Source organism: Deinococcus misasensis DSM 22328, assembly GCF_000745915.1.
Taxonomy (GTDB): Bacteria; Deinococcota; Deinococci; order Deinococcales; family Deinococcaceae; genus Deinococcus_C; species Deinococcus_C misasensis.
This window is the reverse complement of record NZ_JQKG01000003.1, coordinates 57,672-173,014: the sequence shown is the minus strand read 5'-3', so window position 1 is coordinate 173,014 and position 115,343 is coordinate 57,672. Positions and strand designations below refer to the sequence as shown.

General features: G+C 56.6%; 100 protein-coding genes and 2 riboswitches (1 of these 102 only partly in view). Of the genes, 39 read left to right on the top strand and 61 right to left on the bottom strand.

The window, feature by feature from the left end; all coding sequences use genetic code 11:
• Positions 1-216 precede the first annotated feature (216 nt).
• Positions 217-1,416, bottom strand: a complete 1,200-nt coding sequence (locus Q371_RS03915) for a DUF5666 domain-containing protein (RefSeq protein ID WP_034336360.1) — start codon at positions 1,414-1,416, stop codon at positions 217-219.
• Between the two features lie 206 nt (positions 1,417-1,622).
• Positions 1,623-2,123, bottom strand: coding sequence for a heme-binding domain-containing protein (locus Q371_RS03910; RefSeq protein WP_034336357.1), 501 nt, complete (start codon positions 2,121-2,123; stop codon positions 1,623-1,625).
• 158 nt (positions 2,124-2,281) lie between these two features.
• Here Q371_RS03910 and Q371_RS03905 point away from each other — a divergent pair, with 158 nt between their 5' ends.
• Both Q371_RS03905 and Q371_RS03900 read left to right on the top strand, forming a co-directional pair.
• Positions 2,282-2,941 (top strand): response regulator transcription factor, encoded by a 660-nt coding sequence (locus Q371_RS03905; protein ID WP_034336355.1) that lies wholly within the window; start codon positions 2,282-2,284, stop codon positions 2,939-2,941.
• Positions 2,928-4,163, top strand: a complete 1,236-nt coding sequence (locus Q371_RS03900) for a sensor histidine kinase (protein ID WP_157442500.1) — start codon at positions 2,928-2,930, stop codon at positions 4,161-4,163. Before Q371_RS03905 ends, Q371_RS03900 begins: the two co-directional genes overlap by 14 nt.
• A 50-nt stretch (positions 4,164-4,213) precedes the next feature.
• Here the strand turns inward: Q371_RS03900 and Q371_RS03895 are convergent, their stop codons facing one another.
• Together Q371_RS03895 and Q371_RS03890 are read right to left on the bottom strand one after the other, a co-directional pair.
• On the bottom strand, positions 4,214-5,098 hold the full coding sequence (locus Q371_RS03895) for a carbohydrate ABC transporter permease (protein ID WP_051963177.1): 885 nt from the start codon (positions 5,096-5,098) through the stop codon (positions 4,214-4,216).
• On the bottom strand, positions 5,095-6,009 hold the full coding sequence (locus tag Q371_RS03890) for a carbohydrate ABC transporter permease (RefSeq protein WP_034336349.1): 915 nt from the start codon (positions 6,007-6,009) through the stop codon (positions 5,095-5,097). Before Q371_RS03890 ends, Q371_RS03895 begins: the two co-directional genes overlap by 4 nt.
• A gap of 255 nt (positions 6,010-6,264) precedes the next feature.
• Here Q371_RS03890 and Q371_RS03885 point away from each other — a divergent pair, with 255 nt between their 5' ends.
• The 3 genes from Q371_RS03885 to Q371_RS03875 are packed head-to-tail and all read left to right on the top strand — an operon-like array spanning position 6,265 to position 10,257.
• On the top strand, positions 6,265-7,242 hold the full coding sequence (locus Q371_RS03885; protein ID WP_034336346.1) for an ROK family protein: 978 nt from the start codon (positions 6,265-6,267) through the stop codon (positions 7,240-7,242).
• Entirely contained in the window at positions 7,239-7,820 is a 582-nt protein-coding gene (locus Q371_RS03880) for a D-sedoheptulose-7-phosphate isomerase (protein WP_034336343.1), read from the top strand. The genes Q371_RS03885 and Q371_RS03880 overlap by 4 nt, the downstream gene beginning before the upstream one ends.
• Entirely contained in the window at positions 7,813-10,257 is a 2,445-nt protein-coding gene (locus Q371_RS03875; protein ID WP_051963175.1) for an alpha-mannosidase, read from the top strand. The genes Q371_RS03880 and Q371_RS03875 overlap by 8 nt, the downstream gene beginning before the upstream one ends.
• 174 nt (positions 10,258-10,431) lie before the next feature.
• On the opposite strand, the gene Q371_RS03870 is transcribed toward Q371_RS03875, so the two are convergent.
• The 15 genes from Q371_RS03870 to Q371_RS03800 form a co-directional block, all read right to left on the bottom strand.
• Positions 10,432-11,703: an ABC transporter substrate-binding protein gene (locus Q371_RS03870; protein ID WP_034336340.1), complete on the bottom strand. Its 1,272-nt coding sequence runs from the start codon at positions 11,701-11,703 to the stop codon at positions 10,432-10,434.
• A 354-nt stretch (positions 11,704-12,057) separates the two neighbouring features.
• Entirely contained in the window at positions 12,058-12,678 is a 621-nt protein-coding gene (otnC, locus tag Q371_RS03865) for a 3-oxo-tetronate 4-phosphate decarboxylase (RefSeq protein ID WP_034336337.1), read from the bottom strand.
• Positions 12,675-13,901, bottom strand: coding sequence for a 3-oxo-tetronate kinase (gene otnK / locus Q371_RS03860; protein WP_034336334.1), 1,227 nt, complete (start codon positions 13,899-13,901; stop codon positions 12,675-12,677). Before otnK ends, otnC begins: the two co-directional genes overlap by 4 nt.
• Before the next feature lie 2 nt (positions 13,902-13,903).
• On the bottom strand, positions 13,904-14,545 hold the full coding sequence (locus Q371_RS03855; RefSeq protein ID WP_034336331.1) for a ThuA domain-containing protein: 642 nt from the start codon (positions 14,543-14,545) through the stop codon (positions 13,904-13,906).
• Positions 14,530-15,414: a carbohydrate kinase family protein gene (locus Q371_RS25270; protein ID WP_169743785.1), complete on the bottom strand. Its 885-nt coding sequence runs from the start codon at positions 15,412-15,414 to the stop codon at positions 14,530-14,532. Before Q371_RS25270 ends, Q371_RS03855 begins: the two co-directional genes overlap by 16 nt.
• A complete protein-coding gene (locus tag Q371_RS03845) occupies positions 15,411-16,700 on the bottom strand; it encodes an amylo-alpha-1,6-glucosidase (RefSeq protein ID WP_034336328.1) in 1,290 nt (429 codons plus the stop codon). The genes Q371_RS25270 and Q371_RS03845 overlap by 4 nt, the downstream gene beginning before the upstream one ends.
• Positions 16,700-18,058 (bottom strand): protein O-GlcNAcase, encoded by a 1,359-nt coding sequence (locus Q371_RS25265; RefSeq protein WP_051963171.1) that lies wholly within the window; start codon positions 18,056-18,058, stop codon positions 16,700-16,702. The genes Q371_RS03845 and Q371_RS25265 overlap by 1 nt, the downstream gene beginning before the upstream one ends.
• The gene (locus Q371_RS03835) at positions 18,055-19,494 is read right to left on the bottom strand and encodes an MBL fold metallo-hydrolase (protein ID WP_034336325.1); all 1,440 of its coding nucleotides are present in this window, start codon (positions 19,492-19,494) and stop codon (positions 18,055-18,057) included. Before Q371_RS03835 ends, Q371_RS25265 begins: the two co-directional genes overlap by 4 nt.
• A 1-nt stretch (position 19,495) precedes the next feature.
• A complete protein-coding gene (locus Q371_RS03830) occupies positions 19,496-20,557 on the bottom strand; it encodes a Gfo/Idh/MocA family protein (protein ID WP_211253797.1) in 1,062 nt (353 codons plus the stop codon).
• Positions 20,554-21,354: a sugar phosphate isomerase/epimerase family protein gene (locus Q371_RS03825; RefSeq protein WP_034336319.1), complete on the bottom strand. Its 801-nt coding sequence runs from the start codon at positions 21,352-21,354 to the stop codon at positions 20,554-20,556. Before Q371_RS03825 ends, Q371_RS03830 begins: the two co-directional genes overlap by 4 nt.
• Positions 21,355-21,396: 42 nt before the next feature.
• Positions 21,397-22,050 (bottom strand): DUF624 domain-containing protein, encoded by a 654-nt coding sequence (locus Q371_RS03820; protein WP_084571217.1) that lies wholly within the window; start codon positions 22,048-22,050, stop codon positions 21,397-21,399.
• Between the two features lie 21 nt (positions 22,051-22,071).
• A complete protein-coding gene (locus Q371_RS03815) occupies positions 22,072-22,980 on the bottom strand; it encodes a class II fructose-bisphosphate aldolase (RefSeq protein WP_034336313.1) in 909 nt (302 codons plus the stop codon).
• Entirely contained in the window at positions 22,977-23,612 is a 636-nt protein-coding gene (locus Q371_RS03810; RefSeq protein WP_034336309.1) for an aspartate/glutamate racemase family protein, read from the bottom strand. Before Q371_RS03810 ends, Q371_RS03815 begins: the two co-directional genes overlap by 4 nt.
• Positions 23,609-26,452, bottom strand: coding sequence for an alpha-mannosidase (locus tag Q371_RS03805; RefSeq protein ID WP_157442497.1), 2,844 nt, complete (start codon positions 26,450-26,452; stop codon positions 23,609-23,611). Before Q371_RS03805 ends, Q371_RS03810 begins: the two co-directional genes overlap by 4 nt.
• A complete protein-coding gene (locus Q371_RS03800) occupies positions 26,449-28,218 on the bottom strand; it encodes an alpha-amylase family protein (protein ID WP_034336303.1) in 1,770 nt (589 codons plus the stop codon). The genes Q371_RS03805 and Q371_RS03800 overlap by 4 nt, the downstream gene beginning before the upstream one ends.
• A 111-nt stretch (positions 28,219-28,329) precedes the next feature.
• On the opposite strand from Q371_RS03800, the gene Q371_RS03795 reads away from it, so the two are divergent.
• From Q371_RS03795 to Q371_RS03785, 3 genes are all read left to right on the top strand, one after another.
• Complete coding sequence (locus tag Q371_RS03795; protein WP_034336300.1) at positions 28,330-30,828, top strand: alpha-mannosidase; 2,499 nt, start codon at positions 28,330-28,332, stop codon at positions 30,826-30,828.
• On the top strand, positions 30,821-32,626 hold the full coding sequence (locus tag Q371_RS03790; protein WP_034336298.1) for a glycoside hydrolase family 2 protein: 1,806 nt from the start codon (positions 30,821-30,823) through the stop codon (positions 32,624-32,626). The genes Q371_RS03795 and Q371_RS03790 overlap by 8 nt, the downstream gene beginning before the upstream one ends.
• Positions 32,627-32,729: 103 nt before the next feature.
• Complete coding sequence (locus tag Q371_RS03785; protein WP_034336296.1) at positions 32,730-33,929, top strand: ROK family transcriptional regulator; 1,200 nt, start codon at positions 32,730-32,732, stop codon at positions 33,927-33,929.
• A gap of 176 nt (positions 33,930-34,105) precedes the next feature.
• Here the strand turns inward: Q371_RS03785 and Q371_RS03780 are convergent, their stop codons facing one another.
• From Q371_RS03780 to Q371_RS03770, 3 genes are read right to left on the bottom strand one after another with little or no spacing between them, the layout of a single operon-like run.
• A complete protein-coding gene (locus tag Q371_RS03780) occupies positions 34,106-35,335 on the bottom strand; it encodes a cellulase family glycosylhydrolase (protein ID WP_034336294.1) in 1,230 nt (409 codons plus the stop codon).
• Positions 35,336-35,369: 34 nt separating this feature from the next.
• On the bottom strand, positions 35,370-36,116 hold the full coding sequence (locus tag Q371_RS03775; protein WP_034336291.1) for an MBL fold metallo-hydrolase: 747 nt from the start codon (positions 36,114-36,116) through the stop codon (positions 35,370-35,372).
• Positions 36,117-36,169: 53 nt separating this feature from the next.
• Positions 36,170-36,532: a MerR family transcriptional regulator gene (locus tag Q371_RS03770; protein WP_034336553.1), complete on the bottom strand. Its 363-nt coding sequence runs from the start codon at positions 36,530-36,532 to the stop codon at positions 36,170-36,172.
• A 106-nt stretch (positions 36,533-36,638) separates the two neighbouring features.
• Between Q371_RS03770 and Q371_RS03765 the strand changes: the two genes are divergently transcribed.
• The 4 genes from Q371_RS03765 (at position 36,639) to Q371_RS03750 (ending at position 40,115) form a co-directional block, all read left to right on the top strand.
• Positions 36,639-37,190, top strand: a complete 552-nt coding sequence (locus tag Q371_RS03765) for a DUF2239 family protein (RefSeq protein WP_034336288.1) — start codon at positions 36,639-36,641, stop codon at positions 37,188-37,190.
• Positions 37,191-37,345: 155 nt separating this feature from the next.
• Positions 37,346-38,566, top strand: coding sequence for a tetracycline resistance MFS efflux pump (locus Q371_RS03760; protein WP_034336284.1), 1,221 nt, complete (start codon positions 37,346-37,348; stop codon positions 38,564-38,566).
• 100 nt (positions 38,567-38,666) lie between these two features.
• Positions 38,667-39,422 (top strand): SDR family NAD(P)-dependent oxidoreductase, encoded by a 756-nt coding sequence (locus Q371_RS03755; RefSeq protein WP_034336281.1) that lies wholly within the window; start codon positions 38,667-38,669, stop codon positions 39,420-39,422.
• A gap of 186 nt (positions 39,423-39,608) precedes the next feature.
• Positions 39,609-40,115: a hypothetical protein gene (locus Q371_RS03750; protein ID WP_034336278.1), complete on the top strand. Its 507-nt coding sequence runs from the start codon at positions 39,609-39,611 to the stop codon at positions 40,113-40,115.
• A 55-nt stretch (positions 40,116-40,170) separates the two neighbouring features.
• On the opposite strand, the gene Q371_RS03745 is transcribed toward Q371_RS03750, so the two are convergent.
• On the bottom strand, positions 40,171-41,235 hold the full coding sequence (locus tag Q371_RS03745; RefSeq protein WP_034336275.1) for a bifunctional transcriptional activator/DNA repair enzyme AdaA: 1,065 nt from the start codon (positions 41,233-41,235) through the stop codon (positions 40,171-40,173).
• Between the two features lie 191 nt (positions 41,236-41,426).
• Between Q371_RS03745 and Q371_RS03740 the strand changes: the two genes are divergently transcribed.
• A complete protein-coding gene (locus Q371_RS03740; RefSeq protein ID WP_034336272.1) occupies positions 41,427-42,077 on the top strand; it encodes a polysaccharide deacetylase family protein in 651 nt (216 codons plus the stop codon).
• Here the strand turns inward: Q371_RS03740 and Q371_RS03735 are convergent.
• A complete protein-coding gene (locus tag Q371_RS03735; protein ID WP_034336270.1) occupies positions 42,037-42,501 on the bottom strand; it encodes a DUF4258 domain-containing protein in 465 nt (154 codons plus the stop codon). The two genes, Q371_RS03740 and Q371_RS03735, sit on opposite strands and share 41 nt — an antisense overlap.
• Positions 42,502-42,982: 481 nt before the next feature.
• Here Q371_RS03735 and Q371_RS25260 point away from each other — a divergent pair, with 481 nt between their 5' ends.
• On the top strand, positions 42,983-44,671 hold the full coding sequence (locus Q371_RS25260) for a GGDEF domain-containing protein (RefSeq protein WP_051963164.1): 1,689 nt from the start codon (positions 42,983-42,985) through the stop codon (positions 44,669-44,671).
• Between the two features lie 5 nt (positions 44,672-44,676).
• Here Q371_RS25260 and Q371_RS03725 read toward each other — a convergent pair whose 3' ends face one another.
• From Q371_RS03725 to Q371_RS03700, 6 genes are all read right to left on the bottom strand, one after another.
• Positions 44,677-47,037: a carboxypeptidase regulatory-like domain-containing protein gene (locus tag Q371_RS03725; protein ID WP_034336267.1), complete on the bottom strand. Its 2,361-nt coding sequence runs from the start codon at positions 47,035-47,037 to the stop codon at positions 44,677-44,679.
• 3 nt (positions 47,038-47,040) lie between these two features.
• The gene (locus tag Q371_RS03720; protein WP_034336264.1) at positions 47,041-47,808 is read right to left on the bottom strand and encodes a hypothetical protein; all 768 of its coding nucleotides are present in this window, start codon (positions 47,806-47,808) and stop codon (positions 47,041-47,043) included.
• Between the two features lie 76 nt (positions 47,809-47,884).
• The gene (locus Q371_RS03715) at positions 47,885-48,361 is read right to left on the bottom strand and encodes a hypothetical protein (RefSeq protein ID WP_034336261.1); all 477 of its coding nucleotides are present in this window, start codon (positions 48,359-48,361) and stop codon (positions 47,885-47,887) included.
• A gap of 58 nt (positions 48,362-48,419) precedes the next feature.
• Positions 48,420-48,503: riboswitch (cyclic di-GMP riboswitch) on the bottom strand.
• Between the two features lie 226 nt (positions 48,504-48,729).
• The gene (locus Q371_RS25255; protein WP_051963163.1) at positions 48,730-50,970 is read right to left on the bottom strand and encodes a diguanylate cyclase domain-containing protein; all 2,241 of its coding nucleotides are present in this window, start codon (positions 50,968-50,970) and stop codon (positions 48,730-48,732) included.
• Between the two features lie 165 nt (positions 50,971-51,135).
• Entirely contained in the window at positions 51,136-51,477 is a 342-nt protein-coding gene (locus Q371_RS03705; protein ID WP_034336259.1) for a tRNA-binding protein, read from the bottom strand.
• Positions 51,478-51,483: 6 nt separating this feature from the next.
• Positions 51,484-52,383, bottom strand: a complete 900-nt coding sequence (locus Q371_RS03700) for an alpha/beta fold hydrolase (protein WP_034336256.1) — start codon at positions 52,381-52,383, stop codon at positions 51,484-51,486.
• 109 nt (positions 52,384-52,492) lie between these two features.
• Here Q371_RS03700 and Q371_RS03695 point away from each other — a divergent pair, with 109 nt between their 5' ends.
• From Q371_RS03695 to Q371_RS25250, 4 genes are all read left to right on the top strand, one after another.
• Complete coding sequence (locus tag Q371_RS03695; protein WP_051963162.1) at positions 52,493-53,470, top strand: helix-turn-helix transcriptional regulator; 978 nt, start codon at positions 52,493-52,495, stop codon at positions 53,468-53,470.
• 201 nt (positions 53,471-53,671) lie between these two features.
• Entirely contained in the window at positions 53,672-54,730 is a 1,059-nt protein-coding gene (locus Q371_RS03690; RefSeq protein ID WP_034336255.1) for a DUF3500 domain-containing protein, read from the top strand.
• Positions 54,727-55,296: a hypothetical protein gene (locus tag Q371_RS03685; protein WP_034336251.1), complete on the top strand. Its 570-nt coding sequence runs from the start codon at positions 54,727-54,729 to the stop codon at positions 55,294-55,296. The genes Q371_RS03690 and Q371_RS03685 overlap by 4 nt, the downstream gene beginning before the upstream one ends.
• Positions 55,293-56,474: a HupE/UreJ family protein gene (locus Q371_RS25250; protein WP_051963161.1), complete on the top strand. Its 1,182-nt coding sequence runs from the start codon at positions 55,293-55,295 to the stop codon at positions 56,472-56,474. The genes Q371_RS03685 and Q371_RS25250 overlap by 4 nt, the downstream gene beginning before the upstream one ends.
• A gap of 10 nt (positions 56,475-56,484) precedes the next feature.
• Here Q371_RS25250 and Q371_RS03675 read toward each other — a convergent pair whose 3' ends face one another.
• The 13 genes from Q371_RS03675 to Q371_RS26805 form a co-directional block, all read right to left on the bottom strand.
• On the bottom strand, positions 56,485-57,705 hold the full coding sequence (locus tag Q371_RS03675; protein ID WP_034336249.1) for a nitroreductase family protein: 1,221 nt from the start codon (positions 57,703-57,705) through the stop codon (positions 56,485-56,487).
• 12 nt (positions 57,706-57,717) lie between these two features.
• Positions 57,718-59,229, bottom strand: coding sequence for a YcaO-like family protein (locus Q371_RS03670; protein WP_034336246.1), 1,512 nt, complete (start codon positions 59,227-59,229; stop codon positions 57,718-57,720).
• Positions 59,226-60,869, bottom strand: coding sequence for a hypothetical protein (locus tag Q371_RS03665; protein ID WP_034336243.1), 1,644 nt, complete (start codon positions 60,867-60,869; stop codon positions 59,226-59,228). The genes Q371_RS03670 and Q371_RS03665 overlap by 4 nt, the downstream gene beginning before the upstream one ends.
• Positions 60,870-60,877: 8 nt before the next feature.
• Entirely contained in the window at positions 60,878-62,335 is a 1,458-nt protein-coding gene (locus tag Q371_RS03660; RefSeq protein WP_034336241.1) for a thiopeptide-type bacteriocin biosynthesis protein, read from the bottom strand.
• Entirely contained in the window at positions 62,332-63,399 is a 1,068-nt protein-coding gene (locus Q371_RS03655) for a lantibiotic dehydratase C-terminal domain-containing protein (protein WP_034336238.1), read from the bottom strand. The genes Q371_RS03660 and Q371_RS03655 overlap by 4 nt, the downstream gene beginning before the upstream one ends.
• Positions 63,392-65,851, bottom strand: coding sequence for a lantibiotic dehydratase (locus Q371_RS03650; protein ID WP_034336236.1), 2,460 nt, complete (start codon positions 65,849-65,851; stop codon positions 63,392-63,394). The genes Q371_RS03655 and Q371_RS03650 overlap by 8 nt, the downstream gene beginning before the upstream one ends.
• 12 nt (positions 65,852-65,863) lie before the next feature.
• Positions 65,864-67,450: a YcaO-like family protein gene (locus tag Q371_RS03645; RefSeq protein ID WP_034336232.1), complete on the bottom strand. Its 1,587-nt coding sequence runs from the start codon at positions 67,448-67,450 to the stop codon at positions 65,864-65,866.
• 1 nt (position 67,451) lies between these two features.
• Positions 67,452-68,675 carry an MFS transporter gene (locus Q371_RS03640; RefSeq protein WP_034336229.1) on the bottom strand — a complete coding sequence of 408 codons (1,224 nt, stop codon included), beginning with the start codon at positions 68,673-68,675 and terminating at the stop codon, positions 67,452-67,454.
• Between the two features lie 59 nt (positions 68,676-68,734).
• Positions 68,735-68,911, bottom strand: coding sequence for a thiopeptide-type bacteriocin (locus Q371_RS26820; protein ID WP_157442496.1), 177 nt, complete (start codon positions 68,909-68,911; stop codon positions 68,735-68,737).
• Between the two features lie 65 nt (positions 68,912-68,976).
• Positions 68,977-69,153: a thiopeptide-type bacteriocin gene (locus Q371_RS26815; protein ID WP_157442496.1), complete on the bottom strand. Its 177-nt coding sequence runs from the start codon at positions 69,151-69,153 to the stop codon at positions 68,977-68,979.
• 65 nt (positions 69,154-69,218) lie between these two features.
• A complete protein-coding gene (locus Q371_RS26810; protein WP_157442495.1) occupies positions 69,219-69,395 on the bottom strand; it encodes a thiopeptide-type bacteriocin in 177 nt (58 codons plus the stop codon).
• 143 nt (positions 69,396-69,538) lie between these two features.
• Positions 69,539-69,664, bottom strand: a complete 126-nt coding sequence (locus Q371_RS28050; protein ID WP_281174276.1) for a hypothetical protein — start codon at positions 69,662-69,664, stop codon at positions 69,539-69,541.
• 132 nt (positions 69,665-69,796) lie between these two features.
• Entirely contained in the window at positions 69,797-70,111 is a 315-nt protein-coding gene (locus tag Q371_RS26805; RefSeq protein ID WP_157442494.1) for a hypothetical protein, read from the bottom strand.
• Between Q371_RS26805 and Q371_RS03635 the strand changes: the two genes are divergently transcribed.
• Positions 70,110-72,047, top strand: a complete 1,938-nt coding sequence (locus tag Q371_RS03635; RefSeq protein ID WP_034336228.1) for an AfsR/SARP family transcriptional regulator — start codon at positions 70,110-70,112, stop codon at positions 72,045-72,047. The two genes, Q371_RS26805 and Q371_RS03635, sit on opposite strands and share 2 nt — an antisense overlap.
• Positions 72,048-72,121: 74 nt before the next feature.
• Here Q371_RS03635 and Q371_RS26800 read toward each other — a convergent pair whose 3' ends face one another.
• Entirely contained in the window at positions 72,122-72,556 is a 435-nt protein-coding gene (locus Q371_RS26800; protein ID WP_157442493.1) for a hypothetical protein, read from the bottom strand.
• 463 nt (positions 72,557-73,019) lie between these two features.
• Positions 73,020-76,007: a sensor domain-containing diguanylate cyclase gene (locus Q371_RS25245; protein ID WP_169743784.1), complete on the bottom strand. Its 2,988-nt coding sequence runs from the start codon at positions 76,005-76,007 to the stop codon at positions 73,020-73,022.
• 255 nt (positions 76,008-76,262) lie between these two features.
• On the opposite strand from Q371_RS25245, the gene Q371_RS03615 reads away from it, so the two are divergent.
• Positions 76,263-77,027, top strand: a complete 765-nt coding sequence (locus tag Q371_RS03615; protein ID WP_157442492.1) for a hypothetical protein — start codon at positions 76,263-76,265, stop codon at positions 77,025-77,027.
• Positions 77,028-77,056: 29 nt separating this feature from the next.
• Here the strand turns inward: Q371_RS03615 and Q371_RS03610 are convergent, their stop codons facing one another.
• Positions 77,057-77,431, bottom strand: a complete 375-nt coding sequence (locus Q371_RS03610; protein ID WP_051963159.1) for a winged helix-turn-helix transcriptional regulator — start codon at positions 77,429-77,431, stop codon at positions 77,057-77,059.
• Between the two features lie 215 nt (positions 77,432-77,646).
• Between Q371_RS03610 and Q371_RS03605 the strand changes: the two genes are divergently transcribed.
• The 3 genes from Q371_RS03605 to Q371_RS25240 all read left to right on the top strand — a co-directional run bounded on the left by Q371_RS03605 (position 77,647) and on the right by Q371_RS25240 (position 81,040).
• Positions 77,647-78,267, top strand: a complete 621-nt coding sequence (locus tag Q371_RS03605) for an FMN-dependent NADH-azoreductase (protein ID WP_034336218.1) — start codon at positions 77,647-77,649, stop codon at positions 78,265-78,267.
• A gap of 329 nt (positions 78,268-78,596) precedes the next feature.
• Positions 78,597-79,643: an SDR family oxidoreductase gene (locus Q371_RS03600; protein ID WP_034336215.1), complete on the top strand. Its 1,047-nt coding sequence runs from the start codon at positions 78,597-78,599 to the stop codon at positions 79,641-79,643.
• Positions 79,644-79,768: 125 nt separating this feature from the next.
• Positions 79,769-81,040: a sensor domain-containing diguanylate cyclase gene (locus Q371_RS25240; protein ID WP_051963158.1), complete on the top strand. Its 1,272-nt coding sequence runs from the start codon at positions 79,769-79,771 to the stop codon at positions 81,038-81,040.
• Here Q371_RS25240 and Q371_RS03590 read toward each other — a convergent pair.
• Positions 81,037-82,389, bottom strand: a complete 1,353-nt coding sequence (locus tag Q371_RS03590) for a cobyrinic acid a,c-diamide synthase CobB (RefSeq protein ID WP_051963218.1) — start codon at positions 82,387-82,389, stop codon at positions 81,037-81,039. The two genes, Q371_RS25240 and Q371_RS03590, sit on opposite strands and share 4 nt — an antisense overlap.
• A 70-nt stretch (positions 82,390-82,459) precedes the next feature.
• A riboswitch (adenosylcobalamin-variant (AdoCbl-variant) riboswitch) is annotated at positions 82,460-82,546 on the bottom strand.
• A 186-nt stretch (positions 82,547-82,732) separates the two neighbouring features.
• Here Q371_RS03590 and Q371_RS03580 point away from each other — a divergent pair.
• The 4 genes from Q371_RS03580 to Q371_RS03565 all read left to right on the top strand — a co-directional run bounded on the left by Q371_RS03580 (position 82,733) and on the right by Q371_RS03565 (position 87,583).
• The gene (locus Q371_RS03580) at positions 82,733-83,389 is read left to right on the top strand and encodes a response regulator transcription factor (protein WP_051963157.1); all 657 of its coding nucleotides are present in this window, start codon (positions 82,733-82,735) and stop codon (positions 83,387-83,389) included.
• 178 nt (positions 83,390-83,567) lie between these two features.
• Positions 83,568-84,677 (top strand): LacI family DNA-binding transcriptional regulator, encoded by a 1,110-nt coding sequence (locus Q371_RS03575; protein WP_084571213.1) that lies wholly within the window; start codon positions 83,568-83,570, stop codon positions 84,675-84,677.
• 327 nt (positions 84,678-85,004) lie between these two features.
• Positions 85,005-86,891, top strand: coding sequence for a carbohydrate-binding protein (locus Q371_RS03570; protein ID WP_051963156.1), 1,887 nt, complete (start codon positions 85,005-85,007; stop codon positions 86,889-86,891).
• A gap of 293 nt (positions 86,892-87,184) precedes the next feature.
• Positions 87,185-87,583 (top strand): hypothetical protein, encoded by a 399-nt coding sequence (locus tag Q371_RS03565; protein WP_034336211.1) that lies wholly within the window; start codon positions 87,185-87,187, stop codon positions 87,581-87,583.
• A gap of 4 nt (positions 87,584-87,587) precedes the next feature.
• Here Q371_RS03565 and Q371_RS03560 read toward each other — a convergent pair whose 3' ends face one another.
• The 3 genes from Q371_RS03560 to Q371_RS03550 form a co-directional block, all read right to left on the bottom strand.
• Complete coding sequence (locus Q371_RS03560; protein ID WP_051963155.1) at positions 87,588-88,067, bottom strand: heme-binding domain-containing protein; 480 nt, start codon at positions 88,065-88,067, stop codon at positions 87,588-87,590.
• Positions 88,064-88,492 (bottom strand): universal stress protein, encoded by a 429-nt coding sequence (locus Q371_RS03555; protein ID WP_034336210.1) that lies wholly within the window; start codon positions 88,490-88,492, stop codon positions 88,064-88,066. Before Q371_RS03555 ends, Q371_RS03560 begins: the two co-directional genes overlap by 4 nt.
• 86 nt (positions 88,493-88,578) lie before the next feature.
• Entirely contained in the window at positions 88,579-89,817 is a 1,239-nt protein-coding gene (locus Q371_RS03550) for an esterase-like activity of phytase family protein (protein WP_034336208.1), read from the bottom strand.
• 487 nt (positions 89,818-90,304) lie between these two features.
• On the opposite strand from Q371_RS03550, the gene Q371_RS03545 reads away from it, so the two are divergent.
• A complete protein-coding gene (locus tag Q371_RS03545; protein WP_034336206.1) occupies positions 90,305-90,625 on the top strand; it encodes a hypothetical protein in 321 nt (106 codons plus the stop codon).
• 48 nt (positions 90,626-90,673) lie between these two features.
• On the opposite strand, the gene Q371_RS03540 is transcribed toward Q371_RS03545, so the two are convergent.
• Complete coding sequence (locus Q371_RS03540) at positions 90,674-92,359, bottom strand: bifunctional metallophosphatase/5'-nucleotidase (protein ID WP_034336204.1); 1,686 nt, start codon at positions 92,357-92,359, stop codon at positions 90,674-90,676.
• A gap of 500 nt (positions 92,360-92,859) precedes the next feature.
• On the opposite strand from Q371_RS03540, the gene Q371_RS25235 reads away from it, so the two are divergent.
• Both Q371_RS25235 and Q371_RS03525 read left to right on the top strand, forming a co-directional pair.
• Positions 92,860-94,137 (top strand): sensor histidine kinase, encoded by a 1,278-nt coding sequence (locus tag Q371_RS25235; protein ID WP_051963154.1) that lies wholly within the window; start codon positions 92,860-92,862, stop codon positions 94,135-94,137.
• 358 nt (positions 94,138-94,495) lie between these two features.
• Complete coding sequence (locus Q371_RS03525; protein ID WP_034336198.1) at positions 94,496-95,449, top strand: magnesium transporter CorA family protein; 954 nt, start codon at positions 94,496-94,498, stop codon at positions 95,447-95,449.
• 13 nt (positions 95,450-95,462) lie between these two features.
• Here Q371_RS03525 and Q371_RS03520 read toward each other — a convergent pair whose 3' ends face one another.
• A complete protein-coding gene (locus Q371_RS03520) occupies positions 95,463-96,503 on the bottom strand; it encodes an LptF/LptG family permease (protein ID WP_034336195.1) in 1,041 nt (346 codons plus the stop codon).
• 399 nt (positions 96,504-96,902) lie between these two features.
• On the opposite strand from Q371_RS03520, the gene Q371_RS03515 reads away from it, so the two are divergent.
• Positions 96,903-97,277 carry a hypothetical protein gene (locus Q371_RS03515; protein WP_034336192.1) on the top strand — a complete coding sequence of 125 codons (375 nt, stop codon included), beginning with the start codon at positions 96,903-96,905 and terminating at the stop codon, positions 97,275-97,277.
• A gap of 5 nt (positions 97,278-97,282) precedes the next feature.
• On the opposite strand, the gene Q371_RS03510 is transcribed toward Q371_RS03515, so the two are convergent.
• From Q371_RS03510 to Q371_RS25230, 3 genes are all read right to left on the bottom strand, one after another.
• Positions 97,283-99,487: a diguanylate cyclase domain-containing protein gene (locus Q371_RS03510; RefSeq protein ID WP_034336189.1), complete on the bottom strand. Its 2,205-nt coding sequence runs from the start codon at positions 99,485-99,487 to the stop codon at positions 97,283-97,285.
• 262 nt (positions 99,488-99,749) lie between these two features.
• Positions 99,750-101,003, bottom strand: a complete 1,254-nt coding sequence (locus Q371_RS03505) for a vWA domain-containing protein (protein ID WP_034336187.1) — start codon at positions 101,001-101,003, stop codon at positions 99,750-99,752.
• 71 nt (positions 101,004-101,074) lie between these two features.
• Entirely contained in the window at positions 101,075-101,740 is a 666-nt protein-coding gene (locus Q371_RS25230) for a MerR family transcriptional regulator (protein WP_169743783.1), read from the bottom strand.
• 227 nt (positions 101,741-101,967) lie between these two features.
• On the opposite strand from Q371_RS25230, the gene Q371_RS03495 reads away from it, so the two are divergent.
• Entirely contained in the window at positions 101,968-102,156 is a 189-nt protein-coding gene (locus Q371_RS03495; RefSeq protein ID WP_034336184.1) for a hypothetical protein, read from the top strand.
• Between the two features lie 135 nt (positions 102,157-102,291).
• Here Q371_RS03495 and Q371_RS03490 read toward each other — a convergent pair whose 3' ends face one another.
• The gene (locus tag Q371_RS03490) at positions 102,292-103,470 is read right to left on the bottom strand and encodes an MFS transporter (protein WP_034336181.1); all 1,179 of its coding nucleotides are present in this window, start codon (positions 103,468-103,470) and stop codon (positions 102,292-102,294) included.
• A 47-nt stretch (positions 103,471-103,517) separates the two neighbouring features.
• On the opposite strand from Q371_RS03490, the gene Q371_RS03485 reads away from it, so the two are divergent.
• Complete coding sequence (locus tag Q371_RS03485) at positions 103,518-104,609, top strand: LacI family DNA-binding transcriptional regulator (protein ID WP_034336179.1); 1,092 nt, start codon at positions 103,518-103,520, stop codon at positions 104,607-104,609.
• 193 nt (positions 104,610-104,802) lie between these two features.
• A complete protein-coding gene (locus Q371_RS03480) occupies positions 104,803-105,156 on the top strand; it encodes a DUF1304 domain-containing protein (protein ID WP_034336176.1) in 354 nt (117 codons plus the stop codon).
• Between the two features lie 72 nt (positions 105,157-105,228).
• Here the strand turns inward: Q371_RS03480 and Q371_RS03475 are convergent, their stop codons facing one another.
• On the bottom strand, positions 105,229-106,773 hold the full coding sequence (locus Q371_RS03475) for a glycoside hydrolase family 43 protein (protein ID WP_034336173.1): 1,545 nt from the start codon (positions 106,771-106,773) through the stop codon (positions 105,229-105,231).
• 217 nt (positions 106,774-106,990) lie between these two features.
• Here Q371_RS03475 and Q371_RS03470 point away from each other — a divergent pair, with 217 nt between their 5' ends.
• Together Q371_RS03470 and Q371_RS03465 are read left to right on the top strand one after the other, a co-directional pair.
• Positions 106,991-107,257, top strand: a complete 267-nt coding sequence (locus tag Q371_RS03470) for a hypothetical protein (protein ID WP_034336169.1) — start codon at positions 106,991-106,993, stop codon at positions 107,255-107,257.
• A gap of 95 nt (positions 107,258-107,352) precedes the next feature.
• On the top strand, positions 107,353-107,562 hold the full coding sequence (locus tag Q371_RS03465) for a hypothetical protein (protein ID WP_157442491.1): 210 nt from the start codon (positions 107,353-107,355) through the stop codon (positions 107,560-107,562).
• Positions 107,563-107,649: 87 nt separating this feature from the next.
• Here Q371_RS03465 and Q371_RS03460 read toward each other — a convergent pair whose 3' ends face one another.
• The 4 genes from Q371_RS03460 to Q371_RS03445 form a co-directional block, all read right to left on the bottom strand.
• Complete coding sequence (locus Q371_RS03460; protein WP_034336163.1) at positions 107,650-109,389, bottom strand: thiol-activated cytolysin family protein; 1,740 nt, start codon at positions 109,387-109,389, stop codon at positions 107,650-107,652.
• 432 nt (positions 109,390-109,821) lie between these two features.
• Positions 109,822-110,334 (bottom strand): hypothetical protein, encoded by a 513-nt coding sequence (locus tag Q371_RS03455; RefSeq protein WP_034336160.1) that lies wholly within the window; start codon positions 110,332-110,334, stop codon positions 109,822-109,824.
• Positions 110,335-110,441: 107 nt separating this feature from the next.
• On the bottom strand, positions 110,442-110,969 hold the full coding sequence (locus Q371_RS03450; protein ID WP_034336157.1) for a WapI family immunity protein: 528 nt from the start codon (positions 110,967-110,969) through the stop codon (positions 110,442-110,444).
• Positions 110,970-111,058: 89 nt separating this feature from the next.
• The gene (locus tag Q371_RS03445; RefSeq protein WP_034336154.1) at positions 111,059-112,057 is read right to left on the bottom strand and encodes a helix-turn-helix transcriptional regulator; all 999 of its coding nucleotides are present in this window, start codon (positions 112,055-112,057) and stop codon (positions 111,059-111,061) included.
• Positions 112,058-112,206: 149 nt separating this feature from the next.
• Between Q371_RS03445 and Q371_RS03440 the strand changes: the two genes are divergently transcribed.
• From Q371_RS03440 to Q371_RS03430, 3 genes are all read left to right on the top strand, one after another.
• Positions 112,207-113,904, top strand: coding sequence for an RNB domain-containing ribonuclease (locus tag Q371_RS03440; RefSeq protein ID WP_034336151.1), 1,698 nt, complete (start codon positions 112,207-112,209; stop codon positions 113,902-113,904).
• Positions 113,905-114,013: 109 nt separating this feature from the next.
• On the top strand, positions 114,014-114,367 hold the full coding sequence (locus Q371_RS03435) for a hypothetical protein (RefSeq protein WP_034336149.1): 354 nt from the start codon (positions 114,014-114,016) through the stop codon (positions 114,365-114,367).
• 136 nt (positions 114,368-114,503) lie between these two features.
• Positions 114,504-115,343: the 5' portion of a sensor domain-containing phosphodiesterase gene (locus Q371_RS03430; RefSeq protein ID WP_051963152.1), read on the top strand. Its footprint extends 360 nt past the window's final position; 840 of the gene's 1,200 nt are visible here — the first part of the coding sequence; the start codon lies at positions 114,504-114,506; its stop codon lies beyond the right edge, outside the window.

The window sequence follows — 115,343 nt, the reverse complement described above, 5'->3', positions numbered from 1 at the left end:
TCAAAAGCAGTATCGCGCAACCCCATTCAAATGTCCAATAGGATTTTTACCCTCGATTGATATGACTTTAATATGAATCTGAAACGGGTCAGTGGGGTTGCTTGGTGACCGAAATGTTGTGTTTCACCCAAGCAAGCGTGATCCACATGTGTCCCAAGAAAAAAGCCAGAGGATGTGCTCCTCTGGCTTGATGGATCAAAACCTTCGGTCCTTCACTCAGTCGTCTGAGCCCTCGTGCTCCTCCTCCAGAGAGATGCGCACCGCATGGAAGTATCCCAGTCCGTTTTTGGTGTCTTCGTATTTCACTTCCACCTTCAGACCGTCTTTGAGGTCCGCAAGGGTCCCCTTGGTGCCTCCCAGATCCACGATGGTGGTGCCATCCACATAGAAGCTGAGGTCTCCGACCTGGAAACTGCCCTTCACAGGGTCCAGACTGCCCAGCAAACCGGTGGTTTCATGGTCGGCAATCTCGGTCTCGGGTTTTTCGAACTCCACTTCCAGTCGGGTGGCGTGAATCAGTTTGGGGTTGCTGGCATCCAGGGTGCCTTTGACCTCCACGCGATCCCCTTCGCTGAAACCCTCTGGCAGGGTCAGGGCACTGAAGTCGATGGTGTAATCCCCGAGCAGGAAGGTTTTGCTTTCCAGGTTGAGGGTGGAAACCACACCCACCAACTCGTTTTGCTCGTGGTGCTCCTCGTGTTCGGCATCTTCCACATGCACTTTGCTGGCGGTGACGGTGGTGCCTTCAAGGGTGCCTTCCACCTCCACGATGGCCTGATCGGCCAGAGTGCCTCGTACATCTGCGCTGCCGTACAGCACCCGGTAGGTTTTGATGTCAAACAGTTTGTCGGTGGTGTTCAGGTTGCTGACGTTGCCCCTCAGACCGACTTCGTGCTTTTCGGATTCGGTTTCAGTGTCTTCAATTTCAATGCGGGTGGCCAGCAGTCCGGTGGCGGTTGGGGTGGCGTACACCTCTACAACTGCACCCACGGTCACATCGGCAAGAACGGCGTTGGCAAAGGTGCCTTTTCCGGTCTCTTTGACGATTTCGGTCAGGGCATCCACAGTCACGGTTTGCCCGAGCACCGTCAGGCTGTCGCTGGTGGTGGCGCTGACTGGACCTTTGATTTCGCGTTGCAGGTCGGCATCTTCAACGTGGTAGCCTTTGTCGTCCAATGTGGCGGTGCCCTGAATGATGGTTCCGGCCTGCACATCTGTTTTGGTGGTGACCGTGCCATTTTTGGTGATGGTGGCCGAATCGAGCAGCAAGGCTTTGCCATTGAACATCAGGGTTCCTGCACTCTGGGTCACGATGCCGTTGATGCCAACGGTTGGTGCGGTGACAGAAGGGGTGGTGCTGCATGCGGTGATGGCCAGTGCCAGACCCATCAGTGTGAGGGCTTTGGATCGGTTCATGGGTTGCCTCCTGTGGTTCAATGTAAAGGCTTTTGCTGATGTGAATCTGATCAAATCAGAAGCAAAATCAGCCTGTGAGACGCAAAACAGCACAAAGCGCAAGCGACAAAAAAAGCGCTTACAGAGATGAAATATTATTGTTTACACCTTACTTGTTACACTTTTATCACAACCTCCTGAGCCGTGCATGAAAGCAGAAGGCGTGCTCAGTCTGCATCTCCATCCTGCGTGGCCTCTGTCCCCTTTTCGTTTTCACCCTCTGTTCCTCCTTCTGCACCACCAAAAGTGGCTTGCAAGCCCAGCACAAGTTGGGCCGTTTCTGCAACGGTCAAACGGGCCTCAGGGTGCATGGGCAGGTAGGTTTTCTCGGGCATTTTTCCTTCCTGAACAGCTTCTGCGGCCTCATCGGCATCTTCACCGTAACCCGAGGCATTCACATTGAATTTGCTGCGCCCCTCATCCACATGGTTTTGCACCAGCCAGGACATGGGGGCCACATTCGAATACCACGGCCACACCGTCTGGTTGCTGTGGCAATCCTGACAGGCCCGGTTGAACAGGGCTTCGGTGGTGGGACTGTCCCATTTGGGTTGGGTCTGCACAGCAGGATTGTTGTGGGCATGACCATAAGGCACCAGTTGAATCAACACAAAGGCAGCCCCGAGCACCAGACCTGCGGTTTTCCAGAAGGTGTTGTGTTTTGACATGGGGTTTCCTTTTCATCCAGCAAAACAGAGACTTGGCGGTGCTGGTGGGGTCCAGCATCCCTCTGAAACCAGCTTAGAATGGGAAAATAAACAAAAGATAACAGGGCATTTACCGCTTTGTGATGCCCGAGTGCTTCAATGAACCCCGAGGAAACGACATGCACATTCTGCTGGTGGAAGATCACAAAGACGTGGCCCGTCCGGTCATCATGATGCTGGAACATGACCGACATCAGGTGCGCTGGGCCAGCACCGCCAGAGCTGCACTGGACCTGATGGCAGAGGCCGAACCCGACCTGTTGATTCTGGACATCATGCTTCCAGACGGCGAGAATGCAGGACTTCAACTGGCAAAACAGCTTCGGGAAGCGGGCTTTGAGCGGCCCATTTTGTTCCTGACCGCCAGAGATGCCATCGAAGACCGCATTGAAGGGCTGGACCTCGGGGGTGATGACTACCTGACCAAGCCGTTTGATGTTCAGGAGTTGCTGGCCCGTGTGCGGGCTTTGTTGCGCCGGGATGGCAGCAACCGCAGCCGGGTGTTTCTGCGTGAACCCTTGAAAGTGGATTTGAAGTTGCGTCGGGTCTGGTGGGATGGGCAGGAAAAACAACTCAGCGAGAAAGAATTTGCCTTGCTGGAGGTGCTGGTGCTGGACAGCGAGAAGGTGTTTTTCAGCGAAGCCCTCGCAGACCGGTTGTTTCCAGACGCCGAGACCCCCCTCCAGTCTTTGCGGATGTACGTGATGCGCCTCAGGGACAAACTGGGGCCTCAGGTGATCGTGACCGTCTCGGGAGGGTACCGCCTTGGACTTTCGTAGCCGCCTGCTGGGAGGATTGGTGCTGGTGGCCCTCATCACCACGGGAACACAAACCACGCTGGGTTATCTGGGGTTTCAGCATTCCCTGCAAAACGATCTGCAGGGTGACCTCGTGCGCTTGGTGGAAACCCTGAAAGTGGCCATCGAGCTGGAACATGAAACCGAGGACGAGGCTTTGCACTTCGAAGTGCTGGAACACCAGCCTGAAGTTCTGGAACTGGAAGGCCGGTGGCAAGTGTTGGAGGGGAACCAAGTGGTGGCCTCCTCTGTGCCGCCCTTTCCACAAAACCTCACGGGCTGGATGGTGAAAAAAGAGACCCTGAATGACCGGACGACCTTGCAGGTGGCCGTCAATGTTGCAGAGCACAATCAGGCTTTGCAGGAATACCTGAAATCCAGCCTCACCACCCTTGGCTTCAGCGTGGTTTTTGCAGTGGTGATGGCCCTTTTGCTCTTGAAGTACCTGCTTTTGCCCCTCTCTAGACTGCAACATGCCATTGGAGAGCTGGCCCGCTCGCATTACCCTTCTCCACTGCAAGCAGAAGGGCATGACGCTCTGGGAGAGCTGACCCGCAGTTTCAACCAGATGGTCAGCCAACTCCGTCAGGCTGCAGACCGGGAACGGAGTTTCACCCGCTACGCTTCCCATGAGTTGCGCACCCCCCTGACCGCCATCAAAGCCAATCTGGGGGCCGTGCAAGCCGGAGTGATGCCCGAGCAGGAATTTTTGGAGGTGGTTTCCAGCAACACCAGGCAAATGGAATCCATCCTGCAGGGCCTGCTTCACCTCGCTCGAGGCACTGGAGAACCCATCCCCTTTGACCTGAAGCAACTGGTCCAAGAACAAATGGGCTCTTTTTCGCCAGAGCAGCAAGCACGCTTCCATTTGCACCCGGACAGCCCCGATCCTCTGGAAGTGAACCTGCCCCGTGTGGCTCTGGGGAATGCCATCCGGAACCTGCTGGACAACGCCCTCAAATACAGCAGTGGACCTGTGGATGTGAACCTTCAGGCCCGCACTTTGCAGGTCCGTGACCACGGACAGGGGGTGCCCGAAGCCCTGCTGGACAAACTGACCGGAGCGTTTTTCAGGGCTTCTACAGACATCGAAGGGAGCGGTCTGGGATTGGCTTATGTGCAGCAGGTGGCAGAGGCCATCGATGGAACTCTGGTGTTCAGGAACCTGCCCGAGGGAGGCTTTGAAGTGCAGTTGTCTTGGTGAACATCAAAAAGCCTCCTGATTTGCAGGAGGCTTTTGAGCGACCCCAAAAGTCAGCCTTTCACACCACTGCCAATGGCAGCCCCTTCCACAAAATACTTCTGGAACGCAAAGAAAATGATGATCACGGGGAGCATCACCAGAATGCTGGCGGCCATCAGGTATTGCCACTGCACTTCTGAGGCGGTGCGGAAGAACTGCAAACCCACTTGCAGGGTATAAAGCTTGTCGCTGTTGAGGTAAAGCAATGGTCCCACGTAAGAATCCCAGGTCCCTTCGAAGGTGAAGATCGCAACAGTGGCCAGAGCGGGTTTGGAGAGCGGAACCATCACTTTCCACCAGATCCACAGGTCGCTGGCCCCATCCACCCGTGCAGCTTCAGAAAGTTCGTTGGGGATGCCCAGGTAAAACTGCCTGAGCAGGAAGGTGAAAAACGCGCCTGCGAAGTAACTCGGGACAATCAGGGGCAGGTAGGTGCCCACCCACCCGAGTTTGGAGAACAGGATGTACTGGGGAATCATGGTGACCATGCCCGGAATCATCATGGTGGACAAGAGGATGGTGAACAGCAGGTTTCGTCCGGGGAAGCGCAGTTTGGCAAACCCGTAAGCCGCCAGAGAGCAGGACAGCAAGGTGCCCACAATCACCGCTGCGGTATACAGGGTGGTGTTGATGGTGTAGCGGGTGAAGGGCGCAAGGGTCCACGCGTGAATGAAGTTTTCCCATTTGATGGGGCTCGGGATCCAGATGGGTGGATTGGCGTACACCTGCACGTCCGGTTTCAGAGCCGTCGAGAGCATCCAGAGGGCCGGGAAGATGATCAGGGCACTGATGATCACCAGCACAACAAAGGCCAGAAATTTGCCGAGCCGGTCCACAAACCGGGTCCCGGTGCCTTTGCGGCGGGTGGGGCTGAGGGGCAGGTTGTCGGTGGTCATTCTTTGGCCTCGCCTTCGTAGTACACCCAGCGTCTGGAGAAGTGGTTTTGCAGCAGGGTGATGCCCAGCGTGATGAACAGCAGAATCCACGCCATGGCAGATGCGTATCCCATGCGGTAGTCCCCGAAAGCGGTTTGCCACATGTACAGCCCGTAAAACAGGGTGGAGTAAGAGGGGCCACCTTTGCCCCCTTCAGACATGATCAGGGCGGCTTCCCAGAATTGCAGGGCTCCGCTGATGCCGGTGATCAGCTTGAAGTAGATGGTGGGGCTCATCATGGGCACGGTGATGCGGAAAAACCGCTGTAAGGGGGTGGCCCCGTCCAGATTGGCGGCTTCATAAAGCTCTTTGGGGATGCCCTGCAACCCGGCAAGGTAGATGATGTACCCCCCGGCGGCCCCCCACATGCTCATGATGATCAGGGCGGGTTTGGCCCAGAGGGGATCACCGAACCAGAATGGCGGGTATTTGATGCCGATGGCCCTTAAGAAGGTGTTGATGGGGCCAAGGTCCGGGTTGAACACCCACAACCACAGCAGCAACACTGCCACCCCGGTCAGCACTTTGGGCAGGAAGAAGATGGTTCTGAACACCCTCTGGCCGGGAATTTTCTGGTTCAGGAGCACGGCGATGGTCAGTCCCACCCCAATGCTGAGGGGCACCGCAAAAACCGCATAAAAGGCAGTGTTGCCCAGAGACACCCAGAAGAACTGGTCATCGAAGAACAGCCGGCGGTAGTTGTCAAAACCCACCCAGCGCATCTGGCTGGTGATGTCGTAGTTGGTGAAACTGGCGAACAGGGAGAACAACATCGGGCCAGCGGTGAACAGCAGAAAGCCGAGCAGCCACGGCATGATGAACAGGTATCCGGTGAGGGCTTCTTTCTGCCGGAGTTTAGACATTCTGGGCATGTGTGCCTCTTTTCTGCGGGCATGTGAATGTGCCTTGCATGGTGGGCCTCCTGGGTGCTGGCCTCGGGTGGGGACCCTGGGGCCTTGAGCGATCCGTTTTTATTTACTTAAATATATTAAAAAATTCGGGATTTTGGTATATGCTGTTCTTAAGAGACCGTCCAGAGTGTGGGGCAGGGGAAGTTCCCTGAGCCCGATTGATCCTTGCATCCACAAATCACCCTCTTCCACCCCGGCCAAAGGAGATTTCCCCTGATGATCACCACCGAACATCCTGCGAAGGTGCTTGCCATCGACATTGGCGGAACCAAACTCGCCATTGGCATCGTCTCCAGAAGCGGAGAACTCCTTGCCTCCCTGCGTTGCCCCACACAGGCCCACGAAGGCCCAGACGCGGTGCTTTCCCGCATTCTGGACCTCAGCCGCACCTTGCTGCAAGACCATGCGGTTGAGGGGGTGGGCGTGGGCTGCGGTGGACCCCTCGACACCACCACCGGCACCATCAAAAACCCCCCCAACCTGCCCGGATGGCTGGACTATCCCCTCGGGAGCCTTCTGAAAGACGCCTTGAATTTGCCGGTGCACATCGACAACGATGCCAATGCTGCTGCCCTTGCGGAACACCAGTTCGGCGCAGGCAGGGGCACCAGACACATGGTTTATCTGACCCTCTCGACAGGCATTGGTGGGGGCATCATCATCGATGGGAAACTGTACCGGGGCAAGCACGGCAACGCCGGAGAACTCGGGCACATCACCATCCAGCACGGAGGGCACCCCTGCAACTGCGGAAACCGGGGGTGTCTGGAAGCCTACTGCTCTGGGACCTCCATCGCAAGAAGGGCCAGAGACCTTGCCCGACAGCACCCGGAAAGCCTGCTGACCCAACTGGCAGGCGACCTTGAGAGCATCCGCGCCGAAACGGTGCTGGAAGCCCTGAAACAGCAAGATCCCCTGACCCGCATGTTCTGGAATCAAACGCTCGACATGCTGGCCGCAGGGATCACCAGCGTGATCCACACCTTTGACCCAGAGCGCATTGTTTTGGGTGGAGGGGTCACCAACTTTGGACCCGAGCTGTTTGAACCCCTCCGCCAGAGGGTGAACACCCTGACCATTCCCGACCTGAATGCCGGAGTGGACATCGTGCCCGCTGAACTCGGGAATGCGGTGGGGATCCTCGGGGCGGCAGCGGTGGCCCTGCAACATGCTTTTCATGAGGTGCTCCGATGACAAGTCATGACATTTTTGAGCTCTACCACACCGCACACCTTGAGGCTTTCCAGAAATTGCCTGAACTGGCCCCCCAGTTGAAACAGATCGGTGACACCTGCATTCAGGCCCTATTGGACGGCAAGAAACTGCTGATTTGTGGAAACGGAGGCAGCGCAGCAGATGCCCAGCATTTCGCTGCCGAACTGACCGGAAGGTACAGGCGCGAACGCCGACCTCTGGCCGCAGTGGCCCTCACCACCGACACCAGCGCCCTGACCTGCATTGGCAACGATTACGCCTATCAGGAGGTGTTCGCAAGGCAGGTGGAAGGGCTCGGGCAGGCGGGAGATGTCTTGATTGGCATTTCCACCAGTGGCAGCAGCCAGAACGTGTTGCGGGCCATCGAAACCGCAAAAGCCAGAGGCCTTCAAACCGTCATGCTGACCGGGGCCAGAGAAGGGGTTCCTGAAGTCGCAGACCTTACGCTGAAAGTCCCGAGCACCACCACCGCCCACATTCAGGAAATGCACATTTTCTGCATCCACGTGATCTGCGAGAACATCGACGAAGCCATTCTGGAAGGACAACATGTCTGAAAAACCCGACCCCCTCCCCTCCTCACCGTCCAAGAAAAAAGCCGTGTTCCACATGATCGGAAACGCCCACATCGACCCGGTGTGGCTGTGGAACTGGCAGGAAGGCTTTCAGGAGGTCAAAGCCACCTTCAGGAGCGCCCTGGACCGCATGCAGGAATACCCGGATTTCGTGTTCACCTGCTCCTCGGCAGCCCACCACGCATGGGTGGAGGAAAACGATCCGGCGATGTTCCGGGAAATCCAAGAGCGGGTCAAAGAAGGACGATGGGAAATCGTGGGCGGATGGTGGGTGCAGCCCGACTGCAATTTGCCCTCTGGAGAGGGTTTTGTGCGGCAGGGACTGTACGGCCAGAGGTACTTTCTGGAAAAATTTGGCACCACCGCCAAGGTCGGCTACAACCCGGATTCGTTCGGGCATGCCGTGACCTTGCCCCAGATCCTCAAAAAGAGCGGGATGGATTATTACACCTTCATGCGGCCCGGGCCCCACGAAATGGGCCTGCCTTCAAGGCTCTTTCAGTGGCAATCGCCGGACGGCTCTCAGGTGCTGACCTTCCGGATTCCCTACGAATACTGCACATGGGGCAAAAACCTTGAGGTGCACATCAAAAAATGCACCACCGAAATCCCAGATGTCAACGAACTGATGGTGTTTTACGGGGTCGGCAACCACGGTGGAGGCCCCACCAGAGAAAACATCGACTCCATCCATCACTTGAACACAAACCCAGAATTCCCCGAGCTGGTGCTCAGCACCCCCAACCGCTACTTTGAAACCGTGGAAAAACGCGAGAAAATCCCGGTGTGGACCGATGAATTGCAAATGCACGCCATCGGATGTTACGCGGCCCACTCGGGCATCAAACAGTGGGTGCGCAAAGCCGAAAACCTGCTGGTCCGCGCCGAGAAATTCTCGGCTCTGGCCCACCACCTGACCGGGCAGCCTTACCCCAGAGCGGAATTTGCAAGGGCATGGAAGAACGTGCTGTTCAACCACTTCCACGACATTCTGGCCGGAACCAGCATCGAAAGCGCCTACGAAGACGCCCGCAACGAACTGGGAGAATCCCTGTCCATTGCTTCCAGAGCCCTGAATTTTGCAGTGCAGAGCATCAGCTGGAACGTCCACATTCCCTTTCTGGAAGGCAGCAAGCCGATTGTGGTCTTCAATCCGCATGGCTTTGAGGCGAAGTTGCCCATCGAACTGGAATACGGCGGTCTGAAACCCGGCGATGTGCTGCTGGACGATCAGGGGAACCCTGTCCCCCATCAGGTGGTGCGCAGCGAAGCCACCGTGTCCGGGTGGCGCAAACGCATCACGTTCATGGCCGACCTGCCTGCTCTGGGGTACCGCACCTACCGGATGGTTCCCGGTGAAGTGCAGCCCACCCCGCAAGAAGCAGCCCCTGAAATCGTTCTGGAAAACCCCTTCCTGAAAGTCACTTTCGATGCCACCCTCGGGGCAATCCAGAGCCTTTACAACAAGGAACTGGACACCGAAATGCTGAAGGCCCCGGCTGCACAGGGATCGGTGTACCACGACCCCTCCGACACCTGGAGCCACGGCATCCTGCGCTACCCAAACCTTGAAGGGCACTTTCAGGGGCAGAGCCTTCAAATCATTGAAGATGGCCCCGTCAAACGGACGGTGCGCATGCGTTCGGTGTACCAGAACAGCACCCTCTGGCAGGACTTCAGCCTGTATGCCCACTCCCGGCACCTCGAAGTGAAAGTCACCGTCCATTGGCACGAAAAACACCGGGTCCTGAAGTTGCTGTTTCCCTTGCAACTGCACTTCCCACAAGCCACCTACGAGGTCCCTTACGGGGTGATCACCCGCCCTGCCGACGAGAACGAAAAACCCGGCCAGAGCTGGCTGGACCTCAGCGGGGTGTACCGGGGCACCGGGCAGATCTGCGGGGTCAGCCTCATCAACGACGCCAAAGCCAGCTACAGCCTGCAAGACACCACCCTCGCCCTGACGGTGCTGCGCAGCCCCATCTACGCCCACCATGACCCTTACGTGCCCTCTGATGACAGGGAATACCGTTACATCGATCAGGGGGAACAGCACTTCACTTACCTGATCCATCCGCATGCAGGCACCTGGCGGGATGCCGAAACGGTAAGGCTCAGCCAGAGCCTCAATCAGCCTGCTGTGGCGATCATCGAAACCTACCATGAGGGGAAACTTCCCTTAAGCCAGTCTCTGGCCCATGTGGACGCCCAAAACGTGCAACTCAGCGTGGTCAAACTGGCCGAAGACGGTTCAGATCTGGTGCTCCGTCTGGTGGAAACCCACGGCCTGAACACCACCTGCAAAGCCACCATGCTCGGGGAGGTGTTCGAGGTGAAGGTGCCTGCTTACGGCATCTGCACTTACAAAGTGCAAAGTGGGGGCTTGCAGGAAACCAATCTGCTGGAGTTCCCTGTGTGAGGGGGAAGTTTACAGTAGACAGCGAGAAAAAGCCCTTCAGGAAGTGAACAAACAGAATAAAAAGCCCAGAGAAATGGCTTTCACTCCTCTGGGCTTTTTTTGGATGGTGCTGACCCATCCAAAAAAAGCAGCCCTGTTGGGGCTGCCTCTGGATGCAAGTTCAAACTTCAACGCTCAAAAATCGCGTTTGCCCTCCTGCACGATTTTCTCGACGGTCTTCTGGGCTTCGTCCAGAGCCTCTTTGGGGTCACGGCCACGCAGCAGCACATCGTCCACAGCTTTGTTGACGGCGGTTTCGTAGGTGGGGGCGTAAACCGGGGCAGGCATCACGAAGGTGTACTTCATGTTGTTGATCAGTTGCTTGAACAGGGGGTTGGGGTTGGCGTTTTGTGCAGTGCGGGACGCTGGGATGTCGTTTTGCTCTGCGGCCCAGACTTTGGCCCCTTCGGTGGCGAGGTAACGGGCAAAAGCAAACGCTTCTTTGGGGTGCTTGGTGCCTTTGGGAATCTCCAGGTTGAATCCGCCACCCCATGAGGTCATGCTGGCGGGTTTTCCGCTCGGGGTGGGCACGGAGACCATTCCCCATTCCATGTCGGGCGCGTTGCGGTTCAGGGTGGTGATGTAGTTGCCGTTGCGCACCACCATGGCCACCTTGCCGCTCATGAATTCGTCCTGTCCGGCTCCACCGAAGGAAGCTTTGAAGCTGGAGTAGTTCTGTGAGCCGTAACGGTCGGTCCACTTCTTCATGAATTCCAGAGCTTTGACGGCGTTGGCGTTGTTGACGCGGGGATCTTCAAATTCTTTGTCGAAGAGGGTGTCTCCAACGTTGCCCACCCATCCGGTGTACCCGAAATCCCCGAAGTTGGGGTGGAAGCCCATCCGCACATAGCGGTCGCCATCTTTCTTGTCGAGCTTGTTGGAGAAGTTCCAGAGGTCATCCCAGGTTTTGGGGGCCTTGTTGGGGTCCAGTCCGACTTCCTTGAAGGCTTTCTTGTTGTAGAAGAGCACTCGGGTGTCGGTCACAAAGGGCAGGGCGTATTGCTTGCCTTTGTAGGTTCCGGTGGCGTACAGGTTGGGGAAGAACAGGTTTTTGGACTGGTCGGCACCCAGAGCGCTCATGTCGGTGATCTGGTTTTTGGCTGCGCGGAATTTGCTGGTGCGGATGTCGATGACCACCACATCAGGTGGGTTTCCTGCAGCCACCCCTGCGAGGGTTTTGTTGATGATCTGGTCGAAGGGGATCCCGGTGTATTCCACCTGAATGTTGGGGTTTTTGGCGTTCCAGGTGTTGATGATCTTGTCGATGGTGGGTCTGCGTTGGGCACTCAACCAGTGGGCCCAGAAATTGAGTTTGACCACTTCTTTCTTGGACTGTGCGAGGCTGGTTCCTGTTCCCAGCATGGAAAGACAGGAGACGGTAAGCAACAGCAAGTGACCTTTACGCATGTGACCTCCTTGGAGTCATCCGGTTGTGCGTTGTATTTATTTTTTAATTATATTAAATAATTGGGATTCGTCAAGGCAGAGGAGGTCGGGGTTAAGGTTCGGGCAAAGTCTGAAGTTTGGCAGGTCGACTGAGACAACCCTCAGCGGTCAGTGAAAAGCTGATCCAGAGGCCTTTGCTTTCGACAACAGCAAGACCGAACAGAAAACCCCTCTCCGGTTTTTCAATGAAGAAGACTTTCCTTCTGGCTGATGGCTGATGGCTGATGGCTGATGGCTGATGGCTGATGGCTGATGGCTGATGGCTCCTTCTGCATCACCCGAACATGCGACTTTGCGTTCCACCTTGGGTCGGGGTTAAGGCCTGAGTTCAGCCACCTGCTCTGGCGTCAATCCCTGAAACGATCTACCTTGCAGAAGAAAAAACACCTTCAAAGCTTCTTCCAGTTCTTCGGTAGCATAAGCTGCCTCATCCAGAGAGCGCCCCGAGACCACCGGACCGTGGTTCGCCAGCAAGACCGCGGTGTGTTTCGCTGCACGGAGGGCAATTTCCTGCCCGAGATGGGTAGAACCGGGCCTGTGGTACGGCACCAGAGGCAAATCGCCAATTTGCATCACGAAGTACGGGGTGATGAACGGAACGCAGGACTCAGGGTTCAGGCCCTGCAAACAGGAAACCGCGACGGCAAAGGTGGAATGCAAGTGCACCACTGCCCGTGCCTCAGGCCGATGCTGATAGTACGCCAGATGCATGAATGCCTCTTTGGAAGGGGGTTTGCCTGAGATGGGGTTGCCCTGAAAGTCCAGCAAGCTGATGTCCTCTGGAAGCAACTCCCCGAGGCAAGAACGGGTCGGGGTGAGGAGCCAGCCGTCTTCCAGACGCACGCTGAGGTTCCCCGAGGTGCCCGGGCAGAGTCCCCTCTGGTACAGCCTGCGACCCACTGTGCAGAGGCGTTCACGCCATTGGGATGCGTTCATGTGACCTCCCACGCTTCTTCAAAGAACCGTTCTGAGCCGAAATTGCCAGATTTGAGGGCCAGATTGAGGCGGTCGGTGGCGGTCCACGGCACCCCCGGACAGATGGCCGGGCCAATCTGGAGGTAGGGCACCTTCAGGGCCTGCACCACCGCTCCAGAGGTCTCACCTCCGGCCACAATGAAACGGGTAAAGCCCCTCTCACTCAGCAGGATTGCAAGACTTGAAAGGGCCTGTTCGATCAGGTGACCAGCTTCCTGTTTCCCGAGCCTCTCCTGCGCAGACTGTACCTCCTCTGGATGACCACTGGCGTAGACCAGAACCGGCAGGTCCTCGGGCTGATTCAGGCACCAGTCCAGAGCCGTTTGCAGGGTGCCTTCAAGATCGCGGGCAAGCTGTTCAGGGTGCAGTTTCAGGTGTGGAAAAATCCTTTTGGCCTGCTCAAGTTGTTGCAGGGTGGCTCTGGAGCAGCTTCCGGCCAGAATGGCTTTGCGCCCCTCAAACCACTCAAAAGGATGGGCTTCTTGATGGGTTGCAGGAGGTTTCAGCCCGAGGGCCAGTCCACTCCCCCCGGTGATCAGTTTCAGGTGGGAGGTGGCCTCTGCAAGGGTGTGGAGGTCTGCATTGCAAAGCGCGTCCGTCAGGATCAAAGACGCCTGCTGGGACAGGGTTTCGAGTGTCTCCCCTGCTGCTTGTGGACCTTTGCACACATGGTCGTGAGAGAGAAGGCCCACCTGAAGGCGACTCTGGGCAGAAAGCACCCGCACCAGATCGGGGTCGGTCATGGGGGTGAGGGGGTGGTGCTGCATGCCGCTTTCGTTCAGCAGGCGACTGCCCACAAACAGGTGCCCCTGATAAAGGGTGCGGCCATTGTCCGGAAAAGCTGGACACAGGATGGTGTGGGTTTCAGAGAGCCGTTCCAGCAGGGCTTCCGTGACTGGACCAATGTTCCCCAGAGGGGTGGAATCAAAGGTGGAGCAGTATTTGAAGTAAAACCTCTGGCAGCCCACCCTTTGCAGGAAATCCAGTGCCTTCAGGGCCTCATCAACTGCTTCTGAAGCGGGAACGGTGCGGATTTTGAGGGCCACCACCAGAGCGTCTACCTCCGGCAGTGGTCCCTCGGGCAGTCCGGTGGTCAGTACCACACGGAAACCGGATTTCACCAGGTTGCTGGCCAGGTCGGTGCCTCCGGTGAAATCATCGGCGATGCAGCCCAGCACGGGCATGGTCAGCGTCCTGCGGCCCAGAGCAAGCCGCACACGGTCAGGGCTTCCACCTCGGGCACCTGCATGTCACTGAGGGCATGCCCGATGGACTGGTAGAAGACCCTCCCCTTGCCGTGCATGCGGGTCCATGCCACCGGCATCACAATGCCTTCCAGCCACGGGGCGTGTTCCCCATCAAAGGTGGTGGTGGCCAGCACATGGTTGCCGGGGTCCACGTGCATGAAATACTGCTCGGTGACCACCTGAAAATCAGCGAGGCCCTGACTGATCGTGTGGTCATGGTCCTTGATTTGCACGCTGTAGGGGCGGATGTTGCCGGGATGGCTGACGAATTGCCCTCCGGTCATGAACTGGAATTCGGTGTCTTCGCGGAAACTGTCTCCCATTCCGCCGTGAATTCCGGCCAATCCGGTGCCGTTCAGAACGGCCTCGCGGATCCGTTTGCTGCTCTCTCCAGAGATTTTGTCCATGGTCACGTGGGGCACGATCAGGTCCACCTGCACATCTTCTTCAGAAAGGGGGACGGTGTGGCTCTGGCTTTTCACTTCAAAGCCGTGCTGTTCGAGCCTTTGGGTGAACCATGTGTTGAATCCGACCGGGTCGTGGCCTTCCCAGCCACCGTAAAGGATCAGGGCTTTTGGCATGCGTTTTCCTCCATGAGGGTGTGAACTTCAGAAAGCGAAGGGGCGTGGGCTCCGGGCTGGGTGCAGGCAGCTGCACCGCATCCCAGCGCAAAAGCAAGCAGGTCAGAGGGTGGGGCTTCAGGGAAAGTGAGCAGATGGTACAGCAGGCCAGCCATGCTGGCGTCTCCGGCTCCCACGGTGTCCCTGACGTTTACAGTGTATCCAGCGTGCCTGAAGACCGCTTCAGTTGTATGCAGTTCTGCCCCCAAGCTGCCTTTTGTCAAAAGCACCTGTAGGTCAGGGTTGAACTTGAGAATGTCCTGCACGTTGGTTTTCAGGCCGAGGAGGTCTTCATCCGAGACTTTCAGGTGTTTCAAGAATGGCAAAAGTTGCCAGAACAGGGAGCGGAACCCCTCGGCCTCCTGAGCCCTGAAATTGGGATCGTAAGCCACATCGATGCCCTGCCGAACAAGGTCCTGCACGAAAGGAACCATCTGGTGCAGGAGGGGTGAACGCACCACACTGATCCCACCAAGGTAGACCAGTTTGGCTGTGCGGCACAGGCTGGCCGAAGGAACCAGTTGGCGGTCGCTGCCCCCTTCGGCACGGAAAGCATAGGTGGCCGGATGGGACTGGAACACGAAAGACAGGCTGGTGGGCGCAGGGGTCCTCTGGATCAAGTCGGTGCGGATACCGGCCTTCACGGTGGCTTCCAGCAAGGTTTCGCCAAACGGGTCGGTGCTGATCGCCCCCATGAATCCGGGCGTGATCCCGAGCTTGGCCATCACCCGGGCCACGTTCCATGCACTGCCTCCGGGCCGGGTCAGCCAGCTTTTGTCCTCCTGTCGGAGAAAATCCATCAGGACGCCCCCCACCGCAATGAACTTCACCACAAACCCCCAAACACCGGGCATTCCCCACGCTGCACGCACTCGTGGGCATAGATGTACATGGCGGTGGACCAGCTCTGGCCGCGAAAACCTGCCGGTTTGCCGCTCCTGCCGTGAAACCATTCGTTGAAGTCCCATTCCTGACCGGGCTCTCGGGCCATGCGGTTCATTTCGGTGAGACGTGCGAGCTGGTGTCTGGCCTCCGCAAGCCTGCCAGCTTTCACCAGAGCGGCCACGTAAAAGCCGCCCAGAAACGGCCACGCTCCGCCGTTGTGGTAATGGTCGGGCAGGTTGAGGTTGCGCACCCGGTAGTATTCACGCCATTCCCGCTCTCCGGGCATCACCGGAGGGTACAGGGCTTTGATGGGGTGGGGCTCATCGATGCCGTGGCTGCGGATGAAATCGAAAATTCTGGCGGTTTGCTGCTCATTTGCCACCCCGAACAGAATGGCACACAGGTTCCCGAAGGTGTCAAAGCGGTCACACCAGTCCCGGAAGGCCATGTAAGGCAGAAAGTACGGCCTTTCCTGATACAGGTTCACGGTGGCCCGGATCGGGTACAGCCATTCCTTGCGGTGGTTCTCCACCCACCCGAGGTCTTTGGGCACCTCGGGTCCCACCCACAGCAGGGTGTTGATTTTGAAGCGGATGTCCTCTGCACGCTGCAAATACACCTCCGGGTCTTGCCCGAGCGCTTCTGCCATGCCAGCCATGCTTTTCTGGGCAGCGTACCAGAGCACGTTGGGCCACAGGCTGTTGTAACGGTTGGCAAACAAATCGGCCCAGTCCATCGCCTCGTGGACCTCCAGCAGGCCACATTCGTTGGAATCCTGATATTCCAGCCAGGTGTAAGCCCGCTGGATGGCCTGCCACGCTGCTTTCAGACGCATGGTGTCCTGATCCATCTGGTGGGTGTAATGCTGCCCGATGATGAACCACAAACTGTTGTCGATGCACCCGGCATGGGCGGTGTCCACCACCACTTGTGGCTTGCCCTCTCCCACCTGCAGACTTCCCCCGTGGGCAATCAATGCCGGGTCGGGAATCCCAGTGAATCCCACGTTGTGCGGAATGTTCCCGAGCCTGCTCTGGTAGGCTTGCAGGGTGTTCAGGCTGCGCCGCATGATCTCCGGTCCCTGAGGGTCGCGGGTCACCATCAAACCCAGACCGCAAATCATGCTGTCTCTGGCCCACACCTGCTGGTAAGCGGTGCTGGACCCCAGAAGCCCGAGGGGGCTTCCGTTGGCGAGCAGGCGTTTCTCGGCAATTTCACGGGCCTGATCCATCACTGTCCTCCTTGCTGATGGGCGTGCCACACGCACCTGCGGGCAAACTGGTCGATCAGGTCTCCTGCCACCCAGTGAAAATCTGCCCGCACTTCTGGGAGGTCCTCAAACAGCACTTCCCTGAGGCGGGTGTCCTGCGGGTGGTCAATCACCGCGAGGGAGAGTTTCAGGATGCGCACACAGCCTTTGAGTTTGCGGGTCCATGGCAGCAGGTCGGTGAGCAGGTCACGGTTTTGCAGGTGCTCCAGACGAAACACCGCGTGTTCAAGTTGCAAGGCAACGTCCCTCAAATGCATTGAAGGGGCTTCGGAAAGCTGGATGGGTGGGCGACCCTGCAATTCTGGTCCGGCCTGCTCGGGCGCCCCTCCCCTTTCCTGCCAGAAGTGGTCCATCAGGGGGTACAGGAGATTGTCCAGCGCCTCATGTGGACCCAGAGGGTCCCGTCTGGCCAGTTCGGCAAGCCACTGCACGGCTCTGGCGTCCTGAGGGTTTCCGGTGCATCTCAAAAGCGCACGTTCCCACGCCTGAAACGGCTGGTACTGCTCACCAAGCTGCAGGTATTCGCTGAAGGTGATCAGGGGGATTTTGCTGGCCTCAGGTTGCAGGGCAAGGTTCAGGAGGATGCCCGAGCTTTCCTGCCACACCCCGGCCTCCCGGTTGCGGTAAGGCAGCAGGTGCGGATCGAAACGCATGTCCAGATCGTTGACCGGATAGTTGTCCCAGTACACCACCTTGCGTTTCAGGATGGCGGAAACCCTCAGGGTTTCTTCCCTTGTGATGCTCGGGCTGCACACGTCCGAGCCCGTCCAGAACACTTCAGTCTCTGGGGGCAGTTTCTCCCCGAGTTCCCGCAGGTAAGCAGAGTCGCCGCTGCCATAGTACTCGGTGGGCACAAAGGAAAAGACGCCGGGCGTGTGCTTTTGAAGCGTGTGGCACAACTGGCTCTGGGCGTTGGCCAGCGTTCCAAAGGCCTCTGCATCATCCTCATAGCGGAAACGGTCGGGCATGTCATCAAGGAAAAGCGAAAAAGACTGCACGCCGATATCCAGAAACTGCTGTTGTTTGTCAAGCAGGAGGCTGAGGTCTTGTGGATCGCTGTAATGGAATTCCAGAGGGCTCAGCCCCACCATGAAATCCACTCCGCAGGACCGGGCGTGCTCGGTCAGTCGGGCGAAAAGGGCCATTTCCTCTGGGGTGTAGGGTTCACGCCAGCGGTTGCGGTGCTGGGTGTCGTTTTTGGGTCCGTACAGGTAGGTGTTCAGCCCGAGGTCACCCATCAGGGCAATCAAACTGTGGCGCTCCGCGAAGCGGTACGGCCTGCCGTAAAAACCTTCGATCACGCCGCTGAATCGGGTCATGGATGAGGCTCCTGAAGTTGCTGGTGCAATTCCTGCAAGGTTTCCGCCCGGTGTTGCAACTGGTCCAGCCACTCGGGGGTGATCCGCACCGGGTCCCAGTGACCCCCGAGCAGCAAGGTGGGTTTTTCAGCCTGCAACATCCGGGCCACCTGCACGAAATCGGCCGGGTCAAAGCCGTTCTGGTAAATGTAATTCAGGGACAGACCGTCATCTGCGAGCACGTCCCCCTGAAAAAGCAGGCGTTCACCGTCGATGTCCAGCAGGAGGCCCACCGCATGGGGGGTGTGACCGGGCAGGGGGAGCACTTTGAAAATATGTTCCTCCCACACGAAGGTTTCTTCTACAATTTGGTCCGCTTTGATGGGGTCAAACCACTGGCAGGGCACATCCCACTGCTCGGGGTGCTCGAGAACTTCGGCAAACCGTCTGGGCAGCAAGACCCGAGTTCCATGCACCCGTTTTAAAAGGGGAATTCCGGCCACATGGTCATCGTGGATGTGGGTGGGGATCACCGCGTCGATGTGGGTCACTCCGAAAGCTTTCAGGTGGGGCAGGTTGTACAGCCACGGCCTGCGGGCGTGCCTTTCGGTGCTGTCGGCCATGCCGAACATGAAGTCATAACCAAAATCGATGAACAGGGCTTTGCCACTGCTGGACAGCACCACGTAATGGTGGGCGAAACTGGTGCGGTTCATCAGAACGCACTTGGTCACTGGAACGAAAGGGGCATCCCTGAGGATTTTGAGGCGCGGGTTGTGACGCCTCAACTGCACCAGAGCCCACAGGCGATCAACCGTCAGGGACAGTGCCGTCTGAGCGTCCCACATGATTTGACCGTGAGCGGGAAGCAGCACATCGATGTTGCGGTCTTGCAGGTCCAGCAAAGACAGGACCGACCCGGCCAGACCTTCCCCTCCGCCGTAACTCCACTGGGTGAACGACAGGTCCAGCACCTGACCGGGACCCGACAGCAAATCCCCCACAAAGGCAAAGCGTTTCCGCTGATGGTCGAGGAGCAAGGTCACACTGCCCGGCGTGTGTCCGGGGGTGGGCACCACTTCAAAAGTCCCGAGCCGTTCAATGCGGTCGTGATCCAGCAGTTTTCCAGCTTCCCGACCGGTTTTCGGGAGGTGGTCGTCTTGCAGGACCCGGTAACGGTTGAACCGCTGACGGCGGGCCAAAACCTCCTCTGGATGGGTGAAAAGGGGGTGCTCGGCCTCGGGGACCTCCACCTGAAGTGTGTCCGGGATGCCTGCGCTTTCAGGGTGCACGTGGGTGAGCAGCACCCCGAGCACTTCCGTCACCCCGAGGGTGTCCAGTTGCGCTAAAGCTTCCGGGTGGTGCTCGATCAGGACGGCACGGTGCCCTTCAATCAGGGCGTAGCAGTGGTGGCTGGACAGAAAAGCATAGAGGCCACCGTGAATCTGTTGCCACACGTCAGTCCTCCATGGGTGCCGGAGGGGTGAAGGTCGAGTGGACCTCCACAAAACCCCCCTGCTGAATCGAGCGGTGGGCGGCTTCAAACAGGTCCACGATGTGCGCGGCCTGCTCACCACTGGCCCGGTGGGGACGGTTTTCCCGAATCGCAGAGGCCATCTCGCTCAACCCGAGGGCGTACCGGAAAGGGATTTTGCTGGAGGGGTCCTCGGGTTGGGGTTCGTAAGGTTTGCCAAACGGGGCCTGTTCCAGCGTGGCGGAAGGCTCCACCCAGTTGGAGAGGTGGAGTTGCCCTTCATCCCCATGGAACTCGATGCCGGTCTGTTTGCTGGTGTGGGTCACGTAAAAAGAGCAGGTGAGGCGCACCACCGGACCACTGTGCAGTTCGATCATCAGCACGTACCAGTCCGGGGCCTGCACCTCGAAGGGCACCCCCCTTTTGCTGACCCGGTCTTTCTTGAGGACCGTGCCATACGCCCACACCCGCTTGGCTGGACCGAAAATGCTGGTGATCACCATCATGGGGTAAACGCCCACGTCCCTGAGCGGTCCAACCTCATAAAAACTGAAGGGGGTGGGGTGCCAGGTTTCGATGCGCCCGTGGTTGGTTTCCGCATAAATCATGCGCACTTCCCCGATGGCCCCCGAGCGCAAGGTGCGCAGGGCTTTCTGCTGGGCCTCCCCCATGAAGGTGATGGGAGCGCATCCCAGACGGACCCCATTTGCCTGCGCAGCCTCCACAAGTGCTCTGGCTTCACTGCTGCTGGAGGCCAGAGGTTTTTCACTGAACACGTGCTTGGAGGCTTGCAGGGCCTGCATGGACACCTCGAAGTGGGCGGGCAGAATGGTCAGGTTGAGGACCACATCCACCTCTGGATCGGCCAGCAGCGCTTCATAGGTGGGGTAAGCCTTGCAGTTCGCTTCGAGGGCCAGCTTGTCCCGTTTTTCCGGATCGAGGTCAAAGCAGCCCAGCAGGTGCAGGTTGTCAAAGGTCTGGATTTCCCGGGCGTACACGGCAGCGATCACGCCGCAGCCCACCACCGCCACATTCACTCTGTTCACAGCCATCCCTCCAGCAGCACCCGAGAGCGCCTGATGTCTTCATTGGGTTTGTAAGCATGGGGTTCGTGCTCCACGCTGATTTTTCCGGTGTAACCGATCTCTTTGAGGGCCTCCACACACGCCTGAAGGTCCACCACCCCATCCTGATAACCGCAGGTTTCGTGGGTGCCCACCTTGCACACGTCTTTGAGGTGGATGTGCACCAGACGGTCTTTCAGTTCCCGGATCGCCTGATCGGCAGGGTATTGCTGGGTGCCGTACCATCCGGTGTCGATGGTGGTGCCGATCACGTCGGTGTCGGTGTCGCCAATCTTGTCCAGCACCTCCTGAGGGGTTTTCTCGGGGTGGTTTTCGTAAGCGAACACGAGGCCGTACTTGCGAAGCTGCTCCACCAGAAACGGGCGGTTTTTGAACAGCAGGGGGGTGGCTCCGGCCAGAATGGAAATCCCCAGACGCTGCATCAATTCGCAGGTTTTCAGGAATTCCTCTTCGGTGTCCCCGAAGCCCCCGCAGTAGGCAAACACCGACATGTTGCGTTCTGTCAGGAGGCTTTGCAGGACCTCCACATGCTCTGAAGTCCACCACTTCTGGTTGAGGTGGAAATGCCAGAGTTCCAGTTGCGAGAACCCCAGATCCTGAATTTCCGCCAGCATGTCATCCATGCGTTCACGGAACGTCTCGATGGGAGAGAAATACAGCCGACTGGTGCGGCAAGCGATGCCCCAGTCCTCCTCGCTGGAATAGAACGCCTGACGGTAGGCAAAGTTGGCGGTGTTGAAAGCCATATCTCGGGTCATGGGTGCCTCCAAAAGTCTGGATTTGATGTTGTGGTGAGGGTTTTAAACACCTGCATGCTGGCCTTCTTCCTCCTCAAGGTATTCCTCTTCCGGCTCTGGCATCTGGTAAACAGGCTTGACCCGAGTCGCAGCAAAAGCGAGCCCCACTCCTGTGAACACGATCAGGGGCAGGGTCCACCATTTCAGGCTGATCAGCAGCAAGGTGAGGGGGACCAGCGTGTGCACATGTCCAGCCAGAGGTTCTCTGGCAAGGTCCCGGAAAGCCCATTGAAGGGCCTGCAAGTAAGGCTTTTTGCCCACGGTGAGCTGTTCCAGCAGGTGGGGTTGCACCGCCAGAGCCAGCACCAGCAGGTATCCGCCCAGCACCAGCAAAACCGCCTGTCCGAAAGCAGGCAAAATCTGCGCCCAGAACACCACATTGCTGTACAGCAAACCCAGCAGCAGCACCCAGCCCAGCAGGTACAGCATGCCACTGATCAGATGCTGGCGGACCAGACTTTTCAGGGCGCTCAGGGGCAATTTCTCCCCGTCGCGCAGGTTGCGGGCGATGTATTCGTACACGGCAAGGAGGGCCGGACCCAGCAGGACCACCGTCCAGCCCAGCACCAGCAAAATCAGGTTCAGCAACACCAAGAGGGCGAGGTGCTGCCAGACCATCACTCCCCCTTCGCGGATGCCGCGCCAGAAGCTAAGCATGGGAAGCCTTCCCTTTCACCATCAATGGGTGTCCCATGCACGGTTCCCGGACCTGACGAAATGCAGGATTTTGTCGGTGGCGGTGTCTTTCACGGCCTTCAGACCTCTGGCTTTGAGAACCGGATCCACCGAATCGAGTTCTGCACTGGTCATGCGGGGAAGGCCCCCCATCGCTGTGAGCAAAGCCACTTCCAGATCGGTGGCGATGTTCATCTTGGTGGTTCCGCCGCCGGGAATCTGCATGGCCTGATGCACGGTTTCCGCAGGCAAACCCGAACCTCCATGCAGCACGATGGGCAGGCTGCCGACCTGCGCCCGGATCAAACGCAGGCGTTCAAAATCGATTTTGGGGTTCTTGACCGGGTACACCCCGTGTGCCGTGCCGATGCTGACCGCCAGAGCGTCACATCCGGTTTCGGCCACGAAATGGCCTGCTTCGAGGGGATCGGTGTACATCTCCTCGTCGTTTTCGCTTTCCATGCGGTCGGTGGTGGTCAGTTTGCCCAGTTCGGCTTCCACGCTGACCCCTTCAGGGCGGGCCATTTCGACCACCTGACGGGTCAGGCGCACGTTTTCCTCAAAAGGCTGCGCCGAGGCGTCGATCATCACGCTGTTGAATCCGGCATCGATGGCGCTCTGGATCACTTGCAGATCCCAGCTGTGGTCCAGATGCAGGCAGAAAGGAACGGTGACGTTCAGGTCTTCCACCACCTGTGCAAGGGCATTTCTAAATTCCAGAGGGGTCACCTGAAACCAGCCCAGTTCCCGCTGGCTGATTTCGATGATCACCGGAGAGCGCTGTTCCTGTGCAGCTTCCATCACAGGCCGGATGCAGGCAAGGTAACGGGCGGAGAAGGCAGCCACCCCATACCCGTGCTGCTGGGCGTGGGGCAGGATGCCGTTCAGGTTCAGGCTGTCAGGAATCTTCACAGGGCCTCCAGAGCGGCACGCAGGCCACTTTCCGGGCTGCTCAAAACCGGCTTGTCTGGAGGCGGGTTCAGGGTGGCGACCACTCTGGCCATGCTGGCCTGTGCCAGCACCACCACGTCCACCTGCTCCAGAAGGTCACGCAGGGCTCTGGACACCAACAGGTCGTGCTGATCGCTGTTTCCAGTCATCAAAGCAGCGTAAGCCCCCTCAACCAGCACTTTTTGAACCTCGATGTCCCCCTGTCTTTGCACCAGACGTGCCGTGGGTTCCAGCGTGGTAGACACCGTGGCAATCACCCCGATTTTTTGCCCCAAACGGGCAGCTTCTCTGGCCATGGGTTCATCCACGCGCCAGAAGGGAACTTCAGCGTCAGGACGCAACTTTTCGACCACCTCACCCACCGAGGAGCACGCGCACATCACCCCATCCGCCCCGGCCAGACGGGCGTTTTGCAGGTAGGACCTCATGCGCTGTTCCACCTCCGGAGTTGGGCTTCCGGCTTGCATCACATCTGCAAGCAAACTGTCATCGAGGAGGTTGATCAGGCGCACATCCGGGCGGATCTTCTGGTGCAGGTCTTTCATGGTTTGCACCGTCACAGGGGTGGTGTGGATCACAGCGAGGGTTTTCACAGGACCTCCAGCAGCACCGTGACGATCTGCCACGGTTGCAGCGACAGTTGCACCTGCCCGTCTTCGAGGGTCAGGGGGTGCTGTTTTTGTTCAAGCAGGTTCACCAGAGAAGCCGTCTTCACGTCCAGCAGGGGTTTCAGGCGCAGGGTCTGGGGGTGGTGGCTCTGGTTCACCAAGCGGACAATCCAGCCCGGATGGTCTTCGGCGGGTTTGAATGCGGTCAAAAGGGCGTCCCCTTCCACCTCCAGAAAGCTGCCCGAAGGGGGAAGCACCGCATCTGGAACGTGGTGCTGGTTCCTGAGGGGCACAAACTGACTGGTGCGGGTGTCTGCCACCAGAGGGGCGTTGTAGGCGTGGGCCACGTTCACGGTGTGCGCATCTTCCCATGTGCCGTTGTGGGGGTAAATGCTGTACTCGGCCACGCACGGACCAAGCATCTGGGCGTCCGGGGTGCTGCTGGTGGGACCTGCGCCACCCACGCGGGTCAAGAGGTCCTCTCTGGACAGGTAACCCACGGTGCGCAGCAAGGTCAGGTGAATGTTGCCGTCTTCATCGGCACTGAATTCCGGGAGGCCCCGGTTCAGGATGCTGAGGCCCTTCTCTCCGTCTGACACACTCACGAAAGCCATCTGGGGATGTTCATGCACGGCAGGTTCACCGCTGCTCCTCTGGTCTTCTGGAAGGCGGGTGGGCCGGTCGATCACACAGAAGGCACTTTCCGCGCTGGAGGTCTGCACTTTGCGTCCCAGAGGGAAAACCGCCCGCAAACGGTGGTCTTTCAGGGTGTTCACAAAATGGGTGCGGATGTCCACCCGTTTCACCGAAGCGTGCAGGGTGATGTCGGAGTGCAAGATCAGTTCGGTGTACTCTGCACTGCGGCTCTGGCGGTCTTCACTTAAAGAGATGGGGAGTGTCCATTTCCATGTCACCCGGAGGGTGGAACTGGCTGCCCCGGCGTCCAGCACCTGAATGTGGGGTTTGACATCTCTGGTGCTGAATTCCAGATCCCCGAGGGGCCAGCTGTAGTTGTAGGTGTCTCCGTTGTCTCCGCCGTCCAGAAAGTGGTTGAGGCCCGAGTAAACCCGTCCTGTTTCAAGGTCCTCAAGGGTGAGGGTGCCGTCCGTGGCCTCTAAGGTGACCCGCAAAAACCGGTTTTGCAGGGTGCGGGGTCCCACCATCAGATCGGTGATGGGTTCGTCCCCTTTGTGCAGGGCCACATTTCCGGGGATGGTGTAAGGCCGAATGCGGTGGGAAGGTTTGGGAAAGGTCCTTTTCCGCAGGACATACGTGCGGTAGCCCACCGGGGGCAGGTCCTCGGCGATGAAATACGCTTCGGTGACCTCGTCCATGTCATGCTGGGCAGGGCTCTGGATCCCGAGCCACGGGAAAGCCTCGGTTTTTTCGTAAGGGGTCCTGACCGAGCGCACCTGAAAGACCTGCTCTGCGCCGTGCTCGTCGAGCAGCGTCCAGTCTTCGGGTTTCACTTCCAGATGGGGGTTGAGGGTCAGGACCACCTGATCGGTGCGCCGAAAGCCCAGAGGGTTGAACACCACAAACACCTGATCTGCGGGTTCTGCCAGCGGAGCATCCACCCGGTTGGCCAGCATTTGCAGGCCGTCTTCTTTGAGGAGTTGCGCGATTTGCAGGGCCTCTTCAAAACGGGGCAGCATTTCGCGGTGCACCTGATCGATGCTGCACCCACAGATGCTGTCGTGCGGATGGTTCTGGATCAGTTTCTCCCATGCCAGCCAGAGGAAATCCCTCTCTGGACGGCCTCCCAGCACGGTCTGGATGGCCTGCAAGGGCTCTGCGTACCGTTCGAGTTCGGTCTGGGTGCGGGCATTCATTTGTTTGAGGTGCATCCGTGCACTGAACACCCCTGGCAGCAGGTGGGCTTTGCGTCCAAAAGCCCGCCCCTCCCCTTTCCAGACCACCGAAACGCGGTCTTGCTGGGTCTGTACCCTTTCCACAAAAGCATCCAGAGAGCTTTGCTGGTACACGAACCCCTCGCTGGCGATTTTTTCATTGAGGGTGTTCAGCAAGCGGGGCAAACGGGGGTCCACGTTCAGGTGGTCTCCGCCCATCGGTTCCAGAATGAAATCGGTGGCGGCGTAGGCTTTCAGGTGGTTGAGGGTGCGCAGGGAGCGGCCCACCGTCTGGTCATGGGTCCACTCGGGGTTCTGGGGGTCTTCTTTGAAGTGGCTGCGGTAATATTCCAGCGGCAGAAACACCCCCAGCACACGGGTGCCGTCCATGGCCTGCCACCAGAACTCGTTTTGCATGCGCTCGGGGAACACGTCCTTGTTGCGGGCTTTCGGGAACAGGTAGTAATCTTTGCCCTGATCTCCGGTGCCGTCCTCCTGCCCGAGGGGTGGGGCTCCAAATCCGCGCCACACCACGGCACTCTGGATGTCAAAACCCCTCAGAATTTGCGGCATCTGCGCAATGTGCCCGAACTGGTCTGGCAGGTACCCGACTTTGCTTTTGGGAATCCCCATCTGCCGGACGGTGCGCTCTCCCAGCCAGAGGTTGCGGATGGTTGCCTCACCGGAAACCAGAAATTCATCGGGCAGGATGTGCCACGGTCCCACAAAAAGTTTCCCGCCCTGGATGTGTTTTTTCAGGCGTTCTTGCTGCTGGGGTCGCACCTCCAGATAATCTTTCAGCACGATGGTCTGACCGTCCAGCACGAAACAGGTAAACTCCGGGGTGTTTTCGATGGTGTCCAGAATCCGGTCAATGGTGTGCACCAGACGGTAGCGGAAGCGTTGCAGGGTGCCCCACCACTCGCGGTCCCAGTGGGTGTGGTGGTACATGTGCACGGTGTATTTGGGGTTCACAGCAAGGTCCTCTTTTCTGCGTGCTGGGCCCACACTTCACGGACCAGCCGGTAATCCTCTTCGGTGAGGGCTTCTTTCGAGCCGTCCAGATGGCTCACAAAGTACAGGCTGGGCACCCCGAGTTCGGGCTGCAGGGCCACGTAATCCCGCCATGCCTGCTTGCCGGGCATCGGCCAGTTGTCGGTGTCGATGGGGTGGTGGGGCAGGGCCGCTCGGGCCACCCGGAAGCGGTGCCTCATCTGCGAAACCACGTCCTGTCCGGTGTTCACGTCGTTGAGGCGCACCATGTCGGTGACGTCATGGAAGTACGGGTTGGGGGTGTGGGTCATCACCAGAGCGTCCGGTTTGACCCGTTTGGCTTCATCGTGCAGGATTTTCAGCAGTTCGTGGAGGAGTTCAACCCCCCATTTTGGACCGTTCACCTTCAGACCGGGACCGCTGGGGGTTCGTGCGGAGAAATCCACCTTGAAGCCGTCTGCGCCGTAATCGAGGAGCATGGTCCGCACGGCTTTTTGCAGGATGTTTCTGTACACCGGACTGGTGGGATCGGCAGCGATGGGCTCATCAAGGTCGTTGAGCACGCAGGCTTCAGTGGGCAGCCCTTCAGGGTCCCAGGCTTTCCACCAGAGCAGCACCTTCTGGCCTCTGGCGTGGGCCGCTTCGATCCAGCGTTCCAGATTGGGCCATTTCTGGCGGTCCACTTCGCAGGTGCCGTAGGTGCTGGACCATTTGTCATCGAGGACCAGAATGCCGGGGTGGATCTGCTGGCTGGACAGGACTTCAAGGTAGTGGTTGTAGTTGGCTTCGGTGCACTCCTCGGGGGCACGGGTGCCTTTGACCTGCGCGGTGTAGCACTGTGCGCCCCATCCGCACTGGATCGGGGTGAACCACCAGTTGGGTTGCTGGGGTTTGTCGGGAATCCCGAGCTTTCTCACGTAATCTTCCAGCCCCTGATAGGGGTCCGGGGCAAAGGCAATTTGCAGGGTGGGCATGGTGAAATGGCCTTCTATGCGGGTGTGCCCTTCGTAACTGAGGCTCAGCGAATATGCCCCTTCGGTGCCGTGGTAATGGAAGCCCGTGAAATGGTGCATGCCGTCCTGAACCTTCAAGCCTGCGGTCATCCACAGGTCACTGTTGCCTGAAAGGGCCGTTTCCAGAGGGCTTCCCCCCTGATCGGCCCCGAGGCTGAGGGCTGGGGGGCTCTGGTCCTGTGTGAAGGCGTAAAAATACGGTGCAGGGGTGAAAAACCAGTGGGCTTTGCCGGGGATGCTGGTGCCCATCACGTCGATGGTGGTGCTTTCCGCTGCCGGGATGGTGCGCCGTTCCTGTCCGTGCGGCTCGGGGTTGAAGACCCGACCAAAACGGGTGCCACTCTGGAAAAACCCGCTTCCCCAGCGCAGGTGACCGCTGTAGTACCCCCCGAGGTAATGCAGGTCGGTGAGGTCTCCAGTGCCCTGCACCTCGGGGGTGATGTCGATGCGGTCCTCATGGAAGGTGAAGTGCAGCCTTTTTTCCTGCCAGACGCCTCCCAGCAACTTGAAGGTCACGGTGTTGCCCTGAACTTCGGGTTCAATGCGAGCGGTGCGGTCCTGTCCTTGCAGGGTGTGCGCGGAAAAAGCCAGAAACAGTTCGGTCCACAGGTTGCCCTGAGCATCCCGCAGTTGGGCGTAGGGCCGTTCAGGTGGAATCAGGATCGAATAGTGAGGGGTGTGCAGCGAGAGGTGCCCCTCGGGTGTGCGGGTGAAGGTGTGCTCGGTCTGGGTCACAGTGCCCCCCTTGTGTTGGGTGTTGGTTCAAGGTTACTCTATTTTTTAATCAATTTAAATAATACAAGTCAAGGGTGATCACACGCCCCTCCCCCCTGCAAAGGAGCCCGGATGAACCTGCGAAGCAAAGACCTCACCTTCACCCTCATCGGACACGCCCACATCGACCCGGTCTGGCTGTGGAACTGGCAAGAAGGCTACGAAACCGTCAAAGCCACCTTCAGGAGTGCTCTGGACCGCCTGAAGGAAAACCCGGACATGGTGTTCGTGCATTCCAGCGTGGCCCAGTACGCATGGATGGAAAACCACCCCACACTCCTGCAAGAAATCCGCGAAGCCGTCCAGAGGGGCCAGTGGGAACCGGTGGGCGGATGGTGGGTCGAGCCGGACGTCAACCTGCCGCACGGTGAAGCCCTCGCCAGACAGGGTTTATACGGACAGCGTGAACTGGAGCGTCTGGTGGGACGCAAAGCCACCGTGGCCTTCCTGCCCGACTCTTTCGGGCACCCGGCCACCCTGCCCCAGCTTTTCGCCCAGAGTGGCCTGAAGTCTTTCGTGTTCATGCGGCCCGGTGCCAACGAAATCGAGCTTCCCAGCCACCTGTTCTTCTGGAAAGGGCTGGACGGCACCCAGATCCTCAGCTGGCACGTGGAATGCTACAACACCAGCCCCAAATTCATCGATACCAGTCTGGAACGCAACCTGCACTGGAGGCCCGAGCACCTGACCGAATGGGCCGGGCTGTTCGGGGTGGGCAACCACGGCGGAGGCCCCACCATCAAAGCCATCGAAAGCATCCGGAGGCTGAATGACAGCCCCGACTGGCCCACCTTGAAGCTCGGGAGTTTGGAAGGGTTCTTTGAGCGCATGGAAAACTTGCCGCACCCGACCCATGAGGGGGAAATGCAGCACCACGCCAGAGGGTGTTACGCCGCCCACAGCGAAATCAAGCGCCTCAACCGCAAAGCCGAGCATGCCCTGATGACCGCCGAAAAGCTGTGCAGCATGGCGACGGAACAGGGCATGACCTACCCGGCATCCGAACTGACCCGGGCGTGGAAACGCCTGCTGTTCAACCAGTTCCATGACATTCTGGCCGGAAGCAGCATCGAAAGCGCCTATCAGGACGCCAGAAACGAACTGGGCGAAACCCTTGCCACCGCCCACCACTGGGCTTTTGTGGCCATGCAAACCCTCGCAGATGGGATGGACACCCGCCTGAACCAGCAGGACGTTCCCGAGGTGATCCGCTCCACCAGATGGGATTTCTCGGGGTGGGTCACGGATTACGGGGATGGGGTGCCGGTGGTGGTCTTCAACCCCTCCAGTTTTGAACGCTCCGAAACCCTCTTTGTGGAAATCAACGACTGGCACACCGAAGACCTGCTGGTGATGGACGAAAACGGCAACAGCCTCCACCACCAGTTCACCGCTCCAGAGAGCGCCTCCGGGGGCCGCCCGAGGGTGCTGTTCCATGTGACGGTGCCCCCTCTGGGTTACCGGATGTACCGGATTGTGGACCGTCCTGCTGCACCCGTGCCAGAAGGTCTGGGAATGCTTCAGGTCACCTCTACAGTGCTGGAAAACCAGTGGTGGAGGCTGGAACTGAACCCCCACACCGGGAGCCTGAAGTCCCTGAAAGACAAACAACAGGACCTTGAACTGCTCTCCGGGGCAGGTGGGCAACTGCTGGTGATGCACGACTCCACCGACACGTGGGGGCACGGCATCAAGTCTTTGCGTCACCTGCTCGGGGTGTTCCAGTGCGAAGGACTCACCGTGCTGGAAGAGGGACCGGTGCGCGCCACCGTTCGGGCACACCTGAGGTACGGAAATTCCACCGCCCATCAGGACTTTTCCCTGTACCGGGAAAGCCCGCAGATTGACGGGACCACCCACCTCGACTGGCACGGACAGCACATGGCAGTGCAACTGGCTTTTCCCACAGGCCTGGCAGACACCACCGCCACTTTCGAAGTGCCTTACGGTTCGGTGGTGCGCCCGACAGACGGCGAAGAAGAACCCCTGCAAGCATGGCTGGATGTCTCGGGCACCCTCAGGAATGCCAGAGGGGTCCCCATGCAGGCCGGGCTTGTTCTTCTAAACGACGGAAAAGCCTCTGGAAGTGTGCTGGGCGGAGACTTGCGGCTCACCGTGCTGCGGAGCGCTGTGCACGCCCACCACGACCCGGCGAAACTGGACCCAGAGTGGCAGTACCCCGTGCAGGATCAGGGAAAACAGACCTTCCACTGGAGTCTGGTGCCCCACGCCGGAGACTGGAGGGCCGCGCAGGTTCCCCAGAAAGCCCACGCCCTCAATGCGCCTTTGCCGTTCGTGCGGGAACACGTGCACGCTGGCACCCTCCCACAAACCCACTCTTTCCTGTCCATCCAACCCGAGCACCTGCACATCACCGCATGGAAAGGGGCCGAAGACGGGAACGGCATGGTGCTGCGCATCCATGAAACCACCGGACAGGGCACCTCCGGGACCCTGAAACTCATGGACAGGGAGGTGCCCGTGCACCTGAAAGCCCATCAGGTGCTCAGCCTGAAAATCAGCGGCCAGAGGGTGCAGCAGGTGAATTTTCTGGAGGAGGAGCATGCCTGATTTTTACCCCCGTCCCCTCCTGAAACGGGAATCTTTCTGCTCCCTGAATGGAACGTGGGACTTTGCCTTCAGTGAGGAGAGACACCTCAGAAACGTGCACTTTGACCGGAAAATTCAGGTCCCTTACGCCCCCGAGACCCCGAGGAGCGGGATTCACGACATGGGGTTTCATCCTTCGCTCTGGTACCGGCGCACCGTGCCACTGGAGGGTTTTCTGCCCGGGCCAGACGAGCGCCTGATCTTGCATTTCGGCGCGGCAGATGAAACGGCCCATGTGTATCTGAATGGGCACCCCATCGGCACACATGAAGGAGGGTACACCCCCTTTTCCTTTGACATCACTGGGCAGGTGCAAGAAAATCCCACTGAAGATCTGGTGCTGGCGGTACATGTGCTGGACGATCCTCAGGACCTCCACCTCCCGAGGGGCAAGCAGGACTGGCAGGAAACCCCGCACGCCATCTGGTACCCCAGAACCAGTGGCCTCTGGCAAACCGTGTGGCTGGAAAAAGTGCCAGAGCTGCACATCCAGAACGTGCGCTGGACCCCGGACGTGTCCCGTTTCACCCTGACCGTGCGTGTGGAATTCAGTGCAAAAGTGGACGGGGAACTGCACCTCGAAATCGAAGACCTGATTTCCGACACCTGCCGGGTGCAAGGTCAGGTGCTGGAACGCACCCTGCACTTCCCGGACCCCGGCATCGACGACCTGCGCGACGACCTGCTGTGGTTTCCCGAGCATCCCCGTTTGCTGCACGCCACCCTCACCCTGAAGGCCGGTGGGCAGACCGACCGGGTGACCTCCTACACCGCCATGCGGCAATTTGGAGCTCGGGGACGCCGATTCATGCTCAACGGCAGACCGTATCCCTTGCGTCTGGTGCTCGATCAGGGGATCTGGACGGAAGGGGGACTCACGGCCACAAGTGCCGAACTGAAAGAGGATGTGGAACTGACCCGCAAACTCGGGTTCAATGGGGTGCGCAAACACCAGAAAATCGAAAGCCCGGAATTCCTGCGCTGGTGCGATGAAATCGGGCTGCTGGTGTGGGAGGAGTTGCCCAGCCATTACGCCTTCGGGGAAAAAGCGGTTCACAAGGCTCTGCAGACGTGGCATGAAGTGATCCATCGGGACGTATCCCATCCGTGCATTGTGGTGTGGGTGCCGTTCAATGAATCGTGGGGCCTGCCCGAGCTTGCAGAGAACCCCGCCACCCGCCATTACCAGCACACCCTGTACCACCTGACCCACACGCTGGACGGCACCCGTCCGGTCAGTGCCAACGACGGCTGGGAGCAGGTCACCGGAGACCTCTACACCCTCCACGATTACGACCCGAGCCCTGAAAAGCTGTTCGAGCGCTACCACAGCCCCGAATCCATCGAGCAGACCCACTGGCAACTCTGGCCGGGAGGGCGCCAGCAGCGCCTTGAGGGGTTTGAGCCCGGCCAGAAACCGGTGATCCTCAGTGAGTTTGGAGGCATCCTGTGCAGCCCCTCCGAAGGGGGCTGGGGGTACACCTCGGCCAGCACCCCGGAAGATTTTCAAAGCCAGTACCACCTCCTGCTGACCGCATTGCGAAAAACCATCGACCTCAAAGGGTTGCATGGGTTCTGTTACACCCAGCTGACCGACACTTATCAGGAGCAAAACGGCCTCCTCACCATGGACCGAAAACCCAAATTTCCGCTGGAAGCCGCGCACCAGAGCACCCGCGGTGAATTTGATTCCAAGAATCCTCTGGGTTACGCAAGGAGGTGGCTGATGGGTCAGGAGAAGGGCAAAACACAGCAATGATCGGTTTCTTGAGACCGTGTCCAAGGCGCTGAACCAGAACGCTAGGCGAGGGCACAACCCGTCCGGGCAGAGTTTGTTAAAATAAAAAAATTAAGAGGGGAACATGACCACACGACTGGAGATCAAAAAAGGGAGCAACCTTCCCAAAGTCAAAGCCGAAAACCTCAGTGTGGTGCTGGACGCCCTGAGGAAGTTGCAACCCATTTCCAGAAGTGAACTTGCGGAGGCCACCGGACTCACCGCTGCCACCATCACCCATCTGGTGGATGAACTCAACGACCTCCAGATCCTGATTGAAACCCGCTCCGACAACAAACAGGTGGGACGCAGGCCCACTTTGCTGACCCTCAACCCCTCCAGAGGGCAGATCATTGGGGTGGAAATCTCCCGTTCCACCCTGCATGTGGTTCGCACAGACTTTTGCGGCAAAGTGCTGGCCCGCGAAAACGTTCCACACGACCCGAACCTCGGGCTGGAACACACCCTGTCCTTGCTGTTCCAGCACATTGAAGGCATCACCGACCCCGCTCTGGAATTGCTCGGCATTGGGATCGGGGTGCCCGGACCTGTGAATTCCAGAGAGGGCACGGTGCTCGGGCCTCCCAATTTTGGCGGCTGGCGCAATGTGCCTCTGGCCCGTCTGATTCAAGAAAAATTCAAGGTCCCCTGCTGGCTCGATGACGATGCCAAAACCGCTGCCCTTGGGGAACGCTGGTTTGGGGCCGGGAAAAATGGGGTGGGAACCTTGCTTTACGTGTCTTTCCGGGCCGGGGTGGGGGCAGGCTTGATTGTGCGGGACCACATCTTCCGGGGTGCCCACGAACTGGCCGGAGAAATCGGGCACACCACCATCCACGTGGACGGTCCCCTCTGCGAATGCGGAAACCGCGGGTGCGTGGAAACGCTGGTCAGTGTGCCTGCCATCCTGCTGGAAGCCACCCGACTGGGCCTGAAATGCCAGAACGCCAGAGAACTGGAAGCTCTGGCGCAGGAAGGCATTCAGAACGCCATCAACATCAAAGCCCGCACCTACCAGTACATTGCTGCCACGGTGGTCAATGCCATCAACCACTACGACCCGGACCTGATCGTGCTGGGTGGAACCTTGGTCCGCGCATGGCCGGATTTCATCGACTGTGTCACCGAAAAAGTCAAAGGCCGCTCTTTTGGCTTCCTCTCCAAAGACGTGAACATCGTCAAAGCGGGACTGGGCTCGGATTCCAGTGCGGTGGGGGCAGCGGCTCTGGTGGTGGAGCAGATTTTTCAGGAGCCTCAGGCCCACCTGCAAAAAGAAGGGGCCTGAGCCCCTTCATCCATCCTCGTGTTTTGCAGATCAGTGCAGCAGGACGGCTTTCCCCTGTGGACTGTTGACCTTACCCAACCACCAGAGCAAAAAGGCAGAAAGCCCTTTTCGGACTTCCTGCACAGGGTCACCCGTTCTTTTCCACCCACCACCCAGATGGTACTTCCATACACAGGTCAGTTCACGGGCAAAGAAGGATCTCCCGGGCCAATCACATCACCGGGCAGAGGCTCCCACGGTTGGATGACATCGATGCAGGGCAACCCGGTTTTGACCGGAAACACAAACTTCTCGAAGAAGGTGTTTCCCCATTCGGTCAAAACCAGAGGCAACACCGGAGAAGGGATGTCGTCCTCGTTGCCATCGTCGTAACCGGCATCCTCAAACAGCGAGTTGCCATCCGAGGTGTAACTGGTGAATGCAATGGCTCCATCTCCCCCTTGATGCTGGGTCCATTGGCATGCAAATTCCATGAAACCTCTGGTCCACTCCGGGCTGTTGAGGAAGTCTTCCCCATTGTCCGCACCCACTTCATCGATCACCACAGGATACTGGGTGATGTTGGCCCACAACTGTTGCACTTCTTGTTCTTCCGTGGCAGTGAAAGACACATGGTGGTCTCCGTACCGGTGCGCCCCAAAAATCAGGTTGTTGTTGGGATCACTGAGCAGCCCTTCAGACACCCGAGTGAGGTCCTGAGAATAGGCCACCCCATTGATCAACAGTGGACCCACAAAACGCTGGTCTCGAATGGTTTTGATGTACAGGTTTTGCTGGGTTCTCCACACGTCCCAATCGCCACAATGTGGAGGATCTCCGGTCTGGAATTCAGACACTGCACAGTTCGGTTCGTTCATGGGGGTGAGCCACACCAGACTGTTGCCCCTGAAGGTGGAAGCCAGCACCTTCAAAACCTGCACGTTGAGGTTCGGGTCGTCCGAGTAGGAGTTGGCAATCAGGGCCACCATGCCTTCACGGTTGATGGTGTCCACAGCCTGCTTGAGGGTTTCCAGCCTTGGATAAGGGGTGGCCGTGGGTTTGGTGCCCGGCAGGGGTGTGGGGTCCAGAATCGAAGCGGTCACAAAAATCCGCACCAGATTGACCCCCATTTGTTTCAGGCTGGTCAGTTGCTCAGGAAGGTGCTGCAAATCGCCGATTCCATAACCACCATCGTCCATGCCCATGAAGGTGTGGTACAGGACACCTGCTCCCCTGACCGTGAAAGGCTGGTTGTTCAGGTCGTAAATGGTGGAACCACGCACCTGAAAAGTGACCACTGGCATCCTGAGGGCCTGGCTGGACACCCTCGGGTCACGGATGGGTTTGCTGGGGGTCTCTGGGGTGGTCTGTTTTGAACAGGAAGCCAAAAGCAATGTGGTCATCAGCAAAGCGATGTGTTTTTTCATGGCCCGAGTGTGCTGGAAAAAACTTAAAACAAACTTAAAGCCAGAGCCCTTCACCGTCCTCTGGAACCTGCAACTGGCCTTCCCTGAGTCCAGCAGCTTTTCCGGCCTCCCTGAGTTCATGTCGGCTGACCATGCAATGGTCAAGGCTTTCCATGTGCACCGCAACCACGGTGGCCTCTGGCAACTGCTGGGCAAGCTGCAGGGTTTGCAGGTGGTCCATGATCAACAGGGTGTCTGCGATCACCGCTCCGCCCGAGTGGGTCACAACCACGTCGGGCTTCAGGTCCAGAGCGGTTTGCAGGACCTGTGGGGTGAGGACCGTGTCTCCAAGCCAGTAGACTGTGGGTTCATTTTCGGCTTGCAGCACAAAACCCATCACATTTCCCATGCGAGACAGGATGGGACCACTGCCGTGCTCACCTGCCGTGCGCGTGAAAGACAGTCCCTGCCACTCAAAACGGTCTGTCAGGGGATGGATGTGCTGGAAGCCTGCCTTTTCAAAGGCTGCTTCATCACCGGGTTGGACCAGCAAAGGGAGGTTTTTGGGAAGGAGGTCTCTGGCGGTTTCATCGAAGTGGTCGGGGTGCAGGTGGGACACGACCACCAGTTCGATGCCAGAGATGGCTTCGGAGATATCTACAGGCAGATCACAGGTGGGATTGCTTTCTTTTCCAGCGAAAGCAGGCAGGGTGTGTTTGCCCCCCAGCATGGGGTCAATCAAGATTTCGTGTCCAGCGTAGGACAGGCGCAGGGTGGCATTGCGAAGCAGTTTCAGGTGCATGACAGGACCTCCTCTGGCCTTCTGGAAGCCAGCGGTTGAAAAACACAGGGAATTTACAGGTGTTCGCGCAGGGTGCGCACCTGTGATTCCAGGCGGTTGCGGATTTCCTGCAGGATGTCGATTTGACCGTTCAGTTGCTCCAGTTTGCGTTCATAAAACGCCACTGTGAGGGCAACCGGGGTGTCGTCCAGAGGTGAAACTTCGTCTTTCCAGCAGGGGCCATATTTGCGGATTTCGTCCAGTTGAAATCCAATGCTGAGGAACAGGCGGATCAGTTGGACCCGTTTGACGTCCTCTGGACTGAAGCTGCGGTACCCGTTCTCCTCGCGTTGTGAGGTGAGGAGGCCCATCTGGTCGTAATGCCGGATGGCCCGGACACTGACCCCGGTCTGTTTGGAGAGGGCACCGATCTTCATGGCCACAGTGTAAACCCTGACACATGTGTGAGGGTCAAGGGGGTGGTTTTTTTCATTTTACCCGGATGATATTGACTTATGATTTTTATCCGGGTAGAATTCAAGCATGGACGATTCAACCCTTTACACCATCTTTCACGGCAATCGGAAAATGCACACTGGAAACCTGCTGGACACCCTCACCCACCTCAAAACCCACCCGGGGCCTCTGGATGTGCAGCACAACATCCTGATCTTCAACGACCAGACCGGCAGCACCATTGATTTTGACCTCAGGGGCAGCCTTGAAGAGGTGCTGGACCGCCACCAGACCACACCAAAAGCTGGACGTGGACGGCCCAAACTCGGGGTGGTGGCCCGGGAAGTCACCCTGTTCCCGAGGCACTGGGAATGGCTGGAACAACAACCCGGCGGGGCTTCTGCTGCCCTGCGTCGCCTGATCGAAGAGGCCCGCAAGAAAGACGAAAATTCCGTCAGGCAAGCGCAAACTGCTGCAGACCGCTTCATGCAGGTGATGGCCGGAGACCTCAGCGGTTATCAGGAAGCCTCCAGAGCCCTGTACGCCTCGGACCGTGCCCGTTTTGAAATGCACATTGGGCACTGGCCCGAAGACATCAAAACCCACACCCTCAAACTGGCTGAGCCTGCTTTTCAGTAAACTTTTTCCCCTGAGCTGAACCCCAAAATGAAGTTCAAACCCTGAGCGACCAGAGCCCTCTGGCCGGTCCTGTTTTTGCACCCCATCACAATCCGAAATCCAACTGCATCTGACGGCATCGCCATCAGGTCATCCCTTTGTGTTCTGGAGGAACCATGAAACCGAAACCACACCCTCGACCCGCCCTGCCTTTCATTTTTGTGACCCTGCTGCTCGACATGCTGGGACTGGGATTGATCCTGCCTGTGATGCCCGGCTTGGTGGCAGACCTCTCAGGGATGCAAGCCAGCCAGAGTTATGGCCTCTTGATTGCCCTTTATGCCCTTGCCCAACTCTTGGCCTCTCCCCTTCTGGGCAGCCTCAGTGACCGCATCGGACGGCGACCTGTGCTGCTCGGATCCACCCTGCTTGCAGCGGTGGCTTACCTGATGATCACCTTCAGTCCCTCACTCGGATTTCTGATGCTGGCGCGTGCCCTCTCAGGGGTTGCGGCAGCCAGTGCAGGGGTGGCCAATGCTTTCATTGCAGACCTCAGCACGCCAGAGAACCGTGCACGCCATTTCGGAATGGTGGGGGCAGCCCTCAGCCTCGGGCTGATTGTGGGACCTGCATTGGGAGGGATTCTCGGGCAGCATGGTTTGCGCCTTCCTTTCATGGTGGCAGCAGGATGTGCCCTCTTGAACGGCCTCTACGGTCTGGTTTTCCTGCAAGAATCCCTACCCAGCGAAAAACGCCACCCGCAGAAGCCCGATCCCCGCATCGGTTTTCAAACCCTCTGGAACACCTCTGGCTTACGGGTGCTGGGATGGGTGTCCCTACTGACCTCTCTGGCCTTGCAGTGCATCACCAGCACATGGGTGCTGCACGGGGCCAACCGTTACCAGTGGGGGCCTTCGGAAAGTGGACTGGCCCTGACCGCAGCAGGGGTGCTCGGGGTGCTGGTACAGGTCTTTCTGGTTGGAAAAGTGCTGAAACGGCTGGGCATCCATGCCTCCATCCTGCTGGCTTTGCTGTGTGGGACTGTGGGATACCTGATGTACGGACTGTCTTCACAGGCCTGGATGTTTTACCTGTTCATGCCCATCTCCTGCCTGATGGGGATTGGAGGCCCTGCCCTTCAAGCACAGGTCGCAGCACGGACGCCCACCCACCTGCAAGGCAACGTGCAGGGCAGTTTCAGCGCACTGGGCAGCCTTGCCGGGGTGTTCGGACCTCTGGTGGCCACCCAACTGTTTGAGCACTTCACCCGACCTTCCAACCTACAATTGCCGGGCGTGGCCTTCTTCGCAGCTGCCCTGCTGGTGCTGTCTGCCGCGGTGGTGTACCACCTTCAGGAAACCCGCCAGAGTTCAGCTTCCCACACGCAAATCCAGTGACCTCTGGGACCTGCATTCTGGCAGGTCCCTGTTTGATGTCTTGCTCAGAACGGACCTGTTGAACCCCTTGTTCCTGTGTCAGATGCTTTATAACAGAAACGTGGAACTCACCCGCAAGAAAACCATCGTGACCGGAGCAGCTTCCGGCATCGGGCAAGCGCTCATTGCAGAACTCTGCAAGCAGGACGTGCAGATTGTGGCGGTGGATGTGCGACCCATCGACCTGTCTGCTTTTGAGCACCCCGAGCGCATCACCCCTCTGGCCTTTGACCTGTCCAGACCCGAGCAGGTGGATGCCCTGTTCGAGCAGGCACTTGGCCTTCTGGGCCGGATTGATTTGTTTGTTGCCAATGCTGGATTTGCTTACTACGAGCACCTGAACCATGCCGACTGGGAGCACATGGAACGGATTTTTCAGGTGAATGTGTTTTCTGCAATCCACGCAGCCCTGAAAATGCAGGAGCTGAACCGGCACAAGCCGTACCGGGTGGTGATCACGGCTTCTGCCATGGCGTACATTCCCCTTCCAAAATATGCCCTGTACTCCTCTACCAAAGCTGCACTGCACGCTTTTGCAGACAGCCACCGCTGGCAACTGTCCGATCCCAGGTCTCTGGTGCTGGTTTATCCGATTGCCACCCGGACGGCGTTTTTTCAGCAGGCCAGCTCAAAGACCCCGGTTCCGTGGCCCAGTCAGACCCCTCAGGAAGTTGCCCGGGCCATCCTGAGAGGCATCGAAGCCGATCAGACCTCCATTTTTCCGTCGGATGTGTTTCGGGTGGGGCTCAAGCTCCGGGCGGTGCTGCCTTTTTTGCACCGCTTGATCCAGTGGCGTGAACAGGTGCGGAAGAAGTAGCCTTTCAAAAGATTTCTGATACAAAAGCAAATTTTAGTAAACAAAATCTTGCATCTACCCCTCTACACCAGATTTCATTTTCTGAGATCAGGCAATTCCTTTAGATTCACCTGAGGATGAATCCGATACGAAATTGTTACATTTGTGACTAAGCTGATCTGGGTGCACAACCCACACGGAGACCCCATGAAAAAAAATGCATTGTTCATTGCTGGCCTGCTGCTCCTCGCCTCCTGCGGAAGCCAAGTCCCCCAGAACCAGAGCCCTGAAAACACCGGTGTTGCCGCGCAAGGCTACAACCAGTGCGCCTCACAATGGGTGCCCTCTGGCTCGGTGGTCACCAGTTACTTCTACAGCGCTGCCTGCGGAAGTGGATTCACCAAGAACACCTACACCATCGAAAACCTGAGTGGCCTGAGCAGCTTCAACGGGGCTTGCAGCCTGAGCCTGCCCCCCTCTGGATGGGTGATCACCAGCTACTTCTACGCCTCCCAGTGCAGCACCCAGAACGCAGGCTTCGAGAAAAACGCCTACAACCTGGTGAACACCGCTTACAACACCCAGATCAACGGGGTGTGCAACATCTCCAGCATTCCATTCAACTGGAGCATCACCAGTTCTTACTACTCCTCGGCTTGCGCGACCCAGAACTCCGGGTTCCAGAGCAACACCTACAACATCCGCAAAAACTGAGCTTTCAACGCACCAGAGCCCTGAACAATCAAACTTCAGGGCTCTGGTTTTGGCTTCAAGTGGGCAACAACAAAGCAGCCACCTGCTGTTTTTCCAGTTCCAGCAGTTTTTGCTTGCGGGCTTGACCTCCGCCATAGCCGGTCAGGGTGCCATCTGCACCCATCACCCGGTGGCAGGGCACCACAATGGCGATGCGGTTTTGACCATTGGCCCGGCCCACTGCCCTGCTCGCCCCACCCTGCCCGAGCGACTCTGCCAGTTTGCCGTAGGTGGTGGTGGTCCCATAAGGAATCTGCTGCAAAGCCTCCCACACCTTCTGTTGAAAAGGGGTCGAGGGCATGCACAGCGGAACCGTGAACTGCTGCAACTTTCCAGAGAAGTACAAGGAAAGTTCTTCACGCACATGTTGCAGGTGCTTGTGGTCTCCGGGCAGAGGGGTGTAGGCGTGTTTTTCCCGCAGTTCCTGCACCTCATCGGGCAGGGCAGGGCGGTCTGTGAATTCCAGCAAGACCAATCCGGCGTCTTCGGCCATGGCCACCATGGGACCAAGGGGCGTCAGGATCTGGGTGTAATGCAAAACGTTCAGGGTTCTGGCATGGGCAGACGGACGACCCGTGGTGTGTTCCAGTGCAGCCCGGAAACCGCTCTCCGATTCGTAACCGTGATCGAATGCAGCAGCATCCAGTTTCTCTCCCTGCTGGATTTGCCCGAGTGCCAGCCCCAGACGGCGCGCTCTGGCATAAGTGTGAAACGTCATGCCGTGATGCTGTTTGAACCAGCGTCGCAAGGTGAGGGGGTCCAGTCCTTTTTCCTGCAAGTTCTCATCGGTCCAGCGGACCCTCGGATGGTGGTCCAACAATTTCAGGGCTTGCTGCACCACCTCTGGGGCTTCCCCTTTCACTGAAAGGGGCTGACACCGCTTGCAAGGGCGAAAACCTGCCGTGAGGGCCTCCTCTGCGGTGGCGTAAAACTGCACGTTCTCCGGGAGGGGCTTGCGGGCCGGACAGGTGGGACGGCAGAAAATGCGGGTGGTTCGCACCGCGGTGAAAAACACCCCTTCAAATGCAGGGTTGCTGTCCAGCATGGCTTTGATCATTTCTGCAACAGAAGGGAGGGGCATGGGAGGAGTCTACTGCAACCCGCCTCCACCGTCCACCGAAAAATGAACAACGAATTTTGAAACTGGGTTTCCAGCGTTTTCAAAGCATTGTCTCATCCCAGACGCAAAACCCTTGAAAACCCCTCCAACCGCAGCCACACCTGCACGAATCCCTTCGACCAGAACACAGGGCAGCGTTAGACTGAACCCACATGACTGAAATCACTGGCCTTTCTCAGAAACAATGGATTCACAGCGTTCCCACCCCCAAAAAAGCCGTTGCTTTCACCTTTGATGATGGCCCGGACCCCACCTTCACCCCAGAGTTGCTGGACATCTTCGAAGCCGTGAACGGCAAAGCCACCTTCTTCATGGTGGGCCAGCAAGCCGAAAAGCACCCTGAACTGGTGCAGACAGTGGCTCTGACCGGGCATGAAGTGGGCAACCACACCCACACGCACCCCTCTCTGCCAGAGTTGACTGATGAAGAGCAACGCACCGAATTGGAAAGCACCTCCGAGCTTCTGAAAAAGCTGATCCAGCAAGAGGTCCGGGTGTTCCGGGCCCCTTACCTTGCAGTCAACGAAACGGTTTTTCAGCACGCTGAACGGCTCGGAATGCACAGCATCTCTGCGGTCAATCTGGACGCCCGGGACTGGGCGAATCCGGGGGTGGAACACATCGTGGTCAGCACCCTTCAGAGCATGCAACCGGGCGGCATCCTGCTTTTTCACGATGGGGGCGGAGACCGGTCCCAGACTGTGGAAGCCGTGCGTTTGCTCGTGCAAGACCTGACCGAACAGGGGTATGCTCTGGTGACCGTCAGCGAACTGATGAACGGTTGGGTTTCCGACGGGATTTGAATTGAAAAAACCGCTTCACAAAATCCGGGCAATCCTCCCGAGCTTCATACACGGTCAGGACCACCATCCCAGCAGCTTCTTTGCAAAACCCGAGCACCACCTGCCTGCCCCCAAAAGTGCATCTGGAGATGTCCTTTTCGTGTCGCCATTCCCCATGCCGCAACACCCACCAGATTTCTTGCTCCAGTTCAGCTTCTGAAAGGTTCTCTGGCAAACCCCAGCGTTCCAGAGCGCGAAACAGGGCATGCCGACTGACCTCCAACACCGACGCTGGAAGGTTTTTGCGAATCTGTTTCCGGTTGACCGGACGCACCCACAAAGGTTTCGGCCAGCGTTGCCAGATGGCCCGCACGCCCAGAACCAGCACCCACACATCCCCACCCTTCACCGTCAAACCCACCGGAAACAGATTCAAAGTGTTCATGCTTTGATTTCAGCATCTGCCTGCGACAGGCAGTGACGTTTGGACTTTCTGTTGAACACCAGCCTTCATCCCGAAAGCTCTGAATTAAAGCATTTGACAGAGAAATAAGAGGTTGATGCTTGAGGTCGTGTTGTTTGAAATAGAAGGCTTCAAAAGAAGCCTTCTATTTCACTGTTAAACGCAGTAGAACTCCAAAGTCAGAGACCCGACCACACTCGTTGAACATTTGTGTGGTTCGATGGTCTGGAACACAGGGGATTCAGGTCCGCTTTTGCACCATCTTCATGAAACCTTGGGTCCCGAGAGAAAGGGACGTTTTCCCTGTGTGAAGCGACAAGGAACGCTTTATGCTGAAGTCAACGACTTTCAAGATCAACTCTGGTTCCAGCATCCTCTGGCAGACCCTGCATCCCTCATCCCGTCACCCATTTCACAGCAACTCCGGGGCCAGAGCTGCAAGTGGATTTGAAGGAGGTGCCCCATGAAAGACAACGCATCAAGGTGGATGGAACCCCTCCTCTGGACGGTTCTGGCTCTGGTGTTGCTGGGGTTGCTTTCTGCCAATGCATTGAAGGCGCAGTCCTTCTGGTTGGTTCCTCTGAGCGCTTTTCTACCCGGATTGTTGTGTCTGAGACTGCCCAAACCATGGCCTCTGGGCGGAATGGCTTTGATGCTCTGGGGGATTGGCGAGGCGGTTGCGGTGCAAGGGACGGTTCTGTTTCCCGGAGTGTTGCTTGCAGATGTGATTTTCATTGTGGGATATCTGGGCTGGATCTTGATGTTTTTGCAGGTCAAGAACACCCGTCCCCCGAGGTTGGTGTTGCTGCTCACCCTGCCGATGTTGCTGTTCACAGTGTGGTTGAATCTGTTGGTGCCCTGGACCTCAATTGCCATCATTTATCCTTTGCTGGACTGCATCATTTTGCTGGTGGCTGCTCCTGCCGCACAGGCTTTTCTGGAAGGCAAAGCCCCCCTCTCCAGAGCCGTGTGGTTGATGACCTTTTATGCTTTTGTTTTGATCGACACCTTGTATGGTCTGGAACGTTCGAACGAAAGCTGGTCTTTGACCAGCATCGGGAACCTCTCTTACGCCATGCTTTACGTGAATTGTGCGGTGGGGGTGGCCCTTGAAGCAACACGCCGAAGGCAGGACATCAAACCTTTGATTCTGGGCGTGTTCGTGGTGGTGATGGTCCGTTCTCTGGTGACCATCGAGGACAATGGAACCGTGCTCACAAAGGTGATTCTGGCAGCTTTCTTTTACATGACCTTCACGGCTCTGGCTGGGTTGGTGGTCAGTTTCGTGAACCACCAGAAGGAGGCCCAGAGCCGCTACCGCACCTATGTGAACACCTTGAAGAAGATTCTGGTGCCCTTCCAGCAGCGTTTGACCACCGGCAACCCCACACATCCAGAGTTGCAGCAGGCTTTGACGGTGCTTCAGCAAGCCATTCCCGATTTGCAGGGGGTGAAGGTGCATTCCAGAGAGCCTTTCCAGTGGGGTCAGGAAACCCTGCACTGGGTGGATCGGCAGTGTGCCCTGCCTGAAGGGGACAGCATTCCGGTGCGTTTTTACCTGAAAGACCCCCATCCTGAATCCGAGGCTCTGGAGGCTGCGCAAGACGCTCTGGAGCACCTGTTGTTCTTCGCGGACCACCATTCGGTGATGGAGCAGCAAAGCAACACCGATCCTTTGACCGGCCTGATGAACCGCCGTTCGGCTCTGGAGGCCATGCTGGGGTTGGCGCGCAAAGCCATGCAGGAAAAGCGTTCCCTTTCTGTGGTGGTGATCGATGTGGACCACTTCAAGCGGGTCAACGACACCCACGGTCACGATGTGGGAGATCGGGTGCTGTTGTTGCTGGCCCAGTTGCTGCAAAACCGTTTGCGCAGCACGGATTTGACGTTCCGCTGGGGCGGCGAGGAATTTCTGCTGGTGTTCCACGGTCTGGAACCGGCAGGTGCCCGTCAGGTCTTGTTGCGCCTCAAGGAGGATTTTCAACGCCAGTGCTTGCAGAACCTCGGGTTTGAGGTGACCTTCTCGGCAGGGGTGTTTGGTGGGGTGCTGTCCCGTCGGGAGGATGTGGAACTCTGGCGTGAACAGGCAGACCGCTTGCTGTACGAAGCCAAGCGCTCTGGCCGGAACCACATCCAGTTTGAAACCACCTGAGGCGGTCAGAAGGAAAGCTCCTCACCCTCCTGAAGTTGGCGTTCTCTGGGCTGCAACTCCAGCAGAACGTTCACGGCCACATCCCCTGAAACCTGAATTTCCCGAGGGACCTGCAAGGTGTATTTCCCCTCCCAGCTTGAGGGAAGCAGCATCTGCAACCGGTACGTCCCTTTTTTGAGGCCTCGAATCTGCACGGAACCGTCTGCAGACAGGTTTTTGCGGTGCTGTTCCTGCCCCTCCAGAACCACCACCACCTGACGCAAATCGGGGACCTCTGGCCACTCCAGCGTGTCTTGCTGCCCAGAGGGAATGGGGACCACCTGCACCTGAAGGTCAAGGGTATGGGTTTGGTACGCCCGAAATGCCAGTTGGCGGGTTTGCCCCGGTTCCAGAGTCACGCTGTAAGGCAAAGCAGGCTCGAACCGCAGACCCTGCAAAGCTTCTGGAAATTGCACCTCCAACTGGGTGGGTCCAGAGAGCAGTTCTGGAAACACAAAATGCCCCTGTGCATCGGTGGTGGTGTAAAGTCCACCCGCCTGAACCTGCACGCCCACCAGAGGTTGGCCCTGTGGGTCCAGCAAGGTGCCTTCCAGTCTCCCGAGGTTGGCTCTGGGCAGGGTATACAGGGTGATGGGCACCCTGGCAGAAACCTGCACCTGCCAGTTGGGGTTGCTTTCCAGACCAAGTTGGCCTTTCAGGGTGTACGCGCTCTGGTCGGGTTGCTGCCATGTTGCTGAAGTGCCCAGCGTCCAGTTCCCTGCAACCCAGTCTGAGGTGGACACAGAAAAACTGGCATTCCAGAGGGGTTGCTGGTACACCACATCGGATTTGAGCTGGACCTTCCAGGTGTTTTGCTGCACATCCTGTTGCAAGCCCAGAGCGCCCTGCCACCTGAAAGGACCGTTTTTGTAGGAGGTGCCCCCCTGCAACGCAAGTTGTGGCGTGTGCTGGATTTTGAACCAGTGGGGTTCATGGCGGATTTCTGCAGACCATGCCGTCTGAAATTCTCCTGCCAACCATTGACCCTGAACGGCGGCCTGCACTGTGAAATCCTGACCCCTGTAGGACCCTTTCACGTTCAGGGTGTGGTCTGAAGGGGTGTTCAGCAGGTGGTTCACTTCCAGCTGAAAAGGTTTGAGGTTCCATTCCAGACGGGTTTTCAGTTCACTTTCTTTTGCACCCAGATGTCCGGCCTGTATCCCTTGAAGGTGCATTTGCAGGTTGGCGTTGCTGTACTGGAGTTGACCCCAGAGGCTCTGGCTGCTCAGGTCCACAGAAGCTGCTGCATTCCAGTGTTCTGCACCCTGCACCGTCTGGAAAGCTGCTTCCAGCACCTTGAGGTCTGGGGCAAACAGGCCATGCAGTTTCCATTGTGGATGCTGGAGGTTCAGGTCCACCCCTCTGGTCCCGACGGTTCCAGCAAACCGCCAAAGTTCATCCAGCGGAAGCTGTACCTGCACGGCGTCCATGACCAGTGGGGTTCCAGAGAAGGTTTGCAAGGTCAGGTTGCCTGCCGTCCACTGTGCAAAGGGGGTGCTGTACTGGAGTCTCCAGCGCTGTGGCGAAACCTGCACCCGGAAATCCCCTGACCATGAAGAGGAAAGCTGGCCTTGCAGGTTCACTTCTGGTTGCAGGGTCAAACCAGAGCCAGACCCACCCACCCCAAAAGACGCGGTTCCTTTCAGGGCATGTTTCTTTTGTGAGGTGGGCAACTCAGGCAACAGCAAGGAAGTGACCGCATCGGCACGCCACACCTGTCCGTCAGGGTGGGTGGCCTGCACCACCACCTGCTGTTCACGTCCGGCCTCCACAGAAGCTGGAAAGCCCACCTGAACGGTGATTTTGCGCATTTCAAAAGGCTGCAACAGGATGTGTGACTCAGAAAGCTCCACCGCTCCTCCAAGGTCATCTCTGGCAGACAGGGAGAGGTCTTCTGGCACATTTCCTGCGTTCTCCAGCCAGAATTCCAGCAGGTAAGGACCACTTGCTCGCTCCGGGTGAGGCACGGCTTGCAGGTGAATTTGCCTTCTGGGTTGCACTTCGATTTGAACTTCAAAAGCCTGACCGTCCAGCCAGAGCTGGAGGGAATAAGTGCCAGCCAGAAGCCGCTCGGGAAGACGGAAAGACAGCAATTCGGTGGTGCTTTCCTGCCCGGAAAGTTCCACGCCCATCACAGGGAACAGCCAGTTCCAGCCCTCTGGAAGCCCAGCGGAAATGGAAACGGTGTGGGGAGCATCCTGCGGGTTGTCCAGCAGCACAGGAACGGTCAGGACACTGCGCGGTTCTGCAGTGAAGTGGTTTCGGGGCACGGAGGGTGCTGCAAGGGCCACCGAACACAGCAAACCTCCGAGCAGCAAGCGTTTCAAGGCTCACTCCTTCCAGTGGATGGTGTATTTGACCCCGCTCACATCCTGCACCCCATCGTCTGCCAGGACCATGAAGGTGTACTTGCCTGCGTCAAGGTTGTCCAGTTCAAATTCCAGCAAGGCCAGAGAACCGGGATACAGCCCTTTTTTGGGCAGAGGAATGCGCCGGATCTGGTTTCCCTGTGCATCGTAAACCTCCAGCAGGTAACTGGGGGAAATGCGACCCTCTCCAGCATTGCTGACCTGCACCGAAAAAATGGACTTCTGGGGTGCTTTTTTGAGGTTGGGGGCACCAAATTTCAGTTCGGCTCTGGCCCCTCCAAATTCGGTGATGATTTGCACGGCGGTGCGCATCACCTGACGCAATTGCAAACCCTGACTGCTGGTGGTCACCGGCACATCGGCAGGTTCCAGCATCAGGACCGACCAGAAGGTGCCTTTTCTGGGGTCCTCGGGCACCTGAATCTGGTATGGAAGGTTGATTTCCCCTCCGGCAGGCACGGTGATGGTGTCCTGAGGCAGTTTCACCCACAGGGCATTGGAACGGCTCAGGGTGCCGGGCGCAGCAAACCGGGTGCTGTTCAACTCAAACTGGTAGTCCTGCAGAAAGATTTTGAGGGTTTCCGGGGTTTTTCCGTTGTTTTTCAGCAGCAGGTTGCCGGTCAGGGTGGCCCCGGCAGTGGCGTTGTGGGTGTGGATCAGGTTGCCTTGCACACTGACCTGTGCAAAAGCCAGAGATCCGAACAACAGGAAGGTCAGCAGGTGTTTCATGGTCACCTCAAAACAGGCAGAAGGGGAATCCCCTCCTGCCTGCCTGAAAAAACATCTTTGATGAAGGGCTCTGGACTCACTCCGCAATCAGGGTGTAGGTCACGGTCAGGGCCGTGTTGGAATCAAAGCCCTTGGTGGCTGCAAAAGCGTAAGTCAGGGCTTTGGCGCTTTGCACGCTGAAACGGGGAATTCCGGTGACCAGATTCACAGCACTGGTGCCCAGAGCGGCTTCTGCTCCGGTGCCGTTCCCGGAATCGGGGGTGTAGTTCACGGTGCCTGTGACGCCATCGGGGAGGGCTGCACTCAGGGCAACAGTGATTTTGCGTGCCCCGAGGATGCTTTCATCGCTGGTTTCATAGGCCAGGGTGGGGGATCCGGTCACGGTGCCGTTGCCCAGACCGGTGAACACCACACTCACACTGCCAGAGACAGTCAGCACGTCAGACATGTTGTTTTCGACGCTCAGGCCAATGTCGCCAGTGGTGGCGGCAAAAGCGGTGCTGCCAAGGGCCAGAGCGGTCAGAAAAGCAAAGGTGTTGCGGGAAGTGGACATGTGAACCTCCTGTCGTGGTGTGCCACGACGTGAAAACGTTCCTCTGGAACCAGAGAAATCAACCAATAGCCGGTCGCACCACTTGCTCCACCTGCTCAAGGTGCCCGTATACTGAGCAGGCTTCAACGCTTCTATCAGCAGAGGATCAACCTGTGCTTGATGGCTCTATTTATACCGAAACAATGCATGTTTGTAAATGGCATTTGGCCTTAATGAAGTTGCCCTGGCAACACTTTACACATAACTATGTTTTGTAATATTTATGAAACACTTTAATCAATAAGGATGTTCTGGTGATGCCCATCCCATGACAGAACATCAAAAAACTGCAGTTTCCTGCAGCCTGAGGTGGGTGAAATTTTGTTTTCTCAATGGCCCTGAGGAGGTTGCAAAGGTCCTTCCAGAGGGTGCTGCACCATGCAATTCCGTCCCAGCTGTTTGGCCCGGTACAGGCACTGGTCGGCCAGTTGGATGAGGTCTGCTGCATGAAGCCATTCATGTGGGTACAAGGTGGCCACCCCCACACTGACCGTCACCGTGTCTGTGCTTTCTGAACCTTCATGGGGGAGACCCAGACGGCGCACCGCGTCCTGGATGCGTTCTGCCACCAGAGCTGCTCCATCCGTGCCTGTCTCGGGGAGGATCACCACGAATTCTTCTCCACCATAGCGGGCCACGGTGTCTGCACGGTTTCGGACGGCCCCAGAAAGTGCAGCGGCAATGTCTCTCAGGCAGTCGTCCCCTTTGAGGTGGCCGTAAAAGTCGTTGTAGCGCTTGAAGAAATCCACGTCACAGAGCAGCAAAGACAGGGGCCTCTGGTGCCTGCGGTGGATGGCCCACTGGCTTTGCAGGTGCTCATTGAAGGCTGCACGGTTGTAAATTCCGGTCAGGCCGTCCAGAAAAGCAAAGCGTTGCAGTTCGGCATTGGCAAGCTTGAGGGCTTCTTCGGCTTTGCGCCGCTCTGCAACCTCGGATTTGAGTTCACGGGTGCGCAGTTGCACCTGAATCTCCAATTCTTCGGCGTGGCCCCGCAACACCAGAACGTGCTCCAACTGCTGCAAGGCGTGGCTGAGGGTCCTGCACAGGGCTTCATCGTCAAAACGGCCCCAGATGGGCGGTTCATAAAGCAAAAAGCCATAATGCACCTCATTGACGTACAGCGGTGAACAGTAAAGCGTTCCAGAGAGCAGTTCTGCTTGCATGCTGTCTGGCAGCAGTTTCCGACTCTGGAACAGTGAGGGATCCAGAGCAGAGCGCGCCCCTGAAGCCAGAGCCACTCTGGCCAGAGGGTCAGGTCGCGGTCCGCTCTGGGCGTAAAGCACCACCATGTGGTGTTTGATGCCCACATGGTCCAGATATGCCTCCATGGCCTGAAACAGGTCTTCCTGACACTCAACAGCATAAAGTTCTGGGGCCATTTTGGAGGAATTGATGCTCAGAAGGTGGTTTCGGGAGTGCAGCATCTGCAGAACGTTCACCAGCAGGTTCTGGGCCTGATAACCGAGCACCAACCCCTGGCAGGGTTGTTCTGGGGTGTCGAGCAGGTTCATCCAATTTTGCACCCCATCGCGCCACACGTAAAACTCTTGTTCCAGATGGTTGCGGGTCAAAAGGGTCTCTTTCCAGAGGTTCAAAAACCGGGCATGCTGCTCTGGATGAGGCGCCACCTGCTGAAACACCTCAGAAAGGTGCTGCTGGACATCCAGCACCCCCTGATACAGCCTGCTCTGGACCTGTGTTGCGAGGGTGGGCAGTGCAGGTCCACAGGACTCGCGGACCACCAACTGCGGAAGCACAAAATGGTCTTCTCTGGGGGATGCCACAGACAAGTTCAGGAGCACCCGAGCAGCCTCCTCACCCTGTTCGAAAAACGGTTGCCTGACGGTGGTGAGGGCCGGGACCACATGTTTGAATTCCTCGCTGTCATCGAAGCCGACCACAGCAATGTCTTCAGGAACCCGCAAGCCAAGCTGGGTGATCGCCTGAATGACCCCTTCGGCCATCTCATCGTTGGCGCACACCACCGCCTCGAAATCCCGCGTGCGGGACAGCAAACGGGTCATTTCCTGATGGGCTCTGGACGAGGCATACTGCCCGGTGAGCACCAGAGCCTCCTGAACCGGCAAACCGTGGGCCTGCATCTCATCGCGGAACACCGCTTCACGTTCCTCGGAATCCCGGTTGCCCACGATGCCCCGCATGAACACCATTTTCTGCAAGCCACGCACCTCCAGAAGGTGCTGCATCATGTCCTGCATGGCTGGACGGTTGTTGATCAGGATGCTGGGAACCCCATGCACCTTGCGACCAATGCTCACCACCGGAAAGCCCTCAAACCGCTGAACCCATTCCTCCAGAGCGTCATCGGAGAGGTGCACCCCCAGTGCACCAGAAAGCAAAATCACCCCAATGTGCTTCTCTGGATCCACGAGGTCGTAAATGTCGTTTGCCCGACGGTACACCGGCTCAGGGCTGTCGATGTTTTGTCCAACATAAACCGTGACTGGAATCTGGAGGTCTTGAAGGGCACTTTGGACGCCTGCAATCACCGTGTTCTGGTAATGGTAAAGGGCGTTGGTGATCACAGCAACGCTTTTGATGGGGGTCATGTTGCACCTCTGTGGAACCTGCTCTCGGGTCAATGGATGTGGGGCACCTGAACTTTTTTCAAGATACAAAGGAAGTGTGGATCAAGTGTGGCATTTGGATTCAGCTTCTTGCAGAGCAAAAGCAAAAAACCCTCCTGTCGGAGGGTGAATGGAACAGCACACCATTCAGAACAAGCGCTGACCGTTGGGCACCTTGCGTTCCAGAGCCGTCAAGACCACCCTCCCCTGCTCATCCGGGAAGCCCGTCACCAGCACTTCAGAAGTGAAAGGCCCTATGCGGCGTGGTCCAAGGTTCACCACGCACACCACCTGACGGCCCAGCAAATCTTCTGCGGTGTAAAGGTCGGTGATCTGCGCACTGGAGGCTTTGACCCCGAGGTCTCCAAGGTCCACCCACACTTTCCATGCCGGTTTGCGGGCCTCGGGGAAAGCTTCAACCCGAACGATGGTGCCTGCACGAAGGTCCACTTTCTGAAAGTCATCAAAGGAAATGTTGGGGTTGCTCATGCCTTTTCATGATGCCATGCCAGAGCGAATCCCCGCTCTGGTCAGAGGGGTCAGAAAACGCAGTACCGATGGCCAGAGGTCTGCCATCAGCAAATGACCTGCCCCTGAAACTTCATGGGTTTCAGCGTTGGGTAAGCTTTTTTGCCACCACTCTGCATGTAACAAACCGATGATGGGGTCAGACGTGCCATAAAAAAGCTGGACAGGCACCTGCACCTGTTCAGGCGAGAAGCCCCAGGGCTGCATCATGTAGCCTGCGATGTCTGCCACCATGCCCTGAAAACCCTGCTCGAAGGCCATGTGCAACATGTGCTCCAGCGCTTTTTTCGCCTCCGGTCTGGAAAGAATGACATGGTCTGCTTCTGAGGCCCCAAGCATTCCCAGAGCCATTTCAGGGTTGGAGGGGTCAAAACCCTCAGAAAATTGAAAAGCCATTGCAGCATGGACCTGCTCTGAAGACATGCCTTTCATGGCTTGCATGCCCAGTAAAATCTCCTCTGGGACCCATTTGACCGCTTCATCGGGTGCAGGGGTGGCAACCACGGCCACATGCTGAACAAGGTCAGGGTGTCTGGCAGACAAAGCAAGGGCCACCCGGCCTCCAGCAGACCATCCCAGAGCACCCACTGCTGAAATGCCCTCCATGCGAAGCATTTCAGCAATGTCGTCTGCTGCACCTCCCACCGTGGCCCAATCTCCAGAGACAACCGGATCGGACTGACCGTAACCGGGGCGGTCCACACCGATCAGTTTCACATCCATGTCTTGCAGCAGGGCAAGCTCTGGGCTGTACTGCCCTGAACCGGGGGCAGGATGGCAGAACACCACCGTATGGCGACCTGCGGGATTGTGAATGTGAAAAGCCACTTTGCGTCCTGATGCGGTTTTGAAACTTCTGGTTTGCATGGTTTGCCTCCTTGCTGGATTGCTTCTGGGTTGACTGCCTTGAAACCAGAGTAGAACCAGAAGACGACAGGACCTGTCATCTTTTTTGAGAAGGTGTCAGAATGGAGGCATGTACGACCCGAGCATGCGGGTGTTGACCGTGCTGGAAATCCTTCAAGCCCGAGAGCAGATCCGGGCTGCAGAACTGGCCTCCATCATGGAAGTCAGTGTACGCACCGTGCAACGCTATGTGGCCCGACTGCAGGACCTCGGGATTCCGGTGGTGGCGACCCGAGGCCCCGGAGCAACCTACCGCCTCCGTGCAGGGCACCGTTTGCCTCCCTTGATGTTCAATGCAGAGGAGGCGTTTCTGGTCTCTCTGGGATTGCAGGCTTTGCGCCTCTTGAACCTGCAAGATTTGGGGGCTTCCACTGCCGGGGTGCAAAGCAAAATGGAACGGGTGCTGCCTGCCAGCATCCACCAGAGGGTGCAAGAAACCCTGCCTGCTCTGGAATTCGACCTGACCCAACCCACTGGGACCATTCCGGTTTCGATGCTCACAGGGTTGGCAAATGCGGTGCATCACCATCACCCCATCCTGCTGCACCACCAGAGCCGCAAAGCCAGCGAACCCACCGTGCGCAAAGTGGATCCTCTGGGCTTGCTGCAAAAAGAGGGACGCTGGTTTCTGGCCGGGCACTGCCACCTCAGGGAAGACCTGCGCCTCTTCCGGGTGGACCGGATTCAACACATGGTGGTCCTTCCAGAGGCATTTGAAGGGCATGAAAACTTCGAATTGCAGCCCTTTGTGCAGGAGGTTCTGGCTTTTGGTGCGCAAGGGTGGACATTCGATGTGACGGTGCACCTGCCTTTCGAGCAGGTCACTTCCCGGTTGCCCCGTGCACACATGCTCATGGAGCCTCAGGGTCCTGACACCCGCCTGAGGGGAAGCATTCCAGACCTTGAGAACCTCGCTGCGATGTTGCTTTATCTGGGATGCCATGTCACGGTGCATGCCCCTCTGGAATTGATGCAGGCTTTTCAAAGCCTTGCTTCCAGAGCAATCCACCTTGCTGAAACGGCTTTTGAGGCTTCACAAGGCTCCTGATCTGAAGCACTGAACGGAAATACCAGAGGTGGTCTGTCCGAGAGGAAAATGCCGAATCCGCGCAGACCCTTCCTCTTGATGCACCTTGCTCACAAGGTGTTGACATTCCATTTGTCGGTTCTTAACAACTTTCTTTTAGCCTGATGCCACTGAAGTTTTCCCACCTGCTTCAGAAATTCAACCCTCTCTATGGAGTGAAAGATGCGCAAAAACACCTGGATCCTTTCTGGCCTGCTGGCCTTTTCGCTGCTCGGGGCGGTTTCCCTGAGCAACCTCAATTCTGCTCAGGCTGCGACCACCACCACGACCACCATCAAGTCGGATCAACAAACCGACAAGGTGGTCAAAGCGGCCAATGCTTTTCTGGCCACCCTCTCTGGCACCCAGAAAAGCAAAGTGCTCTTTGCATGGGACAACGCCACCCAGCGCAAGCAGTGGTCCAACTTCCCCACAGGCATCTTTCAACGCAACGGCATCAAGTGGGGCGACCTGAGCGAAGCCCAGAGAACCGCCCTGATGAATTTGCTGGGTTCGGTGCTCAGTGAGCAGGGCCTGACCATGGTCAAGCAGCAAATGCAGGCCGATGAGGTGCTCAAAAGCACCGATGGCGGAGGCCGTCTGGTCTTCGGGGATGCCGAGTATTACGTGTCTTTCGTGGGTACCCCGAGCAGCACCAGTCCGTGGACCTTGCAGTTCGGAGGTCACCACCTGGCCCTGAATGCCACGGTGGTGGGCAGCAACATCACTCTGGCCCCGAGCCTGACGGGTGGGCAACCGGTGCGTTACACCAGCAACGGGCAGAAAGTGGAAGTGGTGGGTCAAGAAGTCAAAGACGCTTTTGCCATGGTGAACGGTCTGAGCAGCAGTCAGAAAGCCAAAGCGGTGATCAGCACCCGTTCGATGGATCTGGTGCTGGGTCCCGGACAGGACGGCAAAACCCTGCAACCCGAGGGCTTGAAGGGCAGTGAACTGACCGATGCACAGAAAACCCAGTTTCTGGCCCTGATTCAGGACCGTCTGGGGGCACTGAACGCCAACGACCTTGCAGAGAAAATGACCACCATCAAAGCCAACCTGAACAACACCTATTTTGCATGGTACGGTCCGACCACCTCTGGGAGTGCTGCGTATTACCGGGTGACAGGTCCGACCGTGGTGATTGAGTTCTCTCCGCAAAGCATGGGGGGAGACGCCACCAACCACATCCACAGCATGTACCGCGACCCCACCAACGATTACGGGAGCAACTGGACCAAATGAGACCCTTCCCTGCACTTTCCCCTTTCACCCTCCAGAGGGTTCTGTCTGCCCTGCTCTGCTGCACCACAACCGCTCTGGCGCACCCGGTGGATGAGGTGGTGCAGGGGGCTTACCTCACCCTCACGCCGGGCACCGTGCAACTCGAACTCGACATCACCCCCGGCAGCAAAGTCGCCTCCAGTGTCCTCAAAGCCCTTGATGCCAATCAGGACGGCAAAGTTCAGGCCCAAGAAGCCCAGAGTTACGCCCGTCAGGTCCTCTCCCAGTCCACCCTCAAACTCGACGGGAAAACCACCCTCTGGACCCTCCAGAGCACCGAAATTCCACCTCTGGAGGACCTGAAACTGGGCAGTGCCACCCTCAAGATTTACGCGCAGGCCAAACGCACCGACCTTGCTGGTGTTCACTCCCTCTCTTACCTGAACCGTTACACGCCTGCCAAAAGCCAGTGGGTGGCCAATGTCTTTCTGAAACCCTCTGCACAGTGGGCATATCAGGTGGATTCTCAGAAACACAGCAATGACGGTCAAACCCTCTCTGTGCAGTACACGGTGAAAAAACCATGACTTCCCTTTATTTTTCCGCGAACCCAGAGGATTCCCAAAAATCCTCTGGTGTTCTCCTGCTGGACAGACAGGCTTTTGTTTCTTTGTTCCATGCTCTCAAACGCCTGCTGTCCCTGTGGATGCTGGTTTTCCTGTTCACAGGGGCGGCTTTCGCCCACCAGATCACCTTCAGCCATGTGGACCTCAAACTCACTTCCTCTGGCACCACCCTGCAAGTCAAGCTTCCTGCTCTGGCTTTGCTTCACGAAACAGGTTTGCTTCCTGCTGGCACCACCTCCAGCACTTTGCAGCACACCCCTCTGGATGCAAAGGTGCAAAAAATCCTGTCTGAACTGGTGCAGTCTCGCTTGCAGGTCAATGCTTCTGGACAGAAAGTCCCTCTGACGGTCACAGAGATCCTTCCTGCTGGTGAAGATGTGCAAGTGACCCTGAGTGCCCCAACCTTACAGGGCAAACTGGAGGTCAAAGCCGACCTGTTCCCCGAGGACACCCTGCACAAAGTCTTCATGACGGTCTACAAAAATGAGGCCCTGCTGGGACAGTACGCTCTGGACCACCAGAATGCTTCTGTGGGATTCGATGCCCCCGAGCCTTTGTGGCAGGTGATTGTGACGTTCATTCGGGAGGGGATCCATCACATTTTCATTGGAGTGGACCACATCGTGTTTGTGGTGGCGTTGCTGCTCTTGGGTGGGTCTTTGCGTGCACAGGTGAAGATCATCACGGCGTTCACCGTTTCACACAGCATCACACTGGTGCTGGCTGCACTGAACATTTTGCAACCTTCCGGGACTCTGGTGGAAAGCCTGATTGCCCTGAGCATCGTGGTGGTGGGGGTGCATGACCTGCTGCACCTGAGGAAACCCGAGTCCAGAGGAAAACGGGACTTGAGGGTGTTTTTTGCATTTGGGTTCGGGTTGATTCACGGGTTTGGATTTGCCAGTGTGCTGGGAGCCTTGAACCTGCCAGAGGATCAGATGGCGTGGTCTCTGGGGGCATTCAATGTGGGTGTGGAGTTGGGTCAGGTGATGGTGTTGCTGTTGTTGATGCCTGTTCTGGGTGTACTGCACAGAAAATTGACGGCTGTGGTGTACCGGAATGCCTTGCTGGGGGTGGCCACTCTGGTGGTGGTGACAGGTGGGGTGTGGTTTGTGCAACGGGCTTTCATGGCCGGGTGATGCACAACCTTCACCCGAGCTGAATCCCAAAACCCGGATTCCTCTGGTGCCCGACCAGAAGCTGGTACACCACCGAATGGCTTGTGTCCGGTCCGTGCAGGGTGGCGTCGATGTTCACATCGTGGTAACTGCCCGAGGGCCGTGCAAAAAGCTGGTGTCCCCCTGCGGCCAGACCGATCCTCTGGGCGACCTGTCCGGCTTGCAAGTGGGCTTCGGCCATGCCCGTCACAGACTGTTGGGAGAGCAGGCGGGTGGGCGCACTGAGGAACCAGACCGAGGTGCAATACCGCGCCTGAAACCCGAGGATGGTGAACAGGTCTTGCAGGTCCGGAGGAAGAGGCCGCAAAAAGTGCAGGTTGCCATGCTGCGCCCGATACACACCGGGCTTGTGGTCTTCAGCATGCAGGACATAGACGTGTCCCTGAATGTCCGGGTGCTGCACCTCCAGAGCGGACAGCATGTCTTGCAGGCTGAGCAGGCTCTGGTCTCTGGAGAGGGGCCAGACCCCGTTGCCATCTGCGTTGCAGGCGGAACTTCTGGACAGGGTGGCTTGCAGGAAAGGCACCTTCAAGCCCTGCAAAAGAGCATTTGGGCGTTCTGCTGGGACACAGGGCAGGGTCACAAGGGGAAATTCTTCGTCTCTGGCAGGCCATTCGAAGTCCTGCACCTGAGGGTCACTGAAGGGCAGGTCAAAGGCGTTCAGGGTGGCTTGCAGTTGGGCCAGAGCATGTCCAGCGGTGAGCAGCATCAACCGACTGGCGAAGTGGCCGTACAGGTTCAGAAGGCGGGTGGGCACCCCGGAGATGATCCATCCGGGTGCAGACATGGCCTCTCCTGCGTTTTGCACCGTCTGGGCTGCCCGTGTGAGGGTGTGGCGTCTGGGGTCGTAACGGTGGGCCTGCTGACCGTCCCACCAGTTGAGTTCGATGGGGTAACGGCACCTCGGGGCGGGGGTGGCCCGGTGGATGGGGTACAGGTCGGTGGCCTCCCACCGGGTGAACCCGAGCGTGTGGTGACACAGGTTGCTGAGGTCCTGCAAAGTGAAATCACGGGCATGCGGGCTGAAACGGGACAGGGCTTCAGACAGGGTGGCCTGAGGTTTCTGGGGAGCAGGGAGCAAAATTTCTGCACCTCTGGAAGGCAGGAAACCCCGGTACGCCCCTCCTGTTTCTTCGCGGTCTGCGGTGTATTTCAGGTAGGTGTTCTGGTAATGGAGCACGTTCGCTTGCATGGGGTGCCTCCTTCAGGTGAATGGGTGAACCCGGCGGTCCGGGAGGTTCAGGGGATGGTCTCTTTGCACGCTGGCCCCATAGTGCATCGGGATGGAATGGGTGATCAGGGCACGCACGCACCGCAAATTCCAGTGGCTCAGCAAGGGGGTGGTCTGGTCCACCATGTACGTGTCCATGCCCAGAGCCTGCAATTTCAGGAGCAGTTCCGAAAGGGTGGAAACCCGTTCAGGAAGGGGCTCTGCTGGACCACCCTCAAGGCGTTTTTGCAGCTCTGGATCGGGGTAAAAGTGGGCTTTGAGGTGGTCGCTGACCTCCTCCACCCGATCAAAGTTTTCTTGCAGGTCATGGATTTTCTGAAAGTCTCTGGCCGTGAATTGCAGCCGGACAGTGAGCAACCCCAGAGCCTCCGAAAGGGCCTGCCTTGCAGCGTCCTGTGCATGAAAACCCGCTCCAGTGGTGAGGATCAGGGTGGGCTTGCCGTTGTGGTGGCCTGAAATCTGGCACATCACCACCGCAACAGGAAGGTCCCCACTCAGGTTGAACAACCGGAAGGTGTGCCCATGCCGTTCCATCACCTGCCCGAGCAGTTGGCTCTGGGGGTCGAGTTCAAGGTCCAGAACCGCAGGAACCACATCCGAAGACCACCATTTGAGGGCTGCATGGCGTTCAAGGGCCTCCAGAACGGCGTGCATCAGGGCTTCCTCGGGGGTGCTGCCCACCGCGCAACCGCTGGAATTTCCGGCCACCAGAGGAGCAAACCGGGTTTTGCTTTCGTAAAAGCACAGGCTCTGTTCCAGCCAGACCTTTTTGCCACTCAGGGCATGCTGTCCTTGCACCCAGTTTCTGGGAGCAGCAGCGTCAAAAGGCACGAAAGGAAACCCTTTCTGGTGGTACTGCTCTGGACGGTACAGCCCGAAAGAACCGGGATCCATGGCCTCAGGCAAGTCCTGAAAAGAAGCGGTGCAGGTGGGGGCACTGCTCTGGTTTTCCATCCCTGCATCGCGCTCAAGGGCTTCCAGCACCGAGAGGATGCGGGCTTTCAGGTAATGGCTGGCCCGTCCGGTGCCCATCACCTGCTGTCCGGTATGGGCTGCAGCCAGTTGGGCATGCATCATCGGTTCACTGCCCGAGAAAGGCTCCATGTGAAACCCGAGCACCATGCCCAGCGTGGGATGGATGATGCTCTGGTCCGGCAGGTCAGGCAAAGGACCTCTGGTGGTGGGGGCTTGCAGGTTCAGGAGGTCGATTTGGGGCGCAGGTTGCTCTGGGAGGGACACCACCCGTTCGATGTGGGCGGTTTTCAGGTCCATCAGAAACAGGTCCGGGCTTGGCTGGGCTTGCAACACCGTCTGGATGGCCTGCAAAGCCGGAAAATCCAGCAAGGGAGAGGCTTTGCTCTGGAACAGGGTCTGCGAACGCATGGCCCGCCTGCGAACCTGCTGTTCCTGATCTTCAGGGAAACCCACCCAGGTCCCTGTGCCCAAAAGGGCATGGCTGCGTTTGGTGGGCAGGGTGAAGGTCATTGCCCCTCCAGGGTGACCCGTCCGACCCAGAGGCCCAGAGGGAGCAATTTGGGATCGGGGGTGCCGTGCACTTGAATGGACAGGCCACCCAGCCAGTCCTGCCAATTCAGATTCTGGCCTTGAACGGCAGCAGGGAGTTGGACAGGGTGCTGGTCTGGAGCGATCTTTTCGCCTTCCAGTTGTGCTTTTGCCACACCCAGCAAAAGGGTGGTTTTGAGGGCTTCTCGCAGGTTCCGTCCTGCTGCTCGCACCTGAAAATCCGGGGTGCGGAGTTCTGCCACAGGGAGGCCAGCCACCTGAGACATCCACACCTGGATCTCGGGTTGCACCCCAAAGCGGAGGGGCAAGGTGCGGTACCAGAATTTGGCATCTGCATCGAGGTCCGTTTCAAAATCCCAGAGCATTTCCTGATCGGAAAGCTGGTGCTTGGCATGGCGCAACACCCCCAGACCTTTCCACTGGGCTTCATTCAGGCCCGCCGTTTGCCCTGCAAAACGGGACATCAAAGATCCCAGAACGGCCTGTGTGCGGGCTTCTTGCAGGGTGCCTCCGGTGAAGGTCAGGCGCACCTCAGGGTGTTCACGCAGGCGGGTGGCCCAGGTGGTCACCGGCAACTGGGGCAGGTCTTCTGGGTCGATCTGGCGCATCAGACCGCTGTGTTTGTTGAACAAGAGTTGTCCGGCCATGCTCCGTTCCAGCGTGTCGATGTCCAGAGGGGCCTCGGGGGCAGGTCGCTGAACCGGAAGCAAGGGGTGCACGGTGTCTGTGAGTTGTTCCTGACAGATCCGAACCACTTTGTGAAGGGCAGGGGTGTCTGCACCTGCCAGCACTTTGAAGGCCTCCAGAGCGGCTCTGGCCCCGGTGATGCTGTACGCAGAATAACTGTCTCGGGGTGCCGAAAAAGGTCCCATGCGTGCCCAGAGGTCTTCCTGAAGTTCCCGACCTCCAACCGGTCCAATGGTGCTGAATTCTGCGGTCAGGACCACGGGCAGCACTTTCTGTCCGTCAGCAAGGTTTTGCAGGGCTGCGCTGACCTCCTCCCAGCTTCCGATCACCACAAGCAGGTCCGAGGGCTGAACAGGGCTTTCGGTGGTCAGGGTCCAGCGGCAATCCGGGTCGAGCACCTGACGCAATTCCAGACTTTCCAGCAAAGGGGCTCGGGCAGGATCGGTTTCGGAGACCTGCACGGCACCTCGGGTCAGGCCAGCATCCCAGAGGGCTGGAGCGAACACCCTCAAGGCCGATCCCGTGCCAGTTACGGTCAGTTGCTTTTGCCGGAGGTTGAGGAAATTCTTGATGGGGGCAGGCCCGAGCGCTTCCAGATAGTCGAGGGTCGGGCGGTACAGTTCGGTCATCCATCCGGGCAGTTGCAGGCCTTCATTGAGGGCGTGGTCGCGCACGGCACCCACTTCATGGAGTTTTTGCAGCAAAGAAGACACCGCGCGTTGCTGGCTTTCCGGGACAGCACCCAGCAGGCTCTGGAGGCTGACCTGCCCATTCAGGTGCGGGCTGAGGCGTTCCAGCAAGGTCAGCATGGCTCTGGAGGGGAGCACGAAACGGCGACCATCCACCGCCACCACCGGTTGTTGTTCTTCACTGGCGAAATACACATCAGAACGGAGTTTGGGGTACTCGATCATGGCAAACCTCATTCGGGCTGGCAGGCATGCTGCCACGCTGCGGTGAAAAGGACCTGTTCGGTCAGGTTGAACAGCATCCGGTTGCTGTGGAAAATCACGTGCACGGCCAGAATGCTTCTGAGGCCCCGCTCCAGAGGCCCGTGGGCCAACAAGCCTTGCATGGCTTTGCCCCAGAGGACCAGTTCTTCTTTCCAGACGCTCATTTCAGGGACGCGGCCCAGCAGTTCTTCCCAGAGCCTGTCGGTGCTCAGGCTGCCAATGCGCTGCACGGCTGCGGAAATCTGCTCCACCAGTTTGTGGTGCTCAGGTCGGGCGGGTGGCCTGACCTGTCCGAGCTTTTGCCACACATCCCACTGTTCGAAGCTGTCGAGGCCGCAAGACCGCAGCATCAGGGTCATCCAGAGGTGCGAGGTCAGGTAGCGGTTGTTGGTGTCCAGCTTGTGGGCGTGCAGGGCCAGCCACGCGTCCATCTCGAAGAAGCGGTGGGCTTGCTGCATGGCGGTTTCGCCTCCAAACAGCCCCACCTCGGGTTCATAGGGGGTGAGAGGGGCAGCGCTGATCCATCCTTGCTCTTGCCCAGCTTGCACGAGGTTTTGCACTTCCGTCTGGATCTCTGGGGCAAACCGGAGGCGCAGGTGCTCTCCCCCATCCCCCTTGACCATGAACCAGAATTTTCCGGCAGGCAGGGACAGGATCTCTGGCATCAGGCGGTTCAGTTGAGGGGTGTACAGGCGGTGCTGCAAATACTGAGTCTTTGCATGCATGACCGGAGTGGCCCGAGGGGATTTGCCCAGCAGCATGGCGTAAAGCACCTCTTCTGAACTGGACAGCAGTTGCCGTGCGGTGTCGTCTTTGAAGCATCCCAGAGGCAGGGTGTTGAACTGCAAGGCGGTGCCCACCAGTTGCAGGTTCTGCATGATGTGGCCGCTTTCTTGCAGCAGAAAACGGTAGGCCCGGTCTCCGTACTTGCGGGTGGGTTGCTCAAAATTTCCGGTCAGGAACACCAGAGCAGGTACCTCCTGCAAAGAGGTGTTGTCCATCAGGAAATCCAGTTCCTGCGGGTCAAAACCGCCCACCCACTGCAAACTGTGACCCAGAGCCTCGTAACGGTAGACCCCTCGGGGCAGGTCTGGCAGGTTCACAGAAACCACCTGCACGGAAACCGGATAAAACCCTCCAGCAGACGGGTAAGTTCTGCGCTGAACCCCATGCCAGAGCGGGCCACTGCTGCCCACCGCATGCTTCAGCAAATTGGACAGGGCTTGCAGGTCAAAAGCTTCAAAACCCGAGGTGTGGCTGCGCCTTTCTTGCAGGGCTTCTTGCAGGGGGATGTTCAGGAGTTCAGGCTCTGGGAGTTTCAGGCCGTCCTCGGGTCGGGTGGGGGTCGGGCTGATGTCCTGCACAGGCGCAGGGGCTTGCCGGGTGTAACTGGTCCACTGGTGAAATTCGGTCCAGCGCAGGGTCATTGGGCCACCTCCTCGAAAGAACGCCAGTTTTGCAGGGTGCTGTCTGCGAACTGGCACAGCAGGAGCCTTTCGGAAGCCCGGATGCCTGCACTGTGCAAAAGCTCGTACAGCACGTTCACGAACAGCCTGCGGGCTTTGAACTCGGGACGCTGGATGTACTGGTGAATGGGATGGGTGGGGTCCTGAAAGGCCCGGTGCACTGGACTGCTGGTGAATTCCTTGGGCGACATCCCCTCGGGCATGCGGGTGTATTCCTGCAAGTAGGTGTCTGCCGTGGAAATCTGAAATTCCCCGAGTGTTTCGGCGTGCATGGCCCGGTCATAAGCACCTGAAAGGGCCTCCATCCACAACCGGACCTCCAGAGGGGGCCGGGTTTCCACCTGATGGGTCAGTTCAAACAGCAGGTTTTGATGGTGTTGACTGCGCAGCACGAACTGTTTTCGCAGGTCCTCGCCGTTGGGGAGGTTGTGGTAAAACGCCTCGGCGTGGGAAGCAAAGCAGGTGGCCACCTCGGGCATGCCGGAGACCTCGGGTTTGCAGCCCAGAGTGAAGGCAAATCCAGCCATGAGCTGGTAGGCTCTGGGGATTTTGCCAGAGGCTGGCACCGTCAGAAGCCATTTCAGGGTGGGCTGCACCTCCGAGAGCACCTGTTTGACCAGTCCACTCACAAAAGCATTGCCAAAACGGTGGTCCCGAAAAGTGGAAGGCTCCCAGAAGGTGGTTTTGCTGCCGTACAGGGGGAGGAGGTCCTCATCTGCGACTTCCCACCTTGCCACTTCCGAGTAGCGCGCAAGGTACTCTGCATCGGTCAGGGTGTCTTTTGCTCTGGGTAACAGGAAGAAATGCTGGATTTCAGGTTGCACCCTTGCACGCAGGGCAGAGAGCACTTCGCTGGTCTGAAAGTGCACTTTCACATGGGGGCCGTGCATCCAGTGCCGTTGCAGGAAAAACCGCTGGACCCAGCCTTCTTGATGCAACCCTTCAAAGGTGTCCAGCAGGGTCAGCATCAACTGTTCGCGGGCAGGGGTGTGGTCGTACACGCGCAAAGTGAACCATTCAAGCATGGTGTTCCTCCAGTTCCACAGCGATTTCTTGCACCAGATTCTGGTCAAAAGGGTCAGGGAAAACTTCGTACAGGAGGGTGGCTGGGCAATCTCTGGCCCAGCGTTCCAGCAAGCGCACGTAAAGCAGGCTCTGCAAATCAATGAATTGCGGTTTCAACTGGCGTTCCTTGCTGAAATAGGCCACAATGTCCAGCTTCTCCTCGAACAGGGTGTGGTTCGGGCTGAGGAAAAACCGCTCGGGCAGCCCATTTGCTTGCCAGAGGGCCAGCACCCTGCGCCAGTGCTCCACTTCGGTTTCGTTTTTCTGGCGGATCAACCCCTCGGAGGGCACCACCCACGCTTCACGGCTGACCACCACCTCACCCAGTTTCAGGCGCGGAAAGTGCTGCACGTTGGGGCTCTGGGGGTCGCAGAAACTCTCCACGATGTAACTGCGGAAACCGACCTGAGGGGCCAGGTCAATCAGGCGCTGCTCGGTGGGGGTCAGGAAAGACGGCACGAAGGTGCTCAGGTACAGCGGAATCACCTGCTCACCCAGAGAATCCACCACCTGAAGCCCCTGTCCCTGCACGTGCTGCACCTGCAAATCCTGCAACCGGAAGGTGCTTTTCTCCAGACTGGACAGGGTCCCGAGCGTGCGGTCCAGCACCACCGGATTGTGGTTGATGGTGCTCTGGCTGGTCACCCTGAGTTGGGCAGCTTTTCCAGCGTAAAGGCGTTCCAGTCGGGTTTTCAGCAGGGCTTTGCTGGAGGGGGTCAGGCACCGGAGGCCCAGCACACCCACCCCTCCCAGAGCGGTGTTGAGCACCCACTGGCCCCGGTGTTGCTGCATCAACCAGGTCCATCCGGCAGGTTGGAAACGGCGCACACTGTTCTGGTGTGGGGCCAGCACTTCAGCAGGAATCTGGATTTCCCTTGCTTCCCTGTTCTGTTCGATCAGGCGTTTGAGCCCTCTGGAAACCTCCTGAGCCCGGTGCTGCAGGTCCTGTGCTGCACTGGACGGGGTTTCTTCCAGAGGATTCAGCAGGTACGCAGTCAGGGAGGTCTGGCCTTCAGGACCGTACCGCTGCACAAAGCTTTCTTCCTGCTTCAGGCTTTTCGCTGCCGATCCAGTGAGCAGCATGGACAGGGTGTGCACCAGATTGATGGTTTCCTGATCCAACTCGGGCAGGGTGGCAGGGTGGGTGGGGGCACTGGCGTTTTCATAGAGCCAGCGTCCAGAGTCCGGCATGGGTCCTTCCAGAGAAAGTGTTTCCTGAATGAGGTGCACCTGCTGCTGGATGCTGGCCTGAACCCCTCTGCGGGTCATGGCATCTGACTGGCTGTAATGGTCCAGCAAAGCTTGCAATTCACCCAGCAAGCTGGACACTTCCTGTGCAAAATCCACAGGCAGACCAGAGAGCACCTGCTGCAATGCGGTCACCGGCTCTGGGGTCAGGTCATCGAGGGCAAACTCTGGAATCAGCACCTGCCTGTCCAGCAGTTGCAGCACGAAACCTTCGCTTCTGGCCGGGTCCAGTTTGAGCACCGCTTGCATCTTTTCCAGCAGGTCCAGCAGGGTGTGTGGGGTTTGCAGGGTCTGGTGAAGCCACCAGAGCAAAGCCGAATGGGGAAGCACCATCCAGCGGTCTGCAGCTTTGCCGTCTTTGCGGTCCAGCAGCAGCAATTCAAAGCCTTTTTCGTGGGGGGTGCAATCCGGATTCCAGCGGTAAAGCAGGTGGGGTTTCAGGTCAGGATGGTGCTGAATGCCTTTCCAGAAACGGTGCAAGAGCGCAGCGTTCAGCAGCACCTGTGTTCTGGTCTCTGGCACTCCTGATCCATGCACCTCCTGACGGGTGAACCGACTGAGGGGACTGGTCTTGAAAGCCGCTCTGGACAGGTAGGTGCAGAGGGTGTTTTCCAGCTTGCGCCACTTGCCCACCTCCTCGCTGTTCAGGAAGTCACGCACGGCGTCCATCACATCGGGAACGCTGATTTCCAGACTGGAGAGAAAATCAGGATGGCCCTTCAGGATGTCTTTGAGGTGCTTCTGGACCTGCAGGTGCTCGTCTTGCAAAACCGTTTCCAGAAGGCACTCCAGCCACTGCTGCAGGCGGTTTGCAGCCTCCTGCACCCTCTGGCACAGGTCGGGGTGGGTTTCTTGCAGCACCTCCAGATCCACAACTCTGGGAACTTTGTTTTTCAGGAGGTCCCGGCGCACCCGGATCAGGGCCTGACGCTGGGAGCGGTCCTCCTCGGGGACCAGAGGCACCCGTGTTTCCATGCTGGAGGCCAGATTTTGCAGGGTGTTTTTCAGGTCCTGCTCTTCTTGCAGGTGCCACTGGAGCAAAGCGAAGGTGCGGAGGTGGTGCAGCCCTTTCATGGCAGAGGGGGCAATGCTGCCTTCACGCACGGTGTGTTGCCCGGCCACGCGCCAGAGGCGCAACGTTTTCAAAGCCACAGTCTCGGTCATGGTGTCCTCTTTTCAGGGGAAAGGGTGAGGGGCAAACAGGCCGTTGTGACCTGCAGGCAGACGGGAAAGCAAACGGGAGGTGTTGACCCGGTGGGGGTGTCCAAACGTCATGGGCAGCATGCCGGGCACCAGAGCCCGCACTGCATGGAAACCGCCCTGTGCAGGCAAATCCACAAAAACCACATCTTCATGCACCTGAAGCAGAACCTGCAGCAAGCGGGTCAAGGGCTCGGTCAGGTCGGTGTGGCGGTCTGAAAAAGGGGCAAACTCCGACAAAAGTTGTTCTTGTGACCCCAGAAAATCCAGGTCTTTGAGGCCCAGAGGATGGGCGAACCGCAAAAAATGATCCAGATCGTCCTGCACCATTTCAGGGTGCAAAACGCGCTTTAAAGCTTCTTCGGGTTGGTGATGGGGGGCCATGCAGTGCAAAGTGGTCAAAGCTTCACTGAGGGCAGCCCGCATGGCGGGAAGGGGTTGCAGGTGGGCCGCAGCACCGCTGACACTCTGGACCTGATCCAGCTTGCCGTCAAAGCGTTTCAGGAGTGCCCACACCGCAGGAATGCCATTTTCCTGGGTGATGTTGAAGAAAAACACCTCGAACCCGAGTTTTTCGGCTTGCAAAGTCAAATCCTGCACTTGACGGTCCTGGATGTTCACCACCCGTCTGGCGGGAGTGCGGGTGTAATAGGTCATCAGGAAAGCGTCCCGTTCGATGACTTCCAGCAGGGCATGCAGCAGGGCTTCTTCACGGCAAGCCCCCAGAGCGACCCCACTGCTGCTCTCCTGCACGTACACCGGATCTGAGACTGACAGGAACACATGTCGGGCAGGCACAGAAATGGGCTGCTGGTGGCGCACAGAATACCCACGGGTCCACCGGATGGGAAGCTCGGGGTGGTAAGCGGTCCAGTGCCCGGGCAGGTGGGCAGGCTCGGGTTGCACGAGGGTGCGAGGATCCAGCGTGAGGCCTTCCTGACGCATGTCCAGAAAACTGCAAGGGCCAGAGAGGTTCACCGCACGGTCTGCTGCCTGACGTTCCAGAGCCTCCAGCACCGCTCCAGTTCGGGCTGCGTGGTAATGCTGACCCCGACCCAGCACAGGATGCCAGCTTCCCTGCAAATTCACCTGTGAGACCATCACGGGCAGAGGGGCGTCCATCAGGGGCAGCGGATGCACCCCAAATTGCATTTCCAGAAACTCCAGTTCTCTCATGGTCACCTCCTTGCGAACGCGGGTGGCCCCGATTTCAGGCACCACAGCGGTTTTGAACGTGAACGCTTCAGGGTTTTGAGGAAGGGCAAAAAACTGCACCGATCCCGAGTGGGGTTTCCAGATGCACCAGTGGCCTGAACGCTCTCGCAGGTTTTCCACCACCACAGGCAGGAAAGGATGCCCCATGTCAGGCCAGCGCAAGATCGCCTTTGCTCCTGAGGGAAGGTGCCCAAGGACCCACCTTGCAGCCCCTTCAGAATCCACCTCTGGCGAAAACACCACCTGTTCAGGGTTGGCCCACACCAGCACTGCCGGGAAACGCTCTGGCAAACGGCCCGAGGCCATGCAGTGAAGCACCGATGTGGGACCCTCAAGGATCGAAAGCATGTCAGGCCTGCACCCCCTGCACCTTCAACTGGCTGTTTTGACGCCGGATCACCTGCAACCACAGCACAGACAGCACCAGCAAGACCACACCCGTTCCCATGAACAGCCATCCCAGAGGAATGCGGTCCACAAAAGTGGGCAGGATCAGCAGGGTCAGCGGCATCCCGAGTTGACTGGTTGCACCCAGCACCCCGAAAGCCCGTCCCAGCATGTGTCTGGGCGTGTGGGTTTGCAGGATGATGCTGTTGGAAACCATGATCAAGCCGGTGCCCATCCCGATCAGAACCATCAAAACCGAAATCAGGAAGATGTTGTGGGCCACCGCAAACAGCAGGAAAAACACCCCGTTGAACAGGTAGGCCAGCAGCATCATGCGGGTGGCGTTGAATTTCTCTCCGAGCACCGAGACCAGCACGTTGCCCAGCAGCATCCCACCCGTCAGAAGGCCCATCAGAACGCCATACCCCTCGGGTCCAACGTCCAGAGATTTCAGGTGTTTGGGCAGAGCGGTGTTGAGGGGTGCGAAGGCCGCCATCACCATGAAACCCAAAACCGGAATGGCCCTCAGGAGGGGATTGACTGTAAACACCTGAAATCCAGCCTTGAGGTCCTGCCAGTAGGTGTTGGGCTCCTCGATCCGTTCACGGGCAGGGAACTGGATCAGCAGCATCAAAAAGGCCATCACCAGAAAAGTCACCGCATCAAAAAGCAGGGTGTTTTTCACCCCGAACTGACCGACCAGAAAACCGCCTCCGATCAAACCCATGATGCTGGCACTCTGGTTGGCGATCCCCATCAGGCCGTTTGCACGGATGAGGTCTCTGGCAGGCACCAGTCCGGGCAGGGCAGATTGGGCGGCTGGACTGTAAAAAATGCCAATCAAACCGTTGATGAAAGAGGTCAGGTACAGCAAGGTGGGGGTCAAGTCTCCCTGAACGGCCCAATACCACACCAGCAGGGAAAGCACCCCACGCAAAGCATCCCCAAGGGCCAGAGGCAACTTGAGGGGCAGGCGGTCCACCCAGGTGGCCGCAAAAGGAGCAAGCAAACCGGGCAGCATGGTCAGGGCGAGGGTCAGGGCACTGGAGCCCACCGAGTTGGTCAATTCCAGCACCAGATACGAGAAAGCCACCCCACTGATCGCACTGCCCAGTTGGGCCTGCAAAATGCCCGACCAGTACAGGGTGAAATTCCGGTTCCAGAGTTTGGTGGGTTGCACGGTCATGGTTTCCCTTTCTGAAAGTCAGCCACCCCCGAAATCGAGGGTGGCTGTCTCTGGTGAACTTACTGAACCTCGTTCAGGGCGGGCTTGACAGAGCAGCTTCCGCAACCGCGACCCACACTCAGGGAGGCTCCGCCTTCAGGCAGACCGTAGGTGTCGGACTCCCCGAGGGTCTCCACGTCTTGCAGGTTCAGGTCTTCGAGGTTGATCTGGATGTCTTGCACTTTTTCGTTTTTCATGTTCTTTCTCCTTGTGGGATGAGGATTTTTAAGGGAAGTGTGCGTTCAGAACTTGAAGCTCTGGTTTACTGGACTTCGTTCAGGGCGGGCTTGACGGAACAGCTTCCGCAACCACGGCCCACGCTCAGGGAGGCTCCGCCTTCTGGCAGACCGTAGGTGTCGGATTCCCCGAGGGTCTCCACGTCTTGCAGGTTCAGGTCTTCGAGGTTGATCTGGATGTCTTGCACTTTTTCGTTTTTCATGTTCTTTCTCCTTGTGGGATGAGGGTTTTTAAGGGAAGTGTGCGTTCAGAACTTGAAGCTCTGGTTTACTGGACTTCGTTCAGGGCGGGCTTGACGGAGCAGCTTCCGCAACCACGGCCCACACTCAGGGAGGCTCCGCCTTCGGGCAGACCGTAGGTGTCGGATTCACCGAGGGTTTCCACGTCTTGCAGGTTCAGGTCTTCGAGGTTGATCTGGATGTCTTGAGCTTGTTCGTTTTTCATGCCTTTTCTCCTTACCACCGGGAATTTGCAACACGGAAGCACGCTTCCATGTGAGTGGTCCAACATGTTGAACACTTCTGAAAGACTTTGAGCACAGCGAAATCTGAAACAACTGGATTTGGAACTGGATTGTGGGGAGGCGTTCAGCCTTTGGGTGTGGGGGTCACGATGGACACAGGGAGGGTGTTGGTGCTGCCTTCTGCGCAGGCGCTACCGATCATGCTTGCTCCGAACAGAACCACCATCAGGATGCCTTTGATCTTTTTCATAACCTTCCTCCTTGCTTGATGGATGAAGGGTACAAAAGCCCCCTATTGGAGCCGTATTGGTGAAAAAGGGGGGTGTATTTGGGCATCGCAAAGTCTGAAGTTTGGCAGGTCAACTGAGAAAGCAGTCAGCGGTCAGCCATCAGCAAAAAGCACACTGTTCGGCTTTTGCTCTGGAGAACAAAAAGCCAAAAACAAATCCACCACAGGTTTTTGGGTACCAAAAGGTGGAAGGAACCATTTCTTTCTTGCTGAAAGCTGATGGCTGACGGCTGATGGCTTTTGACCCACCATCGACAAGGCAGTGACTTTGCACTCACCTTGGACTGTGTATTGCTTGAAAGACCAATACGGTATTTCGTGCCCTGAAACACGGTTTTCGCCGATCGATACAGGTTTTCCCCAATAGACGCCACCCTGAAAGACCGCTTGAATTGTTTCAAGACCCATGGAACAGAACCCCCTGCTGTCCTTGTTGTTGAATGGTCAGGCCGCCGAGGCATGGAAGCAATACATTTCCCTGCCCGAGCCCACCCCTGAGGAAGACCGCTGGGCCGGATTGGCCCTCAGGCACCTCGGACAGGGCACTGCGGCCAAGAACATGCTGCTGCGGGCCATCGCCAGAGGCTGCGTGCATGCCAACATCGAACTGGGTGGCTTTTATCTGGCCATGAACGATTGTGACCTTGCAGAAAAAGCCCTCTCGGCACTGACCCATCTTTCTTTGAACCCCTTTGACAGTGCGCTTTACCATTACATGCAGGCCCTGCTCAAAGACCGCAATGGCAGCTTGCAAGATGCCATTTCCAGTGCAGAGCAAGGGTGGGCCGCCGCTTTTGGCCTGACCGGACCCACCGAGAAAGTGCGCTCTTCCATCGCAGGTTTGCTGGCAGAACTGTACGTTCGGATGGGCATGGACTTGGTGGCCCGGGAATATTACGACGCCTGCCTTGACCTTGCCCCAGAGAGCCGCAAAGCCGAAATCCTCTCTTCCAGAGCACTCTCTTACGCCTATCTGGGCAGGCATCAGGACGCCATGCAAGACCACCAGCAAGGCCAGCAATGGCAATCGGGGGTCAGTCAGGCGGTGCAGCAAAACATCCATTACCAGTCTGGCTTGATGTTCCGTTGCCTTGGCCATCTGCCCGAAGCCATCAAAGCCCTTGCTGCCACAGACGTTCAGCACAAAGAAAATCAGGATTACAACATCCACTTTTATGCACAGGTGTACCTGAGTGCATTGCATCTGGAACTCGGGCAGGAAAGCGTGGCCCGCAGCCATCTGGCAAGGGTGCGGCCTCTGGCCAAATCCAAACTGGCCCGCATGACCTTCTTCTTCCGAGAAGGTGCCCTGATGTCCAGAAGCAATCCGGGCATCGGCCTGAAACTGCTGCAAGAGGCGGCAGTGGGCCTCCATGAACTTCAGGCCTACCGTCAACTCCTGTGGTGCTTGCTGCACCAGAGCGAAACCTTCCTGCGCCTTGGACAGAGCAGCGAGGCCCTTGAGGCGCTCAGTCAGGTCACCGATTTGCGCCACCAGCTGGGAAACCCCCATCTGGCTCTGGTGGAACTGCGGGCCTTGCCCCTGACCCGAGAACTCCTGAAAACCCTGCCTGAGGACCACTATGTTTCCATCCTCAATCAGGATTGCTTGCAGGCCGAAGCCCCCAGAGTCACGGTCAAAACTGTGCACATCGTTTCTCTGGGCCGGGGTCGGGTGCAACTGGATGAAGGTCAGGCGCGGTTCACCCTTGGTCGGGCCATTGAAGTGCTGTGTTATCTGGTGCTCAACCCGAACAGCACCCTCGAAGACATCTTGCTGGATTTGTTTCCCGATCAGGACCCCAAACTTGCCAAAAATTACTTCCATCAGGCCCGTTATGACATCGAGAGGGCCACCCATGACATTTCCGTGCCATACGACAAAACCTTACGCACCTATGGGGTCAAGTTGCAAGAGGTGCAACTCGAATGGGACCTCCTGCAACTCCAGCAAAGCATTCAGGACCACAACCCGGAGCGGTTCTTCGAAGTGCTGTCCAGAGCACAAGGCGAGTTTTTGCTGGATCTGGACAGCGAATGGATTGAAGCCATGCGTCTGGAATGGCAGGACAGCATCCTGACGTTTGGATTGCAAACCGTGCAGGCATGGTGGCAGGAAGGTCAACTGGACCGCTGCTTGCAAGGGCTTGCCGTCCTGCTCAAACTGGACCCTCTAAACGAAGAATTGCATCAGCTTTGTCTGCGCTGCACACTGCAACAACAAGGCCAGCAAGGGCTCAAATCCTGCTGGCGTCAGGTGGTTGCGGCCTATTCCAGAGAAGGACTGGACCCACCCCTGCCTTTGCAAAGGTGGGTCCAGCAGCAACTGGTGCAAAGTTCCTGATCCACGAAGTTTGAATGTTGGCATCAAAAACCCTCCCGAAAATCCGGGAGGGTTCTCATCACCAGTTTGAAAAATCAGCTTCCAGAGCCGGACTTGTTGCCGCCCTGACCGCTGCGTCCAGAGGAGTCGGAGCCTTGTGACCCGGAACCCTGCTGACCGCTCTGGCCTTGCTGGTTCTGGTTGCCGCTCATGCCTTGCTGACCGCTCTGGCCCTGTTGACCTTGCTGGCCTTGCTGGTTGCTGTTCTGGCCCTGACTGCCACCTTGTCCCTGCTGGGAGTGGCTCAGTTGATGGCGATCCTGATTTTGTTGACCGCCCTGGCCCTGCTGATTTTGGCCTTGTTGATTCTGATTGCCAGACATGCCTTGCTGGCCGCTCTGGCCCTGTTGGCCTTGCTGGTTCTGGCCCTGTTGATTCTGATTGCCACTCATGCCCTGCTGACCGCTCTGACCTTGCTGGCTTTGGTTTTTTTGTTGATTTTGTTGATTGTTCTTGTTCTGGTCGCTCATGTGGTTGCTCCTTTTGCATTGCCAAACTGGACCTGTTTCTGGTCACAGAATCAGCAAATGGGGACAGGGAGACATCCTCTCAGGGGAACCTGATGGAGGGTGCGCCATACGAAGATTCAAAGGTGTTGCATTTCGGTGCAATGCAAAGCGATTCACAGCTTTTAAGGCTGCGGTGATCCACATCCAACCCACTGTGAACAATGGGGACCGGTCTGCTCTGGATTGTAGGATCAACAAAATCAATATACACCCACTTCATGATGAAATGATGTCATATCCATCTTTTTTCATGAGTTAATTAAATACCCTGCTCTTCTTCAATCTCACAGGCTTTCTCTACACAGCAGATCTGCGTTTTCTGCAGGAAATATTACAACATGAAATACAACATCAAGTGTTTTGCCAAAACATGAAAGTGACTTTCCATCAAAGGACAACCTCAAGCCACCAAATGCAAATCCCCTCAACTCCGGGTTTTGCGGTGGTCGGCTTTCATCTGGTACATCCGCACGTCGGCCAGAGCGACCAGAGCCTCTGGATCTTGCGCATCTTCGGGGAAACAGGCAAGCCCTGCACTTGCTCCTGCAGTGGGGAAACCCATGCTCTGGACTTTCTCGGTGACCTGCTGGACCCTCTGGAACAACCGATCCCGAGTGCGGGAGGTGGTGCCAATCAGGACCACGGCAAATTCATCTCCTCCCAGACGGTAACAGCGGTCTTCCTGACGCATGGATTGCTGCAACTGCTGAGCAAAAGAGGACAGCAAGCGGTCCCCTTCGTGGTGCCCGAGGCTGTCGTTGATGGTTTTCAGGCCGTCCATGTCCAGCAGCATCACCCCAAAGTGGCTCTGGTGGCGTTTGGAACGGGCGAACTCTGCACGCAGGTCTTCTTCAAAACTGCGGCGGTTGCCAAGGCCAGTCAGGGGGTCTTTCAGGGCTGCGGTTTCAAGGTGCTGCAAGCGTTCCTGACGTTCCAGAGCCACTTGAACGGTGGCCGTTGCCGAATCGAACAGGTTTCTTTCCTGTTCGTTCCACTTTGAGCCTTCCTGCATTTTGACCCCCACCACCACCAGAGCAGGTTCTTTTCCAAAAGGGGTCAGGGGTATGAAAGCCACCGAGGTCAAGCCAGCCTGAACCATTTGTGGGTTGGCTCCGGGCTGGCTTGCATGATCATCATGGTAAAGGGAGCGGCCTTCTTCTACGGCTGCCCACACCAGACCTGTGCCTCTGGGAACCCGTCTGGGAACCATCAACATGGGAACCTGTTTGGCTTTCTCACCCATCCAGACGGGCTTGAGGACCATTTCATCTCCTTCTTGCTCAGCAAGGCCAGCCCAATCCAGACCTGCTGCCTGTCCGATTTTCCAGACCAGTTCGTGTGCGATCTCCAGAGCAGGGCGTTGCTCGGTGCTGGCACGGGACACGTCCAGCAAAGTGCGGGCGTAATCGAGGGTGGTTTGCAATTCCTGCTGGATCTGTTTCAGGGCATCGATGTCCCGAACCACAGTGGCAGCGCCCAGCAAGGTGCCGTCCAGAGCACGCAGGGCAGAAACCGCAACCTGTGCATAAAACATCTGGCCATTCCCTCTGGGACGCAGTGTTTCGAGTTCTGAGATGGGCCCTCCCCTTTCCAGAGCCTGCAGGAAGGACATTTCTTCAGAAGCCCACACCGGAGGAAGCACCTCTTGCACATGCCTTCCGATCATCTGGTGGGCAGGTTTGCCGTACAGCCGTTCTGCACCCTTGTTCCAGCTGAGAATGGTTCCAGAGAGGGCCGTGCTGACCATGGCATCCTGTGAGGTTTCCACAATGGCCGCCAGACGGTCCCGATCGGTCTGGGCTTTGCGTTGTTCGGTGACATCTCTGGCAATGGAAGCTGCACCGATCACCTCTCCAGCCTGTGAGCGCAAGGGAGAGATGGAAATGGAAACCTGCAAAATGCGTCCATCCTTGCAGCGCCGCACCGTTTCGAGGTTCTGGATGGTGTGACCCTCGCGCATGTTCTGCAAAATGACCATTTCCTGATCCTGAATCTCTCTGGGAAACAGCAGGTGGATGGGTTGCCCCACCAATTCAGAGGCTGCATAACCGTAAAGGGCTTCAGCAGCACGGTTGATGAACTGCACCTCGCCTTGCAGGTTGGTGCTGATGATGGCGTCCTGTGAGGTCTCCACGATGGCAGCCAGATTGGCACGGTCCAGCTCGGCCTGTTTTCGCAGGGTGATGTCGCGGAACAATCCAGTGAAAAAGCGTTCGCCTGCCGTTTCCCAGATGGAGAAGGTGAGTTCCAGATCAAACAGGGAACCGTCCTGCCTCTGGCCCATCAAGGTGAGGGTTTGCCCATGCACTTCGGTGCTGCTCAGGCGGGACAGCCATTCCTGAAAAGCCTCAGGAGAATCACAAACGTCTTGTTTCAGCAGGGCACCAACCGACAGGCCCAGCCATGCTTGATCCTCAAAACGGAACATCCGCTGTGCGCTCGGGTTGACACTGAGGATCATGCCGTTTCGATCGGTGGTGATGATCCCATCTGCAGCATTTTCCAGCACTGCACGGTGACGGAGTTCCCTTTGTTGCAATGCTTGTTCAGAAGCCAACCGTTGCCTGTCTGAACGGTGGATCACCAGAGACAGAAAATACGTGGGCACCGCAAAAACCAGCATGATCAAGACCGCAAGATAGGCAATGCCGTGCTCTCCATCAAACCACCCTTGCCGCGCTCCAGAGATCACCATCCCGGCAAGCACACCCGGCACAACCAGCGTGGAAGGGATCAAAAAACGGGCCAGTGCTCCACCCAAGGACCTCTGGCGAATCAGACCCACCAGCCCATATTTGCCCTGCAAACAAAGCACCATGATGCTGCAAACAAAAAACAAAAATGAGGTGGGCAAAGACATGGGCTGGTGACCGGGCAGGTGGTAGAAATCACGCAGGCCGTACAGGTGGCCCAGAAAAGGCACCATCGAAAGCATAAAAGCCAGCGCCGCCATCAGTTGGGTGGGCAATGGGGTTCTGGAACCCAGTGGATAAAACAGCAACGCCATGCCCAAAAGCAGGGCATTCAGGGATGTGTTGGGGGCCATGATCGGGGGGTTGAGACCAGAGGGCACCAACCAACCCATCAGGGTTTTGAGGGCCTCAACCACCAGAGGAAGGTCAACCACCAGATTGAGCAAGACCAGAGATCCGGTCAGGGCCATCAAGGCTGCTGTTGCTCTGGAAGCCCAGATCCAGCCTTGCATCAAGAAAATCACAGAGGCATTGAACAGCAAAAACATCACAGCAGAGAGTGGATTGAGGGGAGCCAGAAAGCTCTGGATGTCTTGCAGCGCAGGCACATCCCAGAAGCGCACCAGAAGGCTGCACAGCACCACCAGCAACACCCCCACAGACATGCCTTGGACACGACGCAAAGTGGAAGGGTGGACAGCAAGCATCTCGGGTTTCACATCAACCTCAAAAACACGGTAAACACAGTGTAAGCTTTTAAGCCTTCCAAAAACATGAAGGGAATCCCCAACAATCAACGGACCTTCGAGCATGCCAAGGGCACAGCCAGCAAATCAAAGAAACCTCTGCATTGCTGCAAGAGGTTTCTCTTTATGGATTTTGATCGCACACTCCTGAGAGATCTTCTTGAAGGTAACAAGAAAGTGTGGATGAAGTGTGAAGACTGCGCTCAAAATGCAAAACCCCATCCATGCATGAAGCTTGAACTCCCACCGAAAGTCCAGTACCTTCAAAACGTGCAAGAAAAACCGACAGTGGTGGAAGCCTCTATACACATGCAATCCCTCTTGAGAGAACGCTGGGGGGCACAAGGAGACAACCTGCACGGGTTGTTTCGCAGTGTTGAAGGCGACCTGCCCATGGACATTTTTCGTGACCTTCAAGATTTTTTGCTCCATCTGGACACAGAAGTTCCAAATGCTCTGGAGCACCAGAGCAGGATTCAACGGATTCTGGAGGGCCTTGAAGCAGGGCCTTTGCTGGTCCTGAACAGTGCATCCACACCCTCTGCCCCTTCCAAACCCCATCCCAGAGACGATGCTCAACTGGCCTCAGCAGGCCTCATGCTGATGGCCACCGTTCTGGTGTTCCTGTGGATTGAGTCGGCCGCATTGCCCTCTGAATGGCACCTGTTCACCCTGCTGACTTTTGTGGTGGCTGGGTCTCCGTGGTTGCTGCTGCTGATTCATCCATGGTTGATCCTTGCTGGATGGGTTGTTGCAGGCTTGATTGGGTACAACTTCGCTGGATGGCTGGGGGTGGGCATTGGGTTGCTCGGTCTGGGGCTTCTGACCGGAATCACACTTGCTGTGCTGATGTCACGTGCTACATCTGTACCCCATCAAATTGTCCTTGGGGTGTACTCTGCGTCGAAGGTGCTGAGGTGGTTTGCTCTGGGTGCAGGGGTGGTGTGGGGCCTCTGGCAGGGTGTGGTGTGGATGATGCACCAGAGGGGATGATCCTGTTTCGGGGACCCCATAGAACAGGCTCAACTTTCCATGAAGGCAGCGTTGCACTTCTCGTCAAGCGGGACCTCTGGATTGGGGGTGGGATGGTACTGGTGTTCCAGACCCCAGCGGACCATCGCATCGATCACTGGACGCAGACTTTCTCCATGTGAGGTGAGGGAATATTCCACCTTGGGTGGCACCTCACCGAACACCCTGCGCTGCACCACACCATCGCTTTCCAGTTCACGCAGTTGCTGGATCAGCATTTTTTCGGTGACAGGGGTGAGCTTTCGGCGGAGTTCAGCAAAGCGGTGAGGCCGCAAAAAAAGCAGATAAAGGATGGACACTTTCCAGCGTCCTCCAATCACATTGAGGGTCACCGTGGTGGGGCAAGCAGGGTTGGGTTCTTTCATCTGGGCCTCCTGGGCTTACTTTTTGGTGGGTACCTTACTTTCAGGTAAGCACTTCACAAAATATATCACTATGTTCTATAAAGATGTCAGTGAGCAGGACACCCTCTGGACAGCACCCGGACCTGCCACCTTTCCCTTTGTCAAACACCGGTTTGGATCCCAGCATCAGGCTTCCTGATGCCACGCCCTCTTGCACCTCAACAAGGAGCACCCACATGGCACACATCCTGCACATCGATTCCAGCGCACGCACCCAACAGTCCTTTTCCCGCAAGCTCACCCGAGAATTTGTGGAAACCTGGCTGAAACTGCACCCCGGAGACACCCTCACCTATCGGGACCTGAACACCACCCCTCTGCCCTTTCTGGATGAACGCTGGGTTGCAGCTGCCTTCAGCCCCGAGCAGGCCGAGGAACACAAAATGGCCCTCACCATCTCCAACCTGCTCATCGATGAACTGGTCGCAGCCAATGTGCTGGTTCTGGGGGTGCCCGTGTACAACCTGAGCGTGCCAGCCATCTTCAAAGCCTACATCGATCAGATTGTGCGGATGGGACGCACCACCAAGTACACTGCCACAGGTCCAGAGGGGCTTTTGAAAGGCAAGCAAGCCTATGTGATTGCCACCAGTGGATCGGATTTCTCGCAGGAACCTTTGAAATCTCTGGACCACCACACCCCTTACCTGAAAGCCATTCTGGGATTCGTAGGCATCTCAGATGTCACCTTCATCCGGCACTTTGGGCATGAGCCTCAGGGCATCGAGCAGTCCCTTGCACAGGCCAGAGGCCACATCCTGAACCATGCCCGTCAGGGTCTTGAAACGCAAATTTAAAGCATTTGGCAGAGAAACAAGAGGTTCATGCTTGAGGTCGTGTTGTTTGAAACAGAAGGATGCTTTTGAATCCTTCTGTTTCACGGATAAACGCAGCAAAACCAAAATTTAAAGCATTTGGCAGAAGAACAAGGGGTTGTCTCTCTGATGGATGTTTTCTGAAATGGGAGGATTCAAAAGCATCCTCCCATTTCACGGATCAACGCAGCAAGACCACACCAACGCCTTCAGACAGGTTTGGGCGGGATGGTGCACATTGTGGGCTACAGCATTGACGGCAAGCCCAACTTCCGTCATATTAATGACCATAAGTCATTTAAAGGAGCCCCATGCCCCATTCAAAACCCACCTTTCTGGTCACCGGAGGCTCTGGATACCTCGCCAGTTGGATTGTCAAACAACTGCTGGAACAGGGCCATACCGTACACACCACTGTTCGCAGCCTTTCTGACAGCCGCAAAGTCCAGCCTCTCAAAAACCTTCCCCAGCAAGAAGGACAGTTGAAATTCTTTGAAGCAGACCTCCTGAAAGAAGGCTCTTTCCTGCCTGCCATGCAAGGTTGTGACATCGTGATCCACACCGCCTCCCCGTTTGTGATCTCAGGCTTCAAGGACCCCCAGAAGGCCCTGATCGATCCAGCCGTGCAAGGCACCCGCAACGTGCTCAGCAGTGTCAACCAGACACCATCCGTCAAAAGGGTGGTGCTGACTTCCAGCGTGGCTGCCATGTACGGCGACAATCAGGACGCCAGAGGACTTCCCAACCAGACCATCACCGAGCAGCACTGGAACACCAGCAGTTCTCTGGACCACCAGCCTTACTCTTATTCCAAGGTGCTGGCAGAAAAAGCCGCATGGGAAATGCAAAAAGCCCAGAGCCGCTGGGACATGGTGGTGATCAACCCCTCGATGATTTACGGACCCAGCCTCACCCCGGCCAGCGGATCCACCAGCCTGGACACCTTTGCCCAGATCGCCAGTGGCACCCTGCGTTTCGGTGCCCCCCACTTGACCATGGGCATGGTGGATGTGCGTGACACAGCAGCAGCACACGTTCAAGCCGCCCTGAAACCCGAGGCCTCTGGACGCTACATCGTTTCCAACCGGGAATTCAGTCTGCTGGAGGTGGGACAACTGATGCGCCCCTTCCACCAGAAACCCCATTTGCTGCCCACCCGATACCTGCCCAAACGGGTGATCTGGCTGATCGCCCCTTTGCTGGGCCTCACACGAAAATTCATTGAAACCAATGTGGCATGGCCTCTGAAATTCGACCATTCGCGCAGCATCCGGGAACTGAATCTGCAATACCGTCCATTTGAAGAAACCCTGAAAGACCAGTACCAGCAGTGGTTGCAACAAACCCAGAGAGCCTGACGTTCAGCTTTGTTGGCCCCACCAGAAGGTGGGGCTGTTTTTTGTTCCCACAAAGCCTGAACATTTGGCCTGTACACTGCTGCACAACAGGATGGCATCAAACAAGAACCTGCTGGAGTGGCAACATGCTGGACATGAACCTGCTGGAAGAACAACGTCTGGAGAACCTGTACAGCTACGGGATTCTTGACACCGAAGATGAAGCCTCTTTCAACCGCATTGCAGAAGACCTCAGTGTGATCCTCAACATTCCCACCGTGTTGATCAGTTTCATTGATCGGGACCGGCAGTGGTTCAAAAGCTGCATCCACTTTCAACACAAAGAAACCCCCAGAGGGGTGGCTTTTTGTGCCCACACCATCCTGCAAGATGGGACTTTTGTGGTCGAAGATGCCCAGCAGCACCCGCTTTTCCACGACAACCCTCTGGTCACACAGGATCCCTTCATTCGGGCCTACCTCGGGGTGCCCCTGAAGACCCGGGAAGGCCACCACATCGGCACCATTTGCGGCATCGATTACCAGAGCAGACCGTTTTCTGAATGGGACAGGGATGTGTTGACCCGGTTTGGCCAAGCGGTGGTGGTGGCTCTGGAAGAACGCTTGCTTCGCAAGGAATACCAGAGGAACCTGCTGGAGTTGCAGGCCATCATGCGGAGTTCTCCTGCAGGCATCGTGCTGTTGGACCGCTCTGGGCACATCATGGGAACCAATCCGGAGGCCCTGCACCTGACCGGACTTCCCTTGCAAAATGGAGAAGTGTTTGATGACCAGCACCTGCACTCTGGCCCCTACGCACAGGTGTACTGCCATCCCACCGAAAACATGTATTTCAACATTCAACGTTCAGAGGTGCACGAAGACCTGTCTTTGCTGGTGCTGGAAAACATCACCGACCACATCCAGAACCAGTTGCTTTTGCAAAACCTCGCCTTCCATGATGCCCTGACTGGACTGGGCAACCGCAAAGCCTTTGAAGCCAAACTGCAACACCACAGCAGCCTGCAAGACATCTCGGTGTTGTTCATCGATCTGGACGATTTCAAACAGGTCAACGACACCTTCGGCCACCATGTGGGGGACCTGTTGCTGCAGGAGGTGGCCAGAAGGCTGCAAGGGGCCTTGCGCTCTGGGGATCAGGTGTTCCGCCTCGCTGGAGACGAGTTCACTGTGGTCCTGCCCACCTGCAGCCCAGAAGTGCTGCCCAGAATCGCCCAGAGGTTGCTCAGGACCCTGCAGTCCCCTTTTGTGCATGAAGGGTGCAAAGTGCATTTTGGGGCCAGCATCGGCATCACCATGGGACAGGAGCAAGACCAGTTGACCACTCTGCTGCAACGGGCAGACCGTTTGATGTATCAGGTGAAGCAAAGTGGCAAAAACCACTTCCTGCTTGGTTAAGGCACCAGATGGGAATCCAGAGCTTGTCCTTCCAGCAGGTTTTGCATAAAATGCCGGGCCAGAACAGGAAACCCTGCGTAATGCAAATGCACGTAACTGGCCAGCACGTTGCCTCTGGCGTAGCCCTCTGGGCCAGCATCGGTCTGATAAGCCGGATGGGTGGGGCTTTCCTTCAGGCGTGAAAAATGAAACTCATGCCCGCGAACTTGCGTTCCAGCCACACCCAGAGGGGTGTCCTGCAAGAAGGTCACTTCACGGTAACCCAGAGCCAACTGGGGGGTCATTTCGGTGTGGTGGGGCACCACTTTGCACATCTCGAAGACCTCTCCCTCAAGGGTGGTGAGGGTCTCTGACAGGTACATCAGACCACCGCACTCTCCGATCACAGGCTTTCCTGAAAGGGCAAATGCCCAGATGCTTTCCCGCATGCTCTGGTTTTCGCTGAGTTCACGGGCATGCACTTCTGGGTATCCTCCACCCAGCAGCAAACCGTCACACTCTGGAACCCCGGCATCCCTGAGCGGAGAAAAAGGCAGCAACGTGGCCCCGAGGTCCTCCAGCACATCCAGCGCATCCTGATAATAGAAACGAAACGCCTCATCCATGGCAATGCCCAGTTTCACTTTGCCCAGAGGTAAGGTTGCTGCAGCACTGGATGGCAAAGCAGGTGCACTTTGGGCCACCTCCAGCAAGCCCTCCAAATCGAGGGTGCTGAAAGCTTCCTGGAGGGCGTGCTCTGGCAGGGCATGGTGTTCTGCCCCCAGCAACCCGAGGTGCCTTGAAGGCAACGCCAGACTGGGGCGGTTCACCACAAATCCAAAACTTCGGATGCCCACCTGCTGCAAGGCCATTTCACACAGCTCAGCATGTTTGGCCGATCCGACCCGGTTCAGGATCACCCCAGCGACCTCCAGATCTGCCGTAAAGTTTTTGAGGCCCAGAGCCACTGCTGCAATGGTGCGTGCGGTTCCTGAAGCGTCCAGCACGAGCACCACTGGAGCCTTCAGCATCCGTGCCAGGTCTGCTGTGGAGTGTTCATCGGAAAGGGGGCTTTTGCCGTCAAAAAGGCCCATCACCCCCTCCAGAACATTGATGTCGGCATGCTGTGAACCGCGCTCAAACAGGGCATGCAAGCGCTCTGGAGGCAGAAGGTAACTGTCCAGATTTCGGGCATTCACCCCTGCAGCCCGGCCCAGATGGGTGGGATCCAGATAATCCGGCCCGAGCTTGAAGGGTTGCACCTGCAAACCCATGTGCTTGAACCCTGCACACACGGCACTGGCCACCGTGGTTTTTCCAGCATTGGAGTGGGGTGCTGCCAGCACCAGACGGGGAATGTCTCGGGTCATGTTTTCCTTGAAAGCAATCTGGGTTGAATTGGTGCAGGCAGTGTCCTGCACGCCCGAATCGCGAGGCAAAAGTCAGGCAGGCATTCGGACTTCCTGTGAAGGTTACCGTTGCGCGTCAGTCCCGGAATTTCACCGGTGTTCCCCTGCAATGCTGACCGAAGCCATCATACCTGTCCAGAGCAATCCAACACCCCAGATGCTGAGAGCACTGTCAAGCCTGAACGAAACAGAGGTTCTGTCTGAGGTAAAAACCGTCAAAAAGCCCACAAAACTGGGTGATTCCCTGATCTCTTGCTGGGCAAACCCCTGCTGAATTGACTCATGCAAATCCGTACAGTGAGGCATGCAGCAGATTCTGGTGGTCCATGCCGGATCGGAAATTCGCCAGCCATTTACAGAATTGCTTTCTGCGATGGGGTTTGATGTGCTCCATTGCCCACAAACCCACAAAGCCCTGCAACACCTCAAAACGGTGAAGCTGGTGGTGCTCGGGCCTGCCCTGACCTCCACCGATGCCCTTGGGTTCGCCCAGAGGGTCCGGGAACATCACCTGACCCTGCCCATTCTGTGGCTCAGCAGCACTTTGCACCGCAACCTGCGCATTGCTGCCCTGCAAAACGGAATCGATGAAGTCATGCCACTGCCTTTTGACGAGCAGGAAATGGTTTTGCGCATTCGTGCGTTGCTGCGCCACCACCAGAACAGCGATGTGCTGTCCAGAGGTCCTTTCCAGTTGGACCTCTCTGAACGCACGGTGTTTCATCAGGGCAAACAGGTGGAAACCACCCCTCTGGAGTTCAAATTGCTCCTCACTCTGGCTGCACATCCCGGTCAGGTGCATTCCAGAGACCACCTGATGGAAACCGTCTGGCAGGGCCATTGTTCAGACGTGCGGAATGTGGACATCAAAATTGCCGACTTGCGCAAGAAGCTGCAGGATGCAGGCTGGATTCAAACGGTGTGGGGACAAGGGTACCGTTTCAAGCCAGAAACCGCCTGAACCTGCCATCTGAAAATCCTAGACGTGCCTGCTTTTTTATACCGGGTCCAACCTCTCAGGTTGGACGTTTTTCAGTGCATGCCCACAAACAAGGGGTACAATCATGGAAAAATGATTCCATTCGCATCTCCCATGAAAGGAACAAACATGCGCTCTTCACACATCGAGGTGCCCGAGCATGGCTGAAAACGTCACTGTGGAAATGGTGGCCCGTGAAGCCGGGGTGTCCACCGCCACCGTTTCACGGATCATCAATGGCACCGGTAAAGTCAGTGCCCGCCGTCGCAAACTGGTGCAGGACGCCATCGAGAAGCTGGGCTACCGCCCAAATCTGGTGGCCCAATCTCTGGCCAGAGGGCAATCCATGAATGTGGGGGTCCTGACGCAGGACGTGTCCTCACCGTTTTTTGGCATGATTCACAAAGGGATTGAGCAGGGTTTTGAAGACTCTGGCTACCATCCCATTTTTGTTTCCGAGGAGTGGCGCAACACTGCAGACCATGCCCCCATGGAGGTTTTGCTGTCCAGACGCGTGGACGCTTTGATTGTGCTGGGAGGGTTCATCGAAGAGGAGACCCTGCTCAAAGTCAACCAGAGCACCCCCATTGTGTTGGTGGGCCGTGACATTGAGGGTCTGGAAAAACAGTGCTTGCAGGTGAACAACGTGCTGGGCGGTTACATGGCCACCCGTCATCTGATTGAACTCGGTCACCGCAACATTGCCTGTTTGACCGGACCAGAGACCCACATGGATGCTGTGGACCGCCTGAGCGGATACATGCAGGCCCTTGAGGAAGCTGGACTTCCTCTGCAACGCAATCTGGTCGAAGATGGTCAGTTCAGCGAGGAGGGCGGCATGCGGGCCATTCGCACACTGATGCGACGCAAAGAGCGTTTCACTGCAGTCTTTGCTTCCAACGACCAGTCAGCCATTGGTGCCCAGTTGGCTTTGCAGCAGGAGGGCTTGAAGATTCCGCAGGAGGTGTCGGTGGTGGGTTTCGATGACCTGCCCGGAACTGCTTTTGTGTATCCTCCGTTGACCACTGTGGCGTATCCCTGCTTGCAGATGGGGCGCGCAGCGGCAAGGACCGTTTTGAAACTGCTCTCTGGTGAAGTGCTTTCCAGACAGCACTTCAACCTGTCCTTGAAGGTGCGTTCTTCCTGTGGACCAAGCCCAGAGCCTGCTCCCTCGTCTGTTCGAAAACCAGAGCCTGTCCAGAAACCTCTGGATGCTGAAGCACCCGTTGGCACAGTCTCCAAACGCCGCAGAAGCTCAACAAGGAAGTGAAGCAGAGAAATCCGAGGTTTGCTGGAGGATAAAAATGTAGGCGCCTACATTTTTGCTTGATTCAAAACAACATCAAAAATCCCCTCTCAGACGCTTTTTTTCTGAAGGCATCTTTGTTAATTCGCACAACAAACCCGCTTTTTCATCTTGACAGTGCCTCTGGAAGGTTGTAATTTCAGGTGGAGTCACCTTTCAGACCCTGTCCAGCACCCCACAAGGTGCAACGTGTTGCTGCACATTTTGATCCCCCCATGTTGACATGGGTCTCTGGTCCGTCATTTGCACACCAGAGACCCATGAGGCCCCCTTTTTGCTCAGGAGAACCCCATGCCACGTCCCATCCCGCTTGCGCTCACCGCCATCACCCTCACCCTGTCTCTGGGCAGTTGCATGCAGCAAAACCTGCCCGAAACCCCTGTCCAGCCCACCCCTCCAGCAAGCAAAGTGCAACTCTGGCTCACCACCCCCGACCAGAGCAAGTTGCTGTCTTCTGAAACACAACTTTCGTTTTCCAGAGATGGCAGCGAAACCTTCCCGACCATCGCCGTCAATGACACCGTCACCTACCAGAAGATGGAAGGGGTGGGGGCAGCTTTCACGGACTCCAGCGCTTACCTGATGTCCAAAATGAGCCCCACAGACCGTCAGAAACTGCTCAAAGACCTGTTTGATGCCCAGACCGGTGCTGGGCTGGACCATGCCCGCATTCCCATCGGGGCCAGTGATTTTGCCCTGAGTCACTACAGCTTCAATGACCTTGCAGCAGGCGAAACCGACCCCGAGCTGAAAAAATTCAGCATCCAGCACGACCAAGAGTACATCATTCCAGTCATCAAAGAGGCCATCAAAGTCAATCCTTCCCTGAAATTCATGGCCTCACCTTGGTCTGCACCCGGCTGGATGAAGACCTCTGGAAGCCTGATCAAAGGCAAACTCAAACCCGAGTACTACGACACCTACGCCCAGTATTTTGTGAAATACCTGCAAGCCTACCGGCAAAACGGCATCGGCATCGACACCATCACTGTGCAGAACGAGCCCCAACACGAACCCGGTGATTACCCTGGCATGCGCATGGAATCCAGCGAACAGGCCAAATTTGTGGGAGAGCACCTCGGGCCTGTCATCCAGAAATCCGGGCTGGGCACGCGCATTCTGGGATGGGACCACAACTGGGACCAGTGGAATTACCCCATCGAAGTGCTGAACGACCCCAAAGCCAGAGCAGCCCTGAGCGGAATTGCCTTCCACTGTTATGGCGGCAATGTGGCAGCACAGAGCCAGATCAAAGACAGCTTTCCTGAAAAAGACCTGTACTTCACCGAATGCTCGGGCGGATTCTGGGCCAACAACTTCGGCGACAACCTGAAGTGGAACATGGAAAACCTGTTGATCGGCGCAACCCGCAACTGGGCCAAAACCGTGCTGCTCTGGAACCTCGCACTGGACGAGAAAGGCGGACCCCATCTGGGTGGATGCGGCAACTGCCGTGGGGTGGTCACCATCCGCTCAGACACCGGAGCCGTGGAGAAAAACGTCGAATACTACGTGCTCGGGCACTACGGAAAAGCCGTCAGGCAGGGGGCTTTCAGGATTGCCTCCAACACCTACAATGCTCCTGCTTCTGACCTCCAGAGTGTGGCTTTCAAAAACCCGGATGGCAGCAAAGCCCTGATTGTGCTGAACAGCAGTGCCAGTGCACTGACCTTCAAAGTCAAAGAGAACGGCAGCTCTTTCTACACCACCCTCCCTGCAGGGGCAGTGGCCACCTACCGCTGGACCGGAAAAGGCTCGGACACCCCACCCCCACCTGCACCCGCTCCTGATGCCTTCAAGATCGTGCAAGCCGAAGCCTTCAGTTCCCAGCAAGGCATCCAGACCGAAGCCTGTCAGGACGAAGGGGGTGGCCTGAACGTGGGCTACGTGGACACCGGAGACCATCTGGTGTTTGACCGCATCGATTTTGGAGCCTCTGGAGCCAAAGGGGTGAAATTCCGCGTTGCCAGTGGAGGAAATGGTGGCACCATCCAACTTCGCACTGGATCTCTGGATGGCCCCGTGGTCGCAGAAGCGCAGGTGGTCAACACCGGAGGATGGCAGAACTGGACCACCATCACCGCCCCTGCCAACATTCCAGCAGGCATTCAGAAAATCTACCTGGTGTTCAGCAAAGCAGACGGCATCAACCTGAACTGGATGCAATTTACCCCCTGATTTCCCTGAACCATTTCCCTGACCCATTTCCCTGACCCATTTCCCTGAACCATTTCCCTGAACCATTTCCCTGACCCATTTCCCTGAACCATTTCCCTGACCCATTTCCCTGACCCATTTCCCTGAACCCAGAGCACTTCCTTTGCAACTTCTGCGAGGAGGTGCTCTGGGTTTTACTTTTTGGGGAGGGCTTTTCTATGGGTTCAAGCTCAATCGGCCCTCCATCGGTTTCGCAAACCTGTGGTCAAGACCAAACCCTGACAGGTCCGTTTTATACTGCAACAGGTGAGGCAGTGGTCAGATCCCGCATCACGCAATGCCTTTCACACCCTGCCCGAGTCGCCCCGTTTCAGGCCAAACTCGGGATTTTTTTTGGAGCCCATGTGACCCCATCTGCCCCCCTTTTTCCCACTTCTTTTCAGGATGACCATGTGCTGGTGGTGTCCGATCAGGACACCATAGAGACCCTGCATCTCGGGAAAATTCTGGGGGTATTTCAGGTGCCTGGAAAACCCGAGTGCTGCCGGGTGCAGGTGATGGCTCCAGAGGGGATGCAACTCTGGACCATTCAGGAGGGGGTCACCCCTTTTCTGCTTCGCTGCGAGAAGTTGCATCAAGGACTGCTGAACCATCAACCGTGGCGCATTGACCGACATTTTGCCCCAGAGTTGCCCCAACACCTGCGACCTTGAAGCTTCACCGGATGTCTTCCTCTTGCGTATCGTTCGGAGGGGTGTTTCCAAACGTGGCCAGCAGCCCCGCAATCAACTGTTGTTTTTCTGCATCGGTCAGGCGGGCTTCCGGGTGGGTGGGCAAATAGGTTTTCTCGGGCATTTTGCCTTTTTGAACCGTTTCGGCAGCCTCGTATGCTTCACGGCCAAAACCTTTGATGCTGGTGTTGAATTTGCTGCGTCCTTCATCCACATGGTTTTGCACCAACCAGGACACTGGGGCCACATTGGAGTACCACGGCCAGACGGTGTTGTGGCTGTGGCAATCCTGACAGGCCCTCTTGAACAGGGCTTCGGTGGTGGGGCTGTCCCACTTGACGGTGGCTTCCACAGGTGGATTGGTGTGCGCCCGACCATACGGAACCAGTTGGATCAGGACAAACAAAACGCCCAGAGCACCCAGAGCCTTCTGCCAGAACGGGGCTTTGCGGGCAGGGGCTGTCATGGTTTCTCCCTTTTGGCAGGGACCACCAGCACAGGCACGTTGGACTCGCGCATCACTTCTTCGGTGACGCTGCCCAGCAGCAGGTGCATGAGGCCCGAGCGTCCGTGGGTGGCCATGCAAATCAGGTCAGCATCAAAATCTCGGGCGGCTTGCACAATGGCTTTGGCAGGCGGTCCTTCCAACAGGCGCACCTGTTCACCATCCTGAGCGATCTCTTTGAGTTGTGCCAGCGCATGGTCATCAAATTCTGTGGGTGTGTTGTCCTCGTCTGGAACATCTGGCAAATTGAAAGTGGGTCTGTAAAGGTCATGGGCGTCCAAAATGTGCACCAGCATGATTTGTGGCTCTGGGAGCAATGCACGGGCGTAATTCAGGGCATCGGCGGAGCGGTCAGAGAAATCCATGGGCACCAGAATGCGTTTCATGATGAGACCATTTTACCGTTCGCACATGGGAAAAAAATGCAAAACATCCCGGCTGTGATTCCGGGATGCTTCAGACAAAGCGAGGCTCATTTGCAACTTGCAGGTTTGCCCACGCCAGCAGCCACATTCAGGGGCTGATCGAGGGTCAACCAGAGGAACTCGTTGGGGTCTTTGATGTCCGGCCCCCGGCCCCCTCTGGCGTCGTAATTGTTGTCGTTCATGACCAGAAGGGTGGTGGGATCGATCACCAGCACGTCTTCGATGGTGACGTAAGGGAAGGTGAAGGTTTCACCGTATCCAGCAAGGTTTTTGGGGTCCTGAATGTTCATCAGGTCCACCACTTCATGTTTGTTCAGTTTGCCTTCGCTGTCCAGATCCCGCAGGTCAATCCTGAAAATCTGTTTGAATGCAGCATCTGCACCCTGTTTCTGGTCCCGTTCGATCACCAGAAATTCATGGTCGTTGATGACGGTCAGGTCTCCAATGGCGTAAGAGGGGTCCTCTTTGGGATAGCTGAAGTACTTGCCAGAGAAGGTTCTGGCTTTCAGGTCATACTCGTAAATGCGCAGATCGTATTCGTTGTCGCCTTCCACGGTTTTTTCGAGGAGGGCGTACAGTTTGTCTCTGGAGGCATTGATGGCCATGCCTTCAAAGCCCCCTGAGGAGGGCAAATTCGCCAGAGAAGCCTTGCCCGGAGCAGGACTTGCAGCCAGCACCGCAGGGTTCTGGGGGCTCATCACAAAGTCTCTGGTGGGATCGCTTCCCTCTGCAAAAGTGGGGATTTTGATGGGGGCCTCCAGCAGTTTTCCGGTGCTGTCAAAGTGCAGGATGAAAGGACCGAACTCATCGCCCACCCAGAGGTCTCCACTGGCATCTTGCACGAAAGATTCGATGTCAAAATCCCCTCCAGTCAGGAAACGCTCGGGGGTGCTTTCGTTGACCAGCAGAAAAGGCACTTTGCGGTCCGGGTCACGCAGTTGCAGGAATTCACCCACTTTGACGCTGCCCGAGCCCTCGGGGGTGGTTTTGAACGTGGGGGTGATCTGGTACATGCGCAGCAGGTAATCGGCGCTGTTCGGCTTGTTGCCAAAGCCATTGTCGGGCATCACCAGATAGGTTCCGCAGGTGCCCGAGAATTGCACGGCACTGAAACCCTGCACAGGCTGGCTCGGGAAACGGGGCGCACCGCGCACCCCCTGACCGTTGAATGCACCGCTGGCCGGACCTGCTGCAAAAGTGTCGGCAGACAGCACCGCATGACCGGAAAGGGTGGTGGCCTGGGCCAGTCCAAACATCAGCATCAAAGAAAGGCAAAATCTACGCATGTTTCCTCCAGCAGTCAGTCTGCTGGGTGGCTGTCAGTGGGATTTCAGTGTTCGATCAGGCTTTTGTGAAGTGGGATAGGGTAAACGCAAAGTCTGACTTTTGGCGTGTCACTTGAAAAAGCGTTCAGCGGTCAGCCCTCAGCTTTCAGCAAAAAGCTCACCTTACTGCGTTTAACAGTGAAATAGAAGGATTCAAAAGAATCCTTCTATTTCACACAACACGATCTCAAGCCTCAACCTCTTATTTCTCTGTCAAATGCTTTAAGGCTTTGGCAAACAGAAACAAAAAGACACAAGCTGAAAGCCACCCAGAGTTTCCGTTCAAAAGGCAGCCAGAAAACTTTCCTTATTGCTGACAGCTGACAGCTGACTGCTGACGGCTGATCGCTCTTGGTGCTGGTATGGCCTGACAGCGACTTTGCGCTGACCCTGGAAGGGGGATGGATGCCCTTGGTAAAGGGGTCCACTGGCGGGTTATCCTGCCGTCATGTCTGGTTTGAGCAAGGTCCGTCTGAGCCTGAAACACGCCCAAGAGCAATTGCACCATCCAGAGATCGAAAACCATGGGGAGGTCAGGCACGGTTTGCTGGACGCCTTCTGCTGGCTGTGCCATGAAGCCGATGTGGCTCTGGAAATGCCCTTCAAAACCGCAGTCCATCAGGATTTTCAGTTGAATGCCGTCTGGTGCATCGAAGAAATTGACGAGGTGCTGTGCTGCCTGCACCACCTTCCAGAGAAAATACAGAAACGCAAAGCCCGCCTTGAAGAAGCGGCCTCTCTGGTCAGGGAAGCGTACCTGTTGATCTGAACAACAAAACAGGAGAGCTGTGTGCTCTCCTGCTCTGGAAGGTGGGGTTCAGTTCAGGCGGGTGATGCGGTTGCGTGGGGTGAGGCCCACGGCTTTGCCTGCACTTTGCATGCTGAACAGGTAATTTTGCAGGGCTTCGAGGTCCACTTCTCCACCCAGGCGGTCGGTGCCTTGCTGAAGCACGAAGAACTTGTCTCCGCCATCGGCAAGGAAGCTGTTGACGGTGACCCGGTATTTCTGGTTGGGGTCCACAGTCACGCCGTTGATTTTGATGGTGTCTGCAAGGACTTTTTCACCAGCGGGTTTGCTGTTGTCGTAGGTGTAACTGAAGCCTTCAGAGACCTGCAAAATGCGGGGACGGTCCTGATTGAGCCACTGTTGCTCCAGCAGGGTTTTGATCTGTGCACCGGTCAGGGTCAGCACCACCAAAGAGTTGCCGAAAGGCTGAACGGTGAAGGCATCCCCGAAAGTCACCACTTTGCTGGGGTTGGGCACGTTGGCCGGCAGGTTGGCACGGATGCCTCCGGGGTTCATGAAAGCCACCACTGCACCACCTTTCTCGGGGCTGCGGGTGGCGTACAGTTGGGCGTCCGCAATCAGGTCCCCGAGGTAGGATTCTCCGGCAGGGGTCTGGTCCTGGGTGATTTGCTCGACGGCCAGATTGGCGATGGGCTGGGCAGCAATCTGGTCGGTGAGGGTCTTGGCCTGCTTGATGATGGCGGTCATGCGAGGATCGGGTTTGACCGTACGGGGGTCCACCACAAGGTTCTTGGAGGTGGCAGTGACCACATCTCGGGTGGTCTTGTCGATGGTCAGGTCAATCTGGGTGAGCAGGTGCCCGTAAGCGTCGCCCTGCGTGACCAGTCGGCCATCAATGCGGCACTGGTAGCCCCGGTGGGTGTGGCCGGTCATGATCACATCCACAGCAGGATCCAGTTTTTTGGCGATGTCCACGATGGGACCTTGCAGGGTTTTGCAGTCGATCACATCGAAAGGATCGGCACTGGTTCCCCCCTGGTGCACCAGAGCCACAATGGCTTCTGCGCCCTGTTTGCGGATCTCGGGGATGGCTTTGTTGATGGATTCCACTTCATCGGCAAAGGTGAGGCCCGCCACGCCAGAGGGAACCACAATGGTGGGGGTTTCGCGCAGCACAGCACCCACGAAAGCCACTTTCACCCCTCCGATGGTGCGGATTTTGTAGGCCGGGAAGATGGGCTTGCCGGTTTTGCTGTCCAGCACGTTGGCAGCGATGTACTTGAAGTTGGCCCCTTTGAAGACGTTGCTGTATTTGCAGGCCTGTTTGGGGTTGATGCTGTCGCAGCCTCCGTTTTGCATGCGTTGCAGTTCTTTGAGGCCCTTGTCAAACTCGTGGTTTCCGACCACACTGGTGTACACACGCAGTTCGTTCATGGCGGCAATGGTGGGTTCGTCGTTCAGCAACGAGGACACCAGAGGGCTTGCACCAATCAGGTCCCCTCCGCCCACCACCACGGTGTTGGGGTTTTTGCGGCGCAGGTCTTTGATGATCGAGGAGATGGTTTCGATGCCACCGGCCTGCACCGAAAGGGTTTTGGTGCGGTCGTTGGGGTCGGGAATGCGGAAACTGGTGGGCATCAGGTTGCCGTGGAAGTCGTTGAATCCCACCACACTGACCGTCACGGTTTCGGATTGGGCCTGTGCGGTCATGGCCAGCAGGGAGAGGGTGAGGAGGGCAGCTCTGGTTCCATTCATGTCGGTTCTCCTTCAAAGTCGGCATCAAGATAGAAGGCTGGTGTCATGGGAAAGTTTGCAGCAGGCACATTCTGTATCTTGTATACACATTTGATTTTCAGGACCCGCATCTTACCACAAGAGGTCCTGACTGTGGTCCTTCTTCCTGCAAGCCCGCAGGAGAAACGCAAAGTCGCTGTCGGGCAAGGCCAACACAAAGAGCAGTCAGCCAGCAGGAGCGTTTTCTTGCTGCCTTTTGAACTTAAAATCTGAGTTGGCTCTTGTTTTTCGTCTTTGGTCCTGGCTGTTTTCGAAAGCAAAAGGCTCTGGATGAGATTTTCGCTGAACGCTGACCACTCTTGCAGTGGACGGGCCAAAATTCAGACATTGCGCTGACCCTGTCACCCTGCCTGATCCATCCACATTTGATGGGTGGCTTGCGGTAACATGGATCAGGTCCAGAAGCCCCGAGACCTGTTTGGCTGTACCCCTGACACCCCAGGGTTGTTTCTGGAGGATCCGTGCAAATCAGAACCACCACCGTTCACCGCACCCTGTTGATGCTTGTCATCGGTCTGCTGCTGCCATTTTTGTGGCCCGGAGTGCTGCCCAATCTTTTTGACACCGCCCTTTTTGCACACGATGACCACAGCCACTGGCCGATCTCCTTGACCCTGCTGCATGTGGGAAGTGATGTGCTGATCGGGGTGGCCTACACCGTGATCGCTTCGGTGCTTGGCGTGCTGGTGTACAAGAACCGCCAGCTTTTGCCTTTCGACTGGGTGGTGTTGTCGTTCGGACTGTTCATTGTGGCCTGCGGTTTCACCCACCTGATGCACGCTTTCATCCGTTTTCAGCCGATGTACTGGCTGGATGCTTACGTGCGGGCCTTCACCGCCATTGTCAGCGTGGCCACCGCCGTGGCCCTGCTTCCCCTGCTCCCGAGGGTCAACCGCCTGATTCAGGCAGACCGTCAACTCAAACAGCAACAGGAACAACTGCAAGAGGCCAACCTGCAACTGCAACAACAACAGGAAGCGTTGCAAGAACTCAACCGCTCTCTGGACCAGAGGGCCAGGGCGCTGAATCAGGACCTGCTGGAGAAAACCCAGCAACTGGAATTCACCAACAAAGAGCTGGAAGCCTTCGCATTCAGCATTTCGCACGATTTGCGCACCCCTTTGCGCAGCATCAACGGTTTCAGTCAGGCTTTGCTGGAAGACCATCAGGATGCTCTGGACGACACCGGCAGAGGGTACCTGTCCCGCATCAAGAAAAACAGCGAACGCATGGCCGACCTGATCGATGACATCCTGCACCTGTCAAGGATCAGTCGGGTGGAAATCCGTCACCAGCAGGTCAACCTGACCCGGATTGCGCAGGAAGTGCTGGAAGACCTGCAAAGCATTCAGCCCGAACGCAAAGTGGAGGTCACCATCGAAGAAGACCTGATCGCTCTGGGAGACCCTGCCCTCTTGCGTATGGTGGTGCAGAACCTGCTCGGGAATGCGTGGAAATTCACCTCGAAGACACCCCATGCCCAGATTCACTTTGGAAAACGCCAAGAGCAGGGCAGCACAGTGTTTTTTGTCTCGGACAACGGTGCAGGTTTTGACATGCAGAACGCGTCAAGGCTGTTCGGGGTGTTTCAGAGGCTCCACTCCACAGAAGCTTTCGAAGGAAACGGCGTGGGACTGGCCAGCGTGCAACGCATTCTCCACCGACATGGTGGGCACATCACGGCCACAGGCCAACTGAATGCAGGGGCCACCTTCACTTTTGCCCTTCCAGAAGAATAAGCCAGTTTGCCTAATCCCTCTGGTGTGATGGTGGCGGATCTTTTTTGACACAGCATCCGTAAACTGAAATCAGGAGGACTTCATGCTGGGCATGCTGGTGCTGTTTGGATTTTTGATTGTGGCTGCTCTGGGGCTGTTTCTGTCCCGGTCTCCTGCTGAACCAGAGCAGGACAGCCGCGAAACCTTGCATTTCTGATCGATCACCTCAAGTTTCTGTCTTTTGAACCGTCTGCATTCTCAAAACACTGCCTCAAAACACGACAAAGCCCTGCATTGCCAGCCTGAACAGGCTGGTTTTTTGTGGCCTGCCCATTCAGGCACTGCCTGAAATGGCACCGAGGACCTATACTCTCTGAAGATGATTCGCGCCATCAGCATGACCAGCAAGCAGCACCCCGACTGGCAAGAACACGCCAGCAGCGTGTGGATTGATGTGCTCTCCCCCACGCCAGAGGAATTGGAAGCCTTGCAAGCCCGCTTTCACATGAATCCGATGGCTCTGGAAGACGCCCTGACCGAAGGCCACTGGAGCCGTTTTGAGCAGTATCCTGACCATGCTTTTCTGGTGTACCGCACCCTCAAACCCGACCCGAAACCTTCTGAAGACAGTGAAAGGGTCAGTTTGTTCTGGTACCCCGAGACCGACACCCTGATCACCCTCAGGCTCAGGGAGGTGCAGTACCTGAATGAAGTCTGGAACAACTTTGAACCGGTCACCCACGGCATTGAAGAGCGGGTGATTTACCAGTTGCTGTCCAGAGGGGCCACCCAATTCATGCATTTCACGGACCGACTGCATGAAGAAATTGACCGTCTGGAGGAGTTGATGTTCCGGGTGAATGGTCACAGCCGATTGATCCAGCAGGTCTTTGCCCGCAAACACCAGATCATGACCGGGCGCAGGTTGGTGGGCAGTGCCCGGGAAAGCGTCGCGGGTTTCGCGCGCCATTCGGCGTTGATGGGCCGGGAAAGTGGAAGCAAAGAAACCGAGGAATTGACCCTGTACCTGCGGGACATTGTGGATGTGCTGGGCCGGGCTTCTGAGTCTCTGGATTCTTCACGCGAAGTGCTGTCCAGCATTCTGGATGTGAACCTGACCCTGCAATCCAACCGCATGAACGAGGTGATGAAAACCCTCACCACCGTTTCCACCATCTTCTTGCCCCTGACTTTTCTGGCGGGCGTGTGGGGCATGAATTTTGAATTCGAGCCCGAGTTCAAATGGCGTTACGGTTACCTGTTTGCCTGGGGGTCGTTTCTGGTGGTTGGCATCGGTCTGGCGGTGTTCTTCAAACGCAAACGCTGGTGGTGATGGCTTGGCACCATCAGAGCAACCTGCGCAGCACAGCCAACCCGAGCGCTGCAAACACCCCGTTGGGCAGCCAGACCGCCAACCAGACGGGCAAAGCCCCCACTTCGGCCAGAGCAGGCGTGCGGATCCAGAGCACGTAATATCCAAAAACCATCAGGACCACCAGAATGAAGGCCCACGAGCGGTCCCGAAGCAACAGGCCCAGCGCTGAGGCAGCAAGTGCGAAACTCAGGGCGGTGAAGGGGTCTGCAAAACGCCTCCCCCATTCCATCTGGCTTTTGCGCTGTTCTGCAAGGGGCAACTCTGGGTCATGCATGCGTTTTTGCAACGGGCCAGAGGGAATGAAACTGGATTTTTCTGTGAAATTGGGCTGGGCAGCAGGGGAAGGAAAATCCATGCTGATCCGTGGTTCCCATGTGCCAGTGTTGTGGTTGACCTGTTTCACATCATAAAGAGACCATGTGCCTTTCTTGACATCCCATGTTCCACTGGGCGCAGTGAAAGTGTGGTGTTCCGTGCGCACCATGACCCCTTTCAGGACTGCCAGGTCATCCGTCTGACGGCGCACAGAACCCGCTGTATAAAGGATGCCCTTGTGGACCTGGGTGTACATTTCTTCTTGCTGCACCCGGGTGGGCAACCCGGACAAACGGTAATAGGTTTCTTCGTGTTGCAAGTTGGCCATGGGTTTCAGTTGATGCTCCACCCACAGAAGCACAGGAACCACACTTGCGCCCAGAGCCAGCATCGGCACCATGAGTTGAATGGGCCGGATGCCTGAAGACAGCATCACTTTCAGTTCACTGTCTCTGGCCAACCTGCCAAAGGTCATCAAAATGGCAAAAGGAATGGCAGCAGACAGAGCCATGGACATGAATTGGGGCGTTTTCAAAAAAAACAATTCAAAACCGGCCCAGAAGGAGACATCAAACTGCATGATCCATCCCATGTAGGAGGCCAGCATGTCTGTGGTCATCAATACCATGAAGATGCTGAAGCCAGCAAGATACAGGGGTAAGGTTTCCTTCAACACATAAGCCGTGATTTGTCGCATTTGTTTCAATTTAAAGAAACCTCAGATGAGAATTTCACTGAAGATTCCGTGTTTTACAACTCATTGTAAAATCATTCTCTTCACATCAAAATCAGTTTTGTGACACATGAATTTAAGCTTGATTCAAAACACCCAATCTGACATCTTTTTCGAGACAAACAACATTCCGAGTCTTGGAACAACGGATGCACCTCTGGAATTCAGTTTTCAATCAGGGTTTTCAACATGGTGTGCAGCAGAAACGACCTCCTCTGGTCAGAATTGCGATCCATCTTACGGAAATTTCAGCCATCTCTGAAGAATTTCTTCATTTAAAGCCCGGTCTACAGGTTCTCTTCAGACAGGTGTCCTATAAAAAGGGCAATTGACCCCAATCCCTCCATTCAAGAGGCGAAAACCATGCCACACACCCAATTGCCAACCCTTCACCTCAATCCTGTTTCACCTGAAGCTGCCCAAGGCATTCAGGAACTCGCCGATTTGACCTACTGCTTTGGGCCACTGGAAGACTTTTTCACCCCTCCTGCGCAGCAACGGCAACTCCAGCAAAAACTCGGTCTGGACCTGCCCGGTCTGTGCAGCCCGTGTGCCCACCAGTCCCCTCTGGAAAATGCAATTCTGAATCTGGCCAGCCGCCAGAGAAGCCACACGGTTCTGGTGATTCACCTCTATGAAAATCAGGGATATGTGTGTCTGCTGCCCAATGAACGTTTACAGGATGCAGAGAAAGTATTGTACGGCTCCCATCACAACCCCGAACGGTACCGCCACTGACCCTCTTACACTTCTGAATGCAAAGACTTTTGGGCCTGTTTGTGCTCGGATTTCATCTGGTACATGCGATGGTCTGCACGTTGAACCAGCCCCTCTATCGTGCGGTCTTCCAGAGGAAACACCGACACCCCCACACTGGCATTGCTGTCTGGAAATCCAGCATCACGCACATCTTGAACGGCCTGACAAATCAAACTTTCAAGGTGTTCCAGTCCAGAAATCTCGGTGATGAGGGCTGCATACTCATCTCCGGCAAGACGGTACACCTGCCCCAACCCAGACAGATGGGTTTTGAAAGCTTCACCATAAAGTTTCAACAGCAAATCGCCCCGCTCATGGCCCTGAACATCATTGACTTTTTTGAGGCCATCCACATCCATCACCAGAATTTGCACCCTGACATCCTGTTCCATCCAGAGGTGCAAATTGTCCATGAAAGCCCGCCGGTTGCCGAGCCCCGTCAGGGGATCGGTGAGGGCAGCAAGGTGCAATTGTTCCACCATCAGGCGCCTTTGCATGGCAATGCCCACCGAACGCACCGCCGATTCAAAGAGGTCTCTGTCCCGGTGGCCCCATCCCGAGAGCCAGTCCACGCGGTTGGCCACCACCACCATGCTCTGCTCGGGGTCAGGATGCAAAATCGGCACAGTGGCCACGGCCGTCACTCCACTGTCCTGATACACCGGATGGTTGGCCGGGTGTGAAAGCACATCATCCACGTAGATGGGCCGTTTCTCCAGCAGACCCTGCCAGCCAATGCCCACCCCTCGGTTCAGCTCTGGAAACACAGAGGCAGCAAAAACCCCTCTGGAACGCGCAGACCACCAGAGGGGCTGCACATGCAATTTGCTGTGCTGCTGCACCCCCACCGCCACCCAGTCCAGTTGCATGCTCTGGGCAATGCGGTAAGCCACCTGACGGGCCATTTCCAGAGGTTCCAGGTCCTCTTCCAGAGTGCGTGAGACGGCAAGCAGGGTTTCTGCATACTCCAAAGCATCTCTGGCCTCTTGCTGGGCTTCTTTGATCAAGGTGATGTCACGCACCATCAGTGTGCAATACCGTCCGGTTTCGATGTCCCAAACAGCCAGAGACACCTCCATCACAAACACCTGCCCGTTTTTTCTGAGGCCCTGCAATTCAAAGGTGTGGCCCACTGGAACATCCTCTCCAGCATGAATTTTGTCCAGCATGGCTTCATGGTGGATGTGGTCTTGCTCGGGCAGAAGAACGGTGAAAGGTGATCCCAGCACCTCATCGTTGAGATGCCCGAACACATTTCTTGCCGCCTGATTCCACCAGAGCATGTTTCCAGAGAGATCAAGGGTGATGATGCCTTCTGCGGCAGATTCGGTGACCTGTTTGAAACGCTGTTCCTGCAAACGCACCGAAGTCAGGGTTTTCTTTTGTTGCACTGCTGAATGGTGAATGATCTGTGCCAGAGGGAACACCAGAGCCACAATGAACAGCATGCTGAACACCGCCATGAACAGGGCGCCTGTGTCTGCGTTCATCCAGCCTGCTTCCAGACCCGTGTGGTACACCCAGCCCACCAGTGTGGGAATCAGCACCGCTGCTGGAACCATCAGACGGGCAAGCCAACCTCCAAGGGTGCCTTCCAGCAAAATGTTGGACATGCCAAACGCAGGTTGCAGCATCAGGTGTGCCACGGCAAAGAGCACAAATCCAAGGGCCGTGAACACCGGAAAAGACAGAAAGCTGTGCATGTCTGTTCCCACCTGAGGGTGAAGCAACTGGATTTGCAAGGACACCAGAGCCATCAGCAGCACAAACAAAATCAGGTTCTGGGTGAGCCGACGTTCACCCCGGATCAGCAGAGGCACACCCAGTGAACTGCACAACATCAACAAACCAGCCCCCGGTGACCATTGTTCCCAGCCCGGAAAAAACGCGTACCACCCCAACACTTCAGTGATAACCTTCACCGCTCCCAGAAGACCCACAGGAAGCACCATCCACTGTGCCCAGCGAAACTGTTTGGGGGTGCGAGCTCTGGAAAGGACCATCAAAGACCCACCCAGAACAGCAAGGGCCAGAGGGGGCCAGGGTTGCAGAGCAAACCATTGGGGCGAAACATGGACCGCCAAATTTTGCACCAGCAAAACCAGAACAGTCAGACCCAACAACAACCACACCAGCGTTCTGGTGGTGGACAGGGCACGGTTCAGTGGGATCACAGGGGCTTCAAGCAATGGGCCTTCTCCTCTGGGCAAAAAACAGGTTCACTTCAGTTTAGCAGTGAGATGGGGTCTTGTTCAGCAAACAAAGTGACCTGCTGTCCAGAGTGAACACCAAGCAAAAAGCCCTCTGCAAAAGCAAAGGGCTCCATGCGATCATGCTTTCCGTCTTGAAAGCATCTGACTTTAGAACAAGGGACTGGGTCTCTGGTGGGAGGTTTTGAAACAAGAGGATTCGTTTGAATCTTCTTGTTTCACGGATCAATGCAGCACGTGTTCACTCTTTGGAAGTGCGTTTGCGGTAATTCTGGTACTTGCTTTCCTTACGGGCACGCTGCACATTGCCCTGATCCATGTGGTCCAGCACAGACTGGATCTCGGCCTCTTCTCGGGCCACCATGGGGGCACTCATGGCAATGCCAATTTTGCCTCTGGCCCGTTCCAGAGCCGCTCTGGAGGAAGCATAATCTCCACGGTCCAGGTGCTCCATGGCTTCGTCTTTGTCGCGGGCCACTTCCAGTTGGGCCTGCTTCTCCAGAGTGAGGGGATGGGTGGGCAAGGCAGCGTACTGAATGGGGTCCAGAAGGGGCAGGTTGCACTGCTGGCGCAGCACCATGCGTTCGTTGCTGGTGTCGCATGCAAGGCGCACCCTGAACAGCCCTGCTTCTGCACTGTCCAGATCTTTGCGGGTGAGGGCTGGCACATGCAGACGGATGACCACATCGATGGTCTTGCCATACCCGAGGTTCGGCAATTTCAATCTGCCGGTGGAAATCCTCTGGAAGGGATTGAACACCTCTTTGATCTTGATGCCGTAACGCCCGTTGGGTTCGAGGCCCAAGCTGACTTTGCGTCCAAAGGTGTGTTTGAGGCCCAGCAGTTCCTGTTCAAAAAAGGTGGGGAGTTCTCTGGGGTCACTGACGTAGTGGTAGTTGCCGTCTCCACTTTCGGCCATGCCTTGCAGGAGGTCTTCATTGAAGTGGTCCCCCATCCCGAGTGTGCTGGTGGAGACACCACGGTCTGCAAGACCCGAGACGTTCTGCTGGATTTCGCTGGGTTGAGTGATGCCGTGGTTGGCTTCTCCATCGGAGAGCAGGATCACCCGGTTCAGGTGAGCAGGGTTCAGGAAACTTGAGACCTGCAGCCCTCCGTTCAGCCAACCCGAGTGCAGGTCGGTGCTGCCTCTGGTCTCGATGCTGTCGATGAGCCCCATGATCTGATTGCGATTGCTGGCCGTCAGCACGGTGCTTTCCACAGGAATGCTCACCTGATCGTCAAAGGCCACCACACTGACCCGGTCTCCATCTTTCATTTGTTGGACAGCCACCCGGGCGGCCTGTCTGGCATATTCGATGGGCCGTCCGGACATGCTTCCGCTGCGGTCCAGCACCAGAGCCAGATTGAGGGGAAGGCGGGTTTCCGGACCTACTGGACGCACAGGGGCATGAATGCGGATCAAAACATCCATGTCACAGGGCAGACCTTCTGGCAGGTGGCTTTTCAGGGGGACGATTTCAATGTTGGGTTTCATGGTTGCTCCTTTTTTGAGGTGTGAAAGGCCCGACCAGAGGGTTTCTGGTCTGTGGCACACGAAAAATGGGCTTACGGTTCGATTTTGAGGATCTGCTGGATGCGTTTCAGCAAGGCTTCTCTGGATTGGGGGTCTTCTGGGGCCTCGTAGCGGTCAGAGAGATGCAATTCAAGGCCGTCCTGCAACACATGACGCTGGTACTGCTCTGGCAGGGGTTCCTGAGAAAGAGCCGACATCAGAGGTGCCATGGCAGGCACAGGAGGGGGGGCCATCTGGGCTTCCCACACTTGCTCGGCCATGCTTTCAGAGAGCGCTTTTTTGCGTTCTTCTCTGGGGGCCGGACTTTGCAGTTTCAGCAAAAAGTCGGTGGCGGGGTTGTTGGCTTTTCTGGAGGGTGCAGGCGCTTGATGGGCTTGCTGATAGCGCTCAAGGTCTGAAAGCAACAGGTCCGAATCCCGGTTGACCAGAGGCTGAATCGCCAGAGATTGAAAACCACTGGACAGCAGCATCCGGACCAGCAAGACCTGCAACAGGTGGCGGTACAGGTAGCGGGCTTCCCGACCCTGTTTTTCCGGAGGGTCCAAAAGGCTCTGGGAAGTGTAATACCGCACCAGACGGGGGTTTAAGGGGTCTCTGTCTCTGGACTCTATGTCCAACCGACGGAGCAGGTCGTTGGCCAGTTGCACGAAATCGTCAAGGTTCCACTGGCCACTCTGGTGGTGCTTGAGGTTCACCATCTGCATTCAATGTATCACTGACAGATCAAACTGTCAATATCCAAAAGATGTCAGTTTAAACTGTCAGAATACAACCAGAGGATGCCTTGCCCAGATGCCCACTGTGACAGGGCACCTGAAAAAAACATGCTTTCAGAAGGGGTTCAGCAAGTCTCAGAACACATTCAGGGAGGTTCAGTGAACTTTCAGTCCAGAGCTGTAACCTGTCAATCAGAAAGGAGGGAAACATGTTGTTCCTCATCTCACTCGCAATTGGACTGATTTTCGGATTGATGTTTCTGGGCCTCGTGCTCCTGATGGACCGTTCTCTGAACAAAGATTTCAAAACAGATTTCAAGACCCTTTCCAAAAGCCGTTTCAAAACCCATGAAGACCTCAAAGACCTCCCCTCCTTTTCTTTGACCACCTCCCATTAGAAGTGAACTTTTGCATTTGTGTTTTTCAGTTGTTGAACGCCCCTGCACCCATTGAGCAGGGGTTTTTCTTTGGGTTGCATGCATCCAAACAAAAAGGGCTTGCCCTGTGAGCAAGCCCTCTGGTATTCAAAGCTTTCAGTGGAATTTGGAAGTGGCTCTTTTCAGATGCAGGTGGAGGCCCAGAATGCCCAGCAGGGTCAAGAGGGTGATCACCAGAAGCACCTGAGGCAAACGGTCATCCCCGGCATGGGCGAGCCATCTGGACACCAGAGCAGGCATCAGGGTGCCCCCCACCATGGCAGCAGCCACCACCCGGGAAGTGAGCTGTGCTGCACCCGGCAAGCTTTGCATCATCCAGTTCAGCAAGTTTGGAAAAAACAAAGCCACCCCTGCTCCACTGAGGACCAGCGTCCACGGAGAAGGGAAAAGCAACAGCAGCAGATTCAAGAGCAAACTGAAGCCCATCAAAACAAAGGGAGACAGGCGGACACTGAGGGGCACCCCCAGCAAACGCCCGAGGGTGAACACCAGAAAGAAACCGGAGGTGAACGTGGCAGCCTGTGCTGCAGAGAGTCCGGTGCTCTGGAAATGTGTGGGAAAGAAGGCACTGCTGGACTCCAGACCGGTGCCCACAGCAGTCAAAACCAGAAACATCCAGAGCAGTGTGCTGGAGGAGGCACTTCTGTGGGTTTCAGAAACCGCTGCAACAGAAGATCCTTCCTGAAGGGTGCGGGCCAGAGGGATCAGCAACCCTCCCACCACAGCCATCAAGACATAAGGGAGGTGTGGTGTTGCAGTCAGCAGTCCGGCCAGCAACGGGCTGAGCACTGCACCGATCCCGAAAGTGGCATTGCCCAGATTGACCATGGAAGGGCTGCGTTCTGCGTAACGGGTGGCAAAAAAGGTGTTTGTACGCACCGCCAGCACCCCAAAGCCAAAGCCCACCAGCAAAGCCCCGAGCAAGGCCAGCACCCACCATTTCAGAGACAACAACACCAGACCACCCACCAGCAAGCCCAGCGCAAAAGGAATGCGGTAACGGGTCAGTGGATGCACCAGAGATCCAAGGGTCAGCACCCCCAGCAAAGCCCCCGCTCCATGCACCGAAACCAGCAAGCTGACGGTGTGGAGGGGCACTTGCAGGCTCTGGGACAGGCCTTTCAGGGTGGGGCCATAGAGGGCTTGCACAGCACCCAGCAGCAAGAACAACAGCAATCCTGTGAGGGTGTGCAAAAGGGAGGGAAGCTCCGCTTTGTAAATCGATTTACTTTGCGGCGCAACAGAAGAAGATGTGGGGGTGGAGTGCTCGGTCATGTGGGGGTCCTTTATGTAAATCGATTTACATCGTACACTGGAACCACATGAAACGGGAAGACCCCAGACCCCGGGCACGGGCCAGCCTGAAAGATGTGGCCGCAGCCCTCGGCGTGTCCCCTGCGACCATCTCCAACGCTTACAACCGCCCCCATCACCTCTCTGCAGAACTCCGGGAAAAGGTCTTTGAAACCGCCAGACAGCTCGGGTATCCCGGCCCCAACCCCATTGCCCGGTCCCTGAGGCTCGGACAGGCCGGAGCCGTGGGGGTGCTTTACCCCGAGCAACTCCCTCTGGCCTTCAGCGATGAAGTGACCGCCCAATTCCTGCGCGGGGTCACCGCTGCCACCGAAGCCGCTGGACTGGGTTTGCTGCTCATTCCGGCCCCGCTGAGCACCCAACCTGAAATGTCCACCGTGCAAAAAGCCAGCGTGGACGGTCTGATCCTGTATTCCATCTCTGAAAACGATGCCCGTCTGGAAGCGGCAAAAGCAAGGCAAGTTCCGATCATTGTGGTGGATCAGCCCAGACAGGCGAACTTGCCTTTTGTGGGCATCGAAGACCAGAAGGCCGCCAGAGAAGCCGCCCAGCATGTGCGAGCACTCGGGCACCAGCATGTGGGGATTCTGGGATTCAAGCTGGCTGCCCAAACAGAAGTGGGATGGTTTTCTCCTCAGGCACCCATTGCGGGCACCTATCCCATCAGCAAAGCCCGTTTGCAGGGGTATCTGGAAGGTCTTTTTCCAGAGGGCCACATCCAACGGGACCAAATCCCCATTTACCTGTGTGGCAGCAACCATCCCACCTCGGGTCTGGAGGCCGCCCACCAGTTGCTGGACCAGCATCCTGAAACCACAGCCCTGCTGGCCATGAACGACCGACTCGCCTTTGGAGCTTTGATGGCTGCCAGAGAGCGTGGCATGCGGGTTCCAGAGGACCTTTCAGTGATCGGATTCGATGATGGAGAACAGGCCCAGCAATGGGACCTCACCACCATCCACCAGTCTTCTGAAGACAAAGGCCGATGTGCAGGCGAGGCGCTCATTCTGGCCTTGCAAGGGAAAACCCCTCCTCTGGAGCACATTCTGCCCACCCACCTGAAAGTGCGCAAAACGTCTGGGCCACCCAGAGGAAACTGAGACATTCAAAACCAAGAGGCGCAAGATTTGAAAGCCATGCTCAGGAATGGGTTTCTCAAATCAAAAACCATTTTCATTTTTCAAAACATGAAAGACGATTTTATTTGCATCGAAAACGAACAGGCGACTTCCAATGATTTCAAAGGGTGGCCTTTGGCTTTCAATTGTTGTCTCTGGACATTATGCTTGAGGGATGAACTGGATTGCTGACGTGCTGATTGCTCTGGTGATGCTGGAACACTTTTACATTCTGGTGCTGGAAATGTTCATGTGGACCGCCCCTCGTACCCGCAAGATTTTTGGAACCACCCCCGAGTTTGCCGAAGCCTCCAAAACGATGGCAGCCAATCAGGGGCTTTACAACGGTTTTCTGGCTGCAGGATTGCTCTGGGGGTTGATCTCTGGGCAGCAAGACATCAAGGTGTTTTTTGCTGCCTGCGTGCTGGTGGCCGGGGCCTACGGTGGTCTGACCGTCAGCCCAAGGATTTTCATGGTGCAGGGTTTGCCTGCTCTGCTGGCCTTGCTGGCTGTCCTATTGATCGGCTGAAACAAGTCAGCCTTTCAAAACATCTCACAGAAGAACGAGAGGTTTTCTCTGGACATGCATTTTTGAAATGGATCAACGCAGTTGGACCTTCAAGCCAGAGAAAAAGGCTGGACCTGACACCTCTTGCCCATTGCCAGAGCAGAACAGGCCCAGCATTGCTCCGGTGAACCCTCCGGCCACTTCTGGAGCGAGGTAACGGGCCACCCCTGAACCCACCTGAACTGGGCTCTGGCCTGCTTGCTGCACAGCAAAAGTGTACGTTTCAGGCTGTGCAGAAATCAGCAGGGTGATGGGTCCCTCTGGAAGCTCAAAACCAGAGCGAATGTCCAGCAGGTCTCCAATGCGTTTCCGCAAAAGGGCCATGCGTTTTCCTTGTTGCCTTGTGACCAGCAAATCGTAGTGGTGGTTGGGGTTGGCCCACACGGTGATGCCTGCCTCTTCCCTCTCCTGCTCTGGGGCAAAATCAAGGGTGACTTGCACCTCACAGGTGTAGCTTTCCTGCCTGAACGCCAGAAAAGCAGCCCCCTCCCCTGCTTCCAGAGGCAAAATGCTTCCCTTTAAACGCAAACTTCCGGGCCGTTCGGTCAGGGACCAGAAGTCTTTTGTGGGGTTGCCCATGGTGACCCACTGCAAACCCAACTCGGAGCCAGCAAAGGGGTCTTGTTCTTGCTCGGGCCAAGGGTGAGCAGGCAGGTTGGGACGGGCGTGGTTTTTGCGGAGTTGCCCCTGATGACCCACCACAGGCCAGCCTTCACTGTTCCACTGGACCGGAGCCAGGAAGGTTTCCCTTCCCAGATGACCGGTTTCCGGGTTGCCCTGCAAACGGATCCCGAGGCACACCATCCACCAGCTTCCATCTTGCGTCTCCACCAGATCGCCGTGGCCGAGGGCCTGAAACGGGCTTTGCATGCTTCGGTTGGACAGGATCGGGTTGTGGGGGCAGTTTTCCCACGGTCCCCAGGGGGTGTCGCTGCGGGCCATGGTGATCATGTGGCCCCGTTCGGTGCCCCCTTCGGCAATCATCAGGTGGTATTTGCCATTGATTTTATAAAGGTGTGGACCCTCGGGGTAGCGTCCACCTGTGCCGGACCAGATCACCCGAGGCTCGGTCAGGCACTTGCCACTCTGGAGGTCGATTTCGCTTTGCTGGATGCCCCAGTATCCGTCTTCAAGGGTGACTTCATCGGGGGAAGGCCAGCCTTTGCCCCAACTGGAGGTCAGGTAGACTTTGCCGTCATCGTCGAAAAACAGGGACGGGTCGATGCCACCCTGATCCAGCCACACCGGATCGGACCACTCACCCGAGATGTCCGTGGTGTGAACGAAGAAGTTGCCCCCTCCACTGACGTTGGTGGTGACCATGTAAAAGGTGCCGTTGTGGTGCCTCAGGGTGGGGGCAAAAATGCCGCCAGAGGCTACCCAGTTGGGGAATTTCAACTGGCTTTCTCTGGTCAGGGCGTGCCCGATGGGTTGCCAGTTCACCAGATCCCGGCTGTGAAAGATGGGGACGCCTGGAAAGTACTCGAAAGAACTGGTGACCAGATAGAAGTCTTCTCCCACCCGCACGATGCTGGGATCAGGATGGAAACCGGGGATGATGGGGTTCTGGTAGCTCATGGGGTCCTTTCAGGCTCTGGATGTGGATGCAGGCATGGGGAAGAAATGGATTTGGAGTGAATTCATCTTAAAATCGAATCGATTCGAAAGTCAAGTTTGAAGCAGGCTCAGCCTCTTCCCCAACACACCTCAGTTTCACCTCTGCGAGGCTGAATCCTTCCTTTAAATTGAAGCATCTGCTTCCAAGGAAAACCTTTCCAGAGACCATACTCAAGGCATGCGCTTGCGGGTTTTTGGGCAAAATGTGTCGGTTTTTCTGCACCCCTCGGGTTCCCACTGGGTGGCCATCGGTGCTGCACCTGAAATTCAGAAACTGGTGGACGCCTTTGACATTCAGGAACCCATTCAAGCCGATGGTTGTCCCTGTCACATCGTGCAACTGAATTTGCTAGAACACACCATCACCCTGATTGAGGGAGGCATTGTCTGGCATGACATGCATCAGGTCACTTTGCGCCTGAGCCCGCTGAAAATCGAGCACTGATTCAACAGGATTTGCACGAAAACACCAAAAACCCGCAGCACAGGGACATCTCCGTGATTCCACAGGGTTACCCTGAAGCCAGAATGGAGGTCCACTTGAAACACGCACAGGTGCAAGTCATGACCACTCGGGGTACAGAGTCCCTGCCCGTTGAACGCATTTACGCTGTGGTGGAAGGCACACGCCCCCACAGTTGCATCCTCATGCTGAAAGGCAGTCAGAACCAATCCAGCACTCTGGTCGTCGAAGAAGACTGGATGGCTGTGGAATTGCGCTGCCAGAGGGTCAGCCGACAGCAAGGTTGACTTTCTAAAGTGAAACTCAAAAAGAAAACCACTCTGGAAAAACCAGAGTGGCGAAGCAAGGCTGCATGTTTCTGAAGGTTTGAAACTTTACCTCTGGATCACATCACCCGTGTATTTGTTGACATACACTGTGAAGGCATTGTCCGTCGAGTGGCACCCTTTGCATTCGCTGGTCTGATTGAATTTCAGGACGCCATCCACCCAGATTTTCAGGTTGACTTTCCGCTGCCAGCGGGAAATCCAGTTGGGACGGTCTCCCTCATTGCTGACCCGGATTTCGTCGTTGTTGCCACCCAGATAACCGTTGATGTCAATCACCCCAGAGCTTGAACTGGAGGGACTCAGGATGGTGGTGTTGAAAGCGGTGTCTCCGGTTTTCTTGAGGGTCACCCCAGCATTCTTGTAGATGTCAGAAATCTGGATTTGCACCCGCTTGGAAGGTCTGGGGTCACAATTGACCTTGTTGTACTGCAAGAAGTTGCTGACTTTGACGGGTCGGCCTTTCCAGTCACGCAGCTTGAACCCGATGGGTTCCATGGCCTGCAAAGCAGGGTAATCTGCAGGGATCGCCTCGAAGAAGTCGGTCCACTTGCCTGCACGCAAATCTGCCACTTCCAGCTTGCCAAAAGGTCCTCTGGCAAAGACTTTGGTGGAGGCGTCCTGCACGATGCTGTTCAGGGTCATCTCGAACTGCACGTTGTTGTTGCCTTTGGAGGCTTCCAGCGTGGCCATCAGTTGCTTGGTGCGTTCGTTTTCATCAACGGTGATGATCATCAGGCGGCCATAGTTCACTTGACTGACGTACAGAGGCGCATTGCTGGGACCCATGTACCCGAAGCTCTCAAGGGTTTTGATGTCATTGAGGGTGGTGTCGCTCTTCAGGAACACGCCGATGGGATCGCTGATCACTTCGCTGGGATCGGAGTTGACCATGTCTGGAATGAAGCTGGCAATGCCCTGCACGAAGGTGATCATGTACTTCTTCTTGGTGGTCTGCCAAGTGCCCGAGAAGCCCCCTTTCAGGTCAATCGCCTGCATGATCTTGGCATTGAAACTCAGTTTGGTGGCCAGTGTGTCGATGCTGTTGGAACTGCGGATGTCCACGAACACATCACCCGACATGAAGCCCTGAGAGTTGGCAAGCGCCTGACGGATGCCGTAATGCACATCACCCGCAGAGGAAGAAGCGGTCCAGAACGGCTGGAAATATCCCTTCCCTGCCAGACGGATGGGGTTGCGTTTGTTGGGTGAAACGGGCAAAGCCACCAGACTGTTCGCCCCATCCCCGAGGTAAGCCCCTTGCACAAAAGAACCGGGGTACAGGGTGTCAAGGTTGCTGTCCACGTTCATCAGGTCTTCTGAAGGGTTCTGGAAATCGTAAGGGGTCAGGGAGCAGATCGGATCGGAATTGGGATCCTGAACCTGCGTGGAACCACTTTGATTGATGGGAGGCAACGTGCTTCCAATGGGCACCCCATACCACGGCAACACATAATTGCGGATGTCGTTTTTGGTGCCGGTCAGGTCCTGTTTGCCAATGCCACCACTGGTCGCAGCGGTGCTTCCAGAGCGCACCATGGGCAGGGGTGCAGCCACAGCAGGTGCAGGGATGGAAGCTTCAAAGATGGACACCCCCTGAGAAGCGGCTCTGGCCTCCAACTCCGAAAAGTTCTTGATGTTCACGGTGGGACGGGTGATCACCACAGGCAAAATGCGGTTGGGTTCCGCTTTGCTGTTCTGGGAAGGGCTCTGGGGGGTGGTCTGTCCGCAGGCCATCAGGGCCACAGACAGGGCGATGCCAGCAGTGATGCGCAAGGATGTTTGCATGTTTCCTCTGGAGGGTTGTGAATTTAAAGCACCTGAGCCGAACCTCCTGTGCTTCATGCCTCTCATTGTTCACATGGCCTGAGAATGTGCTGGGAATCTGGCTGAACAGGGTGAGAATCTGGAGGGAATCCGCGAGGTGGATTCATGCTGATGACATCAAAAGTACCCAAGTGTAAAACAAGTGGCCCAAGATGATACTCCATCAAAGATATTTCATCAAAAAGGCATAGGATAAATGCACAACCAGCACCGCTTAACTTCATGCGACTCTTTCTTTATTTTAAAAACCAATTATCAAACTGTGCACCAGTAAATTATTCACCTATTACAATTATAGATTATAATTATAGACCAATTACTCTTATACTAGAGTTTGATTATAAATTAAAACATTTAATCACAATTACGAATTGAAAATGTAGACATGGTAATTTAAATATCAATTGAACCATAGCATGATCCATCTTCATTGGCAATATATTCACTCCAATAACCGATTAGTGGTTTATAGTATATATCTGGATCGAGTCTTGAAAAATCTATTTTAAAGTCTTCTATGGTATAATCTCTCTCAATCAAAAGTAAATTCTCTACTAAAATTAATGTACGTATGAACTTCTCAATATTTGAATTTACTTCCCAAATTCTATCAATATCATCTTCTATATTAAAAAAGTATACCATGTCTTCATTTTTTCTTGCTGCAAAATATGTATCATTCCCCCTGTCAGCAATCACAATATAGTCACATTCATTATAGTGGATTAATTTATATTCATCAGGTTTGAGTAGATAAAAATCATAAACAGGTGTAATACCGTTCAAAGCCATAGGAATTCCAATCTCACTACAAAACACATGATTCTCTCTACTTAACAGATATGCTATCGGATTGTCCAACAAAAGCTCTCTTGATTCCATTTTTTTGAAGTCTGCATCTATCACTTCTATTCTCCTTGCAAACCTTTAGAATTCCAAGGCTTTTCTGATATTTTTTCTGATGAGGTTTCTTTTTAACTGCTCAGCACGAAATCCTCTGCCGTGCTGAGCAGTTACCATTTTTCTTTGGAATAACGTTCTGGAAAGGGAGTCATGTCCTGTTCCCATTGACGGATCAAAGTCTTCAATTGCTCATGGGTCAGATAAAACCTCAAAAGGACCTGATGCACCTTCTCTTCCTCCAAAAGCATATCATGAGGCAATTCACTGGAAAAAGGTGGCAAAAATTCATGGGAAAACAAAACGTCCATGACCAGAGTGCCTTCAGGTCTAGGAATCACTTGTCCTCCACGGACCCAGAACTCCAGATTGGGCTCTATGAAGCATTCAGATGAATCCAAATGACTGGTCTTCCATCCAGCAAAGAAATCAAAATGGCGTTCCACTTCTTGGAACCAATGAAGGAGTCTTTGGGCTTCCAGAACTTCAAGACACGGATCATTTCGGCTCCACAGTCCCCAAGGAGATTGCATCTCCAGGAGAATCATCAATCGGTTCGATCCATCAAAATCTGTTTTGTCAGGGAACAAGTACCCTAAAATCTTCAATTCCACTGAGATTTGACCTGTCATCAATTGCATGCAAGTTCAGTGTAGCAAGCCCAAAATCTGGGTCATGCTCCAAGAGAAACCTCTTTTGTTTTCCAATGGAGGCCACAGAGCTTCATCTCTCAGGCATGAACCTGCTGAGACGGTTCCCCTGCTTCTGCGTAATACGCCAGAGTCTCACGCAGTTGCTGCATCAGGGTTTCCCGCAGGTCTGTGGGCTCTTCCACACGGACCCATGCCCCCCAACCTTTGATCCATGGCACAACCTCCCAGAGGTTGGCAACGGTCAATTCAACGAGGGTAAAGCCGTCTGAAAGCAGCTCAAACCGTCTGGCCCGGAATTCAAGGTTTTCTTCGAGGAGGTGTTCTCTGGCCTCGGGTTTGAAACGCAAGACCAGTGTTTGAGGGTCGCCCACACTGACCCCCCATGCGTGCTGCATGAAGCCCAGAGCGTTGAAATCCTCGGGGATCTCGAAGGTTTCTTTCAGGACTTGCGTGTTTTTCATGCGGGAGACTTTGAACACCCGGATGGCGGGTTTTTTGCTGGTGCGTTCAAAACCAATCGCGTAAGCAGCCCGGTTGTGGGGGTTGATCTCGATGAAATAAATGGAGAGTTCCACAGTGCGTTTCTTGCCTGTGGAACTGGCATGATAGTCAAATTTCAGCCACTGGCCTTGCAGCCATGCCATGGAGCAGTGTTCCAGACTGCGGCTCTGGGTGCGGTTGGGTTTCTGGCTGTAGGTGCGGTTCATCTGCTCGGCAATTTTGCGGACAGGCTCGGGCAAATTGAAGGTGAGTTTTTCCAGCATGGACAGGTAATGCTCGTTGTATTCAGCGGCATGGTGGTACAGCAACCGGGCTGCGCTGTAAGCAGCAAGCGCTTCTGCGGGGTTGAACGACGAGGGCTTCTTGCTGGTGCTCTCGTAACGGCCATCGTTGCGGCGCGTCAGGTCCCCTGCGCTGACCAGCAGTTCTAGATCGCGTTGCAGGGTGCGGGTTTGCCGCTCTGGGAGGTTCAGGCGTTTGCGCAATTCCGTGCTGGTGAGGGCGGTGTGTTTCAGGATGTCCAGAATGCGGATGAGGCGTTCGCTTTTGTGCACGGTGCGGCCAGAGAGATTCATGGGCGGGACCTCCGGGGGCTTGCAGTGTCTGTCACTTGCAATGTGTGTCACAGTGTAGGACCCGCCCACGACAGCACCTGACGCCCCTTCAAGAAAAACCTGCATGCAGGCGTCAATACCTGTCTGCCAGAAGGTGTAACCTGTGAACCATGACGCAAACGTCCCTTCCCCCTGTGGGCAGTCTGGTGCTGCACCAGAGCAAACTGGCCCTCGTTCAGGAGTTGGCTGCCAATGACCGCATTGTTTTGAAAAACCCGGGTGGCACGGTGAAAGTCCGGCCCAAAGATGTGGTGATGCTGCATCCCGGCCCCCTCCAGAGCATCCCTGCGCCCTCCTCTGAGGGCTCTGAGCAGGACCTTGAAGAATTGCATGTGTTGCTGGAAGGCCAGAGCCTGCCTCTCACAGAAGCCTGTGCTTTGCTGCTGGGAGACAGCACCCCTCCCCAACTGGTCCGGGCCTTGCAGCTTTTTTGGGCCAGTCCGTTGTTTGATGTGCAAGACGGCCAGATCGAGGCGGTGCCTCAGGAGGTGCTGGACCAGAGGGCCAGAAAAGCCCGCCAGCAAGAAGAACTGCTGGACCTCAAGAAGCGCTTCGGGCAGTGGCAACTCACGGAAAGCGAACAGCAGGAACTGGCCAACTCGGTGTTGAAAGGCCGCCAGAGCCGCATGGAGCAGCAGCTCGGGTTGCAACTCGATGTGCAGCAAAAGCACCGCATGCTGATTCACACCGGATTCTGGCCCCTCAGGTTTGATCCTTACCCCGAGGCATTTGGCTTGCAGCACCCTCTGGAAGATCTGGAAGTCGAGGAGACCCTTCTGGAGCGCAGGGATTTACGTCACCTGCTCAGTCTGGCCATCGACGAGGCGGACTGCACCGACCCGGACGATGCCATCTCATGGGATGGGGAAAGCCTGTATGTGCACATCGCAGATGTGGCCCGCTTTCTGCCCCCTTTCAGTTCCCAGAGTGAACAGGTGGTTTCAAGGGTCAGCAGCCGTTACTTTCCGCACAAAATCATCCACATGCTGCCCGAATCTCTGATGCACCGTTGCCGCATGCAGGGAGAGCAGCAGGCCATCACCGTCCAGTTGCACTGGCACCCAGATGGGGATTTCCGTGAAATAGAGGTGTACCCCAGCACCGTCTGCGTTCAGCGCCTCAGCTACCTTGAAGCGGAAGAAAAGCTGCGCCAGAAAGCACTCTGGCCGGACCTTCAAGAGGTGCTCCATCTGGAAGACACCCACCACGAGAGCCGCCCTTCGGTGAAGGTCAAAGGGGACCAGATCGTGCTGGACCAGCGTCCAGAGGGTCTGGCCGATCAGTTGGTGTGGCAGAGCATGGTGCTGGCCAACGGTGGCATTGCCGATCATGCCAGAGAACAGGACATTCCGATGGTCTATGCCAAGCAGACGGCGGAGCGCTTTCTGGCCCCCACCCAGTACACCACCGTCCCGAGCGGCCACCACAGCAGCGGTCAGGCGTATTACACCCACGCCACCAGCCCCATGCGTCGCAATGTGGATTTGATGGTGCAGCAGCAGCTTTATGGCCTCTGGACCGGTCAGAACGCTTACTCGGGTCCCCAGTTGCTGGAAACCATCCACAGTCAGGACCAGTTGCGGGATGCCGTCAGGCAAGCCGAAAGGTTGTCTGTTCAGCACTGGTTGCTGGTGTATGTGCATGAGTGTGGCTGGCAAGGCAAAATCCTCAACAGCAAGAGGGGCAACCAGATGGAGGATTTGCGTTTGCCTGTGTTGCTGCCTGCTCGGGCCAATCTGGACAGCCTTTTTGTCTCCAGAGAAGTGGATTTCAAGAATGGGGTGGTGCGGGTAGAGGAAATGCCCTAAGCCATTCTGAAAGGCAGGATGGCGGATTTCTGACAATGTGAAGCTGGAGAAGTGGGCTATAAACAGACCCTGAGGATGACTTTCTTTTCTGAACATCCCTGTGGATTTTATGGAACATCCCCTTTTGCCCACTTTTCATCTGGACGATGTCCCACGCAGCATGTCGTGGCGCATTGTGCAACTTGCAGACCTGACCTACCATTTTGGTCCAACCGGAGAAGGGTTCTTTCGTCAGGACTTGCAAAAGGTGGCGAGGAACCTGCAGGTTTCAGTGTCTGCGGATGCTTGTGAGGATCAGGTGGAGGAAGCCATCCTTGATGCAGTGGCCTCCAGAGGGAGCCATGTGATCCTGATCTTGCAAATCCATCCCAACCCTCTGGAAGGGCATGTGTGTTTGCTCAGCAAGGTCAATCTGAGTGGAGCCATGGACTTGCTGAAAAGCCTGCCCATCCAGCAACGTTGAGCTGATCCCTTATAAGGGTTTTCACTGATTGAAAACAGGGGTTTTCCCTCAGTGCCGAATCGATATGGGACAATTATTGTTGGAAAATGGGCGATGATCAGATCCATCAAAACCATGTTGTTTCTGGAGCCCACCCATGAAAACAGCTGCACTTGCTTTTCCCACGCCTGAAGATGACATTCCCAACATTCTGCACGCGGTCAGAACCCACCTCGGGATGCAGGTGGGCTTTGTGTCACGGTTCCACTGTGGACAGCGGTACTTCCTGCATGTGTCTGCAGACCACAATGCACCCATTCAGGAAGGCATGGGCGACCCTCTGGAAGAAAGCTATTGCCAGAGGATCGTGGATGGTCGCCTGCCCCAGCTCATGACCGATGCCAGAACCCACCCAGAAGCGGCATCCATGAAAGTCACCCATGAATTGCCTGTGGGGGCCCACCTGAGCATTCCCATTGTGCTGCAGGATGGAGAAATTTATGGCACGTTTTGCTGCTTCAGTCACCATGCAGAACCCAACCTGAACGATCGGGATTTGCAGGTGATGCGTGCTTTTGCCGAACTGGCAAGGGAACGCATCGAGCACCAGAGGCAGGCACAACAACACTTTGAACTTCGCAAAAAGCGCATTGAACAGGTGCTTTTTGAACAGCACTACCGCATGGTGTTTCAGCCCATCGTCCACCTGACCAGCGGAGAAATGGTGGGGGTGGAAGCCCTGAGCCGGTTCACCTTGCCCCCACAACAAACCCCGGATGTGTGGTTCAAAGAGGCCAGAGACGTGCAGCTCGGGACCGAGTTGGAGCTGGCGGTGTGCTTGCGGGCTTTGCACGACTTCCAGCACCTCCCTGAAGACGTCTTTCTTGCCATCAACTTTTCACCAGAGGTCTTGCTGGACCCCAAAACCCATGAGGTTTTTTCACATGCACCTCTGGACCGGATGGTCCTGGAAGTCACCGAACATGACCGGATCCCA

Coding starts and splice junctions, on each gene's coding strand:
- Q371_RS03665 (WP_034336243.1), bottom strand. CDS start 60,869: ATGATCGAGTACCCCAAACTCCGTTCTGATGTGTATTTCGCCAGTGAA.
- Q371_RS26800 (WP_157442493.1), bottom strand. CDS start 72,556: ATGAGCGACCAGAACAAGAACAATCAACAAAATCAACAAAAAAACCAA.
- Q371_RS03485 (WP_034336179.1), top strand. CDS start 103,518: ATGAAACGGGAAGACCCCAGACCCCGGGCACGGGCCAGCCTGAAAGAT.
- Q371_RS03890 (WP_034336349.1), bottom strand. CDS start 6,009: ATGCCCAGAATGTCTAAACTCCGGCAGAAAGAAGCCCTCACCGGATAC.
- Q371_RS03445 (WP_034336154.1), bottom strand. CDS start 112,057: ATGAATCTCTCTGGCCGCACCGTGCACAAAAGCGAACGCCTCATCCGC.
- Q371_RS03470 (WP_034336169.1), top strand. CDS start 106,991: ATGCGCTTGCGGGTTTTTGGGCAAAATGTGTCGGTTTTTCTGCACCCC.
- Q371_RS26815 (WP_157442496.1), bottom strand. CDS start 69,153: ATGAAAAACGAAAAAGTGCAAGACATCCAGATCAACCTCGAAGACCTG.
- Q371_RS03575 (WP_084571213.1), top strand. CDS start 83,568: ATGGCTGAAAACGTCACTGTGGAAATGGTGGCCCGTGAAGCCGGGGTG.
- Q371_RS03660 (WP_034336241.1), bottom strand. CDS start 62,335: ATGACCCTGCGCTGGACCGAATTTCACCAGTGGACCAGTTACACCCGG.
- Q371_RS03505 (WP_034336187.1), bottom strand. CDS start 101,003: ATGAAACCCAACATTGAAATCGTCCCCCTGAAAAGCCACCTGCCAGAA.
- Q371_RS03700 (WP_034336256.1), bottom strand. CDS start 52,383: ATGCAAACCAGAAGTTTCAAAACCGCATCAGGACGCAAAGTGGCTTTT.
- Q371_RS03705 (WP_034336259.1), bottom strand. CDS start 51,477: ATGAGCAACCCCAACATTTCCTTTGATGACTTTCAGAAAGTGGACCTT.
- Q371_RS03460 (WP_034336163.1), bottom strand. CDS start 109,389: ATGCAAACATCCTTGCGCATCACTGCTGGCATCGCCCTGTCTGTGGCC.
- Q371_RS03885 (WP_034336346.1), top strand. CDS start 6,265: ATGATCACCACCGAACATCCTGCGAAGGTGCTTGCCATCGACATTGGC.
- Q371_RS03750 (WP_034336278.1), top strand. CDS start 39,609: ATGAAAAAAAATGCATTGTTCATTGCTGGCCTGCTGCTCCTCGCCTCC.
- Q371_RS03490 (WP_034336181.1), bottom strand. CDS start 103,470: ATGACCGAGCACTCCACCCCCACATCTTCTTCTGTTGCGCCGCAAAGT.
- Q371_RS03605 (WP_034336218.1), top strand. CDS start 77,647: ATGGCACACATCCTGCACATCGATTCCAGCGCACGCACCCAACAGTCC.
- Q371_RS03555 (WP_034336210.1), bottom strand. CDS start 88,492: ATGAAACGCATTCTGGTGCCCATGGATTTCTCTGACCGCTCCGCCGAT.
- Q371_RS03610 (WP_051963159.1), bottom strand. CDS start 77,431: ATGAAAGAACCCAACCCTGCTTGCCCCACCACGGTGACCCTCAATGTG.
- Q371_RS03820 (WP_084571217.1), bottom strand. CDS start 22,050: ATGCTTAGCTTCTGGCGCGGCATCCGCGAAGGGGGAGTGATGGTCTGG.
- Q371_RS03615 (WP_157442492.1), top strand. CDS start 76,263: ATGAAGCTTGAACTCCCACCGAAAGTCCAGTACCTTCAAAACGTGCAA.
- Q371_RS03450 (WP_034336157.1), bottom strand. CDS start 110,969: ATGCAATTGATGACAGGTCAAATCTCAGTGGAATTGAAGATTTTAGGG.
- Q371_RS03655 (WP_034336238.1), bottom strand. CDS start 63,399: ATGCTTGAATGGTTCACTTTGCGCGTGTACGACCACACCCCTGCCCGC.
- Q371_RS03855 (WP_034336331.1), bottom strand. CDS start 14,545: ATGCCAAAAGCCCTGATCCTTTACGGTGGCTGGGAAGGCCACGACCCG.
- Q371_RS03645 (WP_034336232.1), bottom strand. CDS start 67,450: ATGCTTTCGATCCTTGAGGGTCCCACATCGGTGCTTCACTGCATGGCC.
- Q371_RS03515 (WP_034336192.1), top strand. CDS start 96,903: ATGCCACACACCCAATTGCCAACCCTTCACCTCAATCCTGTTTCACCT.
- Q371_RS28050 (WP_281174276.1), bottom strand. CDS start 69,664: ATGAAAAAGATCAAAGGCATCCTGATGGTGGTTCTGTTCGGAGCAAGC.
- Q371_RS25260 (WP_051963164.1), top strand. CDS start 42,983: ATGAAAGACAACGCATCAAGGTGGATGGAACCCCTCCTCTGGACGGTT.
- otnC (WP_034336337.1), bottom strand. CDS start 12,678: ATGAACGCATCCCAATGGCGTGAACGCCTCTGCACAGTGGGTCGCAGG.
- Q371_RS03845 (WP_034336328.1), bottom strand. CDS start 16,700: ATGGATCAGGCCCGTGAAATTGCCGAGAAACGCCTGCTCGCCAACGGA.
- Q371_RS25240 (WP_051963158.1), top strand. CDS start 79,769: ATGCTGGACATGAACCTGCTGGAAGAACAACGTCTGGAGAACCTGTAC.
- Q371_RS03690 (WP_034336255.1), top strand. CDS start 53,672: ATGCGCAAAAACACCTGGATCCTTTCTGGCCTGCTGGCCTTTTCGCTG.
- Q371_RS03590 (WP_051963218.1), bottom strand. CDS start 82,389: ATGACCCGAGACATTCCCCGTCTGGTGCTGGCAGCACCCCACTCCAAT.
- Q371_RS03740 (WP_034336272.1), top strand. CDS start 41,427: ATGACTGAAATCACTGGCCTTTCTCAGAAACAATGGATTCACAGCGTT.
- Q371_RS03670 (WP_034336246.1), bottom strand. CDS start 59,229: ATGACCTTCACCCTGCCCACCAAACGCAGCCATGCCCTTTTGGGCACA.
- Q371_RS03580 (WP_051963157.1), top strand. CDS start 82,733: ATGCAGCAGATTCTGGTGGTCCATGCCGGATCGGAAATTCGCCAGCCA.
- Q371_RS03715 (WP_034336261.1), bottom strand. CDS start 48,361: ATGTCCACTTCCCGCAACACCTTTGCTTTTCTGACCGCTCTGGCCCTT.
- Q371_RS03635 (WP_034336228.1), top strand. CDS start 70,110: ATGGAACAGAACCCCCTGCTGTCCTTGTTGTTGAATGGTCAGGCCGCC.
- Q371_RS03875 (WP_051963175.1), top strand. CDS start 7,813: ATGTCTGAAAAACCCGACCCCCTCCCCTCCTCACCGTCCAAGAAAAAA.
- Q371_RS03915 (WP_034336360.1), bottom strand. CDS start 1,416: ATGAACCGATCCAAAGCCCTCACACTGATGGGTCTGGCACTGGCCATC.
- Q371_RS26820 (WP_157442496.1), bottom strand. CDS start 68,911: ATGAAAAACGAAAAAGTGCAAGACATCCAGATCAACCTCGAAGACCTG.
- Q371_RS25230 (WP_169743783.1), bottom strand. CDS start 101,740: ATGGTGAACCTCAAGCACCACCAGAGTGGCCAGTGGAACCTTGACGAT.
- Q371_RS03775 (WP_034336291.1), bottom strand. CDS start 36,116: ATGCACCTGAAACTGCTTCGCAATGCCACCCTGCGCCTGTCCTACGCT.
- Q371_RS03790 (WP_034336298.1), top strand. CDS start 30,821: ATGCCTGATTTTTACCCCCGTCCCCTCCTGAAACGGGAATCTTTCTGC.
- Q371_RS03765 (WP_034336288.1), top strand. CDS start 36,639: ATGGACGATTCAACCCTTTACACCATCTTTCACGGCAATCGGAAAATG.
- Q371_RS03525 (WP_034336198.1), top strand. CDS start 94,496: ATGATTCGCGCCATCAGCATGACCAGCAAGCAGCACCCCGACTGGCAA.
- Q371_RS03895 (WP_051963177.1), bottom strand. CDS start 5,098: ATGACCACCGACAACCTGCCCCTCAGCCCCACCCGCCGCAAAGGCACC.
- Q371_RS03770 (WP_034336553.1), bottom strand. CDS start 36,532: ATGAAGATCGGTGCCCTCTCCAAACAGACCGGGGTCAGTGTCCGGGCC.
- Q371_RS03520 (WP_034336195.1), bottom strand. CDS start 96,503: ATGCGACAAATCACGGCTTATGTGTTGAAGGAAACCTTACCCCTGTAT.
- Q371_RS03760 (WP_034336284.1), top strand. CDS start 37,346: ATGAAACCGAAACCACACCCTCGACCCGCCCTGCCTTTCATTTTTGTG.
- otnK (WP_034336334.1), bottom strand. CDS start 13,901: ATGCCCGTGCTGGGCTGCATCGCCGATGATTTCACCGGAGGCACCGAC.
- Q371_RS03600 (WP_034336215.1), top strand. CDS start 78,597: ATGCCCCATTCAAAACCCACCTTTCTGGTCACCGGAGGCTCTGGATAC.
- Q371_RS26810 (WP_157442495.1), bottom strand. CDS start 69,395: ATGAAAAACGAACAAGCTCAAGACATCCAGATCAACCTCGAAGACCTG.
- Q371_RS03475 (WP_034336173.1), bottom strand. CDS start 106,773: ATGAGCTACCAGAACCCCATCATCCCCGGTTTCCATCCTGATCCCAGC.
- Q371_RS03825 (WP_034336319.1), bottom strand. CDS start 21,354: ATGACCCGAGATATGGCTTTCAACACCGCCAACTTTGCCTACCGTCAG.
- Q371_RS03480 (WP_034336176.1), top strand. CDS start 104,803: ATGAACTGGATTGCTGACGTGCTGATTGCTCTGGTGATGCTGGAACAC.
- Q371_RS03440 (WP_034336151.1), top strand. CDS start 112,207: ATGACGCAAACGTCCCTTCCCCCTGTGGGCAGTCTGGTGCTGCACCAG.
- Q371_RS03560 (WP_051963155.1), bottom strand. CDS start 88,067: ATGACAGCCCCTGCCCGCAAAGCCCCGTTCTGGCAGAAGGCTCTGGGT.
- Q371_RS03435 (WP_034336149.1), top strand. CDS start 114,014: ATGGAACATCCCCTTTTGCCCACTTTTCATCTGGACGATGTCCCACGC.
- Q371_RS03495 (WP_034336184.1), top strand. CDS start 101,968: ATGTTGTTCCTCATCTCACTCGCAATTGGACTGATTTTCGGATTGATG.
- Q371_RS03870 (WP_034336340.1), bottom strand. CDS start 11,703: ATGCGTAAAGGTCACTTGCTGTTGCTTACCGTCTCCTGTCTTTCCATG.
- Q371_RS03685 (WP_034336251.1), top strand. CDS start 54,727: ATGAGACCCTTCCCTGCACTTTCCCCTTTCACCCTCCAGAGGGTTCTG.
- Q371_RS03570 (WP_051963156.1), top strand. CDS start 85,005: ATGCCACGTCCCATCCCGCTTGCGCTCACCGCCATCACCCTCACCCTG.
- Q371_RS03640 (WP_034336229.1), bottom strand. CDS start 68,675: ATGACCGTGCAACCCACCAAACTCTGGAACCGGAATTTCACCCTGTAC.
- Q371_RS03720 (WP_034336264.1), bottom strand. CDS start 47,808: ATGAAACACCTGCTGACCTTCCTGTTGTTCGGATCTCTGGCTTTTGCA.
- Q371_RS03550 (WP_034336208.1), bottom strand. CDS start 89,817: ATGCGTAGATTTTGCCTTTCTTTGATGCTGATGTTTGGACTGGCCCAG.
- Q371_RS25255 (WP_051963163.1), bottom strand. CDS start 50,970: ATGACCCCCATCAAAAGCGTTGCTGTGATCACCAACGCCCTTTACCAT.
- Q371_RS03910 (WP_034336357.1), bottom strand. CDS start 2,123: ATGTCAAAACACAACACCTTCTGGAAAACCGCAGGTCTGGTGCTCGGG.
- Q371_RS03540 (WP_034336204.1), bottom strand. CDS start 92,359: ATGAATGGAACCAGAGCTGCCCTCCTCACCCTCTCCCTGCTGGCCATG.
- Q371_RS03880 (WP_034336343.1), top strand. CDS start 7,239: ATGACAAGTCATGACATTTTTGAGCTCTACCACACCGCACACCTTGAG.
- Q371_RS25250 (WP_051963161.1), top strand. CDS start 55,293: ATGACTTCCCTTTATTTTTCCGCGAACCCAGAGGATTCCCAAAAATCC.
- Q371_RS03795 (WP_034336300.1), top strand. CDS start 28,330: ATGAACCTGCGAAGCAAAGACCTCACCTTCACCCTCATCGGACACGCC.
- Q371_RS03735 (WP_034336270.1), bottom strand. CDS start 42,501: ATGAACACTTTGAATCTGTTTCCGGTGGGTTTGACGGTGAAGGGTGGG.
- Q371_RS03905 (WP_034336355.1), top strand. CDS start 2,282: ATGCACATTCTGCTGGTGGAAGATCACAAAGACGTGGCCCGTCCGGTC.
- Q371_RS25265 (WP_051963171.1), bottom strand. CDS start 18,058: ATGACCCGATTCAGCGGCGTGATCGAAGGTTTTTACGGCAGGCCGTAC.
- Q371_RS03545 (WP_034336206.1), top strand. CDS start 90,305: ATGTCTGGTTTGAGCAAGGTCCGTCTGAGCCTGAAACACGCCCAAGAG.
- Q371_RS03780 (WP_034336294.1), bottom strand. CDS start 35,335: ATGAAAAAACACATCGCTTTGCTGATGACCACATTGCTTTTGGCTTCC.
- Q371_RS26805 (WP_157442494.1), bottom strand. CDS start 70,111: ATGGGTCTTGAAACAATTCAAGCGGTCTTTCAGGGTGGCGTCTATTGG.
- Q371_RS03650 (WP_034336236.1), bottom strand. CDS start 65,851: ATGACCGAGACTGTGGCTTTGAAAACGTTGCGCCTCTGGCGCGTGGCC.
- Q371_RS03785 (WP_034336296.1), top strand. CDS start 32,730: ATGACCACACGACTGGAGATCAAAAAAGGGAGCAACCTTCCCAAAGTC.
- Q371_RS03695 (WP_051963162.1), top strand. CDS start 52,493: ATGTACGACCCGAGCATGCGGGTGTTGACCGTGCTGGAAATCCTTCAA.
- Q371_RS03745 (WP_034336275.1), bottom strand. CDS start 41,235: ATGCCCCTCCCTTCTGTTGCAGAAATGATCAAAGCCATGCTGGACAGC.
- Q371_RS03675 (WP_034336249.1), bottom strand. CDS start 57,705: ATGCAAGCGAACGTGCTCCATTACCAGAACACCTACCTGAAATACACC.